The 112985-nt window shown below is 59.6% G+C and carries 112 protein-coding genes and 7 tRNA genes (2 of these 119 cut by a window edge); 37 read left to right on the forward strand and 82 right to left on the reverse strand.

Annotated features, from left to right (window positions below):
- The 27 genes from pyrH to OF122_RS11190 all read right to left on the reverse strand — a co-directional run.
- Positions 1-363 carry the 5' portion of a UMP kinase gene (pyrH, locus tag OF122_RS11060; protein WP_264224309.1) on the reverse strand. Its footprint begins 351 nt before the window's first position, so 363 of the gene's 714 nt are visible here — the first part of the coding sequence; the start codon lies at positions 361-363; its stop codon lies off the left edge, out of view.
- A gap of 58 nt (positions 364-421) precedes the next feature.
- On the reverse strand, positions 422-1348 hold the full coding sequence (gene tsf, locus OF122_RS11065; RefSeq protein ID WP_264224310.1) for a translation elongation factor Ts: 927 nt from the start codon (positions 1346-1348) through the stop codon (positions 422-424).
- Positions 1349-1448: 100 nt separating this feature from the next.
- Positions 1449-2249 carry a 30S ribosomal protein S2 gene (rpsB, locus tag OF122_RS11070; protein WP_264224311.1) on the reverse strand — a complete coding sequence of 267 codons (801 nt, stop codon included), beginning with the start codon at positions 2247-2249 and terminating at the stop codon, positions 1449-1451.
- A gap of 154 nt (positions 2250-2403) precedes the next feature.
- The gene (gene dnaE / locus OF122_RS11075; RefSeq protein ID WP_264224312.1) at positions 2404-5847 is read right to left on the reverse strand and encodes a DNA polymerase III subunit alpha; all 3444 of its coding nucleotides are present in this window, start codon (positions 5845-5847) and stop codon (positions 2404-2406) included.
- A 524-nt stretch (positions 5848-6371) separates the two neighbouring features.
- Positions 6372-7058, reverse strand: coding sequence for an ABC transporter ATP-binding protein (locus OF122_RS11080; protein ID WP_264224313.1), 687 nt, complete (start codon positions 7056-7058; stop codon positions 6372-6374).
- Positions 7051-8355: an ABC transporter permease gene (locus OF122_RS11085; RefSeq protein ID WP_264227650.1), complete on the reverse strand. Its 1305-nt coding sequence runs from the start codon at positions 8353-8355 to the stop codon at positions 7051-7053. The genes OF122_RS11080 and OF122_RS11085 overlap by 8 nt, the downstream gene beginning before the upstream one ends.
- A 59-nt stretch (positions 8356-8414) precedes the next feature.
- Complete coding sequence (proS, locus tag OF122_RS11090) at positions 8415-9764, reverse strand: proline--tRNA ligase (protein ID WP_264224314.1); 1350 nt, start codon at positions 9762-9764, stop codon at positions 8415-8417.
- Between the two features lie 365 nt (positions 9765-10129).
- Positions 10130-10375, reverse strand: coding sequence for a DUF1467 family protein (locus OF122_RS11095; RefSeq protein ID WP_264224315.1), 246 nt, complete (start codon positions 10373-10375; stop codon positions 10130-10132).
- An 8-nt stretch (positions 10376-10383) separates the two neighbouring features.
- Positions 10384-12096 (reverse strand): ribonuclease J, encoded by a 1713-nt coding sequence (locus OF122_RS11100; protein ID WP_264224316.1) that lies wholly within the window; start codon positions 12094-12096, stop codon positions 10384-10386.
- Positions 12097-12127: 31 nt separating this feature from the next.
- Positions 12128-12961 (reverse strand): biotin--[acetyl-CoA-carboxylase] ligase, encoded by an 834-nt coding sequence (locus OF122_RS11105; protein WP_264224317.1) that lies wholly within the window; start codon positions 12959-12961, stop codon positions 12128-12130.
- 11 nt (positions 12962-12972) lie between these two features.
- Positions 12973-14418: an NADH-quinone oxidoreductase subunit NuoN gene (gene nuoN, locus OF122_RS11110; RefSeq protein WP_264224318.1), complete on the reverse strand. Its 1446-nt coding sequence runs from the start codon at positions 14416-14418 to the stop codon at positions 12973-12975.
- A 9-nt stretch (positions 14419-14427) separates the two neighbouring features.
- Positions 14428-15987 (reverse strand): NADH-quinone oxidoreductase subunit M, encoded by a 1560-nt coding sequence (locus OF122_RS11115; protein WP_408636227.1) that lies wholly within the window; start codon positions 15985-15987, stop codon positions 14428-14430.
- Positions 15984-17942, reverse strand: a complete 1959-nt coding sequence (nuoL, locus tag OF122_RS11120; protein ID WP_264224319.1) for an NADH-quinone oxidoreductase subunit L — start codon at positions 17940-17942, stop codon at positions 15984-15986. The genes OF122_RS11115 and nuoL overlap by 4 nt, the downstream gene beginning before the upstream one ends.
- A 7-nt stretch (positions 17943-17949) precedes the next feature.
- A complete protein-coding gene (nuoK, locus tag OF122_RS11125; RefSeq protein WP_264224320.1) occupies positions 17950-18264 on the reverse strand; it encodes an NADH-quinone oxidoreductase subunit NuoK in 315 nt (104 codons plus the stop codon).
- A 10-nt stretch (positions 18265-18274) separates the two neighbouring features.
- Positions 18275-18883 (reverse strand): NADH-quinone oxidoreductase subunit J, encoded by a 609-nt coding sequence (locus OF122_RS11130; RefSeq protein ID WP_408636228.1) that lies wholly within the window; start codon positions 18881-18883, stop codon positions 18275-18277.
- A 9-nt stretch (positions 18884-18892) separates the two neighbouring features.
- A complete protein-coding gene (nuoI, locus tag OF122_RS11135; protein ID WP_014130494.1) occupies positions 18893-19381 on the reverse strand; it encodes an NADH-quinone oxidoreductase subunit NuoI in 489 nt (162 codons plus the stop codon).
- A 14-nt stretch (positions 19382-19395) separates the two neighbouring features.
- The gene (gene nuoH / locus OF122_RS11140; RefSeq protein ID WP_264227653.1) at positions 19396-20430 is read right to left on the reverse strand and encodes an NADH-quinone oxidoreductase subunit NuoH; all 1035 of its coding nucleotides are present in this window, start codon (positions 20428-20430) and stop codon (positions 19396-19398) included.
- 72 nt (positions 20431-20502) lie between these two features.
- Positions 20503-22596, reverse strand: a complete 2094-nt coding sequence (gene nuoG / locus OF122_RS11145; RefSeq protein WP_264224321.1) for an NADH-quinone oxidoreductase subunit NuoG — start codon at positions 22594-22596, stop codon at positions 20503-20505.
- A 6-nt stretch (positions 22597-22602) separates the two neighbouring features.
- Positions 22603-23910 carry an NADH-quinone oxidoreductase subunit NuoF gene (nuoF, locus tag OF122_RS11150; protein ID WP_264224322.1) on the reverse strand — a complete coding sequence of 436 codons (1308 nt, stop codon included), beginning with the start codon at positions 23908-23910 and terminating at the stop codon, positions 22603-22605.
- Between the two features lie 12 nt (positions 23911-23922).
- Positions 23923-25149, reverse strand: coding sequence for an NADH-quinone oxidoreductase subunit NuoE (nuoE, locus tag OF122_RS11155; RefSeq protein WP_264224323.1), 1227 nt, complete (start codon positions 25147-25149; stop codon positions 23923-23925).
- On the reverse strand, positions 25149-26339 hold the full coding sequence (locus OF122_RS11160; RefSeq protein ID WP_264224324.1) for an NADH-quinone oxidoreductase subunit D: 1191 nt from the start codon (positions 26337-26339) through the stop codon (positions 25149-25151). Before OF122_RS11160 ends, nuoE begins: the two co-directional genes overlap by 1 nt.
- Positions 26336-26938 (reverse strand): NADH-quinone oxidoreductase subunit C, encoded by a 603-nt coding sequence (locus tag OF122_RS11165; protein ID WP_264224325.1) that lies wholly within the window; start codon positions 26936-26938, stop codon positions 26336-26338. The genes OF122_RS11160 and OF122_RS11165 overlap by 4 nt, the downstream gene beginning before the upstream one ends.
- Positions 26939-26947: 9 nt before the next feature.
- A complete protein-coding gene (locus tag OF122_RS11170; RefSeq protein WP_264224326.1) occupies positions 26948-27526 on the reverse strand; it encodes a NuoB/complex I 20 kDa subunit family protein in 579 nt (192 codons plus the stop codon).
- Positions 27517-27882 (reverse strand): NADH-quinone oxidoreductase subunit A, encoded by a 366-nt coding sequence (locus OF122_RS11175; protein WP_264224327.1) that lies wholly within the window; start codon positions 27880-27882, stop codon positions 27517-27519. Before OF122_RS11175 ends, OF122_RS11170 begins: the two co-directional genes overlap by 10 nt.
- Positions 27883-28190: 308 nt before the next feature.
- Positions 28191-28709: a hypothetical protein gene (locus OF122_RS11180; RefSeq protein WP_264224328.1), complete on the reverse strand. Its 519-nt coding sequence runs from the start codon at positions 28707-28709 to the stop codon at positions 28191-28193.
- A 275-nt stretch (positions 28710-28984) separates the two neighbouring features.
- The gene (locus OF122_RS11185; protein ID WP_264224329.1) at positions 28985-29527 is read right to left on the reverse strand and encodes an outer membrane protein; all 543 of its coding nucleotides are present in this window, start codon (positions 29525-29527) and stop codon (positions 28985-28987) included.
- Positions 29528-29751: 224 nt separating this feature from the next.
- A complete protein-coding gene (locus OF122_RS11190; RefSeq protein WP_264224330.1) occupies positions 29752-30321 on the reverse strand; it encodes an outer membrane protein in 570 nt (189 codons plus the stop codon).
- A gap of 382 nt (positions 30322-30703) precedes the next feature.
- Between OF122_RS11190 and OF122_RS11195 the strand changes: the two genes are divergently transcribed.
- A complete protein-coding gene (locus tag OF122_RS11195; protein ID WP_264224331.1) occupies positions 30704-31336 on the forward strand; it encodes a helix-turn-helix domain-containing protein in 633 nt (210 codons plus the stop codon).
- A 248-nt stretch (positions 31337-31584) separates the two neighbouring features.
- Positions 31585-32556 carry a hypothetical protein gene (locus tag OF122_RS11200; protein ID WP_264224332.1) on the forward strand — a complete coding sequence of 324 codons (972 nt, stop codon included), beginning with the start codon at positions 31585-31587 and terminating at the stop codon, positions 32554-32556.
- Here OF122_RS11200 and OF122_RS11205 read toward each other — a convergent pair.
- Positions 32553-32762 (reverse strand): hypothetical protein, encoded by a 210-nt coding sequence (locus OF122_RS11205; protein ID WP_264224333.1) that lies wholly within the window; start codon positions 32760-32762, stop codon positions 32553-32555. The genes OF122_RS11200 and OF122_RS11205 overlap by 4 nt on opposite strands.
- A gap of 152 nt (positions 32763-32914) precedes the next feature.
- Here OF122_RS11205 and OF122_RS11210 point away from each other — a divergent pair, with 152 nt between their 5' ends.
- On the forward strand, positions 32915-34051 hold the full coding sequence (locus tag OF122_RS11210; RefSeq protein WP_264224334.1) for a hypothetical protein: 1137 nt from the start codon (positions 32915-32917) through the stop codon (positions 34049-34051).
- Positions 34052-34114: 63 nt separating this feature from the next.
- Here OF122_RS11210 and OF122_RS11215 read toward each other — a convergent pair.
- Positions 34115-34188, reverse strand: a tRNA-Cys gene (locus tag OF122_RS11215).
- A gap of 151 nt (positions 34189-34339) precedes the next feature.
- Here OF122_RS11215 and mobA point away from each other — a divergent pair.
- Positions 34340-34993: a molybdenum cofactor guanylyltransferase gene (gene mobA / locus OF122_RS11220; protein WP_264224335.1), complete on the forward strand. Its 654-nt coding sequence runs from the start codon at positions 34340-34342 to the stop codon at positions 34991-34993.
- 27 nt (positions 34994-35020) lie between these two features.
- Positions 35021-35095, forward strand: a tRNA-Asn gene (locus OF122_RS11225).
- A 128-nt stretch (positions 35096-35223) separates the two neighbouring features.
- Here the strand turns inward: OF122_RS11225 and OF122_RS11230 are convergent.
- Both OF122_RS11230 and OF122_RS11235 read right to left on the reverse strand, forming a co-directional pair.
- Positions 35224-35300: transfer RNA gene (locus OF122_RS11230), tRNA-Arg, on the reverse strand.
- On the reverse strand, positions 35291-35569 hold the full coding sequence (locus tag OF122_RS11235; RefSeq protein ID WP_264224336.1) for a hypothetical protein: 279 nt from the start codon (positions 35567-35569) through the stop codon (positions 35291-35293). Before OF122_RS11235 ends, OF122_RS11230 begins: the two co-directional genes overlap by 10 nt.
- Positions 35570-36777: 1208 nt before the next feature.
- On the opposite strand from OF122_RS11235, the gene OF122_RS11240 reads away from it, so the two are divergent.
- The gene (locus tag OF122_RS11240) at positions 36778-37386 is read left to right on the forward strand and encodes a hypothetical protein (protein ID WP_264224337.1); all 609 of its coding nucleotides are present in this window, start codon (positions 36778-36780) and stop codon (positions 37384-37386) included.
- Between the two features lie 95 nt (positions 37387-37481).
- Here the strand turns inward: OF122_RS11240 and OF122_RS11245 are convergent, their stop codons facing one another.
- From OF122_RS11245 to OF122_RS11260, 4 genes are read right to left on the reverse strand one after another with little or no spacing between them, the layout of a single operon-like run.
- Positions 37482-39080, reverse strand: a complete 1599-nt coding sequence (locus OF122_RS11245; protein ID WP_264224338.1) for a terminase large subunit — start codon at positions 39078-39080, stop codon at positions 37482-37484.
- Entirely contained in the window at positions 39080-39493 is a 414-nt protein-coding gene (locus OF122_RS11250; RefSeq protein WP_264224339.1) for a phage terminase small subunit P27 family, read from the reverse strand. Before OF122_RS11250 ends, OF122_RS11245 begins: the two co-directional genes overlap by 1 nt.
- A gap of 14 nt (positions 39494-39507) precedes the next feature.
- The gene (locus OF122_RS11255) at positions 39508-39855 is read right to left on the reverse strand and encodes a phage head closure protein (RefSeq protein ID WP_264224340.1); all 348 of its coding nucleotides are present in this window, start codon (positions 39853-39855) and stop codon (positions 39508-39510) included.
- Positions 39855-40148, reverse strand: coding sequence for a head-tail connector protein (locus OF122_RS11260; RefSeq protein WP_264224341.1), 294 nt, complete (start codon positions 40146-40148; stop codon positions 39855-39857). Before OF122_RS11260 ends, OF122_RS11255 begins: the two co-directional genes overlap by 1 nt.
- Before the next feature lie 151 nt (positions 40149-40299).
- Here OF122_RS11260 and OF122_RS11265 point away from each other — a divergent pair, with 151 nt between their 5' ends.
- Complete coding sequence (locus OF122_RS11265) at positions 40300-40722, forward strand: hypothetical protein (RefSeq protein ID WP_264224342.1); 423 nt, start codon at positions 40300-40302, stop codon at positions 40720-40722.
- Here OF122_RS11265 and OF122_RS11270 read toward each other — a convergent pair.
- From OF122_RS11270 to OF122_RS11335, 14 genes are all read right to left on the reverse strand, one after another.
- Positions 40694-41113 (reverse strand): HNH endonuclease, encoded by a 420-nt coding sequence (locus tag OF122_RS11270; protein WP_319019360.1) that lies wholly within the window; start codon positions 41111-41113, stop codon positions 40694-40696. The two genes, OF122_RS11265 and OF122_RS11270, sit on opposite strands and share 29 nt — an antisense overlap.
- Positions 41043-41432 (reverse strand): hypothetical protein, encoded by a 390-nt coding sequence (locus OF122_RS11275; RefSeq protein ID WP_264224344.1) that lies wholly within the window; start codon positions 41430-41432, stop codon positions 41043-41045. The genes OF122_RS11270 and OF122_RS11275 overlap by 71 nt, the downstream gene beginning before the upstream one ends.
- A 56-nt stretch (positions 41433-41488) precedes the next feature.
- Positions 41489-42616: a phage major capsid protein gene (locus OF122_RS11280; RefSeq protein ID WP_264224345.1), complete on the reverse strand. Its 1128-nt coding sequence runs from the start codon at positions 42614-42616 to the stop codon at positions 41489-41491.
- A 5-nt stretch (positions 42617-42621) separates the two neighbouring features.
- On the reverse strand, positions 42622-43167 hold the full coding sequence (locus OF122_RS11285; protein ID WP_264224346.1) for an HK97 family phage prohead protease: 546 nt from the start codon (positions 43165-43167) through the stop codon (positions 42622-42624).
- Positions 43164-44375, reverse strand: coding sequence for a phage portal protein (locus OF122_RS11290; RefSeq protein WP_264224347.1), 1212 nt, complete (start codon positions 44373-44375; stop codon positions 43164-43166). Before OF122_RS11290 ends, OF122_RS11285 begins: the two co-directional genes overlap by 4 nt.
- Positions 44375-44812 carry a hypothetical protein gene (locus OF122_RS11295; RefSeq protein WP_264224348.1) on the reverse strand — a complete coding sequence of 146 codons (438 nt, stop codon included), beginning with the start codon at positions 44810-44812 and terminating at the stop codon, positions 44375-44377. Before OF122_RS11295 ends, OF122_RS11290 begins: the two co-directional genes overlap by 1 nt.
- 261 nt (positions 44813-45073) lie before the next feature.
- Positions 45074-46360, reverse strand: a complete 1287-nt coding sequence (locus OF122_RS11300; protein ID WP_264224349.1) for a hypothetical protein — start codon at positions 46358-46360, stop codon at positions 45074-45076.
- Positions 46361-46524: 164 nt separating this feature from the next.
- Positions 46525-46737, reverse strand: coding sequence for a hypothetical protein (locus tag OF122_RS11305; RefSeq protein ID WP_264224350.1), 213 nt, complete (start codon positions 46735-46737; stop codon positions 46525-46527).
- Between the two features lie 297 nt (positions 46738-47034).
- Complete coding sequence (locus OF122_RS11310) at positions 47035-49155, reverse strand: AAA family ATPase (protein ID WP_264224351.1); 2121 nt, start codon at positions 49153-49155, stop codon at positions 47035-47037.
- Entirely contained in the window at positions 49139-49393 is a 255-nt protein-coding gene (locus OF122_RS11315) for a hypothetical protein (RefSeq protein ID WP_264224352.1), read from the reverse strand. The genes OF122_RS11310 and OF122_RS11315 overlap by 17 nt, the downstream gene beginning before the upstream one ends.
- 26 nt (positions 49394-49419) lie before the next feature.
- A complete protein-coding gene (locus OF122_RS11320) occupies positions 49420-49596 on the reverse strand; it encodes a hypothetical protein (RefSeq protein WP_264224353.1) in 177 nt (58 codons plus the stop codon).
- Positions 49593-49859, reverse strand: a complete 267-nt coding sequence (locus OF122_RS11325) for a helix-turn-helix transcriptional regulator (protein WP_264224354.1) — start codon at positions 49857-49859, stop codon at positions 49593-49595. The genes OF122_RS11320 and OF122_RS11325 overlap by 4 nt, the downstream gene beginning before the upstream one ends.
- 89 nt (positions 49860-49948) lie before the next feature.
- Entirely contained in the window at positions 49949-50305 is a 357-nt protein-coding gene (locus tag OF122_RS11330) for a hypothetical protein (RefSeq protein WP_264224355.1), read from the reverse strand.
- The gene (locus tag OF122_RS11335; RefSeq protein ID WP_264224356.1) at positions 50305-51504 is read right to left on the reverse strand and encodes a tyrosine-type recombinase/integrase; all 1200 of its coding nucleotides are present in this window, start codon (positions 51502-51504) and stop codon (positions 50305-50307) included. The genes OF122_RS11330 and OF122_RS11335 overlap by 1 nt, the downstream gene beginning before the upstream one ends.
- Positions 51505-51810: 306 nt before the next feature.
- Between OF122_RS11335 and OF122_RS11340 the strand changes: the two genes are divergently transcribed.
- The 5 genes from OF122_RS11340 to OF122_RS11360 all read left to right on the forward strand — a co-directional run bounded on the left by OF122_RS11340 (position 51811) and on the right by OF122_RS11360 (position 56069).
- Positions 51811-52704, forward strand: a complete 894-nt coding sequence (locus OF122_RS11340; RefSeq protein ID WP_264224357.1) for a siderophore-interacting protein — start codon at positions 51811-51813, stop codon at positions 52702-52704.
- 140 nt (positions 52705-52844) lie between these two features.
- Positions 52845-53885 (forward strand): TerC family protein, encoded by a 1041-nt coding sequence (locus OF122_RS11345; RefSeq protein WP_264224358.1) that lies wholly within the window; start codon positions 52845-52847, stop codon positions 53883-53885.
- 106 nt (positions 53886-53991) lie between these two features.
- The gene (locus OF122_RS11350; RefSeq protein ID WP_264224359.1) at positions 53992-55185 is read left to right on the forward strand and encodes an MFS transporter; all 1194 of its coding nucleotides are present in this window, start codon (positions 53992-53994) and stop codon (positions 55183-55185) included.
- Position 55186: 1 nt separating this feature from the next.
- Entirely contained in the window at positions 55187-55621 is a 435-nt protein-coding gene (locus OF122_RS11355; RefSeq protein ID WP_264224360.1) for an SRPBCC family protein, read from the forward strand.
- A gap of 55 nt (positions 55622-55676) precedes the next feature.
- The gene (locus OF122_RS11360; protein WP_264224361.1) at positions 55677-56069 is read left to right on the forward strand and encodes an ArsR/SmtB family transcription factor; all 393 of its coding nucleotides are present in this window, start codon (positions 55677-55679) and stop codon (positions 56067-56069) included.
- A 102-nt stretch (positions 56070-56171) separates the two neighbouring features.
- Here OF122_RS11360 and cysN read toward each other — a convergent pair whose 3' ends face one another.
- Together cysN and cysD are read right to left on the reverse strand one after the other, a co-directional pair.
- Positions 56172-58070 carry a sulfate adenylyltransferase subunit CysN gene (gene cysN / locus OF122_RS11365; protein WP_264224362.1) on the reverse strand — a complete coding sequence of 633 codons (1899 nt, stop codon included), beginning with the start codon at positions 58068-58070 and terminating at the stop codon, positions 56172-56174.
- Positions 58071-58164: 94 nt separating this feature from the next.
- Complete coding sequence (cysD, locus tag OF122_RS11370) at positions 58165-59079, reverse strand: sulfate adenylyltransferase subunit CysD (RefSeq protein ID WP_264224363.1); 915 nt, start codon at positions 59077-59079, stop codon at positions 58165-58167.
- Positions 59080-59280: 201 nt separating this feature from the next.
- Here cysD and OF122_RS11375 point away from each other — a divergent pair, with 201 nt between their 5' ends.
- From OF122_RS11375 to cls, 3 genes are all read left to right on the forward strand, one after another.
- The gene (locus OF122_RS11375; protein WP_264224364.1) at positions 59281-60681 is read left to right on the forward strand and encodes a cryptochrome/photolyase family protein; all 1401 of its coding nucleotides are present in this window, start codon (positions 59281-59283) and stop codon (positions 60679-60681) included.
- Between the two features lie 156 nt (positions 60682-60837).
- Positions 60838-61884 (forward strand): cysteine synthase A, encoded by a 1047-nt coding sequence (locus tag OF122_RS11380; protein ID WP_264224365.1) that lies wholly within the window; start codon positions 60838-60840, stop codon positions 61882-61884.
- Between the two features lie 11 nt (positions 61885-61895).
- Positions 61896-63335, forward strand: a complete 1440-nt coding sequence (gene cls / locus OF122_RS11385) for a cardiolipin synthase (protein WP_264224366.1) — start codon at positions 61896-61898, stop codon at positions 63333-63335.
- A gap of 4 nt (positions 63336-63339) precedes the next feature.
- Here cls and OF122_RS11390 read toward each other — a convergent pair whose 3' ends face one another.
- From OF122_RS11390 to OF122_RS11410, 5 genes are all read right to left on the reverse strand, one after another.
- Positions 63340-64422, reverse strand: coding sequence for an amino acid ABC transporter substrate-binding protein (locus OF122_RS11390; protein WP_264224367.1), 1083 nt, complete (start codon positions 64420-64422; stop codon positions 63340-63342).
- Positions 64423-64601: 179 nt separating this feature from the next.
- Positions 64602-65393, reverse strand: a complete 792-nt coding sequence (locus OF122_RS11395; RefSeq protein WP_319019361.1) for an amino acid ABC transporter ATP-binding protein — start codon at positions 65391-65393, stop codon at positions 64602-64604.
- Between the two features lie 3 nt (positions 65394-65396).
- Entirely contained in the window at positions 65397-66536 is a 1140-nt protein-coding gene (locus OF122_RS11400; protein ID WP_264224368.1) for an amino acid ABC transporter permease, read from the reverse strand.
- A gap of 4 nt (positions 66537-66540) precedes the next feature.
- On the reverse strand, positions 66541-67746 hold the full coding sequence (locus OF122_RS11405) for an amino acid ABC transporter permease (protein ID WP_264224369.1): 1206 nt from the start codon (positions 67744-67746) through the stop codon (positions 66541-66543).
- A gap of 114 nt (positions 67747-67860) precedes the next feature.
- On the reverse strand, positions 67861-68880 hold the full coding sequence (locus tag OF122_RS11410; RefSeq protein WP_264224370.1) for an amino acid ABC transporter substrate-binding protein: 1020 nt from the start codon (positions 68878-68880) through the stop codon (positions 67861-67863).
- A 245-nt stretch (positions 68881-69125) separates the two neighbouring features.
- Here OF122_RS11410 and metC point away from each other — a divergent pair, with 245 nt between their 5' ends.
- A complete protein-coding gene (gene metC / locus OF122_RS11415) occupies positions 69126-70316 on the forward strand; it encodes a cystathionine beta-lyase (protein WP_264224371.1) in 1191 nt (396 codons plus the stop codon).
- Here the strand turns inward: metC and OF122_RS11420 are convergent.
- Complete coding sequence (locus OF122_RS11420) at positions 70292-71086, reverse strand: phosphatase PAP2 family protein (protein ID WP_264224372.1); 795 nt, start codon at positions 71084-71086, stop codon at positions 70292-70294. The genes metC and OF122_RS11420 overlap by 25 nt on opposite strands.
- Positions 71087-71222: 136 nt before the next feature.
- Here OF122_RS11420 and OF122_RS11425 point away from each other — a divergent pair.
- The 3 genes from OF122_RS11425 (at position 71223) to OF122_RS11435 (ending at position 72392) form a co-directional block, all read left to right on the forward strand.
- Positions 71223-71299 (forward strand) — tRNA-Pro (locus OF122_RS11425).
- Positions 71300-71324: 25 nt separating this feature from the next.
- A complete protein-coding gene (locus OF122_RS11430; protein ID WP_264224373.1) occupies positions 71325-71630 on the forward strand; it encodes an ETC complex I subunit in 306 nt (101 codons plus the stop codon).
- A gap of 12 nt (positions 71631-71642) precedes the next feature.
- Positions 71643-72392: a sulfite exporter TauE/SafE family protein gene (locus tag OF122_RS11435; RefSeq protein ID WP_264224374.1), complete on the forward strand. Its 750-nt coding sequence runs from the start codon at positions 71643-71645 to the stop codon at positions 72390-72392.
- Here OF122_RS11435 and OF122_RS11440 read toward each other — a convergent pair.
- Positions 72389-73096 carry an anti-sigma factor gene (locus OF122_RS11440; protein ID WP_264224375.1) on the reverse strand — a complete coding sequence of 236 codons (708 nt, stop codon included), beginning with the start codon at positions 73094-73096 and terminating at the stop codon, positions 72389-72391. The two genes, OF122_RS11435 and OF122_RS11440, sit on opposite strands and share 4 nt — an antisense overlap.
- Positions 73093-73644, reverse strand: coding sequence for a sigma-70 family RNA polymerase sigma factor (locus OF122_RS11445; RefSeq protein WP_264224376.1), 552 nt, complete (start codon positions 73642-73644; stop codon positions 73093-73095). Before OF122_RS11445 ends, OF122_RS11440 begins: the two co-directional genes overlap by 4 nt.
- A gap of 188 nt (positions 73645-73832) precedes the next feature.
- Here OF122_RS11445 and OF122_RS11450 point away from each other — a divergent pair, with 188 nt between their 5' ends.
- Entirely contained in the window at positions 73833-74624 is a 792-nt protein-coding gene (locus OF122_RS11450) for a DUF4394 domain-containing protein (protein WP_264224377.1), read from the forward strand.
- 57 nt (positions 74625-74681) lie between these two features.
- Here the strand turns inward: OF122_RS11450 and OF122_RS11455 are convergent, their stop codons facing one another.
- The 9 genes from OF122_RS11455 to OF122_RS11495 form a co-directional block, all read right to left on the reverse strand.
- Positions 74682-75827, reverse strand: a complete 1146-nt coding sequence (locus OF122_RS11455; RefSeq protein ID WP_264224378.1) for a Gfo/Idh/MocA family protein — start codon at positions 75825-75827, stop codon at positions 74682-74684.
- Between the two features lie 11 nt (positions 75828-75838).
- Positions 75839-76894: a sugar phosphate isomerase/epimerase family protein gene (locus tag OF122_RS11460; RefSeq protein ID WP_264224379.1), complete on the reverse strand. Its 1056-nt coding sequence runs from the start codon at positions 76892-76894 to the stop codon at positions 75839-75841.
- A 217-nt stretch (positions 76895-77111) separates the two neighbouring features.
- Positions 77112-78248 carry a Gfo/Idh/MocA family protein gene (locus OF122_RS11465; protein ID WP_264224380.1) on the reverse strand — a complete coding sequence of 379 codons (1137 nt, stop codon included), beginning with the start codon at positions 78246-78248 and terminating at the stop codon, positions 77112-77114.
- A 9-nt stretch (positions 78249-78257) separates the two neighbouring features.
- Positions 78258-79004: a sugar phosphate isomerase/epimerase family protein gene (locus tag OF122_RS11470; protein WP_264224381.1), complete on the reverse strand. Its 747-nt coding sequence runs from the start codon at positions 79002-79004 to the stop codon at positions 78258-78260.
- 10 nt (positions 79005-79014) lie between these two features.
- Positions 79015-80097 (reverse strand): ABC transporter ATP-binding protein, encoded by a 1083-nt coding sequence (locus tag OF122_RS11475; RefSeq protein WP_408636230.1) that lies wholly within the window; start codon positions 80095-80097, stop codon positions 79015-79017.
- A gap of 5 nt (positions 80098-80102) precedes the next feature.
- Positions 80103-81047 carry a carbohydrate ABC transporter permease gene (locus tag OF122_RS11480; RefSeq protein ID WP_264224383.1) on the reverse strand — a complete coding sequence of 315 codons (945 nt, stop codon included), beginning with the start codon at positions 81045-81047 and terminating at the stop codon, positions 80103-80105.
- Positions 81044-81871 (reverse strand): carbohydrate ABC transporter permease, encoded by an 828-nt coding sequence (locus OF122_RS11485; RefSeq protein ID WP_264227655.1) that lies wholly within the window; start codon positions 81869-81871, stop codon positions 81044-81046. The genes OF122_RS11480 and OF122_RS11485 overlap by 4 nt, the downstream gene beginning before the upstream one ends.
- 186 nt (positions 81872-82057) lie before the next feature.
- Positions 82058-83299, reverse strand: coding sequence for an ABC transporter substrate-binding protein (locus tag OF122_RS11490; protein ID WP_264224384.1), 1242 nt, complete (start codon positions 83297-83299; stop codon positions 82058-82060).
- A 318-nt stretch (positions 83300-83617) separates the two neighbouring features.
- Positions 83618-84910 (reverse strand): DEAD/DEAH box helicase, encoded by a 1293-nt coding sequence (locus OF122_RS11495; RefSeq protein ID WP_264224385.1) that lies wholly within the window; start codon positions 84908-84910, stop codon positions 83618-83620.
- Between the two features lie 337 nt (positions 84911-85247).
- Here OF122_RS11495 and OF122_RS11500 point away from each other — a divergent pair.
- A tRNA-Arg gene (locus OF122_RS11500) sits at positions 85248-85324 on the forward strand.
- On the opposite strand, the gene OF122_RS11505 is transcribed toward OF122_RS11500, so the two are convergent.
- Positions 85288-85689, reverse strand: a complete 402-nt coding sequence (locus tag OF122_RS11505) for a helix-turn-helix domain-containing protein (protein ID WP_319019362.1) — start codon at positions 85687-85689, stop codon at positions 85288-85290. The two genes, OF122_RS11500 and OF122_RS11505, sit on opposite strands and share 37 nt — an antisense overlap.
- 313 nt (positions 85690-86002) lie before the next feature.
- Between OF122_RS11505 and OF122_RS11510 the strand changes: the two genes are divergently transcribed.
- From OF122_RS11510 to OF122_RS11540, 7 genes are all read left to right on the forward strand, one after another.
- Positions 86003-87199: a substrate-binding domain-containing protein gene (locus OF122_RS11510; RefSeq protein ID WP_264224386.1), complete on the forward strand. Its 1197-nt coding sequence runs from the start codon at positions 86003-86005 to the stop codon at positions 87197-87199.
- A gap of 76 nt (positions 87200-87275) precedes the next feature.
- A complete protein-coding gene (locus tag OF122_RS11515) occupies positions 87276-88043 on the forward strand; it encodes an ABC transporter ATP-binding protein (RefSeq protein WP_264224387.1) in 768 nt (255 codons plus the stop codon).
- Positions 88044-88052: 9 nt separating this feature from the next.
- Positions 88053-88787: an ABC transporter ATP-binding protein gene (locus OF122_RS11520; protein WP_264224388.1), complete on the forward strand. Its 735-nt coding sequence runs from the start codon at positions 88053-88055 to the stop codon at positions 88785-88787.
- Complete coding sequence (locus OF122_RS11525; protein WP_264224389.1) at positions 88784-89818, forward strand: branched-chain amino acid ABC transporter permease; 1035 nt, start codon at positions 88784-88786, stop codon at positions 89816-89818. The genes OF122_RS11520 and OF122_RS11525 overlap by 4 nt, the downstream gene beginning before the upstream one ends.
- Positions 89819-89824: 6 nt before the next feature.
- A complete protein-coding gene (locus OF122_RS11530) occupies positions 89825-90886 on the forward strand; it encodes a branched-chain amino acid ABC transporter permease (protein ID WP_264224390.1) in 1062 nt (353 codons plus the stop codon).
- Positions 90883-91722 carry an alpha/beta fold hydrolase gene (locus OF122_RS11535; protein WP_264224391.1) on the forward strand — a complete coding sequence of 280 codons (840 nt, stop codon included), beginning with the start codon at positions 90883-90885 and terminating at the stop codon, positions 91720-91722. The genes OF122_RS11530 and OF122_RS11535 overlap by 4 nt, the downstream gene beginning before the upstream one ends.
- A gap of 74 nt (positions 91723-91796) precedes the next feature.
- A complete protein-coding gene (locus OF122_RS11540; protein ID WP_264224392.1) occupies positions 91797-92231 on the forward strand; it encodes a universal stress protein in 435 nt (144 codons plus the stop codon).
- A 14-nt stretch (positions 92232-92245) separates the two neighbouring features.
- On the opposite strand, the gene OF122_RS11545 is transcribed toward OF122_RS11540, so the two are convergent.
- On the reverse strand, positions 92246-92716 hold the full coding sequence (locus OF122_RS11545; protein WP_264224393.1) for a DUF192 domain-containing protein: 471 nt from the start codon (positions 92714-92716) through the stop codon (positions 92246-92248).
- A gap of 31 nt (positions 92717-92747) precedes the next feature.
- Positions 92748-93374 carry a cold-shock protein gene (locus OF122_RS11550; protein ID WP_264224394.1) on the reverse strand — a complete coding sequence of 209 codons (627 nt, stop codon included), beginning with the start codon at positions 93372-93374 and terminating at the stop codon, positions 92748-92750.
- A gap of 231 nt (positions 93375-93605) precedes the next feature.
- Here OF122_RS11550 and OF122_RS11555 point away from each other — a divergent pair, with 231 nt between their 5' ends.
- From OF122_RS11555 to OF122_RS11585, 7 genes are all read left to right on the forward strand, one after another.
- On the forward strand, positions 93606-94022 hold the full coding sequence (locus tag OF122_RS11555) for a VOC family protein (protein ID WP_264224395.1): 417 nt from the start codon (positions 93606-93608) through the stop codon (positions 94020-94022).
- 109 nt (positions 94023-94131) lie between these two features.
- Positions 94132-94596, forward strand: a complete 465-nt coding sequence (locus OF122_RS11560) for a YcbK family protein (RefSeq protein ID WP_264224396.1) — start codon at positions 94132-94134, stop codon at positions 94594-94596.
- Between the two features lie 96 nt (positions 94597-94692).
- Positions 94693-94768: transfer RNA gene (locus tag OF122_RS11565), tRNA-Glu, on the forward strand.
- A 151-nt stretch (positions 94769-94919) separates the two neighbouring features.
- Positions 94920-94994, forward strand: a tRNA-Glu gene (locus tag OF122_RS11570).
- 168 nt (positions 94995-95162) lie between these two features.
- Positions 95163-95396 (forward strand): hypothetical protein, encoded by a 234-nt coding sequence (locus OF122_RS11575; RefSeq protein ID WP_264224397.1) that lies wholly within the window; start codon positions 95163-95165, stop codon positions 95394-95396.
- Positions 95397-95479: 83 nt separating this feature from the next.
- On the forward strand, positions 95480-96871 hold the full coding sequence (locus tag OF122_RS11580; RefSeq protein WP_264224398.1) for a dipeptidase: 1392 nt from the start codon (positions 95480-95482) through the stop codon (positions 96869-96871).
- Between the two features lie 69 nt (positions 96872-96940).
- Positions 96941-97693: an SDR family NAD(P)-dependent oxidoreductase gene (locus tag OF122_RS11585; RefSeq protein WP_264224399.1), complete on the forward strand. Its 753-nt coding sequence runs from the start codon at positions 96941-96943 to the stop codon at positions 97691-97693.
- A gap of 33 nt (positions 97694-97726) precedes the next feature.
- Here the strand turns inward: OF122_RS11585 and OF122_RS11590 are convergent, their stop codons facing one another.
- From OF122_RS11590 to recJ, 7 genes are all read right to left on the reverse strand, one after another.
- Complete coding sequence (locus OF122_RS11590) at positions 97727-98677, reverse strand: ABC transporter substrate-binding protein (RefSeq protein ID WP_264224400.1); 951 nt, start codon at positions 98675-98677, stop codon at positions 97727-97729.
- A gap of 22 nt (positions 98678-98699) precedes the next feature.
- Positions 98700-99659, reverse strand: coding sequence for an iron-siderophore ABC transporter substrate-binding protein (locus OF122_RS11595; protein WP_264224401.1), 960 nt, complete (start codon positions 99657-99659; stop codon positions 98700-98702).
- Positions 99660-99666: 7 nt separating this feature from the next.
- A complete protein-coding gene (locus OF122_RS11600) occupies positions 99667-100515 on the reverse strand; it encodes an ABC transporter ATP-binding protein (protein WP_264224402.1) in 849 nt (282 codons plus the stop codon).
- A gap of 14 nt (positions 100516-100529) precedes the next feature.
- Positions 100530-101582: an iron-enterobactin ABC transporter permease gene (gene fepG / locus OF122_RS11605; RefSeq protein WP_264224403.1), complete on the reverse strand. Its 1053-nt coding sequence runs from the start codon at positions 101580-101582 to the stop codon at positions 100530-100532.
- The gene (locus OF122_RS11610) at positions 101579-102628 is read right to left on the reverse strand and encodes an iron chelate uptake ABC transporter family permease subunit (RefSeq protein ID WP_264224404.1); all 1050 of its coding nucleotides are present in this window, start codon (positions 102626-102628) and stop codon (positions 101579-101581) included. Before OF122_RS11610 ends, fepG begins: the two co-directional genes overlap by 4 nt.
- Positions 102629-102720: 92 nt before the next feature.
- A complete protein-coding gene (locus OF122_RS11615; RefSeq protein WP_264224405.1) occupies positions 102721-103953 on the reverse strand; it encodes an SAM-dependent methyltransferase in 1233 nt (410 codons plus the stop codon).
- Positions 103954-104077: 124 nt separating this feature from the next.
- On the reverse strand, positions 104078-105868 hold the full coding sequence (recJ, locus tag OF122_RS11620; protein WP_264224406.1) for a single-stranded-DNA-specific exonuclease RecJ: 1791 nt from the start codon (positions 105866-105868) through the stop codon (positions 104078-104080).
- Positions 105869-106047: 179 nt separating this feature from the next.
- Here recJ and OF122_RS11625 point away from each other — a divergent pair, with 179 nt between their 5' ends.
- Positions 106048-106584 carry a hypothetical protein gene (locus tag OF122_RS11625; protein ID WP_264224407.1) on the forward strand — a complete coding sequence of 179 codons (537 nt, stop codon included), beginning with the start codon at positions 106048-106050 and terminating at the stop codon, positions 106582-106584.
- Positions 106585-106587: 3 nt separating this feature from the next.
- Here OF122_RS11625 and glpX read toward each other — a convergent pair whose 3' ends face one another.
- The 4 genes from glpX to argC all read right to left on the reverse strand — a co-directional run bounded on the left by glpX (position 106588) and on the right by argC (position 111594).
- Complete coding sequence (gene glpX / locus OF122_RS11630; protein ID WP_264224408.1) at positions 106588-107559, reverse strand: class II fructose-bisphosphatase; 972 nt, start codon at positions 107557-107559, stop codon at positions 106588-106590.
- 3 nt (positions 107560-107562) lie between these two features.
- The gene (locus OF122_RS11635) at positions 107563-108876 is read right to left on the reverse strand and encodes a homoserine dehydrogenase (RefSeq protein WP_264227656.1); all 1314 of its coding nucleotides are present in this window, start codon (positions 108874-108876) and stop codon (positions 107563-107565) included.
- 279 nt (positions 108877-109155) lie between these two features.
- On the reverse strand, positions 109156-110370 hold the full coding sequence (locus OF122_RS11640; RefSeq protein ID WP_264224409.1) for an LL-diaminopimelate aminotransferase: 1215 nt from the start codon (positions 110368-110370) through the stop codon (positions 109156-109158).
- A 171-nt stretch (positions 110371-110541) separates the two neighbouring features.
- A complete protein-coding gene (argC, locus tag OF122_RS11645) occupies positions 110542-111594 on the reverse strand; it encodes an N-acetyl-gamma-glutamyl-phosphate reductase (RefSeq protein WP_264224410.1) in 1053 nt (350 codons plus the stop codon).
- Positions 111595-111723: 129 nt separating this feature from the next.
- On the opposite strand from argC, the gene OF122_RS11650 reads away from it, so the two are divergent.
- Positions 111724-112985, forward strand: partial view of a glycosyltransferase gene (locus tag OF122_RS11650; protein ID WP_264224411.1) — the 5' portion only. It continues 25 nt past the right edge of the window; the window shows 1262 of its 1287 coding nt (coding positions 1-1262); the start codon lies at positions 111724-111726; its stop codon lies beyond the right edge, outside the window.

Raw genomic sequence — 112985 nt, forward strand, 5'->3', positions numbered from 1 at the left:
GGCAATCGCGGCGCGCTGGGTGAAGGTGTCGCAGATCGAGGGCATGGAAACCGACGAGAAAACGTGCGAGCGGCCCCCTGCCCTGCGGATGGCATCGCCCAGAGCCAGGGAATTGATGACGGTGCCCAGCATCCCCATGTGATCGCCGATCACCCGATCGCCGCCCTTGGCGGCCACGGCCATGCCCCTGAAAATATTGCCGCCGCCAATGACGATGGCGACCTGCATACCCGCGCGCGCCAGATCAACGATCTGGCGGGCGATGGAATTGAGAAATTCAGGCTCGATTCCATATGATTGGTCTCCGGCGAGGGCTTCGCCGGAGACCTTTAGCAAGACGCGTGAATAGCCGGTTCTGGACATAAAGGTGTCCCGCTTTCGAGCTTATTGCGACAACGAATCCGAAAAAATTTCGGTTACGTTACGCGGTGCCCGCAGCGGCGGCAACCTCGGCTGCGAAGTCCGATTCCTGCTTTTCGATGCCTTCGCCGAGAGCGAAGAGCACGTAGCCGGCGACCTTGATCGGGGCGCCAACATCGGCTTCGGCGTTCTTGACGGCCTGTTCGACAGTGTTCTCGCCGTCAATCACGAAAGTCTGGGCCAGAAGGGTCACTTCCTCGTAGTACTTGCGGATGCGGCCTTCGACCATCTTTTCGATGATGTTGTCGGGCTTGCCGGACTGACGCGCCTGTTCGGAGAACACGGCACGCTCGCGCTCGACAGCCTCGGGATCAAGATCCTCAGAGGACAGCGACAGCGGCTTGGTGGCCGCAACGTGCATGGCGATCTGGCGGCCCAGAGCCGTGAGCTTTGCCTTGTCGCCAGCTGATTCCAGACCGACGAGCACGCCGATGCGGCCCAGACCTTCCGAAATCGAGGAGTGGACATAGCTGCCGATGGCGCCTTCGGCGACTTCCATGACGGCTGCGCGGCGCAGGGTCATGTTTTCACCGATCTTGGCGATGGCTTCGGTCAACTCCTGGGAAACGGTGCGACCGGTGCCGGGGAACGGGGCTGCGGCCAGCGCATCAACGTCGCCATTGACGTCCAGCGCCAGCTTGGCGGCATTGCGGACGATACCCTGGAACTGTTCGTTGCGGGCAACGAAGTCGGTTTCAGAATTGATTTCGACGATAGCGGCGCGGTTGCCTTCAACGGCAACACCAACAAGGCCTTCAGCGGCGACGCGGTCTGCCTTCTTTGCAGCCTTGGCAAGGCCCTTCGAGCGCAGCCAATCGATTGCCGCTTCGATGTCGCCATTGGTTTCGGTGAGCGCCTTCTTGCAGTCCATCATGCCCACGCCGGTCATTTCGCGGAGCTGTTTCACGTCTGCTGCACTGATTGACATCTCGATACCTCTTTGTCTGCCCCAAGTCCCGCGCCGGGCGGCGCGGGATCATGGGCACGGATAATGATAAATACGTGTCGGAGAGATGACGCGCGGGCAATTATGCCTGCGCGGTTTCACCTTCGGCCGGCTGTTCAGCAGCGGGCTCGGCTTCAAGGGCAGGCTCTTCGAGCACTTCCTCGGAAGCACCGATATCGCGGCCCATCGACGAGGACGAGCGGGCGATACCGTCGATTGCGGCCTTGGAGACCAGCGACAGGTACAGCTCAAGGGCACGCGCGGCATCGTCATTGCCCGGGATCGCGTAATCGACGATGTCGGGATCGCAATTGGTGTCGACGATGGCAACGACGGGGATGCCCAGACGGCGGGCTTCCTTGATCGCGTTGGCTTCCTTGTTGGTGTCGATGACGAACATCAGATTGGGGATGTTGCCCATGTCCTTGATGCCGCCAAGGTCACGCTCGAGGCGTTCCTGCTCACGGCTGCGCTGCAGACGCTCACGCTTGGTCAGGCCAGTGGCGCCTTCTGCCTGGAGCGATTCAAGCTCGCGCAGACGGGCGATCGAGTTCGAAATTGTCTGCCAGTTGGTCAGCATGCCGCCGAGCCAGCGCGAGTTGACGTAATACTGGGCGCTCTGGCGTGCGGCTTCCGCGACGAGCGGCGCAGCCTGGCGCTTGGTGCCAACGAAGAGCACGCGGCCGCCATCGGCAACCGTGTCGCTGATAAGCTGCAGGGCGCGATAGAGAGCCGGAACGGTCTGGCTCAGATCGAGAATGTGAATGTCGTTACGGACGCCGAAAATGTAGCGTTCCATCTTGGGGTTCCAGCGGTGCTTCTGGTGGCCGAAGTGAACGCCGGCCTCAAGCAGTTGACGCATGGAAAAATCTGGCAATGCCATCTGGTATACTCCTTTACCGGTTATGCCTCTGCAAAGGAAAAGAGGCGGAGACCCGCCACCGGATGGACCTGTTTAAAGCACAGGCCCGCCTTTGCATGTGGATTTGACGCTGCGGGCTATATAGCAGCCCCGCCCATATGGCAAGCGCTACCGGCTAGTTCAAGCGCACATCGACCACGCCGCTAATGGCCTTGAGCCCGCCAGCCAGTTGTGGCGTGAGACGAAACTGGCCCGGAAGCTCGATTTCATACTCTCGCTCGCCCTCGTCGCGGACCAGAACGAGGCTGACCACCCCTTCCCCGCCCGGCTGGAGCTGGGACTTGATGGGGCCGAGGCACCGCTCATTGCCGGCGAAGATCGTCATGCGGCGGCCGAGCTTTTCGACCGAAGCGTCGATGGGTTCGCAATTGATCAGACGCAGCCGCACGCCGTCAGGGCGTGAATCGGCGCCGACTTCGAGCACAATGGACTTTCCGGGCTCAAGCCAGCGGCCGAAATCATTGATCTGCTCGGAAAAGGCGATGCATTCGAAAGACCCGCTGGGATCGGAAAACATCATGATGGCCATTGTCGAACCCTTGCGGGTGCGACGATCCTGACGCGAAATCAGCGTTCCGGCGAGGCGCCCGGCCACGGCGCCGTTTCGCGCGGCGCGCTCGAAGCTGGCCCATTGCTGGACGCGGAGCTTTTCAAACAATTCACTGTAGTCATCGAGCGGGTGAGCGGAGAGATAAAAACCGATGGCGGCGTGTTCGCGGGCCAGGCGTTCCGTCAGGCTCCAGGGGGCGACATGTTCTGGCGGCGTGATGGCCTGGGGTTGGCTGGACGCAAACATATCCACGATACCATCGGCCCGGCCGCTGGTCTCGCGCTGGGCGGTGTTGACGATGGTATCGATGACCTCGACCAGCTGCTCACGGCGCTTGTTGAGCTGATCAAAGGCGCCCGCGTTGATGAGAGTCTCCAACGTCCGCTTATTGATGATCTTGGGATCGATACGGGAGGCGAAATCGGCCAGGTCCTTGAAGGGGCGGTTACCGCGTATCTCGACGATGTGTTCGGCGACGTTGCGGCCTACGCCCTTTACGGCACAGAGCGAATAGAGAATGCGGCCGTCGCGTACCGAGAAATTGACTTCCGAGCGATTGATGCACGGAGGAACGACTTCGATGCCCTTTTTCTGCGCCTCGCGGCGGAAATCGGACAGCTTGTCGGTCTGAGCCATGTCAAGCGTCATGGACGCTGCATAGAACTGCTCTGGGTAATGGGTCTTGAGATAGGCCGTCTGGTAGGAGACCCAGGCGTAGGCGGCGGCGTGGCTCTTGTTGAAGCCGTAATTGGCGAACTTGGCGAGCAGGTCGAAGATCGTATCGGCCTGGCCCTTCTTGATGCCGTTGCGGATGGCGCCTTCCTGGAAACGGACACGCTGCTTGTCCATCTCCGCCTTGATCTTCTTGCCCATGGCGCGGCGCAGCATGTCGGCCTCGCCCAGCGAATAGCCCGACAGCAACTGGGCGATCTGCATCACCTGTTCCTGATAGACGATGATGCCATAGGTTTCATCGAGGACCGCGGCGAGGGTTTCGTGAGGGTATTCGACGTCCTCGCGGCCGTGCTTGCGGTGAATGAAGCTCGGGATATTGTCCATCGGGCCGGGCCGATAGAGCGCGTTCATGGCGATCAGATCTTCGATGCGGTCGGGCTTGAGCTCGACCAACGCGCGGCGCATGCCGGGACTTTCAAACTGGAAGATGCCGTAGGTGTCGCCATCGGCGTAGAGCTTATAGGTCGGTGCGTCCTCGAGCGGGATGGCGTCGATGTCAAGTTCGACACCAGTTTCCCTGACCATTTCGACCGCGTAGCGGATCGTGGTCAGCGTCTTGAGGCCAAGAAAGTCGAACTTCACGAGCCCGGCCGGTTCGACCCATTTGAGGTTATACTGGGTGACCGGCATATCCGAGCGCGGATCGCGATAGAGCGGCAGCAGCTTTTGCAGCGGACGATCGCCGATCACGATACCGGCGGCGTGGGTCGAGGCGTGGCGGAACAGGCCCTCGAGCTTGCCGGCGATGCGCAGCAGTTCGGCGACTGTCTCGTCCTCGTCGCGCATCATCTGCAGGCGCGGCTCGTCGTTTATCGCCTGCGCCAGGGTTACCGGATTGGCAGGATTGTTGGGGACCAGCTTGCAGATGCGGTCGACCTGGCCATAAGGCATCTGAAGAACGCGGCCCACATCGCGCAGCGCGGCGCGGGGTTGCAGGGTTCCGAAGGTGATGATCTGGGCGACCTGCTCGTAGCCGTATTTGTCCTGAACGTAGCGGATGACCTCTTCGCGGCGCTCCTGGCAGAAATCGATGTCAAAGTCCGGCATCGAGACGCGCTCGGGATTGAGAAAGCGTTCGAAGAGCAGATTGTAGCGCAGCGGATCGAGGTCCGTGATGGTGAGCGCATAGGCCACGAGCGAGCCCGCGCCGGAGCCGCGGCCGGGACCGACGGGAATGTTATGGGCCTTGGCCCATTTGATAAAGTCGGCAACGATAAGGAAATAGCCCGGGAACTTCATGTCCCGGATCACCTTGATCTCGAACTCGAGGCGGTCCTCGTATTCCTGGGTCGTGCGTTCGGGGGCGTGGCCATAATCGGCAAGGCGCATCTTGAGGCCCTCGCGGGCCTGGCGCGCCAACTCCTCGCCTTCAGCGGCGACAGCCTCCTCCTCACCTACCCCATCGGCGGCGGCGAATTTGGGCAGAATGGGATCGTGGGTGCGCGGGCGATAGCTGCAGCGCTGGGCTATCTCGACAGTGTTTTCCAGCGCCTCGGGCAGGTCGGAAAACAGCGCGATCATTTCCTCGCGCGTCTTGAAATAGTGCTGATCGGAGAGCCGGCGACGCTCGGTTTGCGCCACGACGGAGCCGGCGGCGATGGCCAGCAGGGCGTCATGGGAATCGTAATCGTCCTGCTTGGGGAAGTAGGGTTCGTTTGTGGCGACAAGCGGCAGATCGAGGGCATAGGCAAGATCGATCAGACGCGGTTCGACAGCGTTCTCCAATGCCCGGTCGTGGCGCTGGATTTCAACATAGAGCCGGTCGCCAAACACCCGATGAAGAACCGACAGCCGCGCTTCAGCCTGAACGTCCAGCCCGGCGGCCAGGTAGGGATCTATGGCCCCCTCCGGACCGCCTGTCAGGCAGAGCAGGCCCTGCGCATTATCGACCAGCCAGTCGATATGGATCGCGGTTCGTCCGTCACAGCCTTCCTGATAGGCTCTCGAGACGAGTTCGGAGAGGTTGGCAAATCCACCGGCATCAGCGGCGATGAGGACGACCGAACCTTTGCCCAGATTGACGCGGTCGGACGGCTTGTCGGCGTCGGCGCCGAAATCGAGTGCCAACTCGCAGCCGATGATTGGCTGAATGCCCTTGCCAGACGCCTTTTCGGAAAACTCCAGTGCACCGAACAGATTGTTGGTGTCTGCAATGCCGATGGCGGGCTGTCCGTCCGACTTGGCCAAATCCAGTATGGTGCCAAGCGGCAACGCTCCCTCAAGCAGGGAGAAGGCCGAATGGACGTGGAGATGGACGAAACCGGGACCGGACATTGTGAGCTACCCGAAGATGCTGGACTGTCTTTGTGCCATTCCAGGCCGCGCGATACCACCTCAAGGGCGGCTTATGCACAGGCGGGAATCAGACGAGATAGGGCATCATATCGAGATAAACCAGTGTCACGCCACCAAAGGCCGTGAGCGAAACCAGAGCCATGAAATCCTTGACGAAATCGAGCATGGAAGCCTCCGTTGCACAGTGTTTATGGTTTGTTCTTATATATTCTGGTTTTGTTCTTGTCCACAAAGTTCACAGGCGGGCGGTGACGGTAGTTAAGAAAGTCTTTCCAGGCAGGTGGTGGCATCAGTCATTTAGGCCAGAGGGGAGTATCGACCTTGGGGGCGAATTGGTGAATCGCGCTCCCGAGGAAACGGCCGCTGTCGACGCTGGCGATGAAGCCGATGCCGTGGTCGAGGACGGCGGTTCCAAAGGGCTTGCTGATCGTGGAGGGACTGCTGGCCCCCGGGAGCCAGGCCCGGGGTCGCAATGGAGAGCAGACGCGTCTATCAAGTCCGGCTCAGAGGGTCGCGGGCTGGATACGGCCTTCGACAATCGTGACGATGCGGTCTGCCTTGCGGGCGAGGTCGTGATTGTGCGTGGCGATGATGCAGCCGGCATTTTGCTGGCGGATCAGTTCGGCAAGGGCGGAGAACACAGTATCGGAGGTCGCCGGGTCGAGATTGCCGGTGGGCTCGTCGGCCAGAATGAGGCTGGGCCGGTTGGCCGCGGCGCGCGCGATGGCGACACGCTGTTGCTCGCCGCCCGAAAGCTCGGCCGGCCGGTGCGTGGTGCGGTGACCGATGCCCATGGCATCGAGCAGCGCCTTTGAGCGCTGATCGCCGTCGCGCTGACTTTCGCCGGCAATAAGTTGCGGCATGGTGACGTTTTCCAGCGCGCTGAATTCGGGAAGCAGGTGGTGGAACTGGTACACATAGCCGATGAGGTGGCGGCGGAGGAGCGTGCGCTGGCGATCAGCCAGTTTGGCCGTTCGTTCGCCGTCGATATCGACATCTCCGGCCGTTGGACGTTCGAGCAAGCCGCAGATATGAAGCAGAGTGGACTTTCCGGCGCCCGACGGAGCGATGAGGGCGATGATTTCGCCCCGACGGACCGTGAGATCGGCCCCCTTGAGAACGTGTACGGCCCCTGCCCCATCGCCATAGGTCTGGCGGACATCCTTGAGTTCGAGAAGCACATCACTCATAGCGCAGCGCCTCCACCGGATCGTATTGGGCCGCGCGCCAGGCGGGATAGAGCGTAGCGAGGAAGGACAGTCCGAGCGCCATGACAAGCACCACCGTCACTTCGACCGCATCGACGCGCGAGGGGAGCTGGGAAAGCATGAAGACCTCGGGCGGGAACAGCGCCACGCCGATGACGTTCGATACCCAGGCCCTGATGGCTTCGGCGTTGACTGCCAGAACCAGGCCGAGCAGGAAGCCGGCAATGGTTCCGATAAAGCCGATGGCCGTTCCGGTGATGCAGAAGATGCGCATGATCGAGGACCGTGTGGCGCCCATCGTGCGCAGTACGGCAATATCGGCCCCCTTGTCCTTCACCAGCATCACGAGGCTGGAGATGATATTGAAAGCGGCGACCAGAACGATCATCGAGAGGATGGTGAACATCACCACACGCTCGACCTGCAGCGCCGAAAAGAACGTGGCGTTGCGCCGCTGCCAATCTGTAAAAACCATCGGGCGGCCCGCGGCTTGCTCGAGTTCGAGCTGCATGTCCCAGGTCGCGTCGGGGTCGTTGAGGAAGACCTCGACCGCAGTCGCTGTATAGATGCGTTCGTAGGTCGCGTCGATTTCCGCGTCGCTGGCCATGATGTCGGGTTCTTCCATGCCGTCACGCAGCCGGTCCTCGTAGAGGCGGAAATAATTCTGCGCGGCGCGGATGGGCATGAAGATGAACAGGGAATCAAACTCCACCATGCCGACATCGAAGACGACATTGACCGGATAGGAACGGATCTGCGGAGTCGAGCCGAGCGGGGTGCGCGGACCGTCGGGGGTGACGATGGTTATCGTGTCGCCCACCGTGACGCCAAGCTGGGACGCCATGCGTCCACCGATGGCGACGCCCTGAAGATCATCCCAGTCGTCCCAGCCGCCGGCAATCGCGCTCGAATAAAGCAAAGGCAGCTTTTCGATGTCGGCGAGCGTCATGCCGCGTACGTTTGCGCCAGTGGAGTTGTAGGTGCCGGTGACGAGTGCCTGTCCCTCAACAAATGCCACTGCGGAAACGACGCCATCGACACCCTCCAGCCGATCGCGAACCGCCTCGTAATCGTCAAAGGTCTCTTCGATGGGAAAGGCCGTGAAATGGCCGTTCAGACCCAGAATCTTGGACAGGAGTTCGTCGCGGAAGCCGTTCATGACGCTCATGACCACGATCAGGGTGGCAACGCCGATGGCGATGCCGATCATGGTCAGGGCAGCAATGACGGAAATGAACGCATCGCTGCGGCGTGCCCGCAGGTAGCGGCCGGACACCATCCACTCAAACCGTGAAAACGGGCGCGTTCCCTTTTGCTGCCGGGCGGCGTCGACGGAGGTCAAGCGTTGTCCCTGCGTTCAGGCTCGATGAGCGCTTTCAGGCGGGAAACCGCGTCTTCGATACCGATGGTTTCGCGTTCGCCAGACTTGCGGTGCTTGATTTCAACCTCGCCCGAAGCGAGTCCGCGCGGGCCGACGATAAGCTGGAAGGGAATGCCGATAAGGTCCGATGTTGCGAACTTCTGGCCGGCCCCCGTGGAGCGGTCGTCATAGAGCGCGTCGATGCCGGCGGCCTGCAGCTGGCTATAGAGCTTTTCATTGGCCGCGTCGCATTCAGCATCGCCGGATTTGAGATTGATGAGGGTAACCTCAAAGGGTGCGACCGAGACGGGCCAGATGATGCCGCTTTCATCGTGGCTGGCTTCGATGATGGCCGGTACGAGCCGGGTCAGTCCGATGCCGTACGAGCCCATGTGGACTGCAACGTCCTTGCCGTCCGACCCCGTAACCTTGGCGCCCATGGGATCGGAATATTTGGTGCCGAAATAAAAGACCTGGCCCACCTCGATGCCGCGGGCAGCGATCCGCTTGTCCTCCGGCACTTTTGCGGCGAAATCGGCTTCGTCGTGCATGTCTTCAGTGGCGGCATAGAGCGAGGTCCAATCGGCGACGATGCCGGAAAGATCGCTCATGAAGTCCGTGTCGGCGGAGGGAATCGGCTTGTCGAGCATGTCGGCATGGCAGAACACGCCGCTTTCGCCAGTATCGGCCAGCACGATGAACTCATGGGAGAGATCGCCGCCGATAGGGCCGGTTTCGGCTCGCATCGGGATTGCCGTCAGGCCCATACGCCAATAGGTGCGCAGATAGGCCACGAACATGCGGTTGTAGGCCTTGACGGCCTCGTCCTTGTCCAGATCGAAGGAATAGGCGTCCTTCATGAGGAATTCGCGGGAGCGCATGGTGCCAAAGCGCGGGCGGATCTCGTCGCGGAACTTCCACTGGATGTGATAGAGATTGAGCGGCAGATCCTTGTAGGACCGCACATATGAGCGGAAGATGTCGGTGATCATCTCCTCATTGGTCGGACCGTAGAGCATGTCGCGCTCGTGACGGTCCTGCATGCGCAGCATTTCCTTGCCGTAATCCTCGTAGCGCCCGGATTCGCGCCACAGATCGGCAGACTGCAGCGTGGGCATGAGGAGTTCGATGGCCCCTGCCCGACTCTGCTCTTCCTCAATGATCTGCTGGATCTTGCGCAGCACCTTGTAGCCCAGAGGCAGCCAGGCATACATGCCGGCCCCCTGCTGGGAAATCATGCCGGCGCGCAGCATCAGACGGTGAGAGATGATTTCCGCCTCTTTGGGCGTCTCTTTGAGGACGGGCAGGAAATAGCGGGAAAGGCGCATGAGAACTCCGATTTGCCGGGAACCGACTCAAGGGCTCAATACCGGGCTGCGCAATCAAGCGCAAGGAACGGTAAAAAGGCAAGTCCGGGAGGGTGAAACGGCTTTCCTGTCCGTTTTTTGTCATCGCGCGACAATTCGCAAATTTTCCGCTTGTCGCGACAATTTGTCCTTGGTAGGGTCCGCGCCATATAAAGAGAGGCGGGTACAATCCGCCGACGCTGACAACGTCAAGGGAGGAGCACTGGCCGCCCGATCTGTGCGCTGTAAGACCAGTGGATTGTCGCGAAACTTTAATTAAATGCAGGGCCTTAGCCCTGCATTTTTTTGTTCTGCGTTAATTGGGGAATTGTGGCCGGCGGAGCAGTTCAGCTCCAGTATTCCTGCAGCCACGGGTTGGACATTCCCCAAAAGATAAGGACTGTGAGGACCGCGGAAATGAGCGTCGTGGCAAGCGCCTTCTGCCAGAGATGAGCCTTGATCGGTGCCCCCGGATCGGTGCCGTCTGTCACCTCCCCGTCTTCGTGCTGGCCGCGCACGCCGAATGGCAGAACGGCGAAAAGCACTATCCACCAGACCACGAAATAGATCGCTACATAGGTAAAGGGCTGCATTATCTAAGCTACACCTTATGAACGAACACCTTGACGATGGGCTTGCGGCCCCATGCGGCGTTGAGCTCGGACCGCACGGCGCGGCGGATTGCTTCGGCAAAGCGCCCTGTATCGGCCCGACGCTTTTCGGGAAAGCTCTTGATTGCTCCCCGTGCCGCCGACTGGGCGACAGCGCTGAGCGGATCATCATCGTCTGCCAGATCGGGAAGTCCGTCCAGATCAAATTCGGGACCTGAGACGATCTGCCCCCTTCCGTTGACCACCAGACTAACGATGGCGACACCACCGAATGCCAGCCTCCGGCGGTCGCGCACGTTCGATTCCTCGGGCGTGCACAGGAGGTTTCCATCAAGATAGAGAATGCCGGTACGCACTTCGCCACGGTGATGCTTGGTGTTGGGGAAGAGCTGGACCATGTCGCCATTGCGGATCGACAGAACGGTCTTGATGCCCTTTTCGCGCCCGAAAGCGGCGTGGGCCTCCAGGTGCATGGGCTCGCCGTGGACCGGGATGAGGATATCGGGCTTGAGCCAATCGTAGAGCTGGGCCAGTTCGTGCCGTCGCGGATGGCCGGACACGTGGATCATTTCGTCGCGACCGGTGACGGTCTGGACACCCTTGTCGACGAGCTTGCTCTGGATGTCCTGCACGGCCTTTTCATTGCCGGGAATGGCCCAGGAGGAAAAGATCGCCATATCGCCCGGCGATAGATCGATTACCGGATGGGAACCATCGGCAATGCGCGCCATCGCTGCACGGGATTCGCCCTGGCTGCCCGTGGCGATGAGAACGACCTTGTCGCGCGGCAGGTAGCCGTAGGCGTCCTGATCGAGAAATTCAGGCACGCCTTCCATCAAGCCCAGTTCGCGGGCAATCCCGGCGATGCGATGCACCGCCCTGCCCGCTGCGACGACCTGGCGGTCGGCCTTCGCGGCGGCGCGGGCGATGGAAATCATGCGGCCGAGATTGGAGGCAAAGATGGTGACGGCGACGCGGTTTTTGGCCGTTGCGATCAGGCGCTCGAGATTGACGCCCACCTCGGTTTCCGAGGGGCTGTCACCCTCTTTCATCGCATTGGTGGAATCGCAGATCAGGGCGAGCGGCTTTCCGTCCGAGCCGATTTCCTTGAGGCGTTTGATGTTGGTTGGCGGCGTGCCGATGGGGGACGGATCGATCTTCCAGTCCCCGGTATGGATGACGCGGCCGGCGGGCGTTTCGATCAATAGCGCGTTGGATTCGGGGATCGAGTGGGAAACCTCGATGGGCTCGACCTTGAAGGGGCCGACCTGAAAGGGAACGCCGGGTGTAAAGATCTGGACTTCGACATCGTCCTCGATGTTGTTCGATATCCGCTTAGCCTTGAGCATGGCGGCGCCGAAACGACCGGCGAAGACGGGCTTGTCGAAAGCCGGCCAGATATCGAGGATAGCGCCGTAGTGATCTTCGTGAGCGTGGGTGAGGACCAGCCCGACAACGTTGTCGCTCTCTTCCTCGAGAAAAGAGGGGTCGGGCATCACCAATTCGATGCCAGGAAGCTCGGGGCCGCCGAAGCTGACGCCACAGTCGACCACGAGCCATTTGCGATCGTCGGCGGGGCCAAAGCCGTAAAGCCCCATATTCATGCCGATCTCGCCGACGCCCCCGAGCGGCAGGAAGACCATTTCGTCCTGACCGGACTGCTTTTTCGCCATAGGTTCATTGCGCGACCGGATTGCGGTCACGCCCTTTCAATAATGATCGGCAATCGCCCTCTCAGCGCAGCGTTGCCGTGGTTCCAAAATGGACGTCGCCCGCTGCTATGGCGATACGATGTCCCTCGTCGTCGCGGACAATCAGATGGCCCGCATCATCAATTGTTTCGAATATGCCGCGCAGCACGCCATCAGGGCGCTGGACGGCCACCTCGGCACCGATCCCGGCGGCGCTTTCGCGCCAGCGGCGGATGATCTGGCCAGTGCCGGCTCCGTTGTTCCAAATCTCGTAACACTCGACCCAGCTTTCGGCCAGTGCCTCAAAAACGGCAGGCGCATCAAAAGGTGTTCCGAGCGCCTTCAACGACGTGGCGGGATAAGGCAGGCCCTCGGGCGCCGCGACAACGTTGACCCCTATGCCAATGACAATGGCCGCGCGGCCGTCGGGGCGCTTTTGGGCCTCGAGCAGGATGCCGGCCAGCTTGGCGCCATCGGCGAGGACGTCGTTGGGCCATTTCAGGGCAATGCGGGCGCGTGCGTCACCAGCGGTGCCGTCAGCACCATCGATACCGTTTCGGATCGCGGCTGCGGGCATCAGGCGGGCCAGAGCGGTGTTAAGCGCCACGCCGGCGACGAACCCGAGACCCGCCAATCCGGCGGGGGGAGCGTCTGGCACCAGCATCAGCGAGGCGGCGAGATTGCCGTGGGGGCTTTCCCACGCGCGGCCGCGGCGCCCCCTGCCCTCGGTTTGCTGGAGGGCGGCGTACCAGATCTTTCCCGCATCGCCCGCCATGGCGGCTTTCATGGCCTCGGCGTTGGTCGAACCTACGCTGTCAAAGCCGATTACACGATAACCGGCTTTAACGGCGCTTTTGGGAAGAGGAAAGGCGACCACCCGGCCCTGCTCTAGAACAGGGAGTTCGCGGCGCCGTGGGCGATGGCCGTCAGAGGCGCGCCGACGGTGAAGAAATAGCTGAGCACCAAAAAGCCCGTGAGTGCCATGACAACGCGCAGTTCGATGGCCGGCACCGCATAGGACTGTGTGGGTTCGTCAAAATACATGACCTTGATGACGCGCAGATAGTAGAAGGCGCTCACGGCGCTGGCCAGCATGCCGATGACAGCCAGAACGAAAAGCTGGGCTTCGATGGCAGCGAGGAAGACCTGCCATTTGGCAAAGAACCCGGCGAGCGGCGGAAGACCGACCAGCGAGAACATGAAGAGCGCCAGAATGGCTGCGACGAACGGGCGGGACTTCGCCAGGCCGGCCAGATCGTCGATGGTTTCGACGTATCCATCGTCGTTCTTGAGCGCCAGGACGCAGGCGAAGGTGCCGATGGTCATGGTGATGTAAACGGCCATGTAGATGGCGACGCCTTCAACACCGATGATGTTGCCGGCCGAAAGCCCAACCAGCGCAAAGCCGACATGACCGATGGACGAGTAAGCCAACAGCCGCTTGAGGTTGTTCTGGCCGATGGCGGCGAACGAGGCCAGGACCATGGAGGCAATGGAGAGGAAGATCACCACCTGCTGCCAATCGCTGGCGATAGGTTCGAACGCATCGAATACGATCCGGATGAGCAGCGCCATCGCGGCGACCTTGGGGGCAGATGCGAAGAAGGCAGTGACTGGGGTTGGCGCGCCCTCATAAACGTCGGGCGTCCACATGTGGAACGGGACCGCGGAGATCTTGAAGGCAATGCCAGCCAGAAGGAAAACGAGGCCGAAGATGATGCCGGGCGTGCGTTCGCCGAGTGCGACGGCCTGGGCAATCTGGTCGAGCTGGGTGTGGCCGGTAAAGCCATAGACCAGCGACGCGCCGTAAAGCAGCATGCCGGAGGAGAGCGCACCGAGAACGAAATATTTCAGGCCCGCTTCGGTCGCCTTGCCGCTGTCGCGCTTGAAGGCCGCCAGGACGTAGAGTGCAAGGGACTGCAGTTCGAGGCCGACATAAAGGCTCATCAGATCATTGGCCGAAACCATCATCAGCATGCCGAGCGTAGCAAGGACGATAAGCACGGGGTACTCGAACTTGTTGAGCCCGTTTTCGACCGCACTGGAGACCGAGAGGACGAGCGCGAAGGCCGAACCCGCGAGAATGAGGACCTTCATGAAACGGGCAAAGCCGTCATTGATAAAGCCGCCCGTAAAGATCACACCTTCGGTGGGAACGAACGCGACCATAACGGCGATAGCAATCAGCAGGCCGATGGCGATACCGGTGATACCGGTGGCGATTTCCTTTTTGGCGAACACGCCAACAAGGAGAAGCACCAGCGCGCCTACGGCGAGCAGCATTTCAGGATAGGCAGGCGCCAGAGAGGCGAAACCGGCAAATTCAGACACCACATTCACCTCCTAATGAGCCGTGCTGGCGGGCGCTGCGGCATCGGCCGCAGGCACCGTCACATCGACAAGCGCAGACATCGGTTCGATGCCAACGGCGGCCTGGTACTGATCGACAAGCGCGCCCACCGAGGTGGCCATCGCGTCCATCAAGGGCGCCGGGTAGAAACCAAAGAGAATGGTAAGGATGATCAGGGGAACGATCGTCACCATTTCACGGGCGTTGAGATCGAGAATTGATTTGAGGCTTTCCTTCTCGAGCGCGCCCCAGATGATTTTGCGGTAGAGCCAGAGCGCGTAGCACGCCGAAAGGATAACCCCGGTCGTCGCAAATAGAGCGAACCAAGTGTTGACCTGGAAGATGGCCAGCAGAGTCAGGAACTCACCCACGAAGCCGGACGTGCCTGGCAGCCCGACATTGGCCATGGTGAACACCATGAACGCAAAAGCGTATTTGGGCATGCGTTCGACAAGGCCGCCATAGGCATTGATGTCACGCGTGTGCATGCGGTCATAAATGACGCCCACCGACAGAAACAGCGCCCCCGACACGATACCGTGCGAGATCATCTGGAAGATCGCGCCCTGAACACCGTAAACATTGCCCGCAAAAATGCCCATGGTCACAAAGCCCATGTGCGCTACCGAGGAATAGGCGATCAGCTTCTTGATGTCGGTCTGAACCAGCGCCACCAGTGAGGTGATGATGATTGCGGCGACCGAGAGGAAGAACACGAAGTTCGAAAAATACAGCGACGCGTCGGGGAACATGGGCAGCGAGAAACGCAGGAAGCCGTAGCCACCGAGCTTGAGCAGGATTGCCGCAAGAATTACCGAGCCGGCCGTGGGCGCTTCAACGTGCGCTTCGGGCAGCCAGCGGTGGAACGGCCACATAGGCATCTTGACCGCCAGAGAAGCAAAGAAGGCCAGCCAGAGCCAATACTGCATGTTCTCGGGGAAATCGTAATCGAGCAGCCGCGCGATATCGAGAGTTCCAGCCTGCCAGTACATGGCCATGATGGCCAGCAGCATCAGGACCGAGCCGATGAAGGTGTAGAAAAAGAACTTGTAGGAGGCCTGGATGCGCCGCTTGCCGCCCCAAATACCGATGATGAGGAACATCGGGACCAGCGTACCCTCAAAGAACACGTAGAACATGGCCAGATCAAGCGTCGCGAAAACGCCGATCATCAGCATTTCGAGGACGAGGAACAGGACCATATATTCGCGGATGCGGAAGGAAATCGAATCCCAGCTCGCAAGGATACACATGGGCATCAATAGCCCTGTGAGGACGATAAACAGCACCGAAATGCCGTCGACGCCCATGCGGTAGCCGATGACGTCGCCGAGCCAGGTGTGGTTCTGGACGAACTGGAAATCGGCCGTGTCGGGATCGAACATGCCCCACATGACCAGCGTGAACACGAAAGTCACCACGGTCGTGGCAAGCGCGATGCGCTTGATGTTGAGCTCGGCGACCGCGTCGCCGCCCGGAGTCAGCAGAATGAAGAAGGCCCCGACCAGCGGCAGAAAGGTAACGATGGTCAGGATGTTGTTTTCAAGGATCATCCCAGAAGTCCCCCGGCGGCGATGGCCCAAGTGATAAGGGCGGCAACGCCGATGAGCATGGCGAAGGCGTAGTGATAGAGATAGCCCGACTGCAGGCGCGTGACGTAGCCGGTGACCTGCCTGACGCGGCGGCCAAGGCCCTCGACGAGGGTCTGATCGACCAGCCAGTCATCGAACCCTTTCCAGAGCGCGGTGCCGATCCAGCGGGCCGGCCGCACGAAGATGCGGTCATAAAGTTCGTCGAAGTACCACTTGTTGAGCAGGAACTTGTAAAGCAGCGGCTGTTCGGCAGCGAGTTGCTTTGGCGCAGACGGGTTGCGGATATACATGTACCAGGCGGTTACGAACCCGATCAGCATGGCGACGGTCGCCGACCACTTGACCCAGGTGGGAACGCCATGCGCTTCCTCGATGATGTGCTCGTCAACGACAATCGCGCCGTGGAAGAAGTGCTCGATGTGCTCGGCATGGCCGAAGAAGACATCATAGAACACCACACCGGCGAGCACAGCACCGACGGCCAGCACGTAAAGCGGGATCAGCATGACGTTCGGGCTCTCATGGGCATGATCGAACGTATGGTGATCGGCTCTCGTCGGACCGTGGAAGGTCAGGTGGACAAGCCGCCAGGAATAAAAGCTTGTAAACAGCGCGGCGATGACCAGAAGCCAGAAGGCGAGCGAACCGGCGGTGCCGCCGAAGGCATATGATGCCTCGATGATCGCATCCTTGGAAAAGAACCCGGCAAAGCCGAACGAGGTACCCGGGATACCGACACCGGTGAGGGCCAGCGTGCCGATGAGCATCATGGCGTAGGTGATCGGGATCTTGCGGGCGATGCCGCCCATGTTGCGCATGTCCTGCTCGTGATGCATGGCATGAATGACCGAGCCGGCGCCAAGAAACAGAAGCGCTTTGAAGAAGGCGTGGGTGAACAGGTGGAATATGCCTGCCGAATAGGCGCCGACACCAAGGGCCACGAACATGTAACCGAGCTGGGACATGGTGGAATAGGCGATGACGCGCTTGATGTCGTTCTGAACCAGACCGATGGTCGCCGCGCAAAATGCGGTAATGGCGCCGATATAGATAACGAACAAGGTCGCCGTCTCGCTCAGCTCGAACATGGGCGACAGCCGAGCCACCATGAACACGCCTGCGGTCACCATGGTGGCGGCGTGAATAAGGGCAGAAACCGGGGTTGGGCCTTCCATGGCGTCCGGCAACCAGGTGTGGAGCAGGAACTGAGCCGACTTGCCCATGGCGCCCATGAACAGCAGCAAGCAGATAACCGTCATCGCATGCGCGTCCCACCACAGGAACGGCATTGAAGCTTCGGCGGCTCCAGGAAGGGCCGCAAACGTTTCATCAAAGCCGAGTGTTCCGAGCAGGAAGAAAGTCCCGAAAATACCCAGCGCGAAACCGAAATCGCCCACGCGGTTGACGACGAAGGCTTTGACCGCGGCGGCGCGGGCCGACTCCTTTTGGTACCAGAAGCCGATCAACAGGTAGGATGCCAGACCCACACCTTCCCAGCCGAAGAACATCTGAACGAAGTTATCGGCGGTCACCAGCATGAGCATGGCGAAGGTAAAGAGCGAAAGGTAGGCAAAGAACCGCGCGCGTTGCGGGTCCTCGTGCATGTAGCCGATGGAATAGAGGTGGACGAGCGAGGAGACCGTGTTGACCACCACCAGCATGATGGCCGTCAGCGTATCGACGCGCAGCACCCAATCGATCTGAAGATCGCCGGCGTGAATCCAGGTCAGGACAGTGACTTTATAGGCCTCACCATCGCCCAGGAAGAACGGCAGGAAGACAATCCACGAGAGCGCCGCCGCAATCATGAGCAGCGATGTGGTAATGATTTCCGCGGGCTTGTGCCCAATGGCACGGCCAAAAAGGCCAGCCACCAGCGCGCCGATCAGCGGCAGGAATACAATTGCCTGGATCATGGCCGCCCTAGCCCTTCATCATGTTGACGTCGTCGACCGCGATCGAGCCCCGATTGCGGAAGAAAATCACGAGAATCGCGAGGCCGATGGCGGCCTCAGCGGCGGCGACAGTCAGAATCAGGAGTGCGAATACCTGCCCGACCAAATCGCCCAGATGGGAGGAAAACGCGACGAAGTTGATGTTGACCGCGAGCAGGATCAACTCGACCGACATCAAAATGATGATGATGTTCTTGCGATTGAGAAATATCCCGAACACGCCGACGGTGAACAGAATGGCTGCTACGGTCAGGAAGTGACCGAGCCCGATTACCGGTGTCATCATAATCCCCCTATAGCCCTTTTCCGCTCTCGACCTTGACGATTTCGACGCCCGTCGCCTTGGTCCGCGCAACCTGCGCGGCGATGTCCTGACGCTTAACGTTCGGCTTGTGGCGCAGGGTCAGAACGATCGCTCCGATCATGGCCACCAGAAGCACGAGACCGCACGCCTGGAAGAGATAGATGTAGTTGGTGTAAAGCACCTGCCCGAGCGCACGGGTGTTTTCCACACCGCCGTCTATCGGAAGCACGCCGCTCGCGGCAGTGTCCGGCGCCAGCCAGGCAGAACCGGCAACCAGCAGCAGTTCAAGCAGCAGGATGATGCCGACCACAAAGCCGATGGGCGCGTATTGCAGGATGCCCCTGCGCAGTTCGGCAAAGTCCACGTCGAGCATCATCACGACGAACAGGAACAGCACGGCTACCGCGCCGACATAAACGACAATCAGGATCAGCGCGAGAAATTCGGCCCCGGCCAGCATGAAGATGCCGGCCGCGTTGACGAAGGCCAGAATGAGAAACAGCACCGAGTGTACGGGATTTCGCGAGGAAATCACCATGATCGCCGAGGCAACGACAATGGTCGAAAACAGGTAGAAGAAAAACAGCGGCAAGGTCACCTGTCGCTCCTAACGGTACGGCGCATCAAGGGCGATATTGGCAGCGAGTTCACGCTCCCAACGGTCGCCATTGGCCAGGAGACGATCCTTGGAGAAGTAGAGCTCCTCACGTGTCTCGGTTGCAAATTCAAAGTTCGGCCCTTCAACGATCGCATCGACCGGGCAGGCTTCCTGACAGAAGCCGCAATAAATGCATTTGACCATGTCGATGTCGTAGCGGACCGTGCGGCGGGTGCCGTCATTCTGGCGCGGGCCGGCTTCGATGGTGATGGCCTGGGCCGGGCAGATCGCTTCGCACAGTTTGCAGGCAATGCAGCGCTCTTCGCCATTGGGGTAGCGGCGGAGGGCGTGCTCCCCACGGAAGCGCGGCGAAACCTCGCCCTTTTCAAACGGGTAATTTATGGTGGGCTTGGGCGCGAAGAAGTAACGCATCGCCAGAAAGAAGGTCGACACGAACTCCCTGAGCAGCAGAGCGTCGAGAAACCGCAAGGCTTTCATTTGTGGTTCTCTCCTTATGCCATGCCGCCGTGCCAGCCCCAGCCCGTGAGCTGGAGAACAAAGGCAACGACAACAATCATGACCAGCGAGATCGGCAGGAAGACTTTCCAGCCCAGACGCATCAACTGGTCATAGCGGTAACGGGGGACGAAGGCCTTGACCATGGCAAACATGAAAAAGACCAGCGAGAGTTTGAGAACGAACCATACGACGCCCGGAATCCAGGTGAAGGGCGGCAGATCGATCGGCGCGGTCCACCCACCCAGGAACAGGATGGTGGTGAGCGCACACATGAGAATGATCGACACGTACTCGCCCAGCATGAACATCATGTAAGGGGTCGAGCCATATTCCACCATGAAGCCGGCGACGAGTTCGGATTCGGCTTCGGGGAGATCGAAGGGCGGGCGGTTCGTTTCGGCGAGGGCCGAAATGAAGAAGATAACGAACATCGGGAACAGCGGCAGCCAGAACCAGTTCAGGAAGGTCAGCCACGGCACGCCGAGCATATGGGCCAGGCCACCGGCCTGCTGCGCCATCACGATATGGGTGAGATTGAGCGAGCCGACGCAAAGCAGGACCGTTACGATCACAAAGCCGATGGAGACCTCATAGGACACCATCTGTGCGGCGGAACGCAGAGCGCCCAGGAACGGATATTTCGAGTTCGACGCCCAGCCACCCATGATGATGCCATAGACCCCGAGCGAGGAGATCGCGAAGATATAGAGGATCCCGATGTTGATATCGGCCAGCGCCCAGCCCTCGGCTACCGGCACGACGGCCCATGCCGAAAGCGCCAGAAGCACGCTCACAAGCGGTGCGAGAAGAAATACCGCCTTGTCGGCGCCAGCCGGAATCAGCGGCTCCTTGAAGACGAATTTGAGAAGATCGGCAAAACTCTGGAACAGGCCGAAGGCGCCCACCACGTTGGGGCCGCGCCGAATCTGGACGGCGGCCCAGATCTTGCGGTCGGCCAGCAGGACGTAAGCGGTGAACACCAGAAGGGTCACCAGCAGCAAGAGTGCCTTCCAGACAAAGCCGACCATCGTGCCCAACCCGAGAATCGGGGCACCGAGCAGATAGTCGAGCGCGTATACAATCCAGTCCATATCGCTGCCTTACTCCGCGGCCTGTTTCAGACCCGACATGAGCTGCGAGCATTCGGCCATTACGGCTGATGCACGCGCTATGGGGTTGGTGAGGTAGAAGTCGCCGACCGGAGAGATCAGGGCGTAAGTCGACTTCGGCGCTGCAGTATCTGCCAGAGCGGATACATCGGAAGCCCTGCCTGGCGCAATGGCATCGAGCTGGGCAAGGTGGGGATATTCCCCATAAAGCCGCGCGCGAAGCGCCGAAAGGGAGTCAAATGGCAATGGCTGGCCCAGAACCGACGAGAGCGCCCGCAGGATCGCCCAGTCTTCCTTGGCCTCGCCAGGCGCGAAGACAGCGCGCGCAGTCATTTGCACGCGGCCTTCGGTGTTGACGTAGGTCGCCGATTTTTCGGTGTAGGTGGCAGCGGGCAGGATCACATCGGCCCTGTGGGCGCCGGCGTCGCCGTGCGTTCCGATGTAAACCACTTTGGTTTCGCCGAGTGCCGACATATCGATTTCGTCCGCGCCAAGCACGAAGAGGACATCGAGCTTTCCGGCGCCGGCGGCCTTGAGCATGCCCGCGGTATCGAGACCGCCACGTCCGGGAATGAACCCGATATCGAGCGCGCCGACCCGCGAAGCAGCGTTGTGCAGAACCGCAAAGCCATTCCAGTCTGCGGTCAGCGCGCCGGCGGTTTTGGCGATCTGCGCAGCAAGTCCGAGAACATTCTTTGCAGATGCGCCCGTTACCGCACCTTCACCGACGATGACGATGGGGCGCTGGGCGTTCTTGAGCACTTTGGCAAAACTGCCCTTGCCCGAAGCGAGATCGGACAGGGTGTCGATGCCGGCGCCGAGATGGGCATAATCATAGGTAAGATCGGCCGCTTCGCCGATCACGCCGATTTCGACGCCGCCAGCGCGCCACGCCTTGCGGATGCGGGCATTGACCAGTGCAGCCTCGCGGCGTGGATTTGCGCCAATTATCAGGATGGCGTCTGCCTGTTCGATCCCGGCGATGGTGGGATTGAAGACATACGACCCCCTGCCCTTTTTCGGGTCGAGCGCCGAACCGGCGGGACGAGCGTCGATGTTGGTCGAGCCGAGGGAAGCCATGAGGGTCTTGAGGGCATACATTTCCTCAACACCGGCCAGATCGCCCGCGATGGCGCCAATGCGGCCCGGCTCGGCGGTTTTGACTAGCGCTGCGACCACGGCGAAAGCTTCATTCCAGGATGCGGCCTGAAGCTTTTTGCTCTTGCGCACATAGGGCCGATCGAGGCGCTGGGTGCGCAGGCCATCCCAAATGAAGCGGGTCTTATCGGAAATCCATTCCTCGTTGATCCCTTCGTGGATGCGCGGCAGGACGCGCATGACTTCGCCGCCGCGAGAATCGACCCGGATGTTGGAGCCGACAGCATCCATGACGTCGATGGACTCGGTCTTGTTAAGCTCCCAAGGGCGCGCCTGGAAGGCATAGGGTTTGGAAGTCAACGCGCCAACCGGGCAGAGATCGATAACGTTGCCCTGCAGTTCGGAGGTCATGGACTGCTCGAGGTACGAGGTGATCTCGGCATCCTCACCGCGACCGATCAGGCCCAACTCCGAAACACCGGCAACTTCAGTGGTGAAGCGCACGCAGCGGGTGCAGTGAATGCACCGGTTCATGATGGTCTTGACCAGCGGGCCGATGTGCTTGTTTTCCACGGCGCGCTTGTTTTCCCAATAGCGGGAGGTGTCCACGCCATAGGCCATCGCCTGATCCTGCAGATCGCACTCGCCGCCCTGATCGCAGATCGGGCAATCGAGCGGGTGGTTGATGAGCAGGAACTCCATCACGCCTTCACGGGCCTTTTTGACCATGGGCGTGTTGGTGAACATTTCGGGCGCTTCGCCGTTCGGGCCGGGCCGCAGATCGCGCACGCTCATGGCGCAGCTTGCCTGGGGCTTGGGCGGTCCACCCTTCACTTCGACCAGGCACATGCGGCAGTTGCCAGCAACAGAGAGGCGCTCGTGATAGCAGAAGCGCGGGATCTCCGCGCCCGCTGCCTCGGCGGCCTGCATCAGCGTGAAGTGATCGGGAACTTCGATCAGTTCGCCATCGACTTTGATTTGCGCCATTCGTTCTTACTCCGCCGCAACCGAGGGCACAGCGCCATCGGAGGTGGACTTGTAGGTGTATGCGTCGATCCGCGCTTCGATCACGGGGCGGAAGTTGCGGATCAGGCCCTGAATCGGCCAAGCCGCGGCATCGCCCAGAGCGCAGATGGTGTGGCCTTCGACCTGCTTGGTGACGGCGAACAGCATGTCGATCTCGCGCTTTTGCGCTTCGCCGCGCACCATGCGCTCCATCACCCGCATCATCCAGCCCGTACCTTCGCGGCACGGCGTGCACTGGCCGCAGCTTTCATGCTTGTAGAAAGCCGAAAGGCGCCAGATGGCCTTGATGATATCGGTCGACTTGTCCATCACGATGACGGCGGCGGTGCCGAGCGAGGAGCCAACCTCACGCAGACCGTCGAAATCCATGTGGGCTGACTTGATCTTCTCGCCAGGCACGCAAGGCACCGATGAACCGCCGGGGATGACGGCCAGCAGATTGTCCCAGCCGCCGCGAATGCCGCCGCAATGCTTTTCGATCAGCACGTCGAACGGGGTGCCCATTTCTTCTTCGAAGGTCGCGGGATTGTTGACGTGACCAGACACGCAGAAGAGCTTGGTGCCGGTGTTGTTGTCGCGCCCCAGCCCGGCAAACCAAGCGGCGCCGCGGCGCAGGATTTCGGGAACGACAGCGATCGATTCGACGTTGTTGACGGTGGTGGGGCAGCCGTAAAGCCCCATGCCGGCCGGGAAAGGCGGCTTAAGGCGCGGCTGGCCCTTCTTGCCCTCAAGCGATTCGAGCAGCGCAGTTTCCTCACCGCAGATATAAGCCCCTGCCCCATGGTGGATGACGATATCGAAATCCCAGCCATGGATGTTGTTCTTGCCGATCAGCTTGGCGTCATAGGCCTGCTGCACGGCGGCTTCGAGCCGCTGGCGCTCACGCATGAACTCGCCGCGCACATAGATATAGGCGGCGTGCGCATCCATGGCGCGACCGGCGATCAGGCAGCCTTCGATCAGATGGTGCGGATCGTGACGGAGAATTTCGCGGTCCTTACACGTGCCCGGCTCGGATTCGTCGGCGTTGACGACGAGGTAATGAGGCCGACCGTCGTTGACCTTGGGCATGAACGACCATTTCAGGCCCGTCGAAAAGCCAGCGCCGCCACGACCGCGCAGACCGGAGGCCTTAACCTCGTTGGTCAGCCATTCGCGGCCCTGATCGAGCAGCTCCTTGGTGCCATTCCACGAACCGCGACGACGCGCGCCTTCAAGGCCCCAATCGCCCTGCCCGTAGAGATTTGTGAAAATGCGATCCTGATCCGTAAGCATCGATCAAATCCCCTAGCGCGGCTTCTTGCCGAAGACGCGGACATATTCGTCGACGCCACCGTCGGCCAGCGCCTTTGCCTGACCCTTCCAGTTGTCCCGGGCGACACGGCCCTTGAAATTGAGCACCGCATCGACCTGCTCGATTTGAGCGTCAGTGAACGCGGCGACCTGCGCATATTGAGTAATGCCCAGATCATGAAGCTTGCGTTCAAGCACCGGGCCGACGCCGGAAATGAGCTTGAGGTCGTCCGCGGCGCCGGCCGGGCGCTCGAAAAGCGGCGCGCTATCGGGCCTGGTGCCGGCGGAGGTCGCAACGGCCTCCTGCTTTTTGCCCGCGGCGCGGCTCGTCGTCTTGGTTTTCTGGCCGGTTTCACTACCCGTCTTTTCGATGGTGGGCGATTCGGCACCGGTTGCGCCTGCTCGACCTGCCTGACTGGGCTTGCGTTTCGCCGGACCGGCAGCCTTCTTTTCCGCGGCTACCGCTTCGGCCTCAGGGACCTTGCCAGCTTTGGACGGCCCTTTGATCGCCGGGGCAGCTTCCTCGTCGATCTTTTGTTTGCGACCGGGCTTTGTTGCCTTAGCTTCAGCCTCCACGTGACCGGCATCCTGGTGCGTTGGAACTTTGGTCGGGTCGTCCAGCAGCGTCACCTGTCCATCGAGCGGAGCGGAGAACTTGCGGCCATTCTGCGGGCCGGTAGGGACCGTATCGCCTTTGCCATCGCGGAAGGCGATCAGGATTTCCTCAAAGCGCTCGGGCGTCAGATCTTCATAGGTATCAAAGCCGATAGTCACCATTGGCGCGTTGACGCAAGCGCCGGCACACTCGACCTCTTCCCAGCTCATAGTTCCATCGTCGTTGAGATGGTGCGGCTCGGCGTGAATGTGTTTCTGGCAGACGGCGCGGATATCTTCGGCGCCGCGCAGCATACAGGGCGTGGTGCCACACACCTGGATATGAGCGCGCGTGCCGACCGGCTGGAGCTGGAACTGGGTGTAGAAGGTCGCGACTTCCAGAACCCGAATATAGGGCATATCGAGCATCTGGGCGACCGACTCGATGGTGGCGCGTGACACCCAGCCATCCTGTTCCTGGGCGCGCATGAGCAGCGGAATTACCGCCGACTGCTGGCGACCAGCCGGATACATGGCAATGCGTTTTTTCGCCCAAGCCGTGTTTTCCTTCGAAAAGGAAAAACTTGCGGGCTGGACAGCTTCTTCTGCAAGGCGACGCACGCTCATCAGCGATCAACCTCTCCGAATACGATGTCAAGGGAACCCAGGATGGCCGAAACGTCGGCCAGAAGGTGCCCGCGACAGAGAAAATCCATGGCTTGCAGATGCGCGAACCCGGGGGCGCGAATCTTGCAGCGATACGGCTTGTTGGTGCCATCGGACACCAGATAGACGCCGAACTCGCCTTTTGGCGCTTCGACGGCTGCGTAAACTTCACCCTCGGGCACGCGGAAGCCTTCAGTGTAGAGTTTGAAGTGGTGAATGAGCGCTTCCATGGAGCGCTTCATCTCGCCGCGTTTGGGCGGGACGACCTTGCCATCCATTGTCGAAACCGGCCCCTGCCCTTCGGGTGAATTGAGCAGGTCGATACACTGGCGCATGAGCGAATTGGACTGACGCATCTCTTCCATGCGGATGAGATAGCGGTCGTAGCAATCGCCGTTCTTGCCGACCGGAATGTCGAATTCCAGCTGATCGTAGCATTCATAGGGCTGGCTCTTGCGCAAATCCCACGCAGCACCCGAGCCGCGCACCATGACGCCGGAAAAGCCCCAGGCCCAGGCGTCTTCGAGCGATACGGTGGCAATATCCACGTTGCGCTGTTTGAAGATGCGGTTGCCGGTGATGAGCTGATCGAGATCTTCGAGTGCCTTTGGGAAGGTCTCGGTGAATTTGGCGATGTCGTCGATCAGATCCTGCGGCAGGTCCTGATGCACGCCACCGGGCCGAATGAAAGCGGCGTGCATGCGGGAGCCGGAGGCGCGCTCATAGAAGACCATAAGCTGTTCGCGCTGCTCGAAACCCCAAAGCGGCGGCGTGAGCGCGCCCACGTCCAGCGCCTGCGTGGTGACGTTGAGCATGTGGGAGAGGATGCGGCCGATTTCGGAATAGAGCACGCGAATGAGCTGCCCACGGAACGGCACTTCGATTCCCAGGAGCTTTTCGATGGCCAGGGCGAAAGCGTGCTCCTGATTCATCGGCGCCACATAGTCGAGGCGATCGAAATATGGCACGGCCTGCAGATAGGTCTTGGCCTCGATCAGCTTTTCGGTGCCGCGATGGAGCAGCCCCACATGCGGGTCGACACGCTCGACGACTTCGCCATCGAGCTCGAGAACGAGCCGCAGAACGCCGTGTGCCGCAGGATGTTGCGGGCCAAAGTTAATGTTGAACGTGCGGACGTCGTGCTCGGTCATTGCTTGGCCTTCTCGTCGCCCGGCAGCACGTAATCGGTGCCTTCCCAAGGCGAAAGGTAATCGAAATTCCGAAATTCCTGCGCCAGCTTGACGGGCTCATAGACGACCCGCTTGCGCTCTTCGTCGTAGCGCACCTCGACAAAGCCGGTCAGCGGGAAATCCTTGCGCAGCGGATGACCGTCAAAGCCATAGTCGGTCAGGATCCGGCGCAAATCGTGATGGCCCGAAAACAGGATGCCATACAGATCATAGGCTTCGCGCTCGAACCAGTCGGCGCCGGGGAAAACACCGGTGATCGACGGAACGGGCGTTACTTCATCGGTCACGATCCGCACCCGAATACGGACATTCTGCTGCGGGCTGAGCAGGTGATAGACAACATCGAAGCGCTGCGCGCGCTCGGGATAATCCACGCCGCATACATCGATGATGGAAATGAACTGGCAGCGCGGATCATCGCGCAATGTGCGCATGACGTTTAGAATTGCGTCGGGCTTTGCCTCGAGCGTCAACTCGCCATAGGCGACGTTGTACCCATCGAGCGCTTCGCCCAGCTTGAGCGCAATGTACTCGCCGAGTTCGGAAAGAGCGTCTTCCATTGATTGGCCTTATCGCTCGATGGTTCCGGTACGCCGGATCTTCTTTTGGAGAAGAAGCACGCCGTAGAGCAGCGCTTCGGCGGTCGGCGGGCAGCCGGGAACGTAGATATCGACCGGCACCACACGGTCACAACCGCGCACCACCGAATAGGAATAGTGATAGTATCCACCACCATTGGCGCAGCTGCCCATGGAGATGACGTAACGCGGCTCGGGCATCTGGTCGTAGACCTTGCGCAAAGCCGGGGCCATCTTGTTGGTCAGCGTGCCTGCAACGATCATCACGTCGGACTGGCGCGGGGAGGCGCGAGGTGCAAAGCCGAAGCGCTCACAATCATAGCGCGGCATCGACATCTGCATCATTTCAACGGCGCAGCAGGCCAGACCGAAGGTCATCCACATCAGCGAGCCGGTACGGGCCCAGTTGATGAGCTCGTCGGTCGAGGTAACGAGAAAGCCCTTATCGGCCAGCTCGTTATTGATCTCGACATAATACGGATCTGTCGCGCCAACAGGCAGGCTCGTTGCGGGGTCGATAACGCCGCGCGGCCGGGGTGCAACCAGAGTGTTGTTGTCGGTCAATCCCATTCCAGAGCACCTTTGCGCCATTCATAGACAAAGCCGACGGTGAGAACCCCAAGGAAGATCATCATCGACCAGAAGCCGTACCAACCGACCTCCCCAAAGGCCACGGCCCAAGGGAAAAGAAACGCCACTTCGAGATCGAAGATGATGAACAGAATCGCCACCAGGTAGAACCTGACATCGAACTTCATGCGCGCATCGTCAAACGCGACGAAGCCACATTCGTAGGCGGAAACTTTTTCGGGGTCTGGACGCTTTACGGCGATCAGAAAGGGAGCAACCAGAAGCGCCAGACCGATAACGGCGGCGAGCCCCACAAAAATCAAAATCGGCAGATAAGCGCTGAGCAGTTCGTTCATAGACAGCCAAGCCTTCAATAGGGCCCGGTTGGGAGCCGAGCATAAGGACTCGCGGCTATCCGAGCCCCTGTCTTTGGACAGGGCTTAACCCACCCCCTATGTGGTTTCAAGGGGATATAAAACTGACTATTTCAATCATGTTTGAAAGTCGGATTACGAGCGAAACGCCCTTGCGCTCTTTAAAGGCAAATACCAGCAGCCCGCGCAGTTTGGCGGGCTTGCAGGTGCGACCAATGGGCTCGCGCGGCTTTGGCCGGGCGGCAAACACATTTATGAGATCGACGCAGGGCGACGCGGGCGATCAGGCACTAGAGATGGAAGGCCAGGCCTGCGGTAAGACGCATATCAGAGGGCATCGAGCCCCAAGAGCCAGTCCCCAGCACCTCACCGCGTACGCTCATATAGTCGGTGAAGCCATATTCCGCGCCGCCACCGAGGGCATAGCCGAAACCACCCGAGACGATGCCGGTGCCGCCCGCTGCGTAGACCAGGGCGTCGCCGAGCGAGACACCGCCCTTGCCGAGCAGGAGCGCGTCGATGGAATTGGTGCCATCAAGATCGGCGCCGAGCTGGGCCTCGAGACCGACGACCGCGGTGTCTATGGAAACGTTGACGCCTGAAAAGACACCGGCATTCCAAGAGGTCGTCCCAAAGGGGACGCCGCCGCCGTAAACGCCGGCATAAAAGCCATCCCAGTCAAAGCCATAACCACTCCCCAGGCTCGCCGATCCGGCAGCCCCGTAGGGTCCGTAATCCTGGGCCACGGCGTGACCAGCAAAGGACAGACCGGCGACGAGAACGGCCGCCATGCGAACAGCGAAAGACATTGGCGTCACTCCATTAGGGTTAATTGACGCCATTATTGCGCGGATAGGCCCGGCCTCAAGCCAAGCTTACGAACGTGGATAAGATTTTACTAAAATTGCGCCCTGCCCCGGTCCCGACAAACATGGGCAACAATAACGCCAAAATCCGGGGGCTTGCGTGATGCTGCCCCCACATGCCGCCAAGCATCGGCAACAAAAACGGCCCGGCATATGCCGGGCCGTTTTTCGAAATCGGTTGTTAGCTGGCGTTGCCCCCGCCTTGCCAGCCTCGATTCCTAGAAGTGGAAGTTCGCGCCGATGGTGAACTTGTGGATGTCGACGCCAGCGCCGGACTGTTCCCAACCGTAGACATAGCGGCCATCGACCGAGATGGAATCGGTAGCAGCGAATTCAACACCGACACCGGCAAGGATGTGGTCGCCAACGCCAGCAGCAGCGTCGAAGTCGGAACCGTAACCGACAGTGCCGTAAAGCAGGACTTCGGAGAACGCGACACCGCCGCGAACGGTGATTTCGCCGTAGGCATAAGTATCGGGAGTGCCAAAGATTGCGTCGACAGCGGCTTCACCACCGAGGACGAACATGTCCCACTGTGCGTTCACGCCGAGTTCGCCACCGATGAGCCAATCGGTATCGACCGTGTCGTTCTGGCCGCCAACGCGGACACCAGCATAGAAACCGGACCAGTCATAGACGGGATCGACAACCGGAGCGACCGGAGTCACAGGCATCGGCATGATCGGGTCAGCGGCCTGGGCGGCAGAAGCGACGGCGACGGTAGCAGCTGCGGCAAGCAGCGTAGTTTTGAGCATGGACATTTAAGTACCTCACAGCACGGGGGTTGGTCTGTATCCATATTGCCCAATCTTTGCCCAATTCCAATACCCTTCAGGCCTTAAACCACCTCGGTTGGCACAATATTGCCATCAATTCTCCGTTCTGTTGCCTTTGTGGCACAGGGATTTTGGTAACCTTACGCAAACGTATACAAAAACGGCCCCGCTCGCGCGGGGCCGTTCAAGAATCGACGAAAAAGTATCGATTAGAAGTGGAAGTTCGCGCCGATCTGGAACTTGTGGATGTCGCTCGACGTCGCGTCGCCCGACTGATCCCAGCCATAGAGGTACTGGCCACGGACCGAAACGTCGTCGGTAGCCGCGAACTCAAGACCACCACCTGCGAGGACGTGATCGCCAACGCCGGTTGCGGCGTCAAAGTCAGTTCCGTAACCGACGGCGCCGTATGCAAGCAGTTCTTCGGTGACCAGAACACCACCACGGGCCAGAGCCGAGCCGTAAGCGTACATATCCGGATCGTCGAAGACGCCGTCGAGGGCAACTTCAGCACCGACCAGGAAGAAATCGAACTGGGCGTTCACACCGGCCTGGGCACCAAGTGTCCATTCGGTTTCGCCAGCATCGATGTTGTTCTGTGCGCCGGCGCTTGCACCAGCGTAGAAACCGTTCCAGTCAAAGCCGCTGCCCGCGTCATAGACGGGAGCGGGAGCCGGAACGGCAGGAGCCGGAACGCCGATGGCGTCAGCTGCGAAGGCACCGCCAAATGCGGTCGTGGACAGAAGGGCGGCGAGGGCCACTTTCTTGAGCGAGTTCATATTAATTCTCCTTTGTACCGGCTGGTGTGCAACTAATGGGTGCCGGTCAGCACTGGTTCCGATCCGAGAGCGTCAATCCGAAGACAGGGCCGGGAGTGTTGCCCTGCTGCCACAACTGCGCCGTACGGGGTTCCGCACCAATGCGATGGCCGGAATGTCGTTTCCGAGTGCGGACGAAGTGGGGCCGCCTCATGGCAGGAATAGGGCAAAGGAACATTGTTGCTCAAATGCCACGTATATACGGTTAACCAGTCGTAAATATTGGGGTTTTTCGATTGCTACACGCAGCGACGAGGGCAGGGAACGGGCCCCGTTGCAGTCGCGGGTTGGTCAAACCCGCCGAACTGGATAAAGTTCGTCCGAAGCCTATCAGGGGGACCGCATGAATCGCGCCGAAGGAATCGCCAACAGTCTGCAGGCGGCAAAGGTTGGCGCGCTGATCCGCGCGCGGCGACACTCCTTGCGGATGACCCTTCACACGCTCGGCACGCAATCCGGCGTGTCGGTGGGTTATTTGAGCCAGGTCGAACGCGATCAGGCGTCCCCTTCCCTTTCCACCCTGGCCTCCATTGCCCGCGCCCTGGGCGTTGGAGTCGATTATTTCATCGCGACACCGAGCGCGCAGGACGCGCTGACCCGCACCGGAGAGCGGATGCGTTTTTCGGTCAACGATTCGCTGATCTCGTATGAAAGGCTCCATGCCGAATTTCCCGGCAACGTCCTGTCGTCCTTTCTCATTACGATTGCCCCGGGCTATCGCTCGGAGGTGGCCAATCACGAGGGAGAGGAAATCGTCTATGTTCTCGAGGGCAGTCTGACTTTGCGCATCGAGGACGAGGAAACGGTGGTCGGGCCGGGCGACAGCCTGCATTTCCGAGGCAATCGCAGCCATTGTTGGTCCAACGATGCCGACGAGCCCGTTCGCCTGCTGTGGTCGGGCACGCTCACAATGTTCCGGTCAAGCACCGACGGATCGGCCTTCCAAACGGAACGGACGCCGATCTCGGGCTCCTGATCGAAGAACCAGCAGGCGGGATGGGCGCGGCAGCACGCAGATGGACCGCACCTTTCGCCTGGGCAGCTAAACAGGAAGGCAGAGGTATCACCCTTTTTGCCAAGAGCCGAAATCGTGTCAGTCTGGTGTCGCTTGCACGGCCCTTTGGGTCGGGACCGTAGAAGTGGGGTCCACTTTTGCGGGAAATTCTCTACAGTCACGCATATGCGGCGCGGCGGCGCCAACAACCACAGGAGGGGACGTAAACCATGTGGGATTTTTCTATCGGCCGTTCGATCGGCCTTGTGGGCAAGACATTGCCCTTCGTCGTTTTCCGGATGATCGTCTATTTCGGCATTGCCGTGGCTTATGTGCTGGTGACGGGAACGGGAGCCGGTGTGGGCTGGGGAATCGGCGCATTCGGCGATATGGACTTTCAGATGACTTCGACCTTCTGGGGCGGCGCAATCGGGTTCGCGCTGACCGCTGGCGTCCTCTATTTCCTGCGCGAATACATTCTCTACATCGTCAAGGCCGGCCATATCGCCGTGCTCACCGAACTGGTGGACGGCAAGCCAATTCCTGACGGCAGGGGGCAGATCGAATATGCCAGCACAGTGGTCAAGGAACGGTTTGCCGAGGCCAGCGTGCTGTTTGCCATCGATCAGCTGGTGCGCGGGGTGATCGGCGCCATCATGGGAATCGTTCAGGGCATCGCCTCAATCCTTCCGATCCCCGGCCTCCAGAATATCATGGGCGTCGTGAAGGCGTTTCTCCGAATCGCCGTGGGGCTGATCGATGAGGTGATCCTTGCCTATTCGATCCGCACGCGCTCGACCAATCCCTGGGCCTCAGCTCAAACCGCGCTGGTGCTGTATGGTCAGAACTACAAGACCATGCTCAAGAACGCCGCTTGGCTGACGGTCTTTACCTATGGCCTGGCTTTCCTGGTCTTTCTGGTCATGCTGGCGCCGGCCGCGGCCGTTGCCTATCTCATCCCCGGCGGCTGGTCAGCCGGCGGATTTGTCTTTGCGCTGATATTTGCCTGGGCCGTCAAGGCGGCGGTCATCGAACCGTTTGCAATTGCAGCGATGCTGCAGGTCTATTTCAAGACGATCGAGGGGCAAGAGCCCGATCCGGAATGGACGAGCCGCATCGACGGCGCGTCGAAGAAATTCCGCAAGCTTGGCGAAAAGGCAGCCACATGGGGTTCGAGCCAACCGGCCGCCCAGCCATCTTAGGGTCCTTTTCCATTGGATTGGAAGCGGCGGCGCATGAACCGGATCGGCCAGGATACAAGGCCCATAAGGAGAAGTGCCGCCGCAACAACGACGATGCCAGCCAGCAATAATGTCCCCTGAACGAAACCGAGAACCGTAGTACCTCTCGGTGCCGGAATGGCGGGATCAGGGGTGTGGATGGGGGCAATTATCGTCGTCGTTTTCATTTCTTCGTTCTCAATGATCCAAGCGAAATGAAAACGCTCGATCCGGGGCGCAGGTTCCCCTGCAGCGGATCGATGTGGCACGACAAGTCAGAGAGTTTTCACGGCGAATGTGGTGCCTTGACCAGCCGCACACAACAAGAAGAGACAGGCAAATGCTGCACTGGTGGACAAAACGAATCGCGGTCGTCACGGTCCCCCTGTTGCTCGGGGCCATGCCGGCTTTTGCGCAGGACATTTATTACGGATTGCGCGACTGGGCCGGTCCCAATGGCGGCTCGATGAATATTTCTTCGTTCGTTTTTCGCGACATCAACGCCAACGGAACATACGATCTGGGCGACCGCGTCTTCGTCAATATTGCCGTGGAATTGCAGACGCCTTCAGGTCTGGTTGCATCATCGCGCACCAATATTGGCGGCTATGCCAATTTCAATGCTTCGCTGACACAGCAAGGAGCCGCGATTGCCGAGACCGGCCTCTACAGCTTTCGCGTCGTTCCGCCACCCGGCTGGAGCATAACGACGGGAAATGGCGAGCAAACCATTCCCATGTCCATACTCGAAGGGGCGCCGGGCGATATCGTCGCCGACAATCTGCCTCAGCCTGTCGGGCTGGTTCCCCATATCGAGATACACGGCAGGGCGGGCGAGCAATCGGATGCGGTCATTGGCAAGAATCCAAATGGTGCAGTCGTGCCGGCCCACACGGGTGACCAGGATCGTTACAGCATTGCCGCCACGCCCGGTCGGTGGACTATCGGCGAACGGCCGCTTGATGTCGGGCTTGTGCCCATCGTTCTGCCGCAAAACTGGTCGGACGAAGCCGGCACGGAGGGCAAGACGATAAGAGTCGGTTTCGACGACCTGTTCGTTGGCGACGAACTTCTCAAGGTTCCCAACGGGTATGGCGGGCTGCGCTGGGAGAACTGGGTTGCGACCCACGGCAGATTCTATGAGGGTGAGGGCTACATCAACAACACGGTTTCAGGCGAGTTCGTCGCCTATACCAGCTCGGGCCATCCCACGGCGACCTTCAGCGAGGAGCCGTTCGACTTCGTAGGCGGATATTTCGGCGTTGCCTGGAGCAATGCCGAGGGAGAGACGCTGCGCATCCGCGCCTGGCGCGGAGACACGCTGGTCCATGACGACGAATTTGCGTTGTCGGCCTATGGCCCGGTCTATTTTGCCGCCGATTACAAATCGATCACACGCCTCGAGTTCGCCACGGCCCATTACTGGCAGGCGGTTGCCGATGACCTTGAGTTCGTGGTGAGGGCGGCTGAGCGTTGAGGACGACGCATAGCAAGGTCGCATCTCCGACGCGACCGGGCACTCTGATGCTCTAAAGGAAGATGGAGGCCTCGACCGGAATCGAACCGGTGTTCACGGATTTGCAATCCGCTGCGTCACCACTCCGCCACGAGGCCTCTGAGGCGCGGTTCTATTGTAGTTCGGGGGAGTTAGGCAAGGCCGGATGCGCTTGCGACCCTTGTTTTTGTAAAAATTTAGCCGAGAAATTGTCCTGGCCACGTCTGTCCGCTTTATGTGGACGACCGGGACGACAGCACGAGACCGATAATGATCGTTGGAATAATTCTCGCTGGTGGCGAGGGCCGCCGACTGGGCGGCATGCGCAAGGCACATCTCCGGCTCGGAAATCGCCCCCTGATCGACTGGGTATCGGGGGCGCTTGAACCCCAGTGCGCGCATATTGTGATTTCCAGCGGGTCGAGGCGAGATGCGCTCGTTCCCGATCTTGTGTCGGTCCCTGACGCCGAAGATGGAATCACCGGACCGGCGGCGGGGCTGCTGGCGGGAGCCTTGTGGGCGCGCGAGCACGCTTCTGGATCTCTGATGCTGTCGGTTTCTGTGGATACCCCGTTCTGGCCCCAGGATTTTGCGGCGCGCGCGACACCCCTGCTGACCGGCGAGACTCATTGTGTGGTCAGTGCATTCGGCGACCGGGACTATCCCACCAACGCATTGTGGCGGCCCGATTCGCTGATCGGGCATCTGGCTGCCATCCCCCCTGCTCCGCGCGGCCCGCGCATCCGGGACGTGCAGGCCGCATTGGGCGTGCGGCGACTCGATTATGCGCCGGTTAACGCGCAAAACCCTTTTGCCGGCGTCAATGAGCTGGGCGATCTGCTCGCCCTTTCCCGCCGGCTGATGGATATGGAGGCATCAATGGCAAATGGGGGGTTGGCAAGCGCCACCAAATTGGCTAGATGATCGCCACCTGCCGAGCAGGCTACGCGTTCCCCGGTAGCTCAGTGGTAGAGCAACCGGCTGTTAACCGGTTGGTCGCTGGTTCGAATCCGGCCCGGGGAGCCAAAAGCCTTGTGTAGAGGCTTGTTTTCATTACAGATTTGTATTTCGGGAAGCCCCCCTCCCCGCTTTCCCTCCCCACTTTTGGCGACGCGAGAAAAACCCCACCGCAGCGAAGCGATGGGGTTTGTTTTTGGCGATCCCGGCACGATTCGAACGTGCGACCCCCGAATTAGAAGTTCGGTGCTCTATCCAGCTGAGCTACGGGACCGAGAGATAGATGGCCATCCGAGCCATCGTGTGACTGTAAATTGCGAGAACCAATGCCGTTATTACACCCGCTTTAGCCACGCTCGGCTGCAAAAAAATCGCCTCGATCGTATCGCCTAGTGGCTGAACTAACAGGCCGTCCCAAAGCATCTGAAACGTTTGAACGGGCTCTCCGAACACGAGCGAAAGCGCGAACGTGCCAGTCACCCAGATCAAAAACGTCATCGCAACCCCACACAGCCAGAAGGCGAAGGCTTTCCAAACCGGCATGTGCTTTCCTCCCTTTCGGCTCTCTCTCATGATTTAGAAATAGACGCTCCGGAGGAATGCGCCCTATACGGTGTGTCGTGCGTCGTATTTCGCTTCTAGTGCCGACAATTCGGCCTGAGCTTCAAAAGCGATGCGACTAAAAGCGCGATGCTCAAGGCCGTCAAGTGCACCAGCCTCGCCTAACCGTTCGGCCAGTAGGTCAACGAAGTCTCGCGCTGCCCGAATGTGCGGCTCTGCGTCGACGTAGAATCTTTCAGCTGATGTGTTCGATGCGTGCATAACATGTCTCTTGATCGTTGCTGTTGAACGAGCATGGATCGAAACTATATGCAGTGCAAGCACAAATTGATCTATTGACCAATATTACATCCATATGCGAATAACATCGCATATATGCGAATATTATTACAATATAATTGTCATATTCGCATACCTGCTCAGTCATCGCCAAGCATCACCGTCCGCCAAGTCTGCGTGACCTTCAACGGTCCAGGCCGCCGGATTTTTATGCAGCCCACATCGCCGGGGTTGGGCGTGATTGTTTCTATGCGCATGAAATCTTCGGTCTCGCACCGCGAGCATGGGAACGGCACCGCAAGCGCAGGGCGCGAACCGCCGAGTAGCGACACCAGGTCTTTGGCTAGGAAATGAACCGTCCTATGGCAGCAACCGCACCGCACCCTGATTAGCTGGCCGTTCGCGGCCGCCTGGTCCAGCGTGTAATAGTCATTCGATCGACGACGTGCGCCCATTGGGTGTCCTTTCGCTCCGTTGATACGATGAGAACGAAAAAGGAACAAGCTCCGGTTGCGTTTCTTGATGACGCCGCTAGAGTGGCGAGGTTGGGGGAGGAATGATGAATTATCCAGACGATATTTTAGAACTCATAGCCAAGACGCGCTCAGGCTTCGGTGAGGCCAAAACAATCGAAGACGTTACGGCCGCATGGCATCACTTCCACCTTGTGGAGGGCTACGTAGAGCGGACTTGGCCCGACGACAAGCACACCATGGAAGCGCTAGGGAGGGCCAAAAGCGGGCTGTCCGCATATACCCGTGACGTGCGGGAAAGTATGCCATCGCCCTATCACGGATGGAGTGCTGACTTGTTCGCACTGGAGCGCTGTGTAAGGCCGCAATACGACAAAGATGGGTGGCCGCATTAGAGCGGTTTGTGGGACAGGCCGATAATCGCATGGGGAGGCATTCATGTTCCAAGCGCAGGTACCTCACAAGCTCTCGATAGCTTTCGACCACGTTAGGATGGCCATTCTCCTGACCGCGGTAGGGGGAGACGTAAAATCAATTCACCTATTGGTCATGGCGGCCACCGATATCATCTCTGCTTACGCGGCAGAAACTGGTGCCGAGTTGTCCGTTGACATAGACGCACACATAAAGCCTGAGTCACGTAAGGTCTGGTTTAAGGCAAAGAAGCGAGCGTATAACTTCTTCAAACACGCTGACCTTGATCCTACCGCCGAATACGATGGCCCTGATGCAGAAAAGTTGGCTTGGCTAAATGATGCCGGGCTCATACAAGCGATCACCAACTTACGCGGCCTGGGTCTTCAGCTAACACCTTCAATGCAGTGGTTCTGGCGAGCGGCACTAGTGCTTATGCCTCAGATTATAGTCTGGGATGAAATGCCGGAAGCAAAAATCGAGTTCGACAAGATGGTGGATCAGTATGGGTTTTCTCGAACCGATATGCTGCAAATGATTCTTGCCGGCGTGATCAAGTCTGGCGACGTTGTTGTGGACGACATAGCCTCGATTAGCACAGTAGCCGCCTCGCTGCCTGACCTGACGGGATAAGCGCCCTGAGCGGTGTAAACCCGCCAGAAGCCCTAGTCCCGAATTTTTATGTATTCGATCTGCGGCTTCACCTCGGACTCCCATCCACGAAAAACTCACCCAAAGGCCGCCAAGGCTTCGGTCCAATCGTCGCTATCATAAATCGAGCCACCACCTTCGCCGGTCGACGCTCGCATTACGCCCATGGCAGCAGCCACGGCACCGTCGATCGAAAGCCACTTTTTGCTCTTCTTGAGCCGGACCTTGTGCCCGTGTGAGTTAGTCTCGACTTCCACGTTGCTCATGCAGAACCGCAATACTTGGTGGCCTCCATGCCTCAATCGACGCGCCACAATGGCACGCTCGAGTTCGGCAATGGCAGGCATCATGGTAAGAGCGCCCTGGCGCATCTCAATGGCCGGAAAGCCGTCCTCAGTCAGATTGTTAAGCGTGTTGCGCGCCAAGGCCGGATCGAAGGCAATTTCTTGCACATCAAACCGATCGCATATTTCGCGAATGCGATCCTCGACTGTCCTGAAGTCCACCACGTTGCCGGGCGTGGCTTCTATTAGCCCTTCAGATTCCCAACGCACATAGGGTGCCCCTGTGGCCTCTTGGCGCTCGCGAAGGTTGTCACGAGGGCAGAAGAACCACGGGTGGACAATGTAGCCATCACCATCCCGCCATGCGGCAACGATTACGCTAAGGTCTGTGCTGGAACTAAGATCGACGCCAAGCCAACATGGCTCGCCTTCTAGCTTCTCCAGGTCGATCGGCTCGTTGCCGGCATCATAGGTCGCCAGGTCGACAAACGGACTGGACGTGTGGTCGGGCCAGAAATTGAGGTGGTACTGCTTGAACGCGTCCTGGTCGGCTGGTCGGCTTTCCGCTTCACGGGCCATTGCCCGCAAACCCTTCAGGTCAGGATAGCCCAGCGCAAGGCCAGGATTCACTTTGTGCCAGACGGCCTCGTCTTTCCAGTCGTCGTCGGCATCGGGCTCAAACAGAACCGGCAGAAACGTCGGGTCTTCGATTTCGCCCTTCGCCACCTTACGGGCGTAGCTCACCAGGTCGAACGCCAGGTTCTCTTCGCCGCGGCCTGCCGTCGTGGTGATGACGTGCAGCGATTGCGCCGTCTTGGCCAAGCTGGTGCGCAGCGCTTCCCAAAGGTCGCGCTTTTTCCAAGCGTGAATCTCGTCGGACAACAGGAAATTGACCGTCCGCCCGTGCTGTGTGGCGCCATCCGACGATATGGATTCGTAGGTGGCGCCCTTACGCGGGTGCTTGATTTTGTGGGTGCCAATGCGGATTTGCAGTCGGCTAGCAACTTCCGGCATCGCCTGCACGATGCCTAATGCCTCGTCATAAGCTATCAGGGCCTGTTTGGCGTCGGCTGCGGCCGATACCGCCTGGCCATTGGGAACGCGCTCAGGACCGAACGTGTGCAGACACACAAGCGCAGCGCCAAGGCTGGTCTTGCGAGCACCGCGTGGGATCATGGCGAACACAGTGCGCACGGTGCGCTGGCCGTCCGCATCGCGCGGGCCATAAATGCGCCGCACCAGTCTTTCGACCCAAGGATCAAGTTGGAATTGCCGCCCTGGCAGGCCGGACTTTGGATGCTTCAGGCGTAAAAGAAAATCGACGGCACGCTGGCCATAGCCAAGCGGATCGTCGATCGGGCTGTCATGGAACAGCCACTCTGGCCGCGCCATTAAAGGTCCATCGCTGCGGCTGTGTCGTCGTCGTCAGCTTCACCCGAAACGCGACTGCGGCTGGCCGGCGTCAAGCCCAACTCTGCGGCCCAGCGGCGCGCTTCGGCAGTGGATTCGCGAAGGGTGGCAAAGGCCGGGTGGCGCTTCAGTTCGCCCAGACGGTTCGCGACATAGGCGCCGTCGGTCGCGATAGCTGTGCGGGCAATGGCAATGTCGCCGGTCGCTTCGCAGTAGCGTTCGCATGCCGCAATATCGGCACCGGACAGAACGCGCCGCTCGACAAGAACGGGCATCACGCGCTTCCACTCTTTTTTGGCTTCCGCGCTCATTTCTTTTGGAGCGGCCGGCACCTTGCGCACCGGGTCGGAAACAGGCTGCGGTGCCGCCTTTGCCCCGCGTGTGTGATGTGCCATGTGCGCACCTTTCGTTATGATTGTCCCGGCGATTGAGCCAGGATTTCGAGATATTTCTTGCGGCCATCCGGGTCGGAAATGGCGTTGACGTCCCAGGTTGTGCCATCGTCGGTCTTGATTTCCCATGCGGACGTAATTTGCTTTGTGAGCGTCGAGTGCCGGACAGTGAAAATCACCGGCTGTACCCCGGTCAGGCGCGCCGCCATAACCTCTTCACCACCGCGCAAAGGGTGGATCTTCGCCCAAGCCTGGCCCTGTTCCTCGAATGGCCCTGCTCCCGGTATGGGCTGGCCCCAGTCGTCTTCACCATCGCCCCGCTTCCACAGGGAAATGCGGTGTCTCAGTTCGCCGGCCCCAGCCATCAGAATGCCCAGCCGCGATGGTTCAAAAGGACTTCATGCGCATCGAGCGGCACTTCGTGGATGGTGCCGGGAAAGCTGTCCTCGCGGTTTTCGAACCAGTGCGAAGCGATCAGCAATGTCGCCTGCTTCACATCGGCAGGCGGCTCATAGGTTGGCACATCGTCCTCGGCTATATCGAGAAAGCCAGCGACGTGCGCGTTGGCAGCGTCGACAATTGCCGTGATGGCAGAGTCCTGGTCTTCACCGTCGATCCGGGCATGTGCCTTGAACGCGGCGACTGTTATCAATTCCATTGATAATCTCCGGTCGTTGTTTCAATTTTAGAAATGGCCCAAATCGACAAAATCACGCGCGTTGCGGGGGCGTCGGTCTCTGGGAAACGGCGGAAAGTCTGGACCTGCCCCCCAAGCAGTGCGAAGCTAGGGCTAGACTCAGGGGGACCACATGCTTCGAGCACTGATACTCTCGGCCACACTTTGCCTGTACTGCACCACATCAGCGGTTGCACAGAGCTCAGAAGCTCTTGCATTGCAGGGCTCGAAAGCATGGGGAGCATTTCGATGTGCCGGACTGGCAAAGTCGATGTCCGACATGGATGAGCATCTACGGCTGACTTCGGTTGGCTATAAGAATGCCTCGGCCTTTGTTGAGGCTTACCAACAAGGACGCATTCAACAGGGCGACATCGAGCGTCATATAGCTAGCGGCGTTATCCTTGAGCTCAGCAACGAGCCGGTAGACTTTGTGGTCGCTCGAATAGCCTTAACCGCCGAAGAGAACGCCCAGTTTCTAGCTGGCAATGGGCAGCCGCTAACCAACTTGCAGGCTTCTGTTGCCTTCACAAATCAGAACTGTCGACATCTCTAGATCGACCGAAGCTGCCATCGACACGCGCGGTCTTGCGGCCATGGCATCGGGCACACATGCTCTCGAAGTTCGTAGGGTCCAGCCTGCGGTGCGGCGCCTTGCGGATGCTGACGATGTGGTCGACCAGCGTGGCACGCTCACCACAGGCGCAATAGGGATGCCTGGCGAGGTGGGTAGCACGTGCCTTGCTCCATGCTGCGTCATAGCCACGGGCAGCCGCACTGGGGCGCCTGCGGTCACTGGTAGCCTTACGGGTGGCAGCACATATGCACCGCGCACCCGCTTGAACCGTTCGCCCGCAAGTGCACAGGCGAGGTGCCTTAGTCGGCAACCGGTGCCTCGATCGGATGGCCAAGCACCGCACTGGCACCAGCCGCGATGGATGTGCCACCGGCTTTGGTCAGCGATACGCGCACGTACCGTTTGAAGCCACGATAGCCCAGGCGGTAGGAGCTATTGGCAGCGAGGGTAGCAGGGGCATTGCTGTCCACCACAGATGCGTCGGCGTCGGTGAAGTCGCCAGACGTGGTGGTGTCGCTTTCCTGGACCACGATGCCGAAGTCGCCGGCCGACACGATTGCACCAGTGTTGACGACAAAGGCGAGTGAACGGAAGCCCTTGGTGTCAATGGCAATTCCGTCGGCAGCGGCAGATTTGACCGACGGTGCGAGTGCGAGCTCGGCACCGATATTATTATAGAGATCACGCATATAATCGCGTCCTTATATTGAGAGGTGAAAGGGAGGGCCGAAGCCCTCCCGCGCGATTAGCTGGTCGCCATCTTCAGCTTGCGAAGCGCAGCGGCCTGAATGACCTTGCCACCGACACGGCGGGTCGCATGGATGCGCGTCACGCCCTTGGTCGCCAGCAGGTATGGGTTGACCAGGATCGACATGGCGAGGCGATCGACAACTCGATAGCCGCGATTGAAGTCACCGAACGCGATGGGGAATGCGTCTGCGGCTACATCATCCATGTCGACCATTTCGATAACGGGACGGCCCAGGATGGTCTCCGGCTGGCCAGCCTGAAGGCTCGGCTGCCACAGATACTGGCCGTTACCGTCCTTCAGCTTGCGAAGCGTCGCCAAAGTCGTGCCGTTCATTGCCCAGGTGCCGTTGTTGCGGTACGCGGCCGGCAGGTCATACATCAAGCTAATCAGCTGGTCGGCGTCGAGCACCGTGGCGTGCCCATTGAGCACTTCGGCCACATCGGCATTGTCCATAAAGCCTTCCGGCTGATTGGTGCCGTCGCCGTTCACAAAGGACGTGCCTTCCTTCTTACCGAAGTCTTCGGCAAGGGCGAGCCGAACTTCCTGCTCGGCAGTGCCAGCGGAGTCGGCCAAGAGCTCGTTGCTGATATCGACGTAGGTCATCAGCTTGCGGGCAGGCACTTCGACCTGGCCGAAAGTCGGCGTGGATTCCTGCGAATCCTCAGCTTCCGATTCCCACTGCGCGTTGGTCACGCCAGTGCGCTTCGGATACTTGACCGACTGTCCACCAATGTTGCGAACCGATGCGACCGACCGCACGGGCGAGAATTCGACCAGGTTGCGGATGAACTCGTCGCTCATCTCTTCGGGGGCGAGATAGCCGCCCTGCTCGTCATTGGCCACGGTCAGGGCCTTCAACTCTTCAGCCGGTGCGCCGCTACCGTGACGCAGGTAGGTCGCGAAAGCCTTGGTCTCGTCGGTGGGGTCTTTCGCCTTTTCGGTGTTGCCGTTGGGGCGCGAAAGCTTGGTTTCGATGGCCTCGAGGCGCGTGGCCAAATCCGTCACCGGAGCGGTCTTGGTCGCCACGTCTTCGGTCAGGCCGGCAAGAGCCGTCTTGATTTCCTCGACGGGATCGACGTCATCGTTCTTGGTTTCGAGAACGAACGGGGTCTGTGCAGTCATATAGATCAGCCTTTCAAGCTGGTGCGCGCACCATTGATCGCTTCGACCAGTGCGCGGAAAGAATTGTCATTGTGGGATTTTACGGCCGAGACCGTTGCACTCGGCAGCATGGGGAAAGTTACCACCGAGATTTCGTGAAGCTCGATTTCGTCGAGCAGCCGAACGCCCTTGGTCTTGTCCAGGCGTGCGGATTTGGTGCGGTATCCAATCGATAAGCCATCGATTGCGCCGGCTTTCATCAGGGCGTGCGTTTCGCGGCCCTTTACCGTGTCGAGCACAAGCTTGCCGGTGACTTTAAGCCCCTTGCCGTCCTCGATGATTTCCGACCACACGCCGATCGGTTCGCGCTGGTCATGCTCTCTGAGCATTTTTACGCGCGCCGCGGGTTTGCTGGACAAGCTCTTGGTGAAGGCACCGACCTGGACCACATCGCGGCCAAGGTCGACTTCGCCAAATATTGAGGCATGGCCGGAGAAAACGCCGTCGTCATTGACGGTTTTGATATCCAGCTCGAACGTCGGGCCGGTCTCGGGAACGGTCTTGCTGGTCAAGCCGCGTCCTCCCTGTTGGTGTTGTTGTCATTGGCCGCGCCTGGTGTGGTGTATGGCGAAGCAAGGCTGTCCCCATCGGGAAGCGCTGGCATGTTTTCGCGGCGCCGCACGTCGTTGCTCGTGAACGCACCCATCGAGCGAAACTTGCCGTAGGCTTCAGCCCGCGTGGCAATGTCAGCCCGCAAGAGGTCGTCGACCACAAAGTCGATTACGTGCGTTGCCCGCTCGGCTTTGGTGAGCAGCGTGCGCCGGTATGCGTCCGTCCAAGCCTTCAGCCACGGCAGCAAGCACATCTGCAGGAATTGCAGGGCCTGTTGCTCGGTATTGGCAAACGTGCCGCGCTCCAGCGATTGCAGCATGGTGACGGGCACGCCCGTTAGCCTCGCGATTTCCGCAATCTGGAAACTGCGCTGCTCAAGGTGCTGGCTTTCCACCGAAGTGAAGGCGATAGGCGAATAAGTGCCAGCGTTGTCGAGCACAGCCACGCCACCGGCCTTGTCGCCGCCATGCGCGTTTCGCCAGGACTCGCCGATGCGCTGCACAGTGTCTTTCGTCAGCTTGCCAGCGAACGAAAGCACACCACCGGGTCGGGCATTGTTCTTGAACAGGCGGGCCGCAGTTTGCTCGAGTTGCACGGCAAGGCCGATCGCCTCGCCACCACTTGCCAGCAAGCCCATCCCGCATTTGCCGTCTAGGCTGGGCGCCTGGACGTGGATAATCTGGTCGGGACCATAAATATCCTGGCCGATCTTGTAGCGAGGTTCACCGGATTCGAGATATTGAACCGTCACGTTGGCGCGCGGCTGGTGAAGGATCTCAGCCGGTTTGGTGCCGATCTTGTTGACGAAGGCAAAACCGTCGCCATGAAAGATGGCATCAATCGTCACCAGTTCCCGAACCTTGCCGGCAGACTGCCAATCGTTGGCTTCGTCATGCACAAGGGTATAGGCAACATGGTTGGTGGCAGCCGACTTGCCGTCCTCTTCGCGCTCATAAACCTTGCATGGCAACGTCCCGATCGAGGTTACAATTGCCGTCACGGCAGCGTTGACCGCCGGGACTTTCATGGCGACATGGGCGTTGATCGACACGCCGCTACTATTTGGCGAGAACAAGCCGAGAAGCGCGGCCCACGATTCACTGGTGGGGTCGGTCAGTTCAGCTTTGGTTTCGGACGGCTTGGGGCGGAAATATTCTAGCAGCCCCATTATGCGGCCTCGCTAGCGTAAATCGCCTTGGCGTCTTCGATCAGCACTTCGGCCAATGCCCGGATAGGCAGCACCAGGGCGGGCTTGTCGTCGGTGGGACGCTCATTGGTCAGGTGAAACTTGGACGCGCCGCCGCTGATGCGAACGACTAGCAGCTCTTCACGGGGCAAATGGTCATCGCACTGGTTGGCGATGTCCGCGGCTGCGTACATGGCCGCGCGCGATGGCACGCCATACGCACTGAGCTCCGAAACCAGAAAGTAATAGAATGCGTCCTGGACGCTCAGATAAATTCGGCCGCCGGTCTTTGCGCCCATAAAGTCATCGACGGGGGTGCGGACCATGTAAGAGCGGAGAGTAGCGTCGACCGTGCCAATCAGCTTTGCGATTTCGGGCACGGTAAACGAAGCCCGCCGCCAATATTGGGGCAGTGTCATTCGTTATTCCTTTGCGATATGCGATTGCCGAAAAGCCGGCGGTATAAAAAAAGCGCGACGCGCCGCAGCTTCACCTTGGAGAGACGAAAGGGCCGCGGCGCGCGCGATCGACGGCCGCGCCGTCAGGCGGGCCGGATATGAAACTTGGCGACGCCAACTCGGCACATGGCGCCGCGATGCGTTGGGGGGATGACAACGCAAAAGGGCAGCCCGGAAGCTGCCCTTCATTCTTTAGGTGCCGAATATTTGCGGAAATTCGCGTTAGGCGGCAGATTCTTTCAAAAAATCTACCACGGTCGCCAAAGCGGCAACGGCCTTGCGTGAATTGGTGCCAGGGTCAGACCGACCAGTCGCCGCCTCAAGGTCAGCCATAGACCGCGTGCCACGCGCACACATCAAGTCGATGATAGCGGCCTCATTCGGATTAAGTCGGCGGAACTCTGCGAAGTTGTCGTTGTCGGCTTTCATGTCCATCACAGTCTTGCCGATATCAACCGGGGTGCGAACGTTGGCAACTTGCACCTCTGCTTCATTCTCGCCAGAGCCGCCTTTGTGCTTCGGCTGGCGTTGGAGGCATAGGAACGCGCCCGCCACGTCTCGACCACCCGTCGGTAGCCCTGGTGGGCACTTTGTGACCACCGGCAGTTGGGGCGTGTTGGCGATTGCCTCGTCAATGAGCGCACGGGATTGCGACGCGGTTAGTGACGTTCCGGGCTTCGTCGGTCCCTTTGGGAAATACCGGATTGGGAGGTCGTAAAGGTGTGACAAAAGCTCGTTGGCCTGCGCGACTCCTGCCTGGTTCGCAGCGGTCTCGTCTTCGCGATTGCGTGCCGATTCCTGCCCCATAAGCACGGTTCGTCCATGCTCTCGCCATCGCCAGACGGCGCTCAAGGGAACGGGATACGTTTTGCGGGTGGCGCCAACGGCAGGGTTCTTAAGGCGCATCTCGCCATTCGGGACAGTGTTGAACCACATCTTCCCGGCGCGCGATAAGCGCTTGCGACGCAGCGGGCCGATAAAATCGGGGCGATTGATATTCACCCACTCCCATTCAACGTCCAAGCCATCCCATAGCCCAAGCCACTTTTCCGGCTCGACGGGCTTCGGGTTCCGGTCGGGCACCGACCAGATAAAGTCAGGCTCGTTGTCATTGGCGGCCACAGGGATTGCACCGGCTTCGCTGGGTGGATTGAGCATGTCCCGCCACCATCGCAGCACCGGTACAAACTTCCGAAGTTCGGCGTGCTGTCCACCGGAGCTGCGCGAAGGCCGAACCGGCAGAATGACTTCATCATCTTCAGGGGCAGTTGCGCGCCATTCTTCAACGGCTCGCTTATGAGCATCGGTTTCCGAGCTGTCGACTGGGGGCGGCGCACCGCGCTTATACTGGTGCGGAATGCATCCAAGAGGGTTGGGAACTTTGTTCCTCTTAATCTGGATGACGTTGCCGTCCACATCATACTCAATGCCCGGATGACGGCGGGGTGGGCTATTATCGTTTGCTGCGACGAGCGGATTTGCCGCCTTAGCGGCCTTTGTATTGTCCAAGGATATCCCCCTTCGGTCGCGCCCTGTGCCGGAGCGCGTTAAACTGGTAGCCCGGCCGCTGATGCGACCAGGCCGTTGATTGATTCATGTTTTATCCAGCTTGTGCGAAAATTATAGCGTATTGGGGTTGACTTGTCAAGTCATTTATGCATAGGCGCTGGACTTTACGCGTAGAGTGTGCATTTAGGACACACTTCCGATTCGCAATCGGGCCGAACGAAATACGCGCTGGTGACGCGCAAATCGCCCTCGCTGGTCGCAATCAAGACGACGAACTCTCCATCGTCATTGATGCCGACGACACGGCATCGTGCTCCCGCGTAATCCTTCTTTGCAGTAATGGTCCCGGTGAATTCGGTGATGGGTGTAAAAGGCATTCGGGTTCATTCTCTTTCCTCTCCTCAAAGGTTGACTAAACAATCGGAATTGATTGTTCGCTTTTAGTGATCGTGCGCCGTGCGTGCCCCTAAGAAAAGGAGAACACGCACGACCACACGAGAGGGGATAAATCCCCCCTCGCGTATGTGGTTTGATGTTTAAAAATCGTGCGGGGGCACGGCATTGATTTTATTGGGCATTTTGCCATTTCGACCCCCGATCGTGCGCGTGTTTCGTGCGGCGCACGATTTCCGCACGAATGGCCAGAAAACCTCGCCAGGTCGTGCGCACCTGAATCACGCTGCGCGCACGGCCATTTTTGCGGCAAACACGCCCGCCTGACGCTCGTGGTGGCGGCGTGTACGAAGGTCCACCAGGGCCTCGTGTCCCGCCGGCGTCACCTTCCACTTGCGACCCTTGAACTCGACCAGCTTGTCGCGCCGCAACTTATCGGTTGCCCTGCGAACGCGGTCTTTGTGGGGATTGCCTTCTTTCGTCCAGCCGAGCGCTTCCGCCATGCTAGCCAGTGACTGGCCACCATCCGCATCTATCTCGATCAGAACGTCGTCCTCATCCTTCCTTGCTGTGGCCGCCTTGGCTCGAACTTGAGCAGCGCCCAAGACTTTTGCCATCACAGTTGGCACGTCACGCCCCCTGGTATCTTTGAGGCGTGGAGCGGTCACTTTTTCGAGCTCGAATTCCACGGGCTCAAAATCGGGTCCGCGATGCTTGCCCTGCCAATGCAGCCTGACGCCGCTATCGCTTTTGATGCAGACGAGGTTGCCGTCCATTTCGGCGATGAACGCGCCACCGCCGCGAGGTAGCAGGTTCTCAGTCGTGGCGTTCTTGGTTGGGTGACATGCCACCATCACGCACGGGCGGCCTTCTAACGTGGTCAGCGTGCGAAGTTCTCGAGCGTGCTTGCCTAGCTCGGTGTTTGAGTTTTCGTCTTGCCCGTTGAAATAAGCCGCGCTGGTGTCAATCACGACAAGATCCACGCCGCCGAGCCTTTCAAAGTCTTGGCGGATGCGCTCGAACATTTCAGGGATATGGAAGGTGCCTTCCACAAAGTGCACGTCGATCTCGTCAGGATCGAATGGCAGATGGTGTGCGGCTGCAATCCAGCGCATTTTCACATCGTCGGGGTTTTCGCCAGCGAAATACACCACGCGCCCCTTGCGCACCTCACGCTCGCCAAGCGACTCCCCAAGCGCCGTAAGCGCCGAGACAAGTAGCAGGACGGCTGTTTTACCGGTGCCCGACGCCGCAGTCACAGAGTAGATGAAACCCTTCTGCGCGATTCCGTCGATCTGATAGTCGGGAGGGGTGAAGCCGCTGGTGAACGCCCCCGATGACACGATGCCCGGATAGCCCTTGGGCTTGGCGGGTTGCATCTTGACGGGCTCATTGTCGTTCGCCGGTTTGGCCATTCCCTTGGTGAACTTCTCAGCCTTGGCGCGCTCATCATCCCTTTGCCGTTCAACCTTCCCCCAAGAACGGGCAAAGTCCGCCTGCATCCTGTTGGCGTCGCCTTCGTACCTTTCCACCCAGTTTCCAGTGGACGTCAGAAAGATGGCTGCGGCCTCTTCGGGCGTGTGCCCGTCGAACTGCAACTGCTCAACAACCTTGTAGGCATGGCCGGAACGGTCTTCTTTGGGCTCCAAGTTGCAAGCCATCTTTTCCATGGCCCGCGGCGATACCTCTATGCCTTCCACGCTGGGCAGTTCGCCAAGCTCAACCGCCTTCGCGTCACTTGCGGCGGCACCACGCCCAGCCACAGCTAGCGCCAGGGCCGTTGGGTCGGTGAAAGTGCCGTCCCATTCTTGCGCCACTGTGACCGGCTGCGGGTCGGGTGAGCGGCCACGGGCCAACTTGGTGGCGCTGGGGTGATTCAGGGTGCCCGGAACGCGCCACACGTGCGCCACGTCAGCTGTGCAATGATCGGAGCCGGTGGCGGCTTTCAATCCCGCCGCAATGCCTTTGGCAACTGTGGGCGCGATCGGTTTGTCGAACAGCCAGAACGCTTGGAAATTTCCCTCGCTGGACTCGACGACGTAGTTAGGTGGCAAGGGGTATTCGCCAGCACTATTTCCAGTGTCCGCGTCCATATCGGCCACCAGTCCAAGCACTGCGATTATATCGGCTTCGGTGCCACGCTTGCCGCGTCCAAGGTTCCGGCGCATCACCTGAAGCCCGATGTATGAATTAGCGCCTGGCGTGCCCTGGTGCGCCTCGATAGCCTCAACCATGCCGTCGACGTCGCCGATCGGGTGGTGGGTTATCGTGCCTTTATCGTTGTCTGTGTAATAGGTCGACGCGACCAGCAAGCCGTCGATGCCGTCCGCCAAGTTGTGCAGCATCTCGATGTGCGCACGAAGCTTGCTCGTGGCCAAAATAGGTTCAAGAACTGTAGTCATTGCGGGCACTGCCCTCCTGGTAAGCCGCCGCTGCCAATCGGGCGATCTGTTCAAAGGTGGCCGGCTCAACTCGAGCGCTGGCACGGCCATGCCGCGGTGACGGCGGGAAGGCGCGCAAGCCGCTTTTGGTGCGCCGTAGCTGCCAGTCGATCAGCGTGATTTCTGGGGTGGCTTGTAGATCGAAGGTCGCAACAAGCGTGCCCGCGTCCCGAATGGGACGCAGGTTCTTAACTTCCATTGTGGGGGTTCCTCCCGGTTATCGCCTCAAACGGTTGAGGCTACAAATTCCGCCATCTCGGCCCGCTTTCTGGGTTCTTCGATGCGGATTGCTCCCTGCACGACGAGCAGTGCGGCCGCATTGTCTGGTGACATACCGGCTGCCTTCAGTTCGCTCAGGGTGTTTTCGATTATGGCCCGTACTTCGGCTTGTTTGTCGCTCATGCCGCCACCTCGCGTGAGGAGTTGTCGTTGGCGCCGGATGGCAACTTGTACCGCGCGCCGCGCTTGCGGGCGTCGATACGCATCTGCATCCATGCGTGAACTTCCGACCGCACGAATGCTACGCGGCGCTCCCCCAAAGACACCTCTTCAGGAAATTCGCCGTTGGCCCGAAAACGGTTGATAGCGGTGCGACTTAGGGACGTTATTTCGCAGACGTCATTAAGAGAAATTAGGCGGGGTGTATCGTCGTTCTGTGCCTGCATGGCGATCAATCTCCTTTGGCTGATATGCCCATATTAGAGATTGTGGCCATGCTGTTTAGGCAAACAAATACGAATTGTTTTCCTTGACACTAGTCAGGGAACTCCCCCGCCTCGTAGTGTTTGAGGCAATTCGTAACGTGCTTGTCGCTATAGCCATACCTATCCGCAACTTCACCTATTGCAGCTTCCTCTGATAGCCCATCGCTTTCTCGTTCACGGACCGCCATAGCGATATCGTACCAATGTTCCGGCGAGCTGTTTGGACGTCCCCTGCCTCGCTTCTCGGGCTTCAACAACTCGGCGGCGATTGCTTGAATTGCTGGCGAGGCGGTACCGGCTTTCAATAGTTCAACAACAGCGGTTATGGCGTCACGCTTTCGCCCTTCCGCGATCATTCCCCGAATTTCCACTTCGCGCCATTCAAAGCGTTTGTGTAGTTTAGCCATCACTTCTCACCCCCACAGAAGTCTGCCCATTGCTCCATTAATTCGCGGCGCCGTTCAAGCGCATCCGAACGGGCGTAAGCCCGCTCGACGGAATCACCCACAGCATGGGAAAGTGCAGCTTCGGCAATTTCACGCGGGGCGTGTGCAACGTCGGTTGCCCAGTCCCGAAACGTCGACCGGAACCCGTGTGGCGTATATGCCTCGCCACCTGCGCTATTGAGCGCCTTGCCTAGTGCGGCGTCAGACAGCGGGCGCTTTGATTTCGCGCCGGGGAAAATCAGATGATTGATTTGAACGTCCTGCATATCGCGCAGTAACTTGATCGCTTTGTCCGATAGCGCAACGCGATGTGGCTTGCCCGATTTCATGCGCTCAGCGGGCACGGTCCAAATCTTCTTGTCGAAGTCAATTTCCGCCCACGTCGCCCCCCTCGCCTCGCCGCTGCGTGCAGCAGTGAGGATTGCAAACTCGAGCGCACGAGCGGCGAACCCATCGACGCTTTGCAGCTTGATCATGAAAACGGGCACATCAGCATGCGGCATCGCAGCGTGGTGAGTGGTGCGGGACAGCGCATCCGGTTTGTGTAAGACGTGTTCTAGGTTGCCTTTCCAACGCGCCGGGTTATCGCCTTCACGTTTGCCTTCGACACGCGCCGAGTCGAGAACGCGCTCGATCGCCTCTCGCAGTTTTTCGGCGGTCTCCTGTTTGATACCCCATAGCGGTCGAAGCGCAGTCAGAACCTCGGTCACACCAATCGCGCTCAACGCCTTGCCGCGTATCGGTGCCGCATGGGTTTCCAGCAGATTTCGCCATCGCGCCTCGGTCTTCTTTCCACGCCACCGGCCGGATTTTACAGCGTCGTCGATATACGAGTCGGCATATTTCCCGAACGTAACTATCTCATCCTGCGCCCTTGCAGTCTCTATGGCCTCAACGCCATGTCGGTGCTCTATAGGATCAACCCCCTGCCGCACCATCTCTCGGGCAGCCTGAGCCTTTTCCCTGGCCTCAGCCAGCGTGACGCTGTGCAGCGGACCAAGGCCGAGTTGGCGACGCCTGCCGCCAATGCGGTAATCCAGCGCCCAGTAACGACCGGTGCCTTTTGTAACCAGCCACAGGCCGCCACCATCGCGCAGCTTTTTGCCTTTGCTGGACGCGATTTGTTTAACCGTCAGGACGTTTCTAGTATGGATCCCCATCCCCAAATTCCCTCTTTTTCCCCGCTATTGGGTGTGGGTTAGAGGTAATCACTATGGATGCGAAGTTCAAGAAAATTGTTGCCTAGCGGGGGCTTACGTCACATTGAGTTGCCAATATGGTACGCCAAAGACCGGGTAAAATATCCGGCCCGGGGAGCCATTTTTCTTCCGCATTTAATTTAGCCCCGTCGCGTTGGCACGTGTTGTCGACACGAGCATCGGCGCTGTTTTAGTGCTTAAATTCTTGACTGATGTTATCAAGATAATTATCCCGTGGCGTGGTACGTCCACCGGCGGGAGAGCGCGATGACCCAGATGTTTTATGATGCCACGCTGTTGGGCCGGCAGGCGCTGACGCCGGGCATGGTGCGGCTGACGTTTGGCGGTGAGGGCCTGAGGGCCTTCCGGACGACGGGTATTGGCGACGAATATCTGCGGTTGTTCTTTCCCAACAAGAAGACCGGCAAACTCCATCTCCCCCATATTTCAGAAGATGGCCGCTGGACCTATCCGGACGGACAGGACGCCGTGCAATGCTCGACCTACACTGTGCGGCGCTTCGCGCAGGAGGGAGAGGAGGTCACCATCGACATCGACTTCGTGGTGCATGAGGGCGGGCTGGCCAGCGAGTGGGCACAGAGGGCCGAGCCGGGCGATCGAATAACGATCAACCGGCCGCGCGGGCTTTGCAGCCCGCCCAGGGATTATGCTTGGCAATTGCTGGTTGCCGACGCAACCGGGCTGCCGGCGCTATCGCGAATTCTCGAGCAGACGCCCGAGCACGTTCAGTCGCGTGTATTTGTGGAAGTAGCGCAAAAGGAAGACGAGCAGACCCTGCCCTATCACGCGGCGGCGACGGTGACCTGGCTGCATGGCTGCGGCAATGGTGTTGCGCCCAGCCGGCTCGAGGAAATCGTGCGTGGCGTGCCCCTGCCTGCAACTCCGGGTTATGTGTGGGTTGCGGGCGAGCAGAAGGTGGTGCGCGGCATCCGCAAATTCGTGCGCAAGGAGTTGGGATTTCCGGCCGAGCGCTACGAGCTGGTGGGATACTGGATTGCGAATGCCGAGGATTGGGAAGCCAAGTGGGACGCACTGGACCCTGCCATCAAGGCGCAGATCGATGCAGGCTGGGATTCGGGAAGGGACCGCGAAACGGTCATGGACGAATACATCGATACTCTGGAAAAGCACGGACTTTAGAAACCGGCCATCGCCCCTTTTATCCCTGTACAAAAGGGCGTATATGTCGCCGCGCAGTGCCGGGCCCCTCTGGCGTAGCGCCTTTGATCGCTACGTGATGTCGGAACTGCTCCACTAGTTACATGGAGAAGGTCCCGGCGATGGAAAATCTCGCTTCATTTTTGTCGACCCCGTTCCTCGATACGCCTGCGTGGTTCTGGGTCGCCTTTATCGTGATCGTTGTGGCGATCATGATCTTTGATCTCGGCTTCCTGCATAAGGAGCAAAAAGAGATCAGCGCCAAGGAGAGCTTTGTTCTCTATGGCTTTTATGTCGCCGTCGCCATGGCGTTCGGCGCCTGGGTGTGGGCGGTGCGCGGCGCGGATGCCGGGCTGGAATTTTTCACCGGCTACATCATCGAGCAGAGCCTTGCGATGGACAATATCTTCGTCATCGCGACGATCTTTGCGTTTCTGGGCGTACCACGAATCTATCAGCACCGCGTGCTGTTCTGGGGCATTATCGGTGTGCTGCTGTTCCGCGCCATCCTAATCGGTGCCGGCGTGGCGCTGGTGCGCTCGTTCGAGCCTATCCTGTTCCTGTTCGGCGGCTTCCTGATTTTCACCGGCGTGAAGATGTTCACCAAGGTGGAGGACGACGATGACATCGAGAACAACAAGATCCTGAAATTCCTGCGAAAGCACTTCCGGATCACGCCGCAGTTTCACGGCAACAAGTTCCTTGTCGAAAAGCCCCATCCCAAGTCCGGCAAGCTGGTGCTCTGGCTGACGCCACTGGCCGTTGCGCTGCTCATGGTGGAAATTGTCGATGTGATCTTTGCCGTCGACTCGGTGCCGGCCATCTTTGCGATCACGCAGGACCCGTTCATCGTCTATACCTCGAACGTCTTTGCGGTTCTCGGTCTGCGGGCGCTGTTCTTTGCCCTTTCAGCCGCCATGGCGCGCTTCAGGTATCTCCAGGCGGCACTGGCCATCGTACTCATCCTTGTGGGCATCAAGATCTTCCTCGTGCCGCTGCATATTCACATCGACACGCTACTGTCGCTTATCGTGACGGTATCGATCCTGGCGGCAGGCGTGGCATATTCGCTCTGGAAGACCCGCAATGATCCGCCGCTTGAAGAGCAGGCGGATCATGTCGAGCCCGCGGAATTCAAGAGCGAAAATCCTTCCAACCCGTAGGCCGCCGTCGGGCTCGCTTGACGAACAATCGGGCCGGACGTAACGCTTTCCGGAAAACAAGAGCGGCGTGGGCATTCCACGCCGCTGCCTTTCCGGATTACTTCTCATGACCGCCACGACCGCGGAGCACCAGCCCGCACGGCAGACCACGTCCCTGTGGATCTTGTTCGCCATCAGCTTTTCGCACATGCTCAACGATCTGATGCAGGCGCTTCTGCCTGCGGTGTATCCGCTGCTGCGCGAAATCTATGCGCTCGATTTTACCCAGATCGGACTGATTACGCTGGTGAACCAGCTTACGGCGTCGCTCTTGCAGCCGCTGGTGGGATATTACACAGACAAATACCCAAAGCCGTATTCGCTACCGCTCGCCATGTGTTCGACGCTGAGCGGCTTGCTTGTTCTCTCGATGGCCTCGAGCTTTCCGATGCTGCTGGTTGCAGCGGCATTGATCGGGGTCGGCTCGTCCATCTTTCATCCTGAATCCTCCCGTGTCGCACGCATGGCCTCGGGTGGGCGGCTGGGTTTTGCCCAATCACTGTTTCAGGTTGGCGGCAATGTGGGGACGGCGATGGGGCCGTTGCTGGCGGCGTTCATCATCATTCCGCGCGGTCAGGGCAGCGTCTCCTGGTTCGCCATCGTGGCGCTGACGGCCATTGCTGTGCTGTTCGCAGTCAGCCGGTGGTATGCGGGCCAGAACCGGATGGCAAAACCTCAGCCCGTGAGGTTGCGCGCCAATGATCTTTCCCGCGCCGGAATGATCAGTGCCTTCGCCATTCTTGCCATGCTGGTGCTGAGCAAGAACGTGTATATGGCGTCGATGACCAGCTTCTATTCGTTCTTCCTGATCGAAAAGTTCGGGCTGGAAGCCGAGACGGCGCAGCTCTATCTCTTCGTTTTCCTTGGCGCCGCGGCGGCGGGCACATTCATCGGCGGGCCGGTTGGCGACAGGGTTGGACGCAAGGTGGTGATCTGGGTTTCGATCCTGGGGCCCCTTCCCTTCACACTGGCCCTGCCCTATGTGGGGCTCGAGCTTTCGATCGTTCTGACAGCAATCATCGGCTTCATCCTGGCGTCGGCGTTCTCAGCCATTCTGGTTTACGCCCAGGAATTGCTGCCGGGCCGAGTGGGCATGATCGCGGGCCTGATGTTCGGATTTGCTTTCGGCATGGGGGCGCTCGGCGCCGCCGTGCTCGGGGTTGTAGCCGACGCAACGAGCATCATTTTTGTATTCCAGCTTTGCGCCTTCCTGCCGCTGGTGGGACTTTTGACGGCATTGCTGCCCAACACGGGAGACTGACATGACCGATCAGGCCGACCATTCCATCACCCTTTCACGCACCATCGATGCGCCCGCCGACGAATTGTTCGCTGCGTGGACCGATCCTGCCCTGCTTGAACAATGGCAGGCCGAGATCGTCGAATTCGAGCCGTTCGAGGGCGGAAAATTCCGCTTCGAGACGTCAGATGCCGACGAGCCCGGCGTCAGTCACGTCATTAGCGGCACCGTGGCCAGCTATGAGCAGGATCGCAAGCTGGTCGAACTCTGGCACATGGAGGGCGAGGACGCTCAGCACGACAGTACGCTGATCGTAACGTTTGCGCCGGTCGATGATGCGCGCACGGAAATCACCATCGTCGAAATCGCCGAGGCGCACGCCGACGCCGAGTCGCGGATTTTTTCCATTGAAGCCTGGCATGAGGCGCTGAACGAGCTTGCCGAGTTGCTGGAGTAGATTTCCACAGGCTTGAAAGCCTAGAAGGCTGGGCGGCCTTGCTCTCGGAGCCGGAGTGTATAAATCGGCGCTTATGGACATTTTCGCTGTAGTTGCCGATCCCACGCGGCGCCGGATGATCGATATGCTCGTTGGCGGCGAATTGCCGGCCGGTGCTTTTGTCGCCGCGTTTCCCGGTATGACGCAGCCGGCGATTTCCCAGCATCTGAAAGTGCTGCGCGATGCGGGCGTCGCGACAGTGCGGGCCGATCGGCAGCGGCGGCTTTATTGCCTGGTTCCCAATGGGCTTGAACCGTTGCGGGACTGGGTGGCGCCGCTGGTGCCGGTTGCCGAGGCTGCAAAGCCGGCGATGGTTGAGAGCGTTGAACAGCCGCCGATCAAACCAAGAGCACGACCGAAGCCCAAGCCTTCTGTCGAGCCGGAACTGACGCTCGACCTGTTCGGGTAGGCTGATCCGGCCGTCCCCAGACGTCATCCCGGGCGAAGACCCGGGATCAAGGCCGGGGTGGCAGGGTATTGGGTTTGGCCGGGCTGAGGCCTGACAGCGGCGTCAGATACCCAGCCTTTTATAGATTTCGTCGGTCATTTGTTCTGGTGTTTTTGTTGCGCCATTGAGGGTTATGTCGGCGCGTTCTGGGGGTTCGAAGGGGCTGTCGATGCCTGTGAAGTTGGTGATCTGTCCGGCGCGGGCTTTGGCGTAGAGGCCCTTGGGGTCGCGGGCCTCGCAGATGTCGAGGGGGGTGTCGACATAGGCTTCGATAAACGCGATGTCGCCGGCCACTTCGCGGGCCAGGCGACGCTCGTTGCGGAACGGGGAGATGAACGAGACCAGAACGATCAGCCCGGCATCGGCCATCAGCCTGGCCACTTCGGCAACGCGGCGGATGTTTTCAACGCGGGCGGCGTCGGTAAAGCCCAGATCCTTGTTGAGCCCGTGCCGGATGTTGTCGCCATCGAGAATATAGACGTGACGGCCCTCGGCGGTCAGGCGCTTTTCAAGCAGGTTGGCGACCGTGGACTTGCCCGAGCCCGACAGGCCGGTGAACCACACGATCTGCGGGGTCTGGCCCTTCTGGCGGGCCCGGACCTCGCGATTGACGTCAAACGCCTGGTAGGTGAGGTTCTTGCCCCGCTGCAGGCCGTAGCTGATGGTGCCGGCGCCAAGGGTGAGATTGTTGATCCGGTCGATCAGGATGAAGCCGCCGGTCAGCCCGTTGGTCTCGTAAGGGTCAAAGGCGATCGGCTTGTCGGTGGCCAGGGTGAGGGTGCCAACCTCGTTGAGCTCGAGCCGCTTGGCGGCCGATTTTTCCAGCGTGTTGACGTTGGTCTTGTGCTTGAGATCGGTGAGGGTGGCGGGCACCAGCTGGCTGCCGATCTTTAAAAGATAGGAGCGGCCGGGATAGGCGGGCTCGTCGGCCATCCAGACGATTTCGGCCTGGAACTGGTTGGAATAGTCGGGGGTATGGCCGGGATGGGTGAGCATGTCGCCGCGCGAGATGTCGATCTCGCGGTCGAGCACAAGGGTGACCGCCTGTCCGGCAATGGCGCTTTGCAGATCGCCATCCATCGTGACGATGCGGGCGATCCTGGCCGGCTTGCGTGAAGCGGCAACCAGCACCTCGTCGCCCACCGAGACGGTGCCGCCGGCAATGGTGCCCGAAAAGCCGCGGAAGTCGAGATCGGGGCGGTTGACCCATTGCACCGGAAAGCGGAACGGGGTTTTGCTCTTGTCCTCGTCGACGACGATCTCTTCGAGATAGGGCAAGAGCGGCGTGCCCGTGTACCAGGGGGTGCGCTCGGAGTTCTTGACGATGTTGTCGCCGCGCAGCGCCGAGATCGGCACGGCCGCCAGCGAAGCAAAGCCGAGATCCTTGGCAAAGGCCGTGTAATCGGCAACGATTTTGTCGAACACCTCTTGCGAATAATCCATCAGGTCGATCTTGTTGATGACCAGCACCACGTGCTTGACCCCGATCAGGGACAAAATGAAGCTGTGGCGGCGGGTCTGGGTCAACAGACCCTTGCGCGCATCGACCAAAAGCAGCGCCAGATCGGCGTTGGACGCGCCGGTCGCCATGTTGCGTGTGTATTGCTCGTGGCCCGGCGTATCGGCGACGATGAATTTGCGCTTCTCGGTGGAAAAGAACCGATACGCCACGTCGATGGTGATGCCCTGCTCGCGCTCGGCGACCAGACCGTCGACCAGCAGCGAGAAATCGATACCCTCATCGCCCACATGGCGGTTGCGGCTGTCGTTCTTGAGCGTTGCCAACTGATCGTCGAGGATCAGCTGGCTGTCATAGAGCAGCCGCCCGATCAGTGTCGATTTGCCGTCATCGACCGAGCCGCAGGTCAGAAAGCGCAGCAGCGACTTGTTGGTCTGCTGGGAAAGCCACAGCCCGATATCGGTGTCGGCAGTGGGAAGCGATGCTGCGGTCAAAGTGGACATTATCTTTCTCCCCTGGTCGCGTTCGCGAACCGCAAAACCGGTTCCCATCCGTCGGGTCGGGGCCCGAGGACATGCTTTTGCTGCGAACGCTCCATCAGAAATACCCTTCCTGCTTTTTCTTCTCCATCGAGCCGACGGAATCGCTGTCGATCAGACGGCCCTCGCGCTCGGAGGTCCGCGATGCCTGCATTTCCATGATGATCTCGGGAAGGGTTGCCGCCGAGGACTGGATCGCCCCGGTCAGCGGATAGCAGCCCAGTGTCCTGAACCGCACCATCATCTCCCTGGGCGTCTCGCCCGGATCGAGCGGCATGCGGTCGTCATCGACCATGATCAGCGTGCCCGAGCGCTCGACCACAGGGCGCTTTTTGGCAAAATAGAGCTCGGGCAACTCGATGTTTTCGGCATAGATATAGGTCCACACATCGAGCTCGGTCCAGTTCGAGATTGGGAACACCCGCATCGATTCGCCCGGATTGAGCCGCGTGTTGAACACCCGCCACAGCTCGGGCCGCTGGTTCTTGGGATCCCAGGCGTGGGACGCGTTGCGGTGCGAGAAAATCCGCTCCTTGGCGCGGCTCTTTTCCTCGTCGCGCCGCGCCCCGCCGATCGCCGCATCGTACTGGCCGGCGCCCAGCGCCTGGCGCAGCGCCTGGGTCTTCATGATGTCGGTGTAGCGCGCCGAGCCGTGATCGAACGGGTTCATCCCCGCCGCAACCCCATCGGGGTTGGTGTGCACCCGCAACTCGAACCCGTACTGTTCGGCCATCCGGTCGCGAAACGCGATCATCTCGGCGAACTTCCAGGTCGTATCGATGTGCAAAAGCGGAAACGGGATCTTTGAGGGATAAAACGCCTTGCGCGCCAGATGCAGCAAAACCGACGAATCCTTGCCGATCGAATACATCATAACAGGACGCTCAAAACTCGCCGCAACCTCCCGGAAAATCTCAATGCTCTCAGCCTCCAAACGGGCAAGATGGGAGAGAGAGGACGGCGACAGGGACATGAGTTTATTCCAGCGGTTCGGAACGTTTTCGGGGGCAGACATATTCCAGCAGGACGGCCCGGACAACTGCGCCAGACGCATGGCTGGTTGATCTGAACGTCCGGTTTGCCCGTATGAAGCGAGAATGGTGCGTTTATTCCAAATGAGCCGGACCGGCGCATTTTTCGACTTACCTCTCCGACGAAAAAGAAAGTTTTTTTCATGGCCAGTTCCACATTGGTTTGGCTCAGAAACGACTTGCGCATCGCAGACAATCCCGCCCTGGCTGCGGCGCTCAAGAACGAGGAACCGATCCACGCTGTCTATGTGCTTGAGACAGATCGTGCGTTACGTCCGCTGGGCGGGGCGGCAAAGGTTTGGCTGCATGAAAGCCTCAAGGCCCTCAATGACGCGCTGGCCGAACGCGGCGTGCGGCTTTCCTATCGCGAAGGCCAGAGCAAGACGGTTATTCCCGAAATGATCCGGGAGATGAAGGCTGAGCGGGTGTATTGGAACCGGCGGTACGACCCGGCGGGTCGCGCCCATGATGCGTCACTCAAGAAGGGCCTGAAGGCGGATGGTATCGCGGTAGAGAGTTTCAATGCCGCGCTGCTTGTCGAGCCCTGGGATATCGCCACGAAACAGGGCACGCCCTATGGCGTTTTCACCCCGTTCTGGAAGGCGCTAAGGGACAAGCTCATCGCCGATCCGATCGGGCGGGCCGAAAGGCATTCAGAGATCAAACCCCCTGCCCTCGATTTCGGAAAGCCGCCATTTTGGGCAAACGGGATATTGGAGCGTTGGGCGGTTGGGGAAGAAGCGGCAAAGCGTGTTTTGTCCGGTTTTCTAGATGATCTGCTGGCTGACTACCCCAATGATCGCGACCTGCCGCGCAAGCGCGCGACATCAGAAATGTCGCCGCATTTGCGGTTCGGGGAAATCGGACCACGCCAGATCTGGTTTGCGGTACGGCATCTGATCGCTTCGAACCCGTCGATGGCGAACGCCGGCGACAAGTTCCTGTCCGAGTTGGCGTGGCGGGAGTTTTCCTATCACCTGCTCTATCACCGGGGGGATATTGCCCGCCATTCAATGCAGGAGCGTTTCGATGAAATCGAATGGCGATCTGACGCAAAGGCGCTGCATGCCTGGCAGAAGGGGCAAACGGGCATTCCGATCGTCGACGCGGGGATGCGGCAGCTTTGGCGGACAGGCTGGATGCACAACAGGGTGCGCATGCTCACGGCATCGCTTCTGACCAAGAACCTGCTGACCGACTGGCGCAAGGGCGAGCAATGGTTCTGGGACACGCTGGTGGATGCAGACCCCGCCAACAATCCGGCGAGCTGGCAATGGGTGGCTGGGAGCGGCGCGGATGCGGCGCCCTATTTCCGGATATTCAACCCGATAACGCAGGGGGAAAAGTTCGATTCCCGCGGAGACTACGTGCGAGAGTGGGTGCCAGAACTCAGGAACTTGCCTGACAAATGGGTGCACAAGCCGTGGATGGCCGATGTCGAAACACTGGATAAGGCAGAGCTTAAATTGGGAATAACTTATCCAATACCGATCGTGGATTTGTCGACCAGTCGGGAGCGGGCGCTCGAAACGCTCAAGCGATAACGCAACAGGTTTGCGGCGTTGGCGCTTGCTGTGGCAGAGGATTGCGCAAAACGGCATCGAACTGAAAAAGCCCGACCGATCAACGCCATGTGACCTTGTTCGGAAATGGCGGGACCACTAACATTTGAATCCACATTCAAAAGCTGTTGCCCCATCATGACCCGTTATATCGATATGCCGTCCGCCATCGGGAACACCCCGCTGATCCGCCTTAACGCCGTTTCCGAAGCGACCGGATGCGAGATCTGGGGAAAGGCCGAGTTCCTCAATCCGGGGCAGTCGGTCAAGGACCGGGCGGCGCTCTATATCATCAATGATGCCGTAGCTCGGGGGGCAATTGGCCCTGGCGGGACGATCGTCGAGGGCACTGCGGGCAATACCGGGATCGGACTGGCGCTGGTTGGCAACGCGATGGGGTTCAAGACGGTCATTGTCATCCCCGAAACTCAAAGTCAGGAAAAAAAGGACGCGATCCGGCTGGCCGGAGCAGAGCTGCTCGAGGTGCCCGCGAAGCCCTACAGGAACCCCAACAATTACGTGAAGGTTTCCGGACGGCTGGCCGAAAAGCTGGCTTCGGAACTGCCCAATGGCGCGATCTGGGCCAACCAGTTCGACAACATCGCCAACCGGCAGGCCCATATAGAGACCACGGGACCGGAAATCTTTAGCCAGACCGACGGCAAGGTGGACGGCTTTATCTGCGCCGTCGGCTCGGGTGGCACTCTGGGCGGGGTGGCAATGGCGCTCAAGGAGCGCAACAAGGATATCCAGATCGGTCTGGCTGACCCGGAAGGGGCTGCGCTCTACAGCTATTATACGAGCGGAGAGCTCAAATCGTCGGGCGGCTCGATTACCGAGGGGATCGGACAGGGCCGCATTACGGCAAACCTTGAGGGCCTCAGCGTCGATCACGCCTACCAGATCCCCGACAGCGAGGCGTTGCCCTACATCTTCGATCTCATCGCTGAGGAGGGATTGTGCCTTGGCGGTTCGTCTGCAATCAATATTGCAGGCGCTGTGAGAATGGCCCGGGAACTTGGGCCGGGCAAAACCATTGTTACGGTGCTGTGTGACTATGGCAACCGCTATCAGTCAAAACTGTTCAACCCGGCCTTCTTGCGCTCCAAGGAACTGCCGGTGCCAGATTGGCTGGAAGCCGGGCCCACGGTGGACATCAATTCGGTGCTGGAGGCCGATAGCTAGGCGAAGTTTGCGTGGATCTGGTCAGGGCGATAGCGGACAATTTCAGTTTCCTGGCCACGCTCTATCTGGCCAATTACGCCTTGGCGTTCGTTTGCGCGGTGCGCGAGATCATGAACTCACGGACCTCGCAAGGCACCATCGCCTGGCTGTTGTCCCTGTTGATCCTTCCCTTTCCGACCACGCTCATCTATCTGCTGTTCGGCTGGAAGCTGTTCGATGACTATGCGGAATCGCAGATCCATTCCGGGCGCAGCTGGCGCCTGGCACGGTCCGAAGATCTACGGATTGTGGACAAGGAGACGAGCGATGAATGGCCAGTGTTGCGCAAGGTCGCCGAACTCCCATTCCTTTATGGCAATTCAGCCTCGCTCCTGATCGACGGAGAAGACACGTTCGCTTCGATCATAGACGGCATCTCGCGGGCGCAGGATTACATTCTCGTCCAATTCTACATCATCCGCGATGATGATCTGGGCAGGCGGTTTGCCGACGCGCTGATCGAGCGGGCCGATGCAGGGGTGCAGGTCTATGTGCTCTATGACGACGCGGGCAGCAGCGGACTTCCCCGCAGATATAAAAAGCGGCTCGAGGACCATGGGGTGCGCATTTTTGGCTTCAATCATCGCCACACGTTCCTGCGACTCTATGGACTGACGCGCATCAACTACCGCAATCACCGTAAGAACGTTGTGGTGGACGGGATCGAATCCTGGGTTGGCGGACACAATATCGGCGACGAATATCTGGGCAAGAACACCAAACTGGGGCGTTGGCGCGATACCCATGTTCACGTGACCGGGCCAGCCGCGCTGGCTTGCGCGCTGATGTTTCGGGAAGACTGGCTTTGGGCGACAGGGGAAGAACTGCCCGCGCGCTATCCCAGCACCATACCAACGCCGGGCAATCAGCCGATCCTCGTGATGCCGACCGGGCCCGCCGATAAACTCGAAGACTGTGCCATCGCCTTTACCGAGGTAATTTCCCGCGCCCGTGAACGGCTATGGATCGTCAGTCCCTATTTCGTGCCGGGTATCGAAGTTCAGACAGCGCTTTATGCCGCATCACTGCGCGGTGTTGACGTGCGCATCCTCCTGCCGCGCAAGCCCGACCACCTCCTCGTGTGGCTGGCGAGCTACGCCCATGCGGACCAGATGGTGATGCACGGCATCAAGGTGCATCGCTACGACAAGGGGTTTCTGCACCAGAAAGTCATCTTGTGTGACGACCAGATTGCCGGCATCGGCACCGTCAATTTCGACTATCGGTCCTTCAACATCAATTTTGAGGCGACGTTGTGGTTTACGGACAGCGACATGATTGCAAACATCGCGGCCATGCTCGAGACCGATTTTGAGGGTTCGTATCTGACGACGGAGCGCAATCTGAGACGTCGCAGCTATCCGTTTCGGTTGCTCTGTCAGGGCGCGAGGCTGTTTTCGCCGATTTTATAGCGGATCAATAGACCGGCGGGGCGTACATGAGCCCACCATTGAGCCACAAAGCGTTCTGGCCGCGCAGCAACTGGCCCCCGGCCGCAGCGCCGAAATGCCGCGAGTAGATTTCGCCATAATTGCCAACACTGCGGATAACGTCGCGCATCCAGGTTGCGCGCAGCCCCAAATCGCTGCCGACGTCATCCTCAACACCGAGAAGGCGCCTGATTGCCGGTGTGCGAGCCGACATCATGGATTCGATATTGACCGAAGTGACGCCGTATTCCTCAGCGTTGATGAGGGCGTAAAGCGTGCGACGGACGATCGCCGCCCACTGCACATCGTCGCTGCGCACGACAGGACCATATGCCTCCTTGCTCAACCGCTCGGGAAGGATCGCATTGGCGCCAGGTTCGGGCATGGTACGGCGTATGGCCTGCAGCCAACTGGCCGAGCCGGTGATGGCATCGCACTCCCCTGCTCTGTAGGAGACTGCCAGATCGTCGCGGTCTTCGTAGAGCAGCACGTCATAAGAGAGCTGGTTGGAAAAGAAAAAATCATCCAGCCGCTGCTCGGCCTCGGAGTTGGCGGCCACGCAGATGGTGACGTCTTCAAGTTCATAGGCCGAAACCACGCCCAGGCGATCGGGAACCATAAAAGCCTGCCCGTCGAAAAACGAGGTTGCGACATAGGTGGCGCCGTATAGCGTGTCACGCGACATCGTCCAGGGCGCATTTCGGACAACGAGATCGACCTCGCCCATCGCCAGATGAGCAAAGCGGCTTTGACCGGAGAGTGGGCGAAATTCGACACGCGAAGGATCACCGAACACGGCGGCTGCCACGGCCCGGCACATATCGATATCGAACCCGGACCACAGCCCTTCAGGACTGACCTGCGCAAAGCCGGGCAAGGGACTGGTTGCCGCACAGATGACATAGCCGCGCGCGCGCACCGTTTCGAGCATCGATATGGTGAACGGTTCGCCGGCTTGCGGTTCAGCCTCCTGCGCCGAGCCAGCGCCTTGGGCGCTCAACAGCAACGCACCCAACAAGGTCACGCTGGCGGAAATCCGCAAAAGCCGCGAAAATAAATGCAATTTCAATGCGGGCGCACCCGCTCCTGTGGAATTGTCGGGCAATATTGGCACGAGGCCAAGACGGGTCAAGGCACGAGCGGCGTTTCCCCCGACAATTCGATTTTTCCGCAAATTTTATTTTCAACGGCAAAGGCCGCGCTCAACGGCGCGGCCCTGATCTCATTCGATCGCCCTGTCTGCGGATATCAATGCAAGATCTGGCTCAGGAAGAGTTTTGTGCGTTCGTGCTGGGGATTGGAGAAGAATGCCTCCGGCTCGTTCTGCTCGATGATCTGCCCCTGATCCATGAAGATTACCCGGTTGGCGACCTGACGCGCGAAACCCATTTCGTGGGTGACGCAGACCATGGTCATGCCATCCTCGGCAAGCTGCACCATGACTTCGAGCACTTCCTTGATCATCTCCGGATCGAGCGCCGAAGTGGGCTCGTCAAACAGCATGATCTTGGGATTCATGCACAGCGAGCGCGCGATCGCCACCCGCTGCTGCTGACCGCCTGAAAGCTGACCGGGGAACTTATTGGCCTGTTCGGGTATCTTGACGCGCTCGAGATATTTCATCGCCTGTGCTTCTGCTTCGGCCTTCGGCGTGCCGCGCACCCAAATGGGCGCCAAAGTAAGGTTCTGCAGCACCGTCAAATGCGGGAAGAGATTGAAGTGCTGGAACACCATGCCGACTTCGCGGCGAACCTCGTCGATCCGCTTGAGATCACCGGTGAGTTCGATCCCGTCAACGATGATGTCGCCCTGCTGGTGTTCTTCCAGACGGTTGATGCACCGGATCAACGTGGACTTGCCGGACCCTGAGGGGCCGGCGATGACGATGCGTTCGCCGCGCATGACCTTGAGGTCGATGTCGCGCAGCACGTGGAAATCGCCGTACCACTTGTTCATATTGCGGATTTCGACGGCCACATCGGTATCCGAGACCGTCATTTTTTTCGGATCGGCCGAGGTGGCCTCCATGCTTGCGGTCATAGCCTATCTCCTGTGACCGGTATGGAGCCGGCCTTCCATGTAGATCGAATAACGGGACATTCCGAAACAGAATATCCAGAACACGAAACCCGCGAACACGTAGCCGGTCACCGCATCGCTGGGGAACTGCCAGGCGATATCCGAGCCAGCGGCCCGAACGGTGTTGAGCAGCTCGAAAATGCCGATGATCGAGACCAGGGTGGTGTCCTTGAACAGGGCAATAAAGGTATTCACGATGCCCGGGATCACGTGCTTGAGGGCCTGGGGCAGGATAATCAACGCCGTAGTCTTGAGCTTGTTGAGGCCCAATGCATAGGCCGCTTCTCGCTGCCCGCCAGGAATTGCCTGCAAGCCGCCACGCACCACTTCAGCCATGTATGCCGATTCAAACAGCACAATGCCGATGATGGCGCGCAGCAGCACGTCGGGATTTGTGCCCTGAGGCATAAATAGCGGGAACATGACAGAAGCCATGAACAGCACCGTGATAAGGGGTACGGCGCGCCAGAGCTCAATGAAGGCGACACAGAACCCTTTGATTACCGGTAGTTTTGACTGCCGGCCAAGCGCGAGCAAAATGCCCAGGGGCATCGATACAATGATGCCGATCAGCGAAATGATCAGCGTCAGCGTCAACCCGCCCCACTGGCGTGTGGGAACGACTTCCAGCCCAAATATGCCGCCATACATCAGGAAGTAGGCGACGAACGGATAGACGCCAAAGAACAGGATGGCGGCAGTGCGCACGAATGGCATGCGCGGGGCAAGCAAGGGGATCAAAAGGATGATCCCGATGATGAACATCAAATTTATGCGCCAGATTTCATCCGGCGGATAAAAACCATAGATGAAGAAGTTGAAACGCGCCTGGATGAAGATCCAGCAAGCTCCGACCCCTTCAAAACGACACGCCTCGCCCCGCAACCCTTCAGGATCGGTGAACACCGCATCGGCGACAAGAAAATTCCAGATGGGGAACAGAGTCCAGACGATCACGGCAAGACCGATGATGGTCAGGATTGAATTGCCCGGAGTGGAAAAAAGATTGGTGCGCATCCAGGCACCGACCCCGGTCATCCTCCTTGGAGGCGGCAGAGGATCGACGATTTTGGTGCGGACAAAGCTGAGGTCTGTGGTGCTCATGATCTCAACGCTCCACCAGCGCGACGCGCGAATTGTACCAGTTCATGAACAGCGACGTCGTCAGCGAGAATGTCAGATAGACCGCCATCGTGAGCGCCACGATCTCGACGGCCCGCCCACTCTGATTGATCGCGGTGCCCATGAAGACGTTGACCAGCTCGGGAAAAGCGATGGCCGCCCCAAGTGAAGAGTTCTTGGTCAGGTTGAGATATTGGCTGGTCAGCGGCGGAACGATGATCCGCATGGCTTGGGGAATGACGACCAGCCGCAGCCGGTCACCTTCCTTGAGCCCGAGGGCGGAAGCGGCTTCGACCTGGCCGTAGTTGACGGCCTGAATGCCGGCACGCACGATTTCGGCGATGAAGGCCGCCGTATAGATGACCAAGCCCATGATCAGGGCAGTCAACTCTGGTGGCACGACGAAGCCACCAGTGTAATTAAACCCGGTCAATTCGGGATAGCTGAACGCGATCGGCACCTGCGCAGCAAGCAGCGCAATCACCGTCGGGACCAGGACAATGCCGAGCATTGGCAGCACGACAGGAAGTCGGTCTCCCTTTTCTTCCATCTTGCGGATTCGACGCGCGCGCCAGATCACAGCCGCAATGATCGAAACGATGAAAATGCCGAGAGCGAGCAGGAACCGGCTGTCACTCTGGAGCAGCGGCAGATAAAGCCCCCGCTGGTTCAGGACCGCGCCCAGGGGCAACTCGTAGCTTTGCCGAACAGCAGGCAAGGCGTTGAGCGCCATGAAGTACCAGAAAAACAGCTGCAGCAAGAGCGGCATGTTGCGCATGACTTCGACATAGACTGTCGCAAGTTTGCGGATGAGGAAATTTGACGAGAGCCGCGCGATACCGATGATAAAGCCCAGTATCGTTGCCAGCACAATGCCGATAACGGCCACCAGCAGCGTGTTCAATATGCCGACGATATAGACGTCGAGGTAGGTCGAGCTGCGACTGAACGGCAAGAGGGAGAAGCCGATGTTGAAACCGGCGGTCTGGAACAGAAATCCAAACCCGGTGGCTCTGCCTTGCGCCGCCATATTGGCCGCCGCGTTGGACTGTAGCCACCAGAACAGCAGCACAACCCCGATAAGCAATGCGGCCTGATATGCAATCCCGCGCGCAGTCGGATTGTAAAAAAGCGAAGCGTCAAGGCCCGACCGTGCCGAAGTGCCCGACCGCTTCTGCGAGACGTCTGTCATGTTGATCCCTTAACCCCTGGCCGAACCGACGGCATTGCAGCTGTTAAGCGCTGCTTGACTGCTAGTTCGGAAGTGCCCGGGCGCTGGGCGCCCGGGCTGAAAGGTGGTCGACGCTTAGCGGATCGGCGGAGCGTACATGACGCCGCCATCAGTCCACAGGCTATTCACGCCGCGCGGGATGTTGATCGGTGTTTCGGGGCCAACATGCTTGGCATAGAGTTCGCCATAATTGCCCACGTGCTTGATGATCCGGTAGCCCCAATCGGTCGAGAGGCCGATCGGCGTGCCGAAATCGCCTTCAACGCCCAGCAAGCGACGAACAGCAGGATTTTCCGAACCGAGCATGTCGTCGACGTTTTCCGAAGTCACACCGAGTTCTTCTGCATTGAGCATGGCAAACAGGGTCCACTTGGCGATATTGAACCACTGGGTGTCGCCGGAGCGAACCGAGGGGCCAAGCGGCTCTTTGGAGATGATCTCTGGCAGGATGATATGGGCTTCGGGATCGGGGAAACCAGAACGCTCGGCAGCCAGGGCCGAGGAGTCCGTCGTGAACACGTCACACCGTCCATCGAGATAGGCCTGAACCACTTCGTCCTGGTTGACGAACACAACGGCGTTGGACAGATCCATGCCCTGCGTCGCGAAGTAGTCAGCAGCATTAAGCTCTGTGGTCGTGCCGGATTCGATACAGACCGCGGCACCGGAGAGTTCCGTCGCAGAGGTTACGCCCGCATCCTCACGCACCATGAAACCCTGACCGTCATAGAACATGGTGCCAGTGAAGGTGATGCCAAGATCGGTATCGCGGCTCATCGTCCACGTGGTCGTACGCGACAGCACATCGATGTTGCCGTTGGCAAGGCTTTCGAAGCGGACCTGCGATGTCAGCGGGGTGTAACGAACAGCCTCGGGATCGTCGAAGATCGCCGCAGCCATGCCGCGGCAGAAATCGACTTCCAGGCCAGTCCAGTTGTTATTGTCATCGGGGAATGAGAACCCCGGGACGCCTTCGGTCACGCCGCACTGCAGAAAGCCACGCTCCATCACCTCGTCGAGCGTCTGCGCGAAGGCAGCGGATGAGGTGGTCGCCATCGCGGCTGCCACAGCGCAAGTGATGAATTGTTTTTTCATAGGATTGCCTTTGTTTCCTAACCCTTTTTGACGGAGCTGGTGCGTTGCCGCCCACCCCTCTTGTCCCACCTGTTGGCGGGAAGCAGCGCCCTATTGCCATCGAGCGCATTGCTGGGCAGCATCGAAGCCCAGTTTTACTGTGTGCGTCAAGGGCAAAAGCGATACGAAAATAGTCACTTCCAAGTGCCCGCCTAAATATGAAGCACCAATACTGACCTTTTATAAGTGATCCAGGCCGGAGTAACATGTCAGATTCAGAAAAAGCCGCGATATTCCAACAAGGTACGGAGACGTTTCTTACGCATGGCGGGCGGGATCCCAATGCCCAGCACGGCTTTGTCAACACGCCCATTTACCGGGGCAGCACGGTTGTTTTCGATACATTGGCGGAGCTTGATGACAGCAAAATTCGTTACCGGTACGGCCGACAGGGCACGCCGCTCACCACCGGGCTGGAGACACTGGTAACCGAGTTGGAGGGGGCCGCCGGGACCGTCCTCACGCCATCGGGAGTATCGGCAATTTCCTTGGCGTTTCTTACGTGTTTGTCGGTAGGCGATGAAGTTCTGATCACCGATTCCGTTTACGAACCAACACGAAGATTTGCCGACAGCGTGCTTAAGCGCCTTGGAATCAGCACCCGCTATTTCGATCCGAGAATCGGGGGCGCTATCGCGAACCTGGTGAGCGAGAAGACCCGCGCGGTATTTCTCGAAAGTCCGGGTTCGCTGACGTTTGAAATTCAGGACCTGCCCGCAATAGCCAACGCGCTATCGGGGCGCGGTATCGCTGTACTCGTCGACAATTCCTGGGCGACTCCTCTGTTTTACAATCCGCTGGCTCTGGGGGCCGACATCATCATTCATTCGGCCACCAAGATGTTCGTTGGCCACTCTGATGTGATGATGGGCACGGTTTCGGCCAATGACGGGTATCTGGATCAGCTTGTGCACACGCACAGGACGTTTGGGCTTATCGCCTCACCCGATGATACCTATCTGGCAACACGGGGCATGCGGACCCTTGCCGTGCGGATGAAGGAGCATCAGGCCCGCGCTCTCGAACTGGCCAGCTGGCTCGACCAGATGGACGCTGTCGAAGTGCTGCATCCCGCCCTGCCCTCTCATCCCGATAACCACATCTTTTTGCGAGACTTTTCGGGGAGCGGCTGCCTGTTCTCAATCATCCTGCCGCCGGCGTCGCGACAAGCTGTTGCGGCCATGGTGGACGCCATGCGCGTTTTCGGCATGGGCTATTCCTGGGGCGGATTTGAAAGCCTGATCCTGCCGTCGGACCCCAAGCGCATCCGCACTGCCGTGCCGTGGGAGGTGCGTGGCAATCTGCTGCGGATTCATGTGGGTTTCGAGGACCTCAACGACCTCAAAGCCGATCTCAGCGACGGAATTGCGCGTTATTTGAATACAGCGGGGATGTGACGGCGGCGCAGCCAGCGCATGAGCGGCTCGAAGGCTGCGAACATACGGTAGTGCACCCGACCGCCTTTGACCTCCATGCCCCAGCGCCGGGTGACGAAATAATCGCGAACCACAATTGCCGAGGCCAACCCGACAAACGATCCGGCGATCACATCGGAAAGATAGTGATCGCCGACCACGATACGGCTGAGCCCGATCGCAAAGCCAAAGGCGATCAGCCAGCCATGGAATCGACCGTTGGTGAGGGTGCGCAACACCAGGGCAAAGGCGACCGCAGTCGTCGCGTGTCCGGACGGAAAGCTGTGGAAACTCCAGTCCAGCAATTCAAACGGCTGGAAATGAAGCACTCCCAGGTCTTCGAGATACATTGGGCGGGCACGCCCGATGATGCGTTTGATCACCACAGTGACCAGACCGGAAATGGCGATGGTGGCAAATATATAGGCCGAGATCGCCAAAACGCCTCTCGCTGCCCAGGCCCAGCTGTAAGAGAGCTTGAGTCGCAAACCTGCCCCGCACAGAAGTCCGGCCAAAAGCGTGGGGACAAACAGCCAATCCGATTTGCCCAGGTCGGTTATGAAGCGGAAAAATGCTCGCTCACCCGATGGCCAATTGCGCACTGCCTCGGTAACGGGGCCATCGAGCAGAACCGCCAGGGCAAGAAGCCCCAGCATCGTCCATAAGGGCCACCAGAACAGGACTTTCGCCTGCCGGTGCCGTTCCATGACAGCCTTGAGCCATTGGGCGGTAAAGGTTTCGGGAGCAAGCAATTTTCCCCGGTCTCCATCTTCTTGGCCAGTTGAGGCCTGGAATTTTGCTGTCGCGCTTGCTGGAAATGCTCCGGGCGCGGCTAACACGCCTTGCCCTGCCAGAAAAGAATGTGTATCGCAACACCGATGGCCATGTCGGGGTATAGCTCAGCCTGGTAGAGCACCGGTTTTGGGAACCGGGGGTCGCAAGTTCGAATCTTGCTGCCCCGACCATTGGCCAGCCATGGGATTGTTGATTATGGTTGCACGCATCTATCGCCCCGCCCGCAACGCAATGCAGTCGGGAAAAGGCAAAAGCCAGGACTGGGTGCTGGTTTTCGAGCCTGAAGTGGCCCGTTCAATCGATCCTCTGATGGGATACACCTCGTCTGGCGATATGAAGCAGCAGATCAAGTTGCGGTTCGACACGCTCGAGGACGCGGAATCCTATGCCCGCCGCGAGGGCATCGCCTATGTGGTGCAGCCGGCGCAAGAGCCGACCATAAAGAAGGTCAGCTATCCCGACAATTTCCGATTCGACCGCAAGGTGCCCTGGACGCACTAAGGCGCCAGCGCCTTGGAAATATATCTTCTTGTGGTGCTTGGCGGCGCGGCTGTAGCCGGCTTCGTTCAGGGGCTGGCCGGGTTTGCGTTTGCATTATCGAGTCTGAGCATCTGGGCTTGGGCTGTCGATCCCGCCCTGGCAGCACCCATGGCGGTGTTCGGGTCACTCATCGGTCAGCTGGTCACGCTCCCGATCGTCGGGCGCCATTTCAATCCAAAAGGCATGCTGCCGTTTGTGGTCGGGGGAATTTTGGGCGTGCCGCTTGGAATTTTCCTGCTCAGCGTTCTCGATCCGCAGGGCTTCAAGCTGGCGTTGGGGGTTTTCATGATCGTTTATTGTCCGATCATGCTGTTCGTGCCGGCCGGTTTCAAAATCGGTTATGGCGGGAACTGGGGCAATGGGATTGCCGGCTGGCTGGGAGGAATTTTCGGAGGACTCGGCGGGCTTTCCGGGCCCATTCCGACCCTCTGGTGCACGCTTAGGGGCATGGACAAGGACAGTCAGCGTGGAATAATGCAGGGCTTCAATATCGCCATGCATGTAACTACGATGATTGGGTATTTTCTTGCCGGATCAATCATTGACCGTGCAACCTGGCAGCATCTTGGGCTGATTTCGGTGGCACTTGTGGTGCCTGCCCTGCTCGGCGCCATGCTGTTCAAGCGCCTGGACACGCAGGCCTTCCGGCGCCTCGTCTTGATCCTTCTGTTTGTTTCGGGGCTGGTGCTGACGAGCTCGGCAGCCCCTGCCCTGTTGAGCTAAATGACCGGCGCCCGGGCAAAGCCCTTGAGGAGGATTGGCCCGGTGGGACGACCTGTGGGCGAGCCGCCCGCTGGCTCGAGCGTGATTTCATAGAGCTGGTCGGGCTGCGGTGCGGGAAGATTGGGGCCACCCAAGACCAGGTCGCGCGCCTCGCGGAAAGTGCCGAGTGAGACCGGTCCGGTCTCGGGATCGGGCAAGGTCCAGACTTCGAGGGTCGAGCCGTCGGGCGCCACAAGAGCTTCGAGTGGCATTATGCGGATGCTGTCGTCTGCGAAAGCCTCAATGATGGCGCCGGGCTCCATGTCGTCACCGACAAGGACGGCCACGACAAGGGGTGCCTGGGGGACGGGACCGAGGGACTGGCCGCCGAAGAACCCTACTCCGAGCGAAAGGAGAATAGCAGCCGCCATCCCGGCCCAGCGCGGGAGGTCGACGGCCGTAGATGGGCGATTGGTGTTGGCTGCAGGCGGCGCCTCGGGCGCTGTGGCGAGTGAGGATTCAATTCTTGACCAGAGGTCGGCGGGAACAGATTCGGGCGCCGCCGTCGCGTCGAGGGCGTCAAAATTCTGCTGCAGCGCGGCAACCTTGCGCGCCAGCTCGGGTTCGCTGGCGATTCGGGATTCGAATCGCGCCCGTTGCTCGCCTTCGAGCTGGCCCAGTACATACTCGGCAATCATATCATTGGTGTCCGATGGTGCCGTCATCCAAGGCACTCCTGCAAGGCGGTCATGCCGCGTCTGATCCAGGCCTTGACCGTACCCAGCGGCGCGTCGAGCTTGGCGGCGACTTCACCGTGGGTGAGGCCAGTGACGTAGCACAGGAGAATTGCCGTGCGCTTTCGGGCGTCGAGCTGCCTAAGGCACCCTTTGAGCGCGTGCCGCTCAGGCAGTAGCTCGTAGGCGTTGCTGGCATCGCCGGTTCTGTCGCCCATGGCTTCGAGGGTCTTGCTATCGACGTGATCAACGCGCCCGGCATCGCGCAAAAGGTTGAGTGCCCGGTTTCGCACAATACGGGTGATCCAACCGCGCGCCTCGCCATATCTGGGATCGTACTGGCCCGAGCGCTGCCAGATGGCCACGAACGCATCCTGCACGACCTCCTCGGCGAGATCGGAGCGGCGCACGATGCGGCGGGCAACTGCAAGCAGCCGCCCGGCTTCCATGCGAAACAGGGCTTCAAGGGCCGATCTGTCGCCTTTGGCAATCTCGATAACCAATGAATTCACCTGTGCCGTCGCGCCCTGCTCGTTCATCGCTCCCCACACCTCGGCATCACCTTTCTGGCCACTCTACACACCAGAAACCGCTTCAGATGCAAAAAAGCAAAAAAGTCATCGCGCCGATGCATCCGGATGGGCGTGTGGCGGGTAGAGCCAATGTGACCAACACAGGCTCCGCGGAATTCGGGGAGCCAACTCATTGAACGACCAGGAGAAACGCAATGTCTCACCGTACTCTTACCCGCGCCGCTCTCATCGGCACCAGCTTTTTTGCCCTGACTGGCGCCGCGCTCGCCCAGCCCGCCGTCGGGCTCGCCGGCGACAAGACCCTCGTCATGTTCGATACCGAGACGCTCATGGTCGAAGGCATGATGGAAGTCTCCGGCGTCGACAGTCTGTTCGGCATCGACCAGCGCCCCGCCGACAACATGCTTTATGGCGTGGATTCGGACTACAATATCGTGACGATCGACCCCGCGACCGGCGAAGCCACCGTGGTTTCGACCATAACCGAAACCATCGGCGGCGATTACGCCATGGTCGATTTCAACCCGATGGCCGACCGCCTGCGGTTCATGGGTTCGGACGGCACGAATTTGCGCATCAATGTCGACACGGGGGAAACCATTGTCGATGGCAGTCTGCATTTTGCCGAAGGCGACGCAAACGCCGATGCCGACTTCACGGTGGTTGCGACCGCTTACATCAACTCGATTGGTTCGCCCGATGCGACGGCAATGTATGACATCGAATGGTCGATGATGTCGCTGCTGCAACAGACCGCTCCTAATGACGGCACGCTCGAAACGCGCGGCATGCTGGGCATTGATGATGCCGATGCGATCGCCTTCGATATCTTTGCCAAAGAGATCGACATGAACACGGCGTATCTGGTGGCCAACATGACCCTTTATACCGTCGATCTGCAGTCAGGTGCTGCCACCGAGGTGGGCATGATCGACGGTCTGGATGTTGCGCTGCGCGACGTCGCCGTGTGGCACGAAGGCATGTAAGCGGGCGAAGACGCTTGAGTATGTGGGGCGGCGCGGTGCGCCGCCCTTTTTGCTAGATCAGCCCAGGGTCGTCCAGCGGCTGTCGTCCTTTGAGGATTTTACTGCCGCCATGATGAATTCCATGCCCTCGACGCCGTCGTCCAGTGTCGGGAGCAGGCCCTCAAATTCCGCCCCGTCGCCCCGAATGATGGCGGCGAACTGGCTGTAGAGCGTCGCGAACGCTTCGAGATAGCCTTCGGGGTGGCCCGCCGGGATGCGGACGCCCATGGCGCCGGCGGCAGAGCCGTCGATGGCGCCGCCACGGGTCAGGAGCTGTTTGGGTTTTCCGAATTCGGTGAACCACATGTAGTTCGGGTTGTCCTGGCGCCACTCGATGCCTGCCTTTTCACCATAGACGCGAAGCTGGAGACCATTTTCGCAGCCTACGGCAACCTGGGAGGCCCAGAGCATGCCTTTGGCGCCCCCTTCGAAGCGCAGCATGATGTGGACGTTGTCATCGAGCTGGCGGCCGGGCACAAAGGCGTCGAGATCGGCGGACACTGCTGCGGTTTTCAGGCCGGTGACGTAACGGGCGAGATTATAGGCATGGGTGCCGATATCGCCGATAGCGCCGCCGGCGCCGGACTTGGACGGATCGGTCCGCCACGCGGCCTGCTTGTTGTCCTCTTCGGGCGCTACAGCCAGCCAATCCTGCGGGTATTCAACCTGGACCACTCGCAACTTGCCCAGGGCGCCGGATTCGACGAGGGCACGGGCCTGACGGATCAGCGGGTAGCCGGTGTAATTGTGGGTCAGAAGGAACTTGGCGCCATTCTTCGGCTGGATTTCTTGGAGGGCATAGGCGTCTTCGATTGAAGACGTCAGCGGCTTATCGCAGATGACGTGGATGCCGGCTTCAAGAAACGCCTTGGCCGGGGCGAAGTGCATGTGGTTGGGGGTAACGATGGCGACCGCCTCGATGCCATCCTCGCGGGCGGCTTCGGCGCGGGCCATTTCGGCAAAATCGGTATAGATACGATCTTCCGCCAGACCGAGATTTTTGCCGCTTTCCTTGGCGATTTCAGCGCGCGACGATAGGGCACCGGCCACCAGGTGATAGTCACCATCGAGTCGCGAAGCGATACGATGAACATAGCCGATGAAGGCCCCGGTGCCGCCGCCGACCATGCCGAGGCGGATGGGACGTTTTCCGTTTTCTGCCATTGAATTTCTCCTTAATCGAGACCGAGCATCTTTCGATTGGCTGCACGATCCGTACCAGCACCGGCGAAATCATCGAAGGCCTTTTCGGTGACGCGGATAATGTGGCTGGCGATGAATTCGGCGCCTTCGCGCGCGCCATCCTCGGGGTGCTTGAGGGCGCATTCCCATTCGAGAACGGCCCAGCCGGCAAAATCATAGGCGGCGAGTTTTGAGAAGATGGCGGCGAAATCGACCTGCCCATCGCCCAGCGAACGGAAGCGCCCTGCCCGTTCGACCCAGCCCTGGAAGCCGCCATACACGCCCTGTCGGCCGGTCGGGTTGAACTCGGCGTCCTTGACGTGGAACATCTTGATGCGCTCGTGGTAGATGTCGATGTAATCGAGATAATCGAGCTGCTGGAGCACGAAGTGGCTCGGATCATAGAGCAGATTGGCGCGGGTATGATTGTTCACGCGCTCGAGGAACATCTCGTAGGAGACGCCGTCATGGAGGTCTTCTCCCGGATGGATCTCATAGCACAGATCGACGCCAGCCTCGTCGAATTTGTCGAGTATCGGCATCCAGCGGCGGGCCAGTTCGTCAAAAGCCTCTTCCACAAGTCCGGCGGGGCGCTGGGGCCAAGGGTAGATGTAGGGCCAGGCGAGCGCGCCCGAGAAGGTGGCGTGCTCGGTGATGCCCATATTCTGGGACGCCTTGGCGGCCCAGAGCATTTGCTGCACCGCCCATTGCTGGCGGGCTTTCGGATTGCCCCTGACCTCGGGGGCGGCAAAGCCATCGAATGCGGTATCGTAGGCGGGATGGACGGCGACCAACTGGCCCTGCAGATGGGTGGACAGTTCGGTGATCTCGACACCATGCTTGGCGGCGGTGGCTTTAAGCTCGTCGCAGTAATCTTTAGATTCTGCTGCCTTTTTCAGGTCGATGAAGCCTGAGACCCAAGTGGGGATCTGCACACCTTTGTAGCCAAGTCCCGCGGCCCATTTACAGATGTTGTCGAGCGTATCGAACGGCGCCGCGTCGCCGGCAAACTGGGCGAGAAATATCGCCGGGCCCTTTAAAGTGCGCATGAAATGTCCTCCTCGGTTGCGGCGGCTTTGCCGCCTTTTGACGTACGTGCGTCAGGTGAAAACGTTTACACGATAAATGCCTTGCTCTGACAGTCAAGCGAGGCAAGGCACAGCGCTCAATAAAAATCGCGGCGCACGGTCCCCCAACCATGCGCCGCGACCGGGGGGAGCCCGATAATCTGTGGCGCCTCAAGGCGTAGGCGTTCCGTCCTGCCCGTCAGACCAGTAGCGCCTGCGCCTCGACGGGGCCGAGGGCGTCGGGGCGCTCGCAGGTGGTGGTCAGCGTTACAGCCTGGCCGATCTCGCCCGATCTGAGGATCGAAGTCATGACATCGACGCCATGCAGCGTGGTTTCGAGCGAGCAGCGCGGTTTGCGGCCCGCGTCGATAGCCAGCATCATGTCGGCCAGACCTGCTGTACGGTAGTTGGCGAAGGGCGGACCGTTCGGGCGTTCCCAATTGGCCACGCCCAGAGGATGTTTCCAGGGTTTGACCACTTCACGCACGCCCTCGCGGCGGGCAAGCGTGAGGTCACCGCCAAAGAAATTGGGGTCGGGCACATAGAGCGAGCCGTCGGTGCCGTAGATTTCCATGTTGGAGTGCTGGTGCGCTTCGACGTCCCAGGACGCCCCAAGCGTTACAAGCGCGCCATTGTGGAATTCGAGCACCGCGTGAATGGTCGTCGGCGTTTCGACGGTGACATACTGTCCCCTGCGTGGCTCGCTGGTGATCTCCCGACGCTCGCGGGGCGTGGACGAAAAGGCCGTCACCCGTCTGACCGGACCAATAAGGTTGATGAGATTGGCGACGTAGTAAGGACCGATGTCGAGGATCGGCCCGGCACCCGGCTTGAAGAAGAAGTCCGGATTGGGGTGCCAGTGCTCAAGGCCGAAGCTCATGACGTGGCATGTACCCGACGTCACACGGCCGATGGCGCCCTCGTCGATCAGCGCGCGGGCCTGCTGATGGGCCCCGCCGAGAAAAGTATCAGGAGCGCAGCCAATCTGCTTTCCAGCCTCGTTTGCCGCCTTCCGCAAGTCCTCACCCTCCTCAAGCGTGAGGACGAGAGGCTTTTCGGAATAGGCATGTTTGCCGGCCGATACGATCTCTTTGGATGTGCGGTAGTGCACATCGGGAATCGTCAGGTTGACGATCACGTCGAGTTCGGAATTGGCCAGAAGCTGGTCAGGGGTCTGGGCCGCGACGTTGAATTCGTCGGCCCGCGCCTTTGCGGCCTCGGGAACGATGTCTGCAACCGCCCTCACCTCAATGCCCTTGAACAGCGGCGCGAGCTTGAGATAGGCCGCTGATATATTGCCGGCACCCAGAATGCCGACGCCGTATGTTTTGCTCATTTGATGGTCCTAGAGAGCTTTTGCCGTTGCGATGGATCGCGCGGCAAAGCGTTCGAGATCATTGGGATTGTCGTGTTCCATGACGAAATATTTCGCCTTAGTCTTGGCTTTCAAATCAGCGAACAAATCCTTCCACGGCACGACGCCGTGGCCGAGATCGGCCCAGCCGTCCTCGTCGGCGGCCTCACCCTCGGGAGCAATGTCCTTTAAGTGAACGGCGACGATGCGATCGGCGTATTTGTCGATCCAGCGCTTGGGATCATCCTCTCCGCGCACCACCCAGGCGACGTCCATTTCCCAATCGAGTTCCGGCGCTTCGCTGAGCAGGACCTCCATAGGCGTACGACCACTGTCGAGCGGCCAAAATTCGAAATGGTGATTGTGCCAGCCGAAACCGAAGCCCTGGTCGCGGTAGTATTTGGCCAGTTCGCCGAGTTCGCGAGCCAGTTCGGTCCATTTGGCGTCGGACTGCTTCCAGTATTCCTGGCCGATGAACGGGCAAAAGATCGTCTGCAAGCCAAGCGTGCGGGCCAACTCGGTGGCTTTCGGTTTATCGCGGAGCTGGTCGAGCCCGATATGGCCGGTGGGCATGGTCAAACCGCTGGCATCAAGGTCGCGTCGTAAACCGACCGGATCGGTATAGAGCGCTCCGAAACCTTCGACGCTGGCGTAGCCGAGTCGCGAAAGCAGGGCGAACACGTCGCTGAAGGGCGGGAAATTGCGGGCGCTGTAGAGCTGAAACGAAAAATCGGTCACTTGATACTCCCTAAATACGATCGCCGCTGTCGGCGTGGAAGATGGAAGCCCGCGCCGGATCGAAGCCGAGCTTTATCTTTTGTCCAACTTCGAGATTGAGTTCGCTGTCGGCCCGGAAGGTAAATTCGTGTTTTCCCAGCTTGGTCCAAGCGATGGTGTCCGACCCCATGGGTTCGACGATCTCGATTTCGGATTCGAAGTTGACGGGTTGGCTGGCGGCGGCTTCGCCCACGATCACGTGTTCGGGGCGGACGCCCAATATGGCTTTGGTGCTGAGGTTCTCATTGCCCGACTCAAAGCCGTACCCTGCCATATCGAGCGGAATTCCATCCGCATTGAACGTCCTGGCACGCAGATCGCCGTTGATGAAGTTCATCGACGGCGAGCCGATGAAGCCCGCCACGAACAGGTTGACCGGATGGTTGTAAATGGCGTGCGGCGTATCAAGCTGCTGGATGATCCCGTCGCGCATGATGGCAATACGATCGGCCAATGTCATTGCCTCGATCTGGTCGTGCGTCACGTAAATCATGGTGTTTTCAAGCCGCTGATGCAGGCGTTTGATTTCCACCCGCAGGTCGGAGCGCAACTTGGCATCAAGGTTGGACAGCGGCTCGTCGAAGAGAAAGACGTCGACATCGCGCACGAGTGCGCGACCGATGGCCACGCGCTGGCGCTGGCCGCCCGACAGATTGGCAGGTTTACGATCGAGCAGTGGCTCAATCTGCAGCATTTCGGCGGCGCGCGCCACGCGACGTTCGATATCGTCCTTCTTGTGGCCCGCAACCCGAAGCCCAAAGGTGAGGTTCTTTTTCACCGTCATCTGCGGGTAGAGCGCGTAGGACTGGAACACCATGCCGATGCCGCGATCCTTGGGCTCCTCCCAGGTGACATTCTTGCCCGAGATGAAAATCTGCCCGCCGCTGACATCGAGAAGACCGGCGATGCAGTTGAGCAGGGTTGACTTCCCACACCCAGACGGCCCGAGCAGCACAAGAAACTCTCCCTGCTGGACGTCGAGGTCCATGCGTTCGAGTACCTTCACGGCCCCGAAACTGAGGGACAGATTCCTGATCGATACGCTTTCTTGCATTGCACTCATCCTTTCACCGCACCAGCGGCAACGCCTCGCACGAACAATCTGCCGGAGACGAAATAGACGATCAGCGGCACCAGGCCCGTAAGCATAGTGGCCGCCATGTTGACGTTATACTCAGGGCTGCCCTGCGCTGAATTGACGATATTGTTGAGCTGCACCGTCATCGGATAATTCTGCGTTCCCGCAAAGACGACGCCGAACAGGAAGTCGTTCCAGATGCCGGTCACCTGCAGGATCAGGGCCACAACGATGATGGGAAGGCTCATGGGCAGCATGATCTCGAAAAATATCCGCCAGAACCCTGCGCCATCCACGCGGGCTGCCTTGAACAACTCCACGGGAAGCGAGGCGAAATAGTTGCGGAACAGCAGGGTCAGGATGGGCATGCCGAAGATGGTATGAACCATGATGACCGCCGGGATGGTGCCGAAGATGCCGAGGTCACGGGTTATCATCACCAGTGGATAGAGCATCACCTGATAGGGGATGAATGATCCGAAGATGAGGATGGCAAAGAAGACTTCAGACCCTCTGAACTTCCAGTTGACCAGAGCATAGCCGTTGACCGCGGCAATCGAGGTCGAAACGATAACGCTCGGGACGAGGATTTTCACCGAGTTCCAGAACCCCGGGCTCAGGCCCTGACAGGTCAGGCCCGTGCACGCGCTGGTCCAGGCCTTCACCCAGCCTTCAGCCGAAAATTCACGCGGCGGCGCGAAAATGTTGCCAAAGCGGATCTCGGGCATGGTCTTGAACGAGGTCATGACCATGACGTAGAGCGGAAACAGGTAGTAGAGGCACGCCACGAACAGGATCGAATACATGACGATCCGGCGCGGGGTGAAAAAGGGCTTGGGGCGCGGACCGTGCGGTTCGGACAATGCGAGGTCCTTTTTGACCGCGTCGGTTGCGACCGTGCCGGAAATTGCTGCCGGATTGCTCATGACTTTTTGCCCCCGCCGAATTCGAGATAAGCCCAGGGAATGATGATGATCATGACCGTCAGAAGCATCATGGTGGAGGCGGCCAGCCCCTGCCCGATATTGCCGGCGGTGAACATGTAATCGTAAACGTATTTGGCCGGTACTTCAGAGGCGATGCCGGGGCCGCCCCTGGTCAACGCAACCACAAGGTCGTAAAGCCGCACAATTCCCGAACCGACAATCACAACAGCGGTAACGAGAACCCCCCGCATCATCGGCAGAACGATGAAGAGATATGTTCTCCACGTCGGTATGCCATCGATCCGTGAGGCCTTCCATATCTCCTCGTCAATGCCACGCAGACCCGCCAGCATGAGCACCATAACGAATCCGGTTCCCTGCCAAAGTCCGGCGATCAGGAGCGCATAGATCACCATGTCGGACTGGGCGATCCAGTCGAACCGGAAACTCTCCCAGCCCAGGTTGCGCATAGTCCCCTGCAGGCCGAGCGTAGGGTTCATGATCCACTGCCAGACCAGACCCGTTACGATAAACGAGAGAGCAAAGGGGTAGAGCATGATCGTGCGGAAAGCGCTCTCAAACCGGATTTTCTGATCCATGAGAACGGCGAGCACGAAGCCGATCACCATAGTGAAGACCAGCGAAAAACAGCCGAAAATGAAGAGGTTTCGGATGGAGATGTTCCACCGGGACGAAGCGAAGAGACGCTGGTACTGTTCAAGCCCAACGAAAGTGTTGTTGGGCAACAAGCGAGATCCGGTGAAGGAGTACCATATCGTCCAACCGGTGCAGCCGACAAAAACCACCAGAACAGTAACGACCATCGGCGTTGCCGCGAATTTTGCAGCGAGATTTCTTGTAAAGAGCTGCTTGAAATAGCGTGCAAAAGCCGACCCAGACTGTGAGCTGGCGGCGTGCGAAACGTGAGCCAATTTAGTCCCTCCAATATGGGGGAACAGCGGCCAGCCTGCTTTATGGGCCGGCCGCGTTCAAGTCATCCAGGCAAACGCTTAGTCAGCGTTCTCGATGAGGGTAGCGTACCGCTCGATGTAGTCATCGACTGTGATCGAGTCGTTATCGATGAACTCTCTGGTCAGATCATCGAGCTGCTGCTGAGTGTCGCTGGTCAGCGTGGACTCACCGGCGGGGAGCAAGCCGTTGCCGAGCAGGCCAAGGGCCTTCTGCATGCACGGGTTTGCTTGCTCGAGATCAATGTCGGTACGGATCGGCATCGATCCCTTCTTGAGGTTAAAGGCAAGCTGACCTTCCGGCGAAATCAGAATGCGTGCCAGCTGGGTTTGTGCCTCGAGAACCTCCGGATCAGTGCCTTCCGGCAACACAGGGAAGAAGAAGGAGTCACCGCCACCCGAAAGCTGGTCATTCAGACCAAGGGCAGGAACGCATTCGTAGTCTTCTCCGGGAACACCACCGGCAACCTGAAGATCGCCCTGGAGCCAGTCGCCATGGATGTTGCCAGCAGCTTCACCGGCAAGAATCTGATTGCCTACGTCACCAAAGCTCGGGACCATCATTTCGGGCGAAATCACGCTGCGCAGATCATCGAGGGCTTCGGCCACTTCCCGGAATTCAGGGCTCCGCACCGCGTCGCCGCTCTTGTCGCGGTTAACGGCGAGAACCAGATCGGTGCCGCCGATGCCTGCCAGAAGCACGCCCGGAACGCCGTTGATCGGCCAACCTGAAGCAAGGCCGAAAGGCAGGATGCCGGCCTCCTGGAGCGCGGGCCAGCTTTCTACATATTCGTGCCAATTGGTTGGAACAGGCTGCCCGATTTCCTCATAGGCCGCCGTCGACAGCCACAGCCAATCCCACGAGTGGATATTGATGGGGAAGCAGTAGATGCGCCCCTCATAAGTGCAGGGCTCAAGCAGGGATTCATCGACGTAGAAATCGCGAATATTCATTTCTTCGGCGATGTCGGTCAGGTCGCGCATAAGGCCCGCCTGGATGAGTTCCTCGGCATCACGGCCGGTGTTCATCTGGGTTGCCCCCATCGGATCACCGCCGATGATGCGGCTAATGATGACGGGGTTTGCGCCTGTGCCCGAACCGCCAAGGGCGCTGTCGACCCAAGTATGGCCGGTTTCTTCTTCAAAAATGCGTGCGAATTCAGCGATCGATGCCGCCTCGCCGGCCGAGGTCCACCAGTGCGTGACTTCAAGCTCAGCCGCGGACACCGCAGTCGTCGACATCAAGGCGACCGCAATGGATGCAGCCACTGTGAATTTCTTCATCGGATAATCCTCCCAGGGTTTCCTCAAGACGGCATGTTGGCCGCCCCTCCTCCATCAACCGTACCGCGGCTCCTCAACACGCGGGTCTCCTCGACACGGAGATGTAATCGATTACACGTGTGCAAGTCGCACTCGCTGCAATCGATTACAAGCATCACATGCCAAAATGTAATCGATGTCAAGAGGAGGTAATACCAAAGTCGAATATGTGGATAAGCGCCTCTGCCAAATGCGGTCGACGCGATTTTCCACCGCCCAACGCAAAAAAGGCAGCCGCCGTAGCGACTGCCTTTTCATCATTTGCCGTGATTGTCGTACTTACGCAGCCTGGCGAGCCCGCTTGTTGCGCTGCTTGTTGCGGTTGCGCTGGGCAGCAGCCTTTGCGGGGTCGAAGGGCTTGCCAGCCCCCTGCCCCTTTGATTGTGGCTTGCCGTTTCGGCCCTGCGTGCGCTTCTTGGCGGGAGCGGTCGACGTTTTGCGCAGCGGGCGCTCGCCACCTGCGGTGGAGATCGAAAGCCCGGTAAGTCGCTCGATATCGAGCAACAGGCCGTACTCTTCGCCTGACACCAGAGCTACCGCCTCGCCCTCGGCGCCGGCTCGCGCTGTGCGCCCGATGCGATGGACGTAGTTTTCGGCAACCTGAGGCAACTCGTAATTATAGACATGGCTGACGCCGGGAATGTCGATACCCCGCGCTGCGACATCGGTTGCCACCAGAACGCGGATTTCCCCACTGCGGAACGATTTGAGGGTGCGGTCACGCTGGCCCTGGCTCTTGTTGCCGTGGATCGAGCCCGAGGCAAAGCCGGCCGCAGCAAGAGATTTCGAGAGCTTTTCAGCGCCGTGCTTGGTGCGGGCAAAAACCAGCGAGAGCGAGTCCTTGTCGACCGAAAGCAATTGCTTGAGCAGCGCAAGCTTGCCGCCCGGCTCAACGAAATGAGCGCTCTGGGTCACCTTGTCGGCGGTCTTGCCCGGTGTCGTCACCTGAACGCGGACGGGATCCTTGAGGTAAACCGCTGCGATCTCATTCATCTGCTTGGGCATTGTGGCCGAAAACAGAAGGGTCTGGCGGGGCTGGCCGACAAGGCGTGAGATATCACGCAGAGCGTGGATAAAGCCAAGATCGAGCATCTGATCGGCCTCGTCGAGCACGAGATGCCTGGCGGAATCGAGCCGGATAGCCTGGCGCTTGACGAGATCGAGTAGACGGCCCGGCGTTGCGACGACAATGTCGCTACCGTGCGCCAGCGCCTTGATCTGGGTCCCGATGGACATGCCGCCGACAACGGAATTGACCTTGATGGGCGAGCCCTTGGTGAAAGCGCGCAAGTTGACGGCAATCTGGTTCACCAGTTCGCGGGTCGGCGCAAGAATCAGGGCCTTGCACGTCTTGGGGTCAGGCTTTCCAGCTTTGGCCAGGAGCTGCTGAATGATGGGAAGACCGAATGCGGCGGTCTTGCCGGTGCCGGTCTGGGCAAGGCCCATGATATCGCGGCCCTCCAGAACAAGCGGAATTGCCCGTTCCTGAATGGGCGTGGGGTCGGAAAAGCCGAGCCCTGCGATGGCTTTAAGAAGGTGATCGTCAAGGCCGAGAGCCTGAAACTGAGTCAAATTATATCCTTTTCCGGCAGCGCCGAAACGCGCGCCGGACATTATGCGGCTTTACCGCGCCAACTCATGAAGCTGCGCGTTTGCCGTTGCGGTTGCAGATCCATCCAAACTCACGCGCCACATTGCGCACCGAGCGTCGGACCTGTCAGAACCCCGCGTGATCTGGGAACTTGGGAAATCATGCCGGTTCAAGGGGTCACCCTAAGCGGGGACGCGATGGCTGCTCACGCGGCAGCACCTAGCATAGCGTTCATATCGGTTGTTGTGGATACAAAGTCAAGCGCCGACAATGTCACATGCTGACAAGCCGTGCTATTTGAGCTAGACGGCACTTGACGGCCCCGTAGCTCAGCTGGATAGAGCAGTAGCCTTCTAAGCTATTGGTCACAGGTTCGAATCCTGTCGGGGTCGCCACTTTGGGTCTTGTACAGCCCGGCCGGCGAACGCACCGCGCTTGGCGGCGCTCCGACTACTCGCTTGAACGCCCGGCTGAAGGCTGCCTGCGAGTTGCAGCCGAGCTTTTGACCTACGCGATCGATGGACTGCTGATCGCGGGCGATCCATTGGGTCGCCAACTGCATCCGCAATTCGGTGAGATGGCGCACCGGCGTCGCGCCGGTCACGGCCATGAACCGTTCGGCGAACACCGACCGCGAGTTGCCTATCTCAGCTGCAAGTACTGCGAGCGCGGCTGTTGTCGGCGCCATCTTCGACACCAGTAGCGCAACAAGCGTTTTCATAGCCAGCAGCATCATGCTGCTCGCGGCAACTCTGCTCATCGTGCTCGCCATCCGCCGTCCGCGACGTGTCGCGGGCTCAGTATAATGGGTTGCTTCGCATGATGTCCGGCACACCGGACATCCGTCCGGCAATCCGGACGGCACGACCAAAGCGCAACGGAAACGAGAACCCAGCGAACCCGCAAATCTCCGATAGTTTTGAACAGTTGGACCGCCTCCCGGGAGTTGGCACGCTATTTGCGGGAAGCTGCAAGCCGGCGCGCGTTCGGCTCCAGGAGGATGGCCGCCGCGATTGTCGAGAGACCAGCAAAGCAGGGGCAAGGGATGCGCGGTTGCTCAACGGGAGGAAACTATGAAACTCAGTAAAATACTCGTCATAGCCGCTTTGGCCGCGATGGCAGCTGCCGCGGGTACCGCAGGCGCTCAGGACGCCGATCCAATCACCATCGCCCATGTCTATGGCAAGACAGGCCCGCTTGAAGCCTATGCCACGCAGTCCCACAACGGCCTGATGCTGGGGCTCGAATATTACACCGACGGCACGATGGAGATTGCCGGGCGGCCGATTGAGGTCATCGAAAAGGACACCCAGCTCCAGCCCGATATTGGCCGGGCGCTGCTCGCGGAGGCTTATGGCGACGATGAAGTCGATCTTGCCGTCGGCGGGGTGAGCTCAGGTGTCGCGTTGGCCATGCTGCCGGTCGCCGAGGAATACGGCAAGATCTTTATCGTGGAGCCGGCGGTGGCCGACTCCATCACTGGCGAGAACTGGAATCGCTATATCTTCCGCACGGGCCGCAACTCGTCCCAGGATGCTGTCGCCAACGCTGTGGCTCTCGGTCAGGACGACGTCAAGATCGCCACGCTGGCGCAAGACTATGCTTTTGGCCGCGACGGGGTCGCCGCGTTCCGCGAGGCTCTCGAGAGCACCGGCGCCGAGCTGGTGTTCGAGGAATACGCGCCCCAAGACACCACCGACTTCACTGCACATGCCCAGCGCATCTTCGATGCACTCGAAGGCGAAGACGGGCGCAAGGTCATCTTCGTGATCTGGGCCGGCGGCGGCAATCCGCTGGGCAAGATCCAGGACATGGATCCGAACCGACTCGGCATCGAACTGGCAACCGGTGGCAATATCCTGCCGGCACTTGTCGCCTACAGAGATTTCCCCGGCATGGAAGGGGCGACCTACTATTATTATGAGAACCTAGAAAACCCCATCAACGACTGGCTCGTCGAGCAACACCAGGTGCGTTTTGACGGTCCGCCCGACTTCTTCACCGCTGGTGGTTTTGCCGCGGCCGGGGCGATCGTCGCGGCGCTCGAGGCGACGGGCGGTGACACCGATACCGAGACGCTGATCTCGACCATGGAGGGCATGAGCTGGGACACGCCCAAGGGCGAAATGACCTTCCGACCCGAGGATCACCAGGCGATGCAGGACATGTTCCACTTCAGGATTGAAGTGCAGGACGGCGTCGAATGGGGCGTACCGGCCTTGGTCGAGGTGATCGAAGCGGAAGAGATGGATATTCCCGTCCGGAACTGACATCCAATCTCTTAAGGAGGTGGCGGGCGCCGGGGAGCGCGCCCGTCCCTGCCTGTTCGATCAGCGGAGACCGATGATGGACCACACCACGGCGCCGGCGCTGCAGACCCGCAACCTGACGGTCCGCTTTGGCGGCCATGTCGCCGTGGATTCGGTGAGCTACGATTTTCGTCCCGGATGTCTTGTTGCGATCGTGGGGCCGAACGGGGCCGGCAAAACGACCTATTTCAACCTGATTTCCGGCCAGTTGCGCGCCAGCAGCGGCACCGTCATTCACCAGGGCGACGATATCACCCGACTCTCGGTGCCTGAGCGCACACGGCGTGGGATCGGGCGGGCGTTTCAGTTGACCAATCTGTTTCCGCGACTTTCGGTTCTCGAAAACGTCCGGCTTGCCATTCAGGCCCGACACCCGGGAGCCATGGACATTTTTCGGCTCGCCGATGCGGACAAATTCGCAATCGACACCGCCATGAGCTATATCGAGCGCTGCGGGCTCGCCGGACGACGCAATGAACCCGCCGCCAATCTTTCGCATGGCGACCAGCGCAAGCTGGAGGTCGCGCTGCTGCTGGCGCTCGAAAGCTCCATTGTCATGTTCGATGAGCCAACCGCCGGCATGAGCGCGGATGAAGCCCCGATCATTCTCGAGCTTATCCAGTCCATCAAATCCGATGCGAGCAAAGCCATTATCCTGGTGGAGCACAAGATGGACGTTATCCGATCGCTGGCCGACGAAATCATGGTGCTCCACAACGGCCAGCTCGTGGCCGCCGGCGTTCCGGCGGAGGTGATGAGGTCTGACGTCGTTCGTGATGCCTATCTCGGAACCATGGGACATTAGGAGGCGACGATGGCAGGAACCGACGCGCTTTTATCGCTCTCTGACGTTCATACCTATATCGGGCGCTATCACATTCTGCACGGCGTCAATCTTGAAATCCCGCGCGGCGAACTGACGATGCTGCTCGGACGCAACGGCGCCGGCAAGACCACCACGATGCGCACGATAATGAAGCTCTGGCCGGTGCGCGAGGGGCGCATCGTTTTTGCCGGCGAGGACGTGACCAGACTCTCGACGCCAGAGATCGCGCGGCGCGGCATTGCGTATGTTCCCGAGAATATGGGCATTTTCGGCACTCTGAGCGCAGAGGAGAACATGGTGCTGGCGGCGCGGGCTGGCGAGCCCAATGCCAAGCGGCTCGAGTGGATCTATGACCTCTTTCCGGCGCTCCGCAAATTCTGGCGCTGGCCGGCCGGTCAGCTTTCGGGCGGGCAAAGACAAATGCTTGCCATCGCGCGCGCCATCATCGAGCCGGCGGACCTGCTGCTCATTGATGAACCCACAAAGGGATTGGCGCCCACGATCATCGATGCTCTGGCCAATGCGATCGATGCGCTCAAGGAGACGGGCGTCACGATTTTGATGGTCGAACAGAATTTCGCGCTCGCCGAGCGGGTGGGTGACCGGGTTGCTGTCATGGACGACGGCAAGATCACACACACCGGGACCATGGCAGCGCTGAGCGCCGACACAGCGCTTCAGTGCCGGCTGCTGGGGTTCGATGTTGGGGGAGACGCGGCATGAGCGCGAATGATGAACCGATCGCCCTCTCGGGCAACCGGCGCGGCCCTGTGGGATATGTGCGGGATCGCCTCGCCTATTTCACCGTGCCGTTGCTGATCTTATTGGCATTGCTACCGATCAGCAGCGTACCGACCTGGGGCACGCTGACGCTGGCGGGGCTTGCCATGGGGCTAATGATCTTCATCATGGCGTCCGGGCTCACCCTTGTTTTTGGGTTGATGGACGTTCTCAATTTCGGACACGGCGCGATGATTTCGTTTGGCGCCTTTGTCGGGGTGTCCGTGCTTTTGGCACTCGGACCGCTCTACGGCGCGGCAGCAATCGAACTCAATCTTCTCGCCCTGCTGCTTAGCGCCTTGGCGGCAATGGTTGCCGCAGGCGTTCTGGGCCTCGCCTTCGAGCGGCTGATCGTGCGCCCTGTCTATGGCCACCACCTCAAGCAGATATTGATCACCACCGGTGGGCTTATCGTTATCGAACAGCTCATCATTGTCATCTGGGGTCCCAATGAAATCCCCATCCCGCGCCCAGAAAGCCTAAAGGGCGCCTTCATCGTTGGAGGCGTGATACTCGAAAAATACCGGCTACTTGCCGTCGGCCTGGGCCTCGCGCTGTTTGTGGCGCTGCGGATCATCCTGACGCGCACCAAGATCGGGCTGCTTGTGCGGGCAGGCGTCGAGAACCGCGAAATGGTGGAAGCGCTGGGCTACCGCATTTCTGTCCTTTTCATCGGTGTCTTCGTTGCCGCTTCGGCACTTGGCGGGATGGGCGGCATCATGTGGGGGCTCTATGACGAGGTGATCACCGCACACATGGGCATGAGCGTGATGATTCTGGTGTTCATCACCATCATCATCGGCGGTTTGGGCTCGATCGAAGGCTGCTTCGTTGCAGCGTTGTTGATTGGGCTGACCAATAACTATGTCGCCTATCTCGCGCCCAAGCTGTCGTTGGGTTCCGCCATCCTGCTCATGGTGGTCGTTTTGATGTGGCGCCCCAACGGCCTGCTGCAGCCAAGCGGATCGAGGTAAGCGACGATGTTCAAATCCATTCTTTCCGGCGACACGCCAGGCAGGCCGCTCCTGAGCGTCGCTATAGCGGCGATCGTTTTGTGCCTGGCTTTTGCGCCCTTCATTTTTCCGGGCACGCGGTCGATGGATACGGCAGCACGTATCTGCATCATCATCGCACTTGTCGCGAGCTATGACCTGCTGCTGGGCTACACGGGGATCGTTTCGTTTGCCCACACCATGTTTTTTGGTCTTGGCGCTTATGGCGTTGCGATTGCATCATACAACTTTGGACCGGGCTGGGGTTCGATCGGGCTGGGCACGCTGATCGGCGTGGCGATCGCGGCTGTTCTGGCGCTGTTTATCGCGCTCGCCTCGCTACGCGTGCGGGCGATCTTTTTTGCGATGATCACACTCGCCGTTTCTAGCGCCTTCGGTATCCTCATCTCGCAGCTCTATACGATTACGGGCGGGGAGGACGGGCTGACCTATCGGGTGCCTCATATCCTTACCCCGGCCTTCAAGCTTGCCGACTTCCGCATTTTCGACGTGAGGCTCGATGGCAGGCTTTTGGCCTACTATCTCGTCTTTGTCGGTGCGACCGCGCTGTTTCTTCTCCTCATGCGTTTCGTCAATTCCCCGTTCGGCCGCGTCCTTCAGGCAATCCGCGAGAACGATTTCCGGGCCGAGGCCTTGGGCTTCAAGACAGTTTACTACCGCACGATCGCCTCGGTGATTTCGGCAGTCGCCGCCGCACTTGTCGGCGCGCTCTTTGCCGTCTGGCTTCGCTACACCGGTCCTGAAACCACGCTATCGCTCGACCTAATGATCGACATACTGGTCATGGTGGTGATCGGTGGCATGGGCACCATGTGGGGCGCCATTCTGGGCGCGACAATTTTTGTACTGGCCCAGAACTATCTGCGCGATGTGATGGCTACGGCAAGCGCGGCAACTGCAGATATTCCATTCGTCCCCGATCTGCTGCACCCGGACCGTTGGTTGTTCTGGCTCGGGCTGTTGTTCATCCTCAGCGTTTATTTCTTTCCGACCGGAATTGTCGGACGTTTTAGAGGAAAATTCGAATGACCGAGCCCGTCTCCCGCTACTTCGCGCTGCGTGATAGGGAAATCCACGTTTCCCAATGGGGAACTCCGGACAAGCCGGCGCTCATCATGTGGCACGGTCTGGCCCGTACGGGACGCGATTTCGACACCATCGCACGCGCCTTGAGGGACCAGTACTTCATCCTTGCGCCCGACACGCTCGGGCGTGGACTGAGCCAATGGGCGGACGACCCATCAAGCGAATACCGGCTCGACAATTTCGGCGCCATGGCGATGGAGCTGCTCGATCAGCTCGGCATTTCCACCTGTCGCTGGATAGGCACCTCCATGGGCGGAGCCGTCGGCATACGCCTCGCGGGTGGTCCCATGCGCGGGCGCATCAGCCACCTCGTCATCAACGATATCGGCCCCGAAATCCCCACCACCGCCGTCGAACGCATTTCGACCTATGTCGGCAACCCACCGGTCTTTGACACAATCCGGGAGCTTGAAGCCTGGCTGCGCGCCGTTTATGCGCCGTTCGGGCCGCTTAGCGACGCCGAATGGCGGGCGATGGCGGACAGTTCGGCGCGGCGCACGGACGAGGGAAAAGTGACTGTCCATTATGACCCGGCCATCGTCGCTCAATTCGATGCAGCAAACGACGTCGGCGATCAATGGTCCGATTTCGATGCCATCACTGCGCCGATGCTGCTAATCCGGGGAGCTGAAAGCGACCTGTTGAGCGAAGACCTTGCCGTGAGCATGCAGGCGCGCGGACCGCGGCCACAGCGACTCGATATTGCCGGCGTTGGACACGCGCCAGCCCTGAACGTTGCCGCACAGATTGAGCCCGTGCGGGCGTTTTTGCGGGACTGACAACCCCGTTGACCCAAATCAAGTCGCAACGGATCGGCTCAGGTTAGCGTTGTTCATCGCAAAGGAGACGCGCCATGTATAAACACATCCTCATCGCAACCGACGGTTCGGAATTGGCTACCAAAGGGCTGGATCAGGGCCTCAAGCTCGCCAAACAATTAGGCTCGAAGGTTACGGTAATCACCGTCACCGATATGTGGGCCTCGGGCGCGTTGGCTGTCGCCGGGCCCACAAGCATTGCCGAATATGATGCGGCAATGCATGCAGCGGTGAAGGATATTCTAGAAGAGGCTGCCCGATTTGCATCGGAGACCGGGGTTCAATGCGAGACGCGGCACATCGCTAACCGCTATCCCGCCGATGCCATTGTTGAGGTTTCTCAGGAAATGGACGTGGATCTCATCGTAATGGCCTCCCATGGCCGCCGCGGATTCCGCAAAATGCTGCTGGGTAGTCAGACGACCGAAGTTCTCACGTCGAGCACCGTGCCGGTGCTGGTCGTGCGCTAATCGAATAACAGCGGCTATTCTGCTGTTTCGGTGTCCAGCTCTACCCGCGGGTGCTCCAGCCGGGCACCCGCTTTCAGCCCCAGTTCGGCGGAACGTCCGCCGGGAATTTCCAGAACGAAGCGCACCGGTTCGCCGGAGGGGATTGGTGTCGTATCCATGGGAACGGCATTTTCGTGGATACGTACAACCTCACCATCCGCCTTGATGAACAGCATGTCGAGCGGAATGAGGGTGTTCTGCATCCAGAAGCTGGCCGGGCGCTCATCTATGAAGTCGAAAAGCATGCCGGCATCGGCCGCCAGTTCTTCGCGGAACATTAGCCCGCGCGAGGTCTCCTCGGGCGTGTCGGCAATCTCGACGGCAAACGTGAAACTCTGATCCCCGGAATGGATTACTGCGATCTCTTCGTTTTCCTGCCCGAGGGCCGGAGCGAGGCTGGCGAGCATGAGCACCGCCGAGATCATGATATTTCTGGTGGCGCGCATGCAAATCAATCCTGGCTGAGAGGTGCCTGCCTTAGTGAGAAGACGGAGCGTCGCCCCAACCATCTGGGCGGATTTCGGCGACCATAAGGCCTTTGGGACCATCGCCATACCGGGCCAGCACAAACTGTCCGGGGCGCAATTCGGTCAGCCCGAACTGGCGCAATGTTTCCATGTGAATGAAAATGTCGGGATGACCCTCACCTGCCGAAAGAAAACCGAAACCGCGCACCCTGTTGAACCATTTGACCTCAAGGCGTTCAAGCTTTGAAGTCGGTTCAACATGGACGTGTGTACGAGCTGCGGGCATTTGTGCCGGGTGGCGTGCCGTCGATTCATCCATCGATATGATTCGGAAGGCTTGCAGACCGCCGGGGCGATTGAGCGCCTCAACCACTATGCGCGCGCCCTCATGGGCCGTCTGATAGCCGTCCCTCCGAAGGCAGGTCACGTGCAACAGCACATCAGCACCGCCCGCGTCGGGCACGATAAAGCCAAAGCCCTTGCCAGCGTCAAACCACTTGATGGTTCCGACAACTTCTATGACGTCGAAGTCCGTGGCCGGATTGCGGATATCCTGATCGGCCCCTTCGCGGCGAGCATCGTCGTGCCCCACAGTCCTGGAGTCTGGTCCGGTGCCGGAAATGTTTTTCGCCCCCATGCGCAACGCCTTCCACACACGCCCCTGCAAAGCCGCAGGTACTCATTACAATCTTGCGTAGTCTGGCCGATTCAGGATCAAAAGTTAAGAACCATTCATAAATTTGTTGACAGCAATTAACTACCCTCTTTGTCAAAGCGCGGCTTGGCGCGCGATGCTGGCTTCTGTTAGCCTTTGTAGCGCCCTGCCCTGATGGTGCCGGGATGACCACAAAAGAGCCGGAGCCTTGCTTTGAAATATCTCCACACAATGGTGCGCGTTTCCAACATAGAGGAAAGTCTTCGCTTTTACAGTGAAGGGCTGGGCCTTGTTGAATCGCATCGCATCGAAAATGAAAAAGGGCGCTTCACGCTCATATTCCTCCACGCCCCCGGCGATGAAAGTGCCAAGGTCGAGTTGACCTACAACTGGGACCCCGAAGAGTATTCGGGTGGCCGCAATTTCGGCCACCTCGCCTATCGGGTCGAAAACATCTATGCGCTCTGCCAGCATCTGCAGGATATGGGGTACACCATCCACCGTCCGCCACGCGATGGGCACATGGCATTTGTGAAATCCCCCGACGGCATTTCGGTCGAGTTGCTTCAGGACGGCAATCTCGAAGCGCAGGAGCCTTGGGCTTCAATGCCCAATTCAGGAACGTGGTAAACGCATAACGAGAAATTAACCACGCTGATTGACCGGCGGTTAGGCAACCGCCGGTATTTTTGTGTCTGTGGTTTGGGACGATTTCAACCCCGACACGGAAGTGGTTTTGATGCGTTTACTGTCCAGTCTGATCGTCATGGTGGGCCTGCTCGGCGCCTGCGCTCCGATGGCCATGTTCGCCTCGGGGAGCGGCAGCGGCTACAACGGGTTGCGGACCGACTGGGGCACCTTCGTCTCCCATGACAATGTGAACGCCTTTTGCCTTTCGCCCAAGCTGCGCCTTCTGATCTGGGACGTCGAGGGCCATTTCGGCAAAAAGGTCGTGATGAATTCGGGCTATCGTACGCCATGGCACAACGCCTCAGTGGGCGGCGCCGAGGCCTCCTACCACACCAAATGCATGGCGGCCGATTTCTATATTCCCGGCGTCCCGAAATCGCGCATCATCGCTTACGCGCGCAATAACGGACTGGTTGGCGGCCTGGGCTGCTACCCCGGACAGAACTTCGTTCATGTCGACGTGCGCGACCGTCCGCGGGGGTATCGCGGCCCGGTCACATTCAGCGGCTGTTGAAATTGAAATAAAATCGAATTTGGGTATTGCGCAATCGCAAAGCCCCCCCTATACACCCGCTCACTGGCCGACGCGGTGAACCGCTGACAGCCCGCCGCGCCCTTCGTCTAGCGGTCTAGGACGCCGCCCTTTCACGGCGGAAACACGGGTTCGAGTCCCGTAGGGCGCGCCATCCTCTTCTTCGCGAAGATTTGGCCGTTTCCCGTTGCATGTAGTTACGCACGACGCTATCTATGTCGGCTACAAACGGTTCTGGAGCTTTCTGCGTTTCATATTGCGGATCGTTTCGAGTATTTTTACCGCGCTTCTTTGAAGCGCTCTAGGCGCCCTTCGTCTAGCGGTCAGGACGCCGCCCTCTCACGGCGGTAACACGGGTTCGAGTCCCGTAGGGCGCGCCAAGTTTTTCGCAATTTCGCAGTCGCGGTCGAAACACTCCCCACATCACCCCCTGCCACCCATGGTTTCCCGATGGAATCGGTTTTGCTCTTGACTGCCGGCCGGTCTTGTAAAGAAACCACCTGCCGACTGTTGCGGGTGATACAGTAAGCCTCAACCAGTGAGGCACCATGACCACGACGTTCTTGATTCAATCGTTCCAGCAACGCGGACGCAAGCTGGTGTCTGATCCCCTGCAAAGGGCGAAGACGGCCGAAAGTGCGATTGCAACGGCGGTGCGTATTGCTCCCTCAAAGGCCGGTGTTGTGGCTTTTTCCCAAGAGGTCGACGTCGAGACCGATTGCTATGATGAGCCGCTGGTGCTGTTCAAAACAGGGATGTTGCCCGCTGAGCTTCTCGATTGAACCTGGCCGGTAAAATTTCTTTACTGGCCCGACTCGGCTGATAAGGTCGCGGCACTTCCAATCCAACGACGGACCTTTCCGCAATGACTGATGCCAACGCTCCGCTCGATGCCGTGCTTTCCCATGTCGATGCCCATATCGAGGAAAGTCTCGAGCGGCTGTTTACGCTCTTGCGGATTGCCTCCATTTCCACTGACCCCACCTATGCAGGCGAATGTCACAAGGCGGCCGAATGGCTGACCAATGAACTGCAGGGTCTCGATTTCGATTCTGCGGTACGCCCTACCCCCGGCCATCCGATGGTAGTGGGGCACCAGCGCAGCGCTGTGGGGCCAAACGTGCTGTTTTACGGGCACTACGATGTTCAGCCTGTCGATCCGATCGAACTTTGGACGAGCGAGCCGTTCGAGCCCAGGATCGGCGAGGAGAATGGACGGAAGGTGATTCTTGCTCGCGGCGCGTCGGACGACAAGGGCCAGTTGATGACCTTCATCGAAGCCTGCCGGGCGTATAAGGCCGTCCGCGGCTCGCTGCCGGTCGGCGTCACGGTGCTACTCGAAGGCGAGGAAGAATCCGGCTCCCCATCGCTCGATGGCTTCCTCAAAGACAACGCCGAGGAACTCAGGGCCGACATCGCACTGGTGTGCGACACTGACATGTGGGACGAGGAGACGCCCTCGATCATAACCATGTTGCGCGGGCTGATGGCCGACAATGTGGAGATCCAGGCGGCGAGCCGTGACTTGCATTCGGGCATGTATGGGAATGCGGCGCGCAATCCCAATCAGGTACTGGCCGAAATCATCGCCTCTCTGCGCAATCCCGACGGATCGGTTGCCGTCGAAGGCTTCTATGACGATGTGCCGGAACTGCCCACCGAAGTCGCGGAGCAATGGAAGCGGCTGCCGTTCGATGAGAAGGCTTATCTCGGCGCTGTGGGTCTGTCCGAGCCTGCCGGCGAGAAGAACCGCTCAGTTCTCGAACAGATCACTTCGCGCCCCACTTGCGAAATCAACGGTATGTGGGGTGGCTATACTGGCGACGGCTTCAAGACAGTGATCCCGGCCAAGGCTGGGGCCAAGATTTCTTTCCGACTCGTGGGCAATCAGGACCCGCACAAGATCCGCAAGGCATTCCGCGCGCATGTCGAGGCTCGGGTGCCCGCCGATTGCACCGTGACCTTCCATGAACACGGCGCGAGCCCGGCATCGGTCGTTCCTTCGGACGGCGCCATGCTGCAAAAGGCGCTCGGCGCGCTGACCGACGAGTGGGGCCGCGAGGCCGCTATCGCGGGCTCGGGCGGATCGATCCCCATTGTAGGCGATTTCAAGCGCAAGCTGGGCATGGATTCGCTTCTGATCGGATACGCCCAGACGGACGACCGCATCCATTCGCCCAACGAAAAATATAATCTTGAGAGCTACCACAAGGGCATCCGGTCATGGGTGCGGGTGCTCGATGCGCTGTCGAAATAATTGTAGCAACCTGATCTGTCGCCAACCCATTTCGTATTGACCAAGAGTGCAAGCGAAAGGGTCAAGCGAATGGCAAAGGTAGCGTGGGTGCTTGGCGGCGGTTCGGGAATCGGCGCCGAGACGGTCAAACAGCTTTCGCGGCGTGGATGGACGGTTGCGATATCGGGGCGACGCGAACAGCCGCTCAACGCGCTCTCGGTCAGTCACGGCGCGCGCCCCTACCCTCTCGACGTTACCGACTTCGACGCGGTAAAGACTACCGTCTCCCGCATCGCCGAGGACCTTGGCAAGATCGATCTCGTTATCTTTTCGGTCGCCGCCTGGGAGGTCACTGAGCCGGGTCGGTACGACTACGAAAGCTATGCCAAAATCATAGATACCAATCTGCTGGGCGCCATGCGGGTTATCGACCCGGTGGTGGCTCAGATGCGCAAGCAGCGGTCTGGGGAAATCGCGCTGGTGGCTTCCGTGGCCGGCTATTTCGGACTGCCGCGCTCGGCAGCCTATTCTTCGGGGAAATCGGCAATGATTGCGTTGGCCGAGACTATGCGAACCGAACTTGCCTCCGACAATATCAGCGTCCGGCTGGTCTGCCCCGGGTTTGTGAGAACCGACCTTACGGCCAAGAACGACTTCCCGATGCCGTTTCTGATGGAGGCAGAAGAGGCGGGCAAGCGGATAGCGAATGGCTTGCTCAACTCGCGAAAGTTCGAGATCGCTTTTCCCCTGCCCTTCGTCCTGATCCTGAAGACGATCCGGCTGCTGCCCTATCCGATGTTTTTTGCCTTGATGTCGCGACTGATCTCGCAACCGTCGAAATGATAAAGGGCGGCCCAGTGGTCGCCCTTTTCGGTTTCACTCTTGGACGACCTCAGCATTTTCCACAAGTGCCGTAAGCTTTTCGATTTCTGCGGTATAGGCGCCATAGGTCCTGATCCACCAGGCCGGCCAGTCGCCCACCTGACCCGCTGCGACAGCGGGTATGAGTTCGGCCAGCGGTTGAGCGTCGACTGCCTCCCGCGTTGCCGTTCCGAACCGATCGTCGAGGAGCAGAACGTCAGCGGGATAAGTGTCGGCATTCTCCCAGCTCAGAATGCCCCAATACTCTCCTTCGGGCGCATCTGGTTCAACCATGTTCAGGCCCCAGGATGCGAAATCGTTGAGTTCCGCTGCGCCGGTGGGTGCAGCGACGTACAAGCTATCGGTGTCGGCCCATGCGGCCATAACCGTCAGGCCCGGCTTTGCCTCGGCAGCCGCCGTGAGCTGGGCGCGCGCCTGGTTAAACGCAGTTCGCTTCTGCTCGATTTCGGGGGCGTCGAGATCGGCACCCAGCGCCTCCGCCAGCCTGCCATAGTCCTCGATCAACCCCAGAACTGAATCTCCCTGGAGCACGCCGACGATCGGGGCGATGTCGGCGAACTGGCCATCGGGACGCATCGCGTCGCCGCCGCTGTAGTCACCCGTGCGCGGCCAGTATTCGGTCACGATCAGATCGGCATCGAACGCCAGCAGGCTTTCGGCCTGCAGTTCATTGTAGGCCGTGCGGACAATTTCGATGCCGGAAAGGTCGAATTCGGCGTAGCTTTTTTCAGAGGTACTATCGTCGGTGAATATGCCGACCGGTTCAATGCCGAACTGCATGAGTCCTGCCGCAGAGGATGAGAAAGCCACGATCCGTTCGGGCGGGCTGTCGAGGGTAATCGTGTTGCCTGCACCGTCGGTGAAACTCCATTCCTGGGCGATAGCCAAGGACGCCGTTCCCGCCATGAGGACAGCAAGGGCAGATGTGATCGTCAGGCGTTTCATGAAACGCTCCCTTACGCTTGGGTTATTGTTCGAGCGTTTCGGCGAGAATCGGCACGAAACGGTCCATCATCCAGGGGATCGACAGCGGTGAGGGTGCCGACACCGCCATGACGAAGGCCCGGTCGATCAGGGGCACGAAATTATCGTTGGCAATGGGCTTCCAGCGCGCAAACAGCGGATTCGACAAGATGGCATCGAGATCATCCTGGCTGGAATACCAGGCGATGAAGACTTCGGCGTCAACGCCGTCGAGTTGTTCGAAACTGACCTGCTGCACATAGTTGTCGGTCGGCAGATCGTTTAGCGCCTCTGCCGGCACCAATCCTAGATCTTCCATCAGATGCACGCGAGGGTCCGAAGGAACGTAAAGCCCGACGCTGCCCGCGTCCGAACCGCCACCAAAGGCAAAGGTGCGACCGGCAAATTGAGGATTTTCCGCTGCATATTCAGCGATGCGGTCCTGAGTACTGTCGACAAGACCGGACGCTTCTTCGCTACGCCCCATCGCTGCGCCGACCGTTTCGACCACATATTGCCAGCTGCCGGTCCACGGCGCTTCCTTGAAGGCGACGGTGGGAGCGATGGCCGACAGGCGGTCGTAGTCGTCCTGGCTGATGCCACTATACGGCGCCAGTATAAGATCAGGCTCGAGTTCGAGAATCTGCTCAAACGGCAGGCCATTGGCAGTGTCGAGAGCTACTGGAACGTCCTCCCCTAGTTCCTCTATCGCTTCCTTTACCCATGGCAGGTAGCCGTTTTCATCGCCGCCCCATGTCTGGCTCTGGATGGCAATCGGCACTTCGCCCAGAGCCAATACGGTGTCTTGTGCCATCCAGCTGATGGTCACTATGCGTTCGGCTTTGGCTTCGATGACCGTCTCGCCGTAAAAATGATCGAGCGTGACGGGAAACGTGTCCTGCCCGGATGCGGGCATGGCGATAAGGGCCACGGCAGATGCCGCTGCCAATGCAATATGTCTCATGATTTCCTCATGTTTCAGCCGGTCGGGGTTCGGCGTGAGGAATCGAACCGCGGGGAATGACCATCGGCGTTCTAGCTAATGGATCTTCGATGATGATGCAGGGCAGACCGAAGACCTCTTCAACAAGGTTTGCGGTGATGATCTCGCCGGGAGCGCCTTCGGCGAGAATTTGTCCGTCCCGCATCGCGATGATGTGGCTTGCGTAGCGGCAGGCGTGATTAAGGTCGTGCAGCACGGCGACAACCGTGTGGCCGTCGCGCTTGTTGAGTGTGCTCAGAAGTTCGAGAAGCTCGATCTGGTGGGCAATATCAAGGTAGGTGGTTGGCTCGTCCAGCAACAGCATAGGGGTTTGCTGGGCCAGAACCATGGCAACCCAGACGCGCTGCCGCTGGCCGCCCGAGAGCTCATCGACCAGCCGGTGTGAAAGGGGCGTGATCTTTGTGGCTTCCATAGCGCCTATCACCGCAGCTTCGTCCTCCACCGACCATTGGCGGATAAATTTCTGGTGTGGATACCGGCCGCGGGCCACGAGATCTGCAACCGTTATGCCTTCGGGCGCAATCGAGGTTTGCGGCAACAGCCCCAGGCGGCGGGCAACTTCCTTGGCCGGATAGTGCGAAATGGCCTTGCCGTCGAGCATGACATGGCCCTGGCTGGGCTGGATAAGGCGCGAAAGCGCCCGCAGAAGGGTCGACTTTCCGCAGGCGTTGGCGCCCACGATCACGGTAAAACCATGATCGGGGATCTGAACGGAAAGCTCGCGCGAGATGACCCGGCTGTCATATCCAATCGTCGCCTTGTCTGCGAAGAGTCGCGGCGCGCCGGCAAGCTTCGTGGGGTCAAAATGCTTGTTCATCGTGGTGTCCCCTGTCATTGCCTTTTCGCTTCACGCATCAGCAGCCAGACGAAATACAGCCCCCCGATGGAGACGGTGACCACCCCGACGGGAAGCTGGGTGGGTGCAAAGGCCCGCTGCGCCAGAAAATCCGCGGCCGCGAGCAGCAGCGCACCCATGGCGGCAGAGGGCAGCAGCGCAACGCCTGCAGCGCCGGTGACCCGGCGCGCGATCTGTGGTGCGGCCAGCGCAACGAACGAGATGGGACCAGCCACGGCAGTCGCCGTTGCCGTCAGCGCCACTCCGAGCACCAGAAGCGCCAGTCTCACCGGTTCGGCGCGGATACCCAGCGCGCGGGCCGTGTCGTCGCCCATTTCGAGCTGCTTCATGGGGCGCCCCAGGATCAAAACCAGCGGAATCAGAATGCCGAGCACGGCAAGCGTCGGCCAGAGCTTGTCCAGACCGAGTCCGTTGAGCGAGCCAGCTCCCCAAACTGCGGCGGCCATTGCTACTTCGAGCTTGGCGCGCAGCATCAACCAGGTGTTAAGCGAGGAGAGCATGGCGCTCATGCCGATACCTACGATGATCAGGCGAAAGCCCTGCACGCCGCGCCGCCAGGCCAGGGCATATACCGCGAGTGCGGTCAAGACGCCGCCGAGCAGTGCGCCGCCAGCGATCTGGTAGTAATTTCCCGAAAAGACGATGATGGCGATCAGGGCGCCGGTATAGGCGCCGGAGTTGAAGCCGATTACGTCGGGACTGCCCAGCGGATTGCGGGTGAGCGACTGAAATACTGCGCCACTCATGCCCAGCGCTGCGCCGAGGACGACAGCCAGTAGCGAGCGCGGCAAGCGCCATTCCACGACCACCATATGAATGCGACCGTCGGCCTGGCCGGCCAGGGCCGATATGACGTCGGATATTGCAACCGGATATTCACCGCTCGCCAGAGCCAGCAGCGTAAAGACAAGCGCAACAGCCAGCATGATGCCGACGAGCGCCAAAGCGCGCATGTCGAGACGCATGGTAACGCGGCCTTCGAACAGGCGCAGAATTTTCGTGGGCCGTCCGAAATCGATAGCGCTCATAGTCCGCTTACCCTGCGCCTGCGGGCCAGAAGGATCAGCACAGGTGCACCGATGAAGGCGGTGACGATGGCGACCTGGATTTCGCCGGGACGCATGACGATGCGTCCGATGATGTCCGATACCAAAAGCAGCACCGGGGCGAGAACTACCGTATATGCCATGATCCAGCGTTGATCGGGTCCGACGATCCAGCGCGCGACGTGCGGCACCATCAGTCCGACAAACCCGATCGGGCCCACTGCGGCTGTCGCGCCGCCCGCAAGCAGAGTGACCGCGACCACGACCACCGTACGAACTCGCACGATGTTGGCACCCAGAGACTTGGCCAGATCGTCACCCAGCGCCACCGCATTGAGAGGGCGCGCCATAACGGCTGCGAGCAACAGGCCCACGATTATGAAGGGCGCCACCGTCGTGACTGCCTCGTATGTGCCGCCGCTCAGCGCTCCGGCGGCCCAGAAGCGCATGCGGTCGAACGCTGTCGGATTGAGCAGCGTCAGGGCCGTGGAAACGCCGCCAAGGATTGCCCCGACTGCAACGCCGGCCAGCGTCAGCGTTACGGGCGTGGCGCCGTTTCGTCCCGACGAGCCCACAATATAGACCATGACCGTGGTGAGGATAGCGCCAAGAAATGCAAACCAGATAAAGGACTGCAGCGACGTCATGCCGAAATAGCCCACGGCAATCAAAACAAAAAAGCTCGCACCCGCATTGACCCCGAGAATGCCGGGATCGGCCAGGGGATTGCGAGTTAAGGCCTGAATCAGCGCACCGGAAATCCCCAAAGCTGCGCCGACCAGCAGTCCGAGCACGGTACGGGGCAGCCGAAGGCTCTGAACAATGGCGTGGTCGTTGGAGTCGTCATAGGCGAAAAGGGCATCGAGGACCGTCAGCAACGGAATATCACGCGAGCCGATGGTGATGCTGCCCAATACTGCACCAACCAGCACCGCAAGACAGATCAGAAGACCGGTCAGGCGCCGCGCGTCGTTTGCGGCAACGCCGGGCCGGCTCGCGGCCTTGGCTTGTTCGGCTATAGCAGTCACGGGCGCCAATCGCTCCAGCGGTGGTCAGCGGGATTGGGCCTAGCTATATTTTATGATTTGCCCAGTCAAGTTAAATGCGCACCAGCGCCCCGCTATTGCGGGCGTTTATACTGGTAAATGCCAACGTCGATGGTGCCTTCGGTGAAGCCCGCCTCGCAATAAGCCAGATAGTAGAGCCATTTGCGCTTGAAGGCCTCGTCATAGCCCAGCTTGGCAATTGTATCCCAGCGCTCGATAAATCGCTTGCTCCAGGCACGCAAGGTACGGGCGTAATCGAGCCGGAAACAGTCGGTCGCCTCGAGGACCAGCCCAACCTTGGCCGCGGCCTCCTTCATCACTGTCTTGGTTAGCAGCATGCCGCCGGGGAAAATGTAGCGCTGGATGAAATCGGGATAGGCCTTATAGATTTCAAAGTCTCGTTCGGCGATTGTAATGGCCTGAATTGCAGCGGTCCCGCCCGGCTTGAGTCTGTCGTGGACGGTCTTGAAATAATCGGGCCAGTGCTCCTCTCCAACAGCTTCAATCATTTCGATCGAGGCGACGTGGTCGAAGGCCCCCTTTGTGTCGCGATAATCTTCGAAAACCAGGGTACCAAAATCGGAAAGCCCCGCATTTTCGAGGCGTTCGACGCCATATTTGAGCTGTTCTTTCGACAGTGTGATGCCGCGCAAATGCGCGCCGGCCCGCGCCGCGGTTTCCGCGAATCCACCCCAGCCGCAGCCGATCTCGAGAACATGATGACCCGATTGGATGCCGGCCATGACCATGATGCGCTGATATTTGGCGCGCTGAGCTTCCTCGAGCGAGATATCCTGACCCGCGAAATAGGCCGAAGAATAGGTCATGGAAGGGTCGAGCCATTCGGCGTAAAAATCGTTGCCGAGATCATAGTGCTCAGCGATGTTTTTCTGGCTCCCCTCGCGGGTATTGGGCCGAGACATGTGATAAGCGAGGTCCTGCGCGGCGCGCCGGAAAATGCCCGGATTGGCATTGTCGAAAATATCCCGGTTCTGAAGGAAAAACCGGAACAGAGCCGTAAGATCCTTAATCTCGATGTCGCCGCGCATATAGGCTTCTGCAAAGCCCAATGTGCCGCGGCGCATGGCCGCCCGCAGCACCTTGAAGTTGTTGAGCTTGAGAAATGCATGTTCGCCTGTAGCGGCGTCGCCAAGGGTCCGGCAGCGCCCGCTGGGAAAGGTCACCGTCAAAGCGCCCTTGTGCGGGATACCCACAAGCGCGGCGCCAGCCTTTTCCAGAAGGACAGACTTGATGCGTGTTCCCCATCCTGGGCGTGTTTGCTCACGATCGAATGTGACCTGACTCATGACTTCGTCCCCTACCGCGGACAACCTATGCTGCTGTGACACGTACGGATACGAACCCACGGCGGTTTCAGATTGGTGCCCTCACCCACGATCTTAACGCCCGTGCACGACGATGCAAGACCAGCTAACCCGGTGTTGCAGCATCGATAATCCGGAGCTGAACAGTTTCGCGGCCCTGCCAATGATCAAGATTGAGTGACCCCGCCACATGCAGACGCTGGCCATCCCGCGCCTTTAGCAACGCTTCTCCCAAAGGCGTGCCCGCGGCGCGAAAGGCTATGGCCTTGAGGTTGGCGCCATCGCCCGAACTCACTGTGCAGCGCACATGTCCGCCGGCCCCGACGACATCTGCAAACCGGATCTGGTGGGCAGGGAGCGCGAAAACGGGTGTGGGGTTTCCGGCACCAAACGGCCCTGCCCGTTCGATCTGATGAATGAAATCGGGATTGGCGCCGCGGGCTGTAAGGGCAGCGTCGATCTTGAGCCCGTCTTCGGAGCGGGCCGCTAGAACATCGTCGGTCAGGGTGTCATTGAGGTACTGTCTGAATGGTCCAAGCTGGCCCGGCGCCAATGTTACTCCGGCGGCCATGGCGTGGCCGCCTCCCTTGGCGATAATGCCGCCACGCACAGCGTCAACGACCGCAGCACCAAGATCGACTTTGGGGATGGAACGACCCGAGCCCGTTCCCCCACCATCCGCTCCAAGAGCAATGGCGAAGGCTGGGCGCCCGAAACGTTCCTTGAGCCGTGCGGCGACCAGCCCGACGATACCCTGGTGCCAGTCTGAAGAGCCGGTCACCAGTACGGAAGGTCCTGGGCCGTCTCCGATTTCCATCTCGGCAGCGGCCATGGCCTGCTCGACGGCAGCGACCTCGATGCGCTGTCGTTCGCCGTTGAGCTCATCGAGGCGCTGGGCCAAAGCCAGTGCTTCGTATTCGTCGTCTGTCGATAATAGACGGGCGCCGAGTCCGGCATCACCGATGCGCCCGCCTGCATTGATGCGCGGCCCGAGCAGAAAGCCCATGTGGTAGGCATTGGCTGGGCCCGAGACGCGGGCTGCAATAGCGAGGCTGGCGAGGCCGACATTCTTGCCGGCCCGCATGACATCGAGGCCGCGTAGAACGAACGCCCGGTTGAGCCCCTTGAGCGGAACGACGTCGCATATAGTGGCCAGAGCAACCAGGTCGAGCCACACCATCAAGTCGGGAAGGTCCGTCCGGCCCTGTCCACGCAAAATCCGATTGGCGGCGACGAGAACCATGAAGGCGACGCCGGTGGCGCAAAGATATCCCAACCCGGAAATGTCGTCGCGCCGGTTGGGATTGACCAGCGCGTTCGCGTCGGGAAGCGTGTCGGGTGCAAGGTGGTGATCAATGACCAGGACATCAGCACCAAGCGCCTTTGCATGCGCGATGGGGCCGTGGCTGGCAGTGCCGCAATCGAGGGTCACGATCAGCGAGACGCCCTGTTCAATAAGGCTTTCCATGGCCGCATTGTTTGGCCCGTAGCCTTCGAATATGCGGTCGGGGATATGCGTAGGAGGATTGAGGCCGAAATGGCGCATATAACGGACCATAAGCGCCACGGCGCTGGCGCCATCCACGTCATAATCGCCGAACAGCCCAATGGACTCGTTGGTGGCAATGGCTTGGGCCAGGCGCTCGGCCAACGGGTCCATGCCGGCGAGCGTGGAAGGATCGGGCATCAATTCGCGAATGGTCGGCGCGATAAAGGTCTGCGCATCCTCTACAGCGACGCCGCGCGCCGCTACGATGCGGGCGAGAATTTCGGGCAGTTCGGTTTGCTGGGCTATTGCACCGGCCATGCGGCTTGCAGCGAGGTCGAGCCGATCGATCCAGCGCTTTCCACAGACCGATCTTTCAACGTTGAGAAAGGCTTGGGGCTCTGGCTTCATGGGCTATCTATAGACGGTGGACATGCTCGATCGATAGTCCGAAGTCCTGTCTTTTGCACGGAATTTCCTTTTGCGATGCGACATGCGGGCTCAGCAAGGGAACATCCACCCCCTTATCGCCGTTTTTCTCGACGACGGTTGCCGACAACCTCATTAATGGTTCTTTCGAGGGATTGCCGATGAACACTAATCTCATTCTGCCGATTGTATTGATTTCCGCCCTGTCGCTGGCGGCCTGCGAAAATCGCTCTGAGGCGCCTGAAACACCCGACCCCGATGCGGGCAGTCCCGAAGCATTTGCTGAGCCGATCGAGGAATCGGAAGCTCCGGCTGACGTCATGTCGCCCGAAGAAATGCAGCAGCGCCGCGAGGAAATCGAACAAGAGGCGCAGCAGACTTTTGAGTCGATTATGACGGACACCCAAGAGGCGGGTGACAACCTTGTTGAAATGGGCGATGACGCGATGAGCGCCCTCAGCGAGCAGATGACATCGACCGCTGACGCCATAGAGGTCCAGATCGATACGCTGGTAGCCAATGCTGCCGAAGTGCGCGACGAGAACATGACCGACGAACAAAAACGGGAGATCGTCGCCAATGTCCGGAACGCCGCCGAAGAGGCAGCCCGTGCGCTTGGACAATCAGCCTCCGAGGTGGTTGCGGCCGGTGACACCGCGGAAGAGCGGACCCGCCAGGCGTTAGGGCTGGAAGAATAGCGCCTAGCTTAAGCGCCCATGTTCAGCCGTGATCCAACGGATGGTGTGGGACCAGGAACGCATTACCACGCTTGACGTGACGATCTTGCGCGGCATGAGCTTTACGCCTCGAAGCAGGCTGCCATCGGTAACACCGGTGGCGGCAAAGAGCACGTCCCCTTTCGCCATATCCAGCGCCGAAAACTTGACCGTGGGGTCGGAATGGCCCATCTCGCGGGCTTGGGCGCGCTTGTCGGGCGTATCGAGAATCAGGCGCCCTTGCATCTGACCGCCCATGCACCGCATGGCCGCAGCGGCCAAAATGCCTTCATGGGCTCCACCGGAACCCAGGTAGATGTCTATACCTGTGTCGTCGCTGTTGGCGGCGTGAATAACTGCTGCAATGTCCCCGTCTGGAAGCAGTTTGACGGCTACACCGACGTCACGCAATTCGGCAATCAGCGCGGCATGGCGGGGCCGATCGAGCACGCAGGTGACAATGTCGGACGTGGCGACGCCTTTGGCCTCGGCCAATGCGGCGACGTTTTCGGTCGCTGTTTTATCAAGATCGACAATACCTTCAGGATAGCCCGGCCCAATGGCAATCTTTTCCATATAGGCGTCGGGCACCCGCAACAGGGCACCGCGCTCGGCAAATGCCATGACGGACAGAGAGTCGGAGAGATTCTTGGCACACCCGGTTACGCCCTCGAGCGGGTCGACGGCGACTTCGATTTCGGGGCCCTTGCCAGTGCCAACGGCCTCTTCGAAGCCAAGCAGGGGAACGTTTCTGCCCTCTCCAATTACGATTGTCCCGGCAATGTCGATGTAGCTGAGCGCCAGGTGCATGGCTTCGACCGCGGCCTGATCGGCGCGCATTTCATCACCTCGCCCGCGCCAGCCCGCCGCCGCGATGGCGGCGCGCTCCGTGATGCGGGCGATCTCAAGGGTGAGATTGCCGTCGACCTTTGTCGGGGCTGGCACGGGTTTGGCCACAGGTCAGAACTCCTCGATGCGTATCAATTGAGGCTGTCCCACGATAAACCCGTCCTTGGCAATCCGTTCAAGCGCTTCGCGCACAGCACTTTCAATCGTTTCGTGGGTGATGAGCACCACCGTGCGAGAGGTTTCTTCCTCGACGCCGGGCTCGCTGGCCCGCAAATCAGGACGCTGAATAACACTTTCGAGCGAGATGTTACCCTCGCCCATTCGAGTGGCAATGGCAGCTAGCGCCCCGGGCACATCCCTTGCGTTGAGCCTGATATAATAACCGCCTTCATGAATGCGCATGGGCGCGCGTTCACAGGGCTTGAGTTCGGAACTGGGCACGCCCAGCGGCGGCACCTGGGTGCCGCGAGCGATATCGAGGATGTCGGAGAGGACCGATGCCGCTGTCGCCTCCCCCCCGGCACCCGGCCCGGCCAAAAGCAGTTCCTGCACATGGTTGGTCTCCAGCGCCACGGCGTTGAGGACACCGTCGACGCCTGCTATGGCGCTCGATTTTCTGACAAGCGTTGGATGCACGCGCTGTTCGATTCCGCTTTCGACCTTGCGGGCCATGCCCAGCAGCTTGATCTTGTATCCGAGATCTGCAGCAACTTTTATGTCAGCCTGCGTTATGCGCGAAATACCTTCAACAAACACCTGATCGGCGGCAATTTCAGTTTCAAAGCAGAGACTTGCGAGGATCGCAAGCTTATGCGCGGTATCGAATCCTTCAACGTCGAATGTCGGGTCGGCCTCGGCATAGCCAAGCGCCTGCGCGTCTTTGAGGCACTCTTCAAAGCCGATTCCCTCATTGCCCATGCGGGTGAGGATGTAATTGCAGGTGCCGTTCATGATGCCATAGACGCGGGTGATGGCGGCAGAGCCAAGCCCTTCGCGCAGCGTCTTAATGACCGGGATGCCGCCGGCGACAGCGGCCTCAAAGCCCAGTTGCGCGTGAGCAGCCTCGGCAGCAGCGGCGAGTGTCACGCCGTGGCGCGCCAGCAATGCCTTATTGGCCGTCACGACCGGGCAGCCATTTTCGAGCGCCGCGGTGACCGAAGCGAGGGCAGGACCGTCCTCGCCGCCAATGAGTTCGACATAAAGATCGATTTCACCCGAACGGGCCAGCGCCACAGGGTCGTCGAACCACTTAAAGGGAGAGATATCGACTCCCCTGTCTCGCGAACGGGACCGAGCCGAAACGGCGGAAACAACGATCCTGCGGCCCAGCTTGCGGGTGATGGCATCGCCATCTTCGGTGAGGATGCTAATGAGCGCGGCGCCAACCGTGCCCAAGCCGGCGATGCCTATGCGTAGCGGGCGCATCTCCTCGCCCTCACCGCTGGCATAAGCTTGCATGGCACGAGTGATGCGTTGACGGGTTTCGCTGCGCGGTTCTCGACCTTCGCGCAGGTCGAAGACAAAAAGCGGATCGCCGGCTATCTCGCGGCCGAAGCGCGTGGGTGTCCAGTCGCGTTCGGAGATGAAGGTCTCGATGGATGCCTTGAAGCTGTCTATATCATTCATGATCGCACGCAGTTTTGAAATTGCGCGCGACCATGAATAGGAATTTGCCTACACGTCAACCCTTGTAAGGGTCAAACGTCAGATTTTGGCGAGGGGAACAACGTTGCCGTTGCTGGCCGAGCCGCCGAGGAACTTCTTGATGGCGCGGGCCGCCTGACGGATACGCTGCTCGTTTTCCACGAAGGCCAGCCGCACGTACTGATCGCCATACTCGCCAAAACCCACGCCGGGCGCGACGGCAACCCCGGTCTCGCGGATCAGCAACTTGGCAAATTCGAGGCTGCCCAGATCGGCAAACTGATCAGGGATCGGAGCCCAGGCAAACATGGTTGCTGCTGGGCTGGGGATATGCCAGCCGGCGCGGCCGAAGCTTTCGACCATGACGTCGCGGCGATGACGGTAGATGCTACGCACCTCCTCGATACAGGAATCATCGCCGTTGAGCGCCGATGCCGCGGCGACCTGGATGGGTGTGAACGCACCATAATCGAGATAGGATTTGACTCGGGCCAATGCCGCGATCAGCCGCTCATTGCCCACGGCAAAACCCATGCGCCAGCCGGGCATGGAGAAGGTTTTCGACATGGACGTGAACTCGACGGTCACATCCATGGCGCCGGGCACTTCGAGCACCGAATGGGGCGGCTCGTCCTCGAAATATATCTCAGAATAAGCAAGATCGGAGAGGATAAAAATCTCGTTCTTGCGGCAGTACTCCACCACTTCCTTGTAGAAATCGAACGAGGCGACATAGGCCGTGGGGTTGGCCGGGTAGTTGAGAATCAGCGCGATCGGTTTGGGGATCGAATGACGCACGGCCCTGTCGAGCGAGCGCATGAAATCCTCGTTAGGGTCGGCAGGCATTGACCGCACGACCCCGCCCGACATGATGAAGCCGAACGAGTGGATGGGATAGGTCGGATTAGGCACCAGCACGACATCGCCCGGGGCGGTGATCGCCTGGGCCATGTTGGCAAAGCCTTCCTTGGAGCCAAGCGTTGCGACGACCTGCGTGTTGGGATCGAGCTTTACGCCGAACCGGCGCCCATAGTAGGAGGCCTGGGCCTTGCGCAGACCCGGAATGCCGCGCGAGGTCGAATAGCGGTGAGTGCGCGGGTCTTTGACCGTTTCCTTGAGCTTTTCAACGATATGGGTTGGCGTCGGCAAGTCGGGATTGCCCATACCCAGGTCGATAACGTCGACGCCTTCGGCGCGCGCCTTGGCCTTGATCGGGTTGATGTGCTCGAACACATAAGGCGGCAGGCGGCGGATGCGATGGAATTCTTCGCTCATTTTGTCCTCGATGGGATCGGGTTCGATCCCGTTGTGACCGATGCTGCGGCGCGAATAGGACGCGCGGCAAGCAAGGGCAATTATCCGGCTGTCATGGTGTTCAAAGTATGAACGGGCGTCCGCTTTTGTTAAGACCGGCCCGCGCCGTGGTCTTTACCGGCCCTGTCGCTCTTATGGAAAGAGCGGCAGAGCCTCGATAGCGGTCGCCTCGGGGTAGCCGAAGGCCACGTTGAAGTTCTGAATCGCCTGGCCGGCGCTTCCCTTCACCAGATTGTCGATAGCGGCAATGATGATAACCCGACCGGGAATGCGGTCGTCAAACACGTTGATGACGCAATAGTTTGAGCCGCGCACGTGGCCTGTGGAGGGAATTACGCCCTTTTCGGCCACACGGATAAAAGGCTCGCCTTCATAGGCATCACTCAGCGCCGCACGGACCTCGTCAGCATTCTTGGCACCATCGAGCCTTACGTGCGCGGTAATCAACTCGCCGCGGCTCATCGGGATCAGATGCGGAGTAAAATTGACGGCCACCTTCTTGCCGGCAACCAGTCCGATTTCCTGCTCGATCTCGGGCGCGTGACGATGCACGCCAACGCCATAGGGCGTCAGGCTCTCGCCGGCTTCGGCCAGAAGGGTATTCTGCTTGGGCGCCCTGCCCGCTCCGGTGACACCGGACTTGGCATCGATGATCATGTCATCGGTCGAAATCGCGCCGGATTTGACCAGCGGCAGAAGCGCCAGAAGCGTTGCTGTGGGATAGCAGCCCGGGCACGCGATGATCTTGGCGTCGCGGATGGCGTCGCGATTGTGCTCGGTCAGGCCGTACGCCGCTTTTTCCTGCAGATGAGGCGCAACATGATCTGCGCCATAGACCGGACCGTAGTCCTCGGCATTGCGGAAGCGGAAGTCGGCCCCCATATCGATGACACGCAGGGAGGAATTTTCTTGGGCGATTTTGGCAACAAGTTTCTGGCTCGTTCCGTGCGGAAGGCCACAGAACACCACGTCGATGCCCGAGAAATCCACGTCCTCGTTGGCCACAAGGTCGGGCAGTTCGGCCACGGCCAGATGCGGAAACACGGACGCCATCGGCTTACCGGCATGGGTGTTGGCGGTCAGCGCCACAAATTTGAGGCCCGGATGGCGTACGCCAAGTCGCAAAAGATCAGCTCCGGTATATCCGGAAGCACCAAGAAGTGCGGCTGTCTTAGGCGACTCCATCTGACTTGCCCTCGTTGTCCGATTGTGTAAATGAAACACGCGAGGGGTCGTCATAATGCTCTGTAACGACAATGTAAATGACCCAAGCGCCATTGGCGCACCCGCCGCGGCAGGGGTATTGAGGTGAAGATGACAAAGCGCATTGCGATGGCCACACTGGGCACGCAAGGTGACGTTCAACCTTATGTCGCCCTGGCACGATCCATGACCGCTCAAGGCTATTCGGTTGTCATCGGCACCACCGATGATTTCGAGTCCATGGTCACCGGATATGGCATCGAGTTTTGGAGCCTGGGCCCCTCGATGCAGGAATTCGTCAAGCAGAGCCAGTTTGAGCGCGCGATGAACCAGAACCTGCTGGTCAACGCCCCAGCCCTGCTCCGTCAGGGCCAGAAAATCGTGGATCGCGCCGCGCGTGCCGCTTGGGATATGGCCCAGGGCGCCGATTGCATTCTGCTCAATATGAACACGAGCTTTTCGATCGATATCGCCGAAGCGCTCGATATCCCGGCGATCGTCGCTGCGCTGCAGCCTCTTAATTCGACCAGCGAGTTTCCGCTCTGCATCTATTACGGGCCGACCTTCGGGAAAACCATCAACCGACTGACCTATTCGACGATGACGGTGCAGCAGATCTATTACAATCTGCCACGCAACAAGCTGCGCCGCGAGTTGATGGGGCTGGGACCGCGCAAAAACGGCGGGTTCTTCAAGGACACCGATGGCACTCCGCTGTGGACGCTGAATGCTTATTCAGAAGTTATTTCGCCACGTCCGCGCGACTGGCCGAAAACCTCGATCGTCACCGGTTACTGGATGCTGCCCGATAATTCCGGGTGGCAGCCCTCCCAAGAGTTCAAAGACTTTCTCGCCAAGGGTCCTCCGCCGATCTATGTAGGATTTGGGTCAATGCCCTGGGGCGCGGATCGAAATACCGACATCCTGCGCGAAGCGCTCAAATTCTGGAATGGCCGCGTGGTCGTGGGGCGAGGCTGGGGAGGCATCAAGCCAGATGACCTACCCTCGGACAAAGTCTATGTCATCGACAGGGCCCCACACGACCAACTTTTCAAATACGTGAAGGCCGTTGTCCATCATGGGGGAGCGGGAACGACTGCGTCGGGCCTGATACTCGGAAAGCCGACTTTCATCGTTCCGCAAATGGTCGATCAGCCCTATTGGGGCGGGCGCGTGCATGAGTTGGGTTGCGGCCCAAAGCCGGTTCGCCGCCGCAAGCTGACAGCCGAGGCGCTGGCCGATGCGTTGAGCCAGCTCGATTCCAACCCCGGCTTTGCCCGCAATGCCGAAAAGATAGGCGAGCAATTGCGTGCCGAAGATGGCACCGGCAAGGCGATCAAGGTCATCGAGCGGGTGATGGCCAACTACCAGCC

This window comes from Pelagibacterium flavum, assembly GCF_025854335.1.
GTDB lineage: Bacteria > Pseudomonadota > Alphaproteobacteria > Rhizobiales > Devosiaceae > Pelagibacterium > Pelagibacterium flavum.

Bases quoted from the DNA above. Each gene is read 5' to 3' on its own strand.
- OF122_RS11295 (WP_264224348.1), bottom strand. From the start codon at position 44,812: ATGACACTGCCCCAATATTGGCGGCGGGCTTCGTTTACCGTGCCCGAA.
- OF122_RS11080 (WP_264224313.1), bottom strand. From the start codon at position 7,058: ATGAGTGATGTGCTTCTCGAACTCAAGGATGTCCGCCAGACCTATGGC.
- OF122_RS11085 (WP_264227650.1), bottom strand. From the start codon at position 8,355: ATGGTGTCCGGCCGCTACCTGCGGGCACGCCGCAGCGATGCGTTCATT.
- OF122_RS11200 (WP_264224332.1), top strand. From the start codon at position 31,585: ATGTGGGATTTTTCTATCGGCCGTTCGATCGGCCTTGTGGGCAAGACA.
- OF122_RS11095 (WP_264224315.1), bottom strand. From the start codon at position 10,375: ATGCAGCCCTTTACCTATGTAGCGATCTATTTCGTGGTCTGGTGGATA.
- OF122_RS11235 (WP_264224336.1), bottom strand. From the start codon at position 35,569: ATGCCGGTTTGGAAAGCCTTCGCCTTCTGGCTGTGTGGGGTTGCGATG.
- OF122_RS11280 (WP_264224345.1), bottom strand. From the start codon at position 42,616: ATGACTGCACAGACCCCGTTCGTTCTCGAAACCAAGAACGATGACGTC.
- recJ (WP_264224406.1), bottom strand. From the start codon at position 105,868: ATGAAGCCAGAGCCCCAAGCCTTTCTCAACGTTGAAAGATCGGTCTGT.
- OF122_RS11350 (WP_264224359.1), top strand. From the start codon at position 53,992: ATGACCGCCACGACCGCGGAGCACCAGCCCGCACGGCAGACCACGTCC.
- OF122_RS11510 (WP_264224386.1), top strand. From the start codon at position 86,003: ATGAAACTCAGTAAAATACTCGTCATAGCCGCTTTGGCCGCGATGGCA.
- OF122_RS11625 (WP_264224407.1), top strand. From the start codon at position 106,048: ATGAACACTAATCTCATTCTGCCGATTGTATTGATTTCCGCCCTGTCG.
- OF122_RS11430 (WP_264224373.1), top strand. From the start codon at position 71,325: ATGGTTGCACGCATCTATCGCCCCGCCCGCAACGCAATGCAGTCGGGA.
- OF122_RS11210 (WP_264224334.1), top strand. From the start codon at position 32,915: ATGCTGCACTGGTGGACAAAACGAATCGCGGTCGTCACGGTCCCCCTG.
- OF122_RS11310 (WP_264224351.1), bottom strand. From the start codon at position 49,155: ATGACTACAGTTCTTGAACCTATTTTGGCCACGAGCAAGCTTCGTGCG.
- OF122_RS11490 (WP_264224384.1), bottom strand. From the start codon at position 83,299: ATGAAGAAATTCACAGTGGCTGCATCCATTGCGGTCGCCTTGATGTCG.
- OF122_RS11600 (WP_264224402.1), bottom strand. From the start codon at position 100,515: ATGAACAAGCATTTTGACCCCACGAAGCTTGCCGGCGCGCCGCGACTC.
- nuoL (WP_264224319.1), bottom strand. From the start codon at position 17,942: ATGATCCAGGCAATTGTATTCCTGCCGCTGATCGGCGCGCTGGTGGCT.
- OF122_RS11445 (WP_264224376.1), bottom strand. From the start codon at position 73,644: ATGAACGAGCAGGGCGCGACGGCACAGGTGAATTCATTGGTTATCGAG.
- OF122_RS11175 (WP_264224327.1), bottom strand. From the start codon at position 27,882: ATGAACGAACTGCTCAGCGCTTATCTGCCGATTTTGATTTTTGTGGGG.
- OF122_RS11345 (WP_264224358.1), top strand. From the start codon at position 52,845: ATGGAAAATCTCGCTTCATTTTTGTCGACCCCGTTCCTCGATACGCCT.
- OF122_RS11335 (WP_264224356.1), bottom strand. From the start codon at position 51,504: ATGGGGATCCATACTAGAAACGTCCTGACGGTTAAACAAATCGCGTCC.
- nuoI (WP_014130494.1), bottom strand. From the start codon at position 19,381: ATGAAAGCCTTGCGGTTTCTCGACGCTCTGCTGCTCAGGGAGTTCGTG.
- OF122_RS11395 (WP_319019361.1), bottom strand. From the start codon at position 65,393: ATGACCGCAAGCATGGAGGCCACCTCGGCCGATCCGAAAAAAATGACG.
- OF122_RS11205 (WP_264224333.1), bottom strand. From the start codon at position 32,762: ATGAAAACGACGACGATAATTGCCCCCATCCACACCCCTGATCCCGCC.
- OF122_RS11480 (WP_264224383.1), bottom strand. From the start codon at position 81,047: ATGAGCAATCCGGCAGCAATTTCCGGCACGGTCGCAACCGACGCGGTC.
- argC (WP_264224410.1), bottom strand. From the start codon at position 111,594: ATGGAGTCGCCTAAGACAGCCGCACTTCTTGGTGCTTCCGGATATACC.
- nuoG (WP_264224321.1), bottom strand. From the start codon at position 22,596: ATGGCGCAAATCAAAGTCGATGGCGAACTGATCGAAGTTCCCGATCAC.
- metC (WP_264224371.1), top strand. From the start codon at position 69,126: ATGTCAGATTCAGAAAAAGCCGCGATATTCCAACAAGGTACGGAGACG.
- OF122_RS11585 (WP_264224399.1), top strand. From the start codon at position 96,941: ATGGCAAAGGTAGCGTGGGTGCTTGGCGGCGGTTCGGGAATCGGCGCC.
- OF122_RS11240 (WP_264224337.1), top strand. From the start codon at position 36,778: ATGTTCCAAGCGCAGGTACCTCACAAGCTCTCGATAGCTTTCGACCAC.
- OF122_RS11400 (WP_264224368.1), bottom strand. From the start codon at position 66,536: ATGAGCACCACAGACCTCAGCTTTGTCCGCACCAAAATCGTCGATCCT.
- nuoH (WP_264227653.1), bottom strand. From the start codon at position 20,430: ATGGTCGGCTTTGTCTGGAAGGCACTCTTGCTGCTGGTGACCCTTCTG.
- nuoK (WP_264224320.1), bottom strand. From the start codon at position 18,264: ATGACACCGGTAATCGGGCTCGGTCACTTCCTGACCGTAGCAGCCATT.
- OF122_RS11190 (WP_264224330.1), bottom strand. From the start codon at position 30,321: ATGAACTCGCTCAAGAAAGTGGCCCTCGCCGCCCTTCTGTCCACGACC.
- OF122_RS11440 (WP_264224375.1), bottom strand. From the start codon at position 73,096: ATGACGGCACCATCGGACACCAATGATATGATTGCCGAGTATGTACTG.
- OF122_RS11250 (WP_264224339.1), bottom strand. From the start codon at position 39,493: ATGGCACATCACACACGCGGGGCAAAGGCGGCACCGCAGCCTGTTTCC.
- tsf (WP_264224310.1), bottom strand. From the start codon at position 1,348: ATGTCAATCAGTGCAGCAGACGTGAAACAGCTCCGCGAAATGACCGGC.
- OF122_RS11180 (WP_264224328.1), bottom strand. From the start codon at position 28,709: ATGTCTTTCGCTGTTCGCATGGCGGCCGTTCTCGTCGCCGGTCTGTCC.
- OF122_RS11315 (WP_264224352.1), bottom strand. From the start codon at position 49,393: ATGGAAGTTAAGAACCTGCGTCCCATTCGGGACGCGGGCACGCTTGTT.
- mobA (WP_264224335.1), top strand. From the start codon at position 34,340: ATGATCGTTGGAATAATTCTCGCTGGTGGCGAGGGCCGCCGACTGGGC.
- OF122_RS11485 (WP_264227655.1), bottom strand. From the start codon at position 81,871: ATGGTCGTTACTGTTCTGGTGGTTTTTGTCGGCTGCACCGGTTGGACG.
- OF122_RS11170 (WP_264224326.1), bottom strand. From the start codon at position 27,526: ATGGGATTGACCGACAACAACACTCTGGTTGCACCCCGGCCGCGCGGC.
- OF122_RS11525 (WP_264224389.1), top strand. From the start codon at position 88,784: ATGAGCGCGAATGATGAACCGATCGCCCTCTCGGGCAACCGGCGCGGC.
- OF122_RS11535 (WP_264224391.1), top strand. From the start codon at position 90,883: ATGACCGAGCCCGTCTCCCGCTACTTCGCGCTGCGTGATAGGGAAATC.
- OF122_RS11185 (WP_264224329.1), bottom strand. From the start codon at position 29,527: ATGTCCATGCTCAAAACTACGCTGCTTGCCGCAGCTGCTACCGTCGCC.
- OF122_RS11340 (WP_264224357.1), top strand. From the start codon at position 51,811: ATGACCCAGATGTTTTATGATGCCACGCTGTTGGGCCGGCAGGCGCTG.
- OF122_RS11560 (WP_264224396.1), top strand. From the start codon at position 94,132: ATGCGTTTACTGTCCAGTCTGATCGTCATGGTGGGCCTGCTCGGCGCC.
- OF122_RS11265 (WP_264224342.1), top strand. From the start codon at position 40,300: ATGCTTCGAGCACTGATACTCTCGGCCACACTTTGCCTGTACTGCACC.
- OF122_RS11530 (WP_264224390.1), top strand. From the start codon at position 89,825: ATGTTCAAATCCATTCTTTCCGGCGACACGCCAGGCAGGCCGCTCCTG.
- OF122_RS11575 (WP_264224397.1), top strand. From the start codon at position 95,163: ATGACCACGACGTTCTTGATTCAATCGTTCCAGCAACGCGGACGCAAG.
- OF122_RS11410 (WP_264224370.1), bottom strand. From the start codon at position 68,880: ATGAAAAAACAATTCATCACTTGCGCTGTGGCAGCCGCGATGGCGACC.
- OF122_RS11405 (WP_264224369.1), bottom strand. From the start codon at position 67,746: ATGACAGACGTCTCGCAGAAGCGGTCGGGCACTTCGGCACGGTCGGGC.
- OF122_RS11595 (WP_264224401.1), bottom strand. From the start codon at position 99,659: ATGAGACATATTGCATTGGCAGCGGCATCTGCCGTGGCCCTTATCGCC.
- OF122_RS11160 (WP_264224324.1), bottom strand. From the start codon at position 26,339: ATGACCGAGCACGACGTCCGCACGTTCAACATTAACTTTGGCCCGCAA.
- OF122_RS11305 (WP_264224350.1), bottom strand. From the start codon at position 46,737: ATGCCTTTTACACCCATCACCGAATTCACCGGGACCATTACTGCAAAG.
- OF122_RS11330 (WP_264224355.1), bottom strand. From the start codon at position 50,305: ATGGCTAAACTACACAAACGCTTTGAATGGCGCGAAGTGGAAATTCGG.
- OF122_RS11450 (WP_264224377.1), top strand. From the start codon at position 73,833: ATGTCTCACCGTACTCTTACCCGCGCCGCTCTCATCGGCACCAGCTTT.
- OF122_RS11640 (WP_264224409.1), bottom strand. From the start codon at position 110,370: ATGAGCGAAGAATTCCATCGCATCCGCCGCCTGCCGCCTTATGTGTTC.
- OF122_RS11635 (WP_264227656.1), bottom strand. From the start codon at position 108,876: ATGCGCCCGCTACGCATAGGCATCGCCGGCTTGGGCACGGTTGGCGCC.
- OF122_RS11550 (WP_264224394.1), bottom strand. From the start codon at position 93,374: ATGGGGGCGAAAAACATTTCCGGCACCGGACCAGACTCCAGGACTGTG.
- OF122_RS11325 (WP_264224354.1), bottom strand. From the start codon at position 49,859: ATGCAGGCACAGAACGACGATACACCCCGCCTAATTTCTCTTAATGAC.
- OF122_RS11260 (WP_264224341.1), bottom strand. From the start codon at position 40,148: ATGGAATTGATAACAGTCGCCGCGTTCAAGGCACATGCCCGGATCGAC.
- OF122_RS11590 (WP_264224400.1), bottom strand. From the start codon at position 98,677: ATGAAACGCCTGACGATCACATCTGCCCTTGCTGTCCTCATGGCGGGA.
- OF122_RS11475 (WP_408636230.1), bottom strand. From the start codon at position 80,097: ATGCAAGAAAGCGTATCGATCAGGAATCTGTCCCTCAGTTTCGGGGCC.
- OF122_RS11540 (WP_264224392.1), top strand. From the start codon at position 91,797: ATGTATAAACACATCCTCATCGCAACCGACGGTTCGGAATTGGCTACC.
- fepG (WP_264224403.1), bottom strand. From the start codon at position 101,582: ATGAGCGCTATCGATTTCGGACGGCCCACGAAAATTCTGCGCCTGTTC.
- OF122_RS11460 (WP_264224379.1), bottom strand. From the start codon at position 76,894: ATGCGCACTTTAAAGGGCCCGGCGATATTTCTCGCCCAGTTTGCCGGC.
- OF122_RS11520 (WP_264224388.1), top strand. From the start codon at position 88,053: ATGGCAGGAACCGACGCGCTTTTATCGCTCTCTGACGTTCATACCTAT.
- OF122_RS11290 (WP_264224347.1), bottom strand. From the start codon at position 44,375: ATGGGGCTGCTAGAATATTTCCGCCCCAAGCCGTCCGAAACCAAAGCT.
- OF122_RS11195 (WP_264224331.1), top strand. From the start codon at position 30,704: ATGAATCGCGCCGAAGGAATCGCCAACAGTCTGCAGGCGGCAAAGGTT.
- OF122_RS11255 (WP_264224340.1), bottom strand. From the start codon at position 39,855: ATGGCTGGGGCCGGCGAACTGAGACACCGCATTTCCCTGTGGAAGCGG.
- OF122_RS11505 (WP_319019362.1), bottom strand. From the start codon at position 85,689: ATGAGCAGAGTTGCCGCGAGCAGCATGATGCTGCTGGCTATGAAAACG.
- nuoE (WP_264224323.1), bottom strand. From the start codon at position 25,149: ATGAGCGTGCGTCGCCTTGCAGAAGAAGCTGTCCAGCCCGCAAGTTTT.
- proS (WP_264224314.1), bottom strand. From the start codon at position 9,764: ATGCGCCTTTCCCGCTATTTCCTGCCCGTCCTCAAAGAGACGCCCAAA.
- OF122_RS11115 (WP_408636227.1), bottom strand. From the start codon at position 15,987: ATGATCCTTGAAAACAACATCCTGACCATCGTTACCTTTCTGCCGCTG.
- OF122_RS11275 (WP_264224344.1), bottom strand. From the start codon at position 41,432: ATGCGTGATCTCTATAATAATATCGGTGCCGAGCTCGCACTCGCACCG.
- OF122_RS11580 (WP_264224398.1), top strand. From the start codon at position 95,480: ATGACTGATGCCAACGCTCCGCTCGATGCCGTGCTTTCCCATGTCGAT.
- OF122_RS11320 (WP_264224353.1), bottom strand. From the start codon at position 49,596: ATGAGCGACAAACAAGCCGAAGTACGGGCCATAATCGAAAACACCCTG.
- nuoF (WP_264224322.1), bottom strand. From the start codon at position 23,910: ATGCTTACGGATCAGGATCGCATTTTCACAAATCTCTACGGGCAGGGC.
- OF122_RS11375 (WP_264224364.1), top strand. From the start codon at position 59,281: ATGGCCAGTTCCACATTGGTTTGGCTCAGAAACGACTTGCGCATCGCA.
- OF122_RS11380 (WP_264224365.1), top strand. From the start codon at position 60,838: ATGACCCGTTATATCGATATGCCGTCCGCCATCGGGAACACCCCGCTG.
- cysD (WP_264224363.1), bottom strand. From the start codon at position 59,079: ATGTCCCTGTCGCCGTCCTCTCTCTCCCATCTTGCCCGTTTGGAGGCT.
- dnaE (WP_264224312.1), bottom strand. From the start codon at position 5,847: ATGTCCGGTCCCGGTTTCGTCCATCTCCACGTCCATTCGGCCTTCTCC.
- OF122_RS11455 (WP_264224378.1), bottom strand. From the start codon at position 75,827: ATGGCAGAAAACGGAAAACGTCCCATCCGCCTCGGCATGGTCGGCGGC.
- OF122_RS11515 (WP_264224387.1), top strand. From the start codon at position 87,276: ATGGACCACACCACGGCGCCGGCGCTGCAGACCCGCAACCTGACGGTC.
- OF122_RS11465 (WP_264224380.1), bottom strand. From the start codon at position 78,248: ATGAGCAAAACATACGGCGTCGGCATTCTGGGTGCCGGCAATATATCA.
- OF122_RS11245 (WP_264224338.1), bottom strand. From the start codon at position 39,080: ATGGCGCGGCCAGAGTGGCTGTTCCATGACAGCCCGATCGACGATCCG.
- cysN (WP_264224362.1), bottom strand. From the start codon at position 58,070: ATGTCCACTTTGACCGCAGCATCGCTTCCCACTGCCGACACCGATATC.
- OF122_RS11355 (WP_264224360.1), top strand. From the start codon at position 55,187: ATGACCGATCAGGCCGACCATTCCATCACCCTTTCACGCACCATCGAT.
- OF122_RS11545 (WP_264224393.1), bottom strand. From the start codon at position 92,716: ATGCGCGCCACCAGAAATATCATGATCTCGGCGGTGCTCATGCTCGCC.
- OF122_RS11165 (WP_264224325.1), bottom strand. From the start codon at position 26,938: ATGGAAGACGCTCTTTCCGAACTCGGCGAGTACATTGCGCTCAAGCTG.
- rpsB (WP_264224311.1), bottom strand. From the start codon at position 2,249: ATGGCATTGCCAGATTTTTCCATGCGTCAACTGCTTGAGGCCGGCGTT.
- OF122_RS11615 (WP_264224405.1), bottom strand. From the start codon at position 103,953: ATGAGTCAGGTCACATTCGATCGTGAGCAAACACGCCCAGGATGGGGA.